This is a genomic window from Roseateles microcysteis, from assembly GCF_036880965.1.
Taxonomy (GTDB): Bacteria; Pseudomonadota; Gammaproteobacteria; order Burkholderiales; family Burkholderiaceae_C; genus JAUASW01.
Genome location: NZ_JBAJMV010000005.1, coordinates 1 through 112,884 on the forward strand (window position 1 = coordinate 1; position 112,884 = coordinate 112,884).

98 protein-coding genes (1 of these 98 only partly in view) are annotated in these 112,884 nt (G+C 66.6%); 37 read left to right on the forward strand and 61 right to left on the reverse strand.

Annotation, left to right across the window (positions count from 1 at the left end; genetic code table 11):
- Positions 1-317 precede the first annotated feature (317 nt).
- From V3596_RS14405 to V3596_RS14430, 6 genes are all read right to left on the reverse strand, one after another.
- Positions 318-1,745, reverse strand: coding sequence for a M16 family metallopeptidase (locus tag V3596_RS14405; RefSeq protein WP_334278467.1), 1,428 nt, complete (start codon positions 1,743-1,745; stop codon positions 318-320).
- Between the two features lie 20 nt (positions 1,746-1,765).
- Positions 1,766-3,160 carry a M16 family metallopeptidase gene (locus V3596_RS14410; protein WP_334278468.1) on the reverse strand — a complete coding sequence of 465 codons (1,395 nt, stop codon included), beginning with the start codon at positions 3,158-3,160 and terminating at the stop codon, positions 1,766-1,768.
- 105 nt (positions 3,161-3,265) lie between these two features.
- Positions 3,266-3,751 (reverse strand): hypothetical protein, encoded by a 486-nt coding sequence (locus tag V3596_RS14415; protein WP_334278469.1) that lies wholly within the window; start codon positions 3,749-3,751, stop codon positions 3,266-3,268.
- Between the two features lie 67 nt (positions 3,752-3,818).
- Entirely contained in the window at positions 3,819-7,040 is a 3,222-nt protein-coding gene (locus tag V3596_RS14420) for an error-prone DNA polymerase (RefSeq protein ID WP_334278470.1), read from the reverse strand.
- On the reverse strand, positions 7,037-8,350 hold the full coding sequence (locus V3596_RS14425) for a Y-family DNA polymerase (protein ID WP_334278471.1): 1,314 nt from the start codon (positions 8,348-8,350) through the stop codon (positions 7,037-7,039). The genes V3596_RS14420 and V3596_RS14425 overlap by 4 nt, the downstream gene beginning before the upstream one ends.
- Positions 8,307-9,200: a recombinase RecA gene (locus V3596_RS14430; protein ID WP_334278472.1), complete on the reverse strand. Its 894-nt coding sequence runs from the start codon at positions 9,198-9,200 to the stop codon at positions 8,307-8,309. Before V3596_RS14430 ends, V3596_RS14425 begins: the two co-directional genes overlap by 44 nt.
- A 160-nt stretch (positions 9,201-9,360) precedes the next feature.
- On the opposite strand from V3596_RS14430, the gene V3596_RS14435 reads away from it, so the two are divergent.
- On the forward strand, positions 9,361-9,954 hold the full coding sequence (locus tag V3596_RS14435; RefSeq protein ID WP_334278473.1) for a GNAT family N-acetyltransferase: 594 nt from the start codon (positions 9,361-9,363) through the stop codon (positions 9,952-9,954).
- A 14-nt stretch (positions 9,955-9,968) separates the two neighbouring features.
- Here V3596_RS14435 and V3596_RS14440 read toward each other — a convergent pair whose 3' ends face one another.
- Complete coding sequence (locus V3596_RS14440; RefSeq protein ID WP_334278474.1) at positions 9,969-10,727, reverse strand: Crp/Fnr family transcriptional regulator; 759 nt, start codon at positions 10,725-10,727, stop codon at positions 9,969-9,971.
- Between the two features lie 170 nt (positions 10,728-10,897).
- On the opposite strand from V3596_RS14440, the gene V3596_RS14445 reads away from it, so the two are divergent.
- The 8 genes from V3596_RS14445 to V3596_RS14480 all read left to right on the forward strand — a co-directional run bounded on the left by V3596_RS14445 (position 10,898) and on the right by V3596_RS14480 (position 19,632).
- On the forward strand, positions 10,898-12,844 hold the full coding sequence (locus V3596_RS14445) for an AMP-dependent synthetase/ligase (RefSeq protein WP_334278475.1): 1,947 nt from the start codon (positions 10,898-10,900) through the stop codon (positions 12,842-12,844).
- Positions 12,844-13,629 (forward strand): ABC transporter ATP-binding protein, encoded by a 786-nt coding sequence (locus tag V3596_RS14450; RefSeq protein ID WP_334278476.1) that lies wholly within the window; start codon positions 12,844-12,846, stop codon positions 13,627-13,629. The genes V3596_RS14445 and V3596_RS14450 overlap by 1 nt, the downstream gene beginning before the upstream one ends.
- Positions 13,630-13,647: 18 nt before the next feature.
- A complete protein-coding gene (locus V3596_RS14455; protein WP_334278477.1) occupies positions 13,648-14,577 on the forward strand; it encodes a branched-chain amino acid ABC transporter permease in 930 nt (309 codons plus the stop codon).
- A gap of 99 nt (positions 14,578-14,676) precedes the next feature.
- Positions 14,677-15,741: a branched-chain amino acid ABC transporter permease gene (locus V3596_RS14460; RefSeq protein ID WP_334278478.1), complete on the forward strand. Its 1,065-nt coding sequence runs from the start codon at positions 14,677-14,679 to the stop codon at positions 15,739-15,741.
- Positions 15,742-15,809: 68 nt separating this feature from the next.
- Positions 15,810-17,141, forward strand: coding sequence for an ABC transporter substrate-binding protein (locus V3596_RS14465; protein ID WP_334278479.1), 1,332 nt, complete (start codon positions 15,810-15,812; stop codon positions 17,139-17,141).
- Positions 17,142-17,286: 145 nt separating this feature from the next.
- Positions 17,287-18,093 (forward strand): ABC transporter ATP-binding protein, encoded by an 807-nt coding sequence (locus tag V3596_RS14470; protein ID WP_334278480.1) that lies wholly within the window; start codon positions 17,287-17,289, stop codon positions 18,091-18,093.
- Positions 18,094-18,104: 11 nt separating this feature from the next.
- Positions 18,105-18,401, forward strand: a complete 297-nt coding sequence (locus V3596_RS14475) for a hypothetical protein (protein ID WP_334278481.1) — start codon at positions 18,105-18,107, stop codon at positions 18,399-18,401.
- The gene (locus V3596_RS14480; RefSeq protein WP_334278482.1) at positions 18,388-19,632 is read left to right on the forward strand and encodes a phenylacetate--CoA ligase family protein; all 1,245 of its coding nucleotides are present in this window, start codon (positions 18,388-18,390) and stop codon (positions 19,630-19,632) included. The genes V3596_RS14475 and V3596_RS14480 overlap by 14 nt, the downstream gene beginning before the upstream one ends.
- Positions 19,633-19,660: 28 nt before the next feature.
- Here V3596_RS14480 and V3596_RS14485 read toward each other — a convergent pair whose 3' ends face one another.
- The 3 genes from V3596_RS14485 to V3596_RS14495 form a co-directional block, all read right to left on the reverse strand.
- Positions 19,661-20,386, reverse strand: a complete 726-nt coding sequence (locus V3596_RS14485; RefSeq protein ID WP_334278483.1) for a hypothetical protein — start codon at positions 20,384-20,386, stop codon at positions 19,661-19,663.
- Between the two features lie 107 nt (positions 20,387-20,493).
- Positions 20,494-20,934 (reverse strand): D-aminoacyl-tRNA deacylase, encoded by a 441-nt coding sequence (dtd, locus tag V3596_RS14490; RefSeq protein WP_334278484.1) that lies wholly within the window; start codon positions 20,932-20,934, stop codon positions 20,494-20,496.
- Positions 20,935-21,064: 130 nt separating this feature from the next.
- Positions 21,065-21,955, reverse strand: a complete 891-nt coding sequence (locus V3596_RS14495) for a cation diffusion facilitator family transporter (RefSeq protein WP_334278485.1) — start codon at positions 21,953-21,955, stop codon at positions 21,065-21,067.
- A gap of 65 nt (positions 21,956-22,020) precedes the next feature.
- Here V3596_RS14495 and argB point away from each other — a divergent pair, with 65 nt between their 5' ends.
- From argB to slmA, 3 genes are all read left to right on the forward strand, one after another.
- Complete coding sequence (gene argB / locus V3596_RS14500; protein ID WP_334278486.1) at positions 22,021-22,947, forward strand: acetylglutamate kinase; 927 nt, start codon at positions 22,021-22,023, stop codon at positions 22,945-22,947.
- Between the two features lie 121 nt (positions 22,948-23,068).
- Positions 23,069-23,740 (forward strand): response regulator transcription factor, encoded by a 672-nt coding sequence (locus V3596_RS14505; protein ID WP_334278487.1) that lies wholly within the window; start codon positions 23,069-23,071, stop codon positions 23,738-23,740.
- A 47-nt stretch (positions 23,741-23,787) separates the two neighbouring features.
- A complete protein-coding gene (gene slmA / locus V3596_RS14510) occupies positions 23,788-24,444 on the forward strand; it encodes a nucleoid occlusion factor SlmA (RefSeq protein ID WP_334278488.1) in 657 nt (218 codons plus the stop codon).
- 17 nt (positions 24,445-24,461) lie between these two features.
- Here the strand turns inward: slmA and V3596_RS14515 are convergent, their stop codons facing one another.
- The 11 genes from V3596_RS14515 to V3596_RS14565 form a co-directional block, all read right to left on the reverse strand.
- Entirely contained in the window at positions 24,462-25,145 is a 684-nt protein-coding gene (locus V3596_RS14515; protein WP_334278928.1) for an urease accessory protein UreF, read from the reverse strand.
- 78 nt (positions 25,146-25,223) lie between these two features.
- Entirely contained in the window at positions 25,224-25,787 is a 564-nt protein-coding gene (gene ureE / locus V3596_RS14520) for an urease accessory protein UreE (RefSeq protein WP_334278489.1), read from the reverse strand.
- Between the two features lie 10 nt (positions 25,788-25,797).
- Entirely contained in the window at positions 25,798-27,297 is a 1,500-nt protein-coding gene (locus tag V3596_RS14525) for a hypothetical protein (RefSeq protein WP_334278490.1), read from the reverse strand.
- A gap of 112 nt (positions 27,298-27,409) precedes the next feature.
- Entirely contained in the window at positions 27,410-27,865 is a 456-nt protein-coding gene (locus V3596_RS14530; RefSeq protein ID WP_334278491.1) for a GNAT family N-acetyltransferase, read from the reverse strand.
- Between the two features lie 67 nt (positions 27,866-27,932).
- On the reverse strand, positions 27,933-28,400 hold the full coding sequence (locus tag V3596_RS14535; RefSeq protein WP_334278492.1) for a hypothetical protein: 468 nt from the start codon (positions 28,398-28,400) through the stop codon (positions 27,933-27,935).
- Positions 28,397-28,963: a hypothetical protein gene (locus V3596_RS14540; protein ID WP_334278493.1), complete on the reverse strand. Its 567-nt coding sequence runs from the start codon at positions 28,961-28,963 to the stop codon at positions 28,397-28,399. The genes V3596_RS14535 and V3596_RS14540 overlap by 4 nt, the downstream gene beginning before the upstream one ends.
- Before the next feature lie 160 nt (positions 28,964-29,123).
- On the reverse strand, positions 29,124-29,609 hold the full coding sequence (locus V3596_RS14545) for a hypothetical protein (protein ID WP_334278494.1): 486 nt from the start codon (positions 29,607-29,609) through the stop codon (positions 29,124-29,126).
- 51 nt (positions 29,610-29,660) lie between these two features.
- Entirely contained in the window at positions 29,661-31,382 is a 1,722-nt protein-coding gene (gene ureC / locus V3596_RS14550) for an urease subunit alpha (RefSeq protein ID WP_334278495.1), read from the reverse strand.
- The gene (locus tag V3596_RS14555) at positions 31,379-31,684 is read right to left on the reverse strand and encodes an urease subunit beta (protein ID WP_334278496.1); all 306 of its coding nucleotides are present in this window, start codon (positions 31,682-31,684) and stop codon (positions 31,379-31,381) included. The genes ureC and V3596_RS14555 overlap by 4 nt, the downstream gene beginning before the upstream one ends.
- Positions 31,685-31,696: 12 nt before the next feature.
- The gene (locus V3596_RS14560; protein ID WP_334278497.1) at positions 31,697-31,855 is read right to left on the reverse strand and encodes a hypothetical protein; all 159 of its coding nucleotides are present in this window, start codon (positions 31,853-31,855) and stop codon (positions 31,697-31,699) included.
- A 17-nt stretch (positions 31,856-31,872) separates the two neighbouring features.
- Complete coding sequence (locus tag V3596_RS14565) at positions 31,873-32,175, reverse strand: urease subunit gamma (protein WP_334278498.1); 303 nt, start codon at positions 32,173-32,175, stop codon at positions 31,873-31,875.
- A 90-nt stretch (positions 32,176-32,265) separates the two neighbouring features.
- Between V3596_RS14565 and V3596_RS14570 the strand changes: the two genes are divergently transcribed.
- Positions 32,266-33,096, forward strand: coding sequence for a response regulator (locus V3596_RS14570; RefSeq protein WP_334278499.1), 831 nt, complete (start codon positions 32,266-32,268; stop codon positions 33,094-33,096).
- Positions 33,097-33,103: 7 nt separating this feature from the next.
- On the opposite strand, the gene V3596_RS14575 is transcribed toward V3596_RS14570, so the two are convergent.
- Entirely contained in the window at positions 33,104-34,405 is a 1,302-nt protein-coding gene (locus V3596_RS14575) for an endonuclease/exonuclease/phosphatase family protein (RefSeq protein WP_334278500.1), read from the reverse strand.
- A 225-nt stretch (positions 34,406-34,630) separates the two neighbouring features.
- Between V3596_RS14575 and V3596_RS14580 the strand changes: the two genes are divergently transcribed.
- A complete protein-coding gene (locus V3596_RS14580; protein ID WP_334278501.1) occupies positions 34,631-35,185 on the forward strand; it encodes a hypothetical protein in 555 nt (184 codons plus the stop codon).
- Positions 35,186-35,191: 6 nt separating this feature from the next.
- Here the strand turns inward: V3596_RS14580 and V3596_RS14585 are convergent, their stop codons facing one another.
- Together V3596_RS14585 and V3596_RS14590 are read right to left on the reverse strand one after the other, a co-directional pair.
- A complete protein-coding gene (locus tag V3596_RS14585) occupies positions 35,192-36,859 on the reverse strand; it encodes an NAD(P)/FAD-dependent oxidoreductase (protein WP_334278502.1) in 1,668 nt (555 codons plus the stop codon).
- A gap of 97 nt (positions 36,860-36,956) precedes the next feature.
- A complete protein-coding gene (locus V3596_RS14590) occupies positions 36,957-37,112 on the reverse strand; it encodes a hypothetical protein (protein WP_289253711.1) in 156 nt (51 codons plus the stop codon).
- Between the two features lie 116 nt (positions 37,113-37,228).
- On the opposite strand from V3596_RS14590, the gene V3596_RS14595 reads away from it, so the two are divergent.
- Positions 37,229-37,894, forward strand: coding sequence for a histidine phosphatase family protein (locus tag V3596_RS14595; protein ID WP_334278503.1), 666 nt, complete (start codon positions 37,229-37,231; stop codon positions 37,892-37,894).
- Between the two features lie 38 nt (positions 37,895-37,932).
- On the opposite strand, the gene V3596_RS14600 is transcribed toward V3596_RS14595, so the two are convergent.
- Both V3596_RS14600 and V3596_RS14605 read right to left on the reverse strand, forming a co-directional pair.
- Positions 37,933-38,739, reverse strand: a complete 807-nt coding sequence (locus V3596_RS14600; protein ID WP_334278505.1) for a class I SAM-dependent methyltransferase — start codon at positions 38,737-38,739, stop codon at positions 37,933-37,935.
- 63 nt (positions 38,740-38,802) lie between these two features.
- On the reverse strand, positions 38,803-39,786 hold the full coding sequence (locus tag V3596_RS14605) for a formylglycine-generating enzyme family protein (protein WP_334278506.1): 984 nt from the start codon (positions 39,784-39,786) through the stop codon (positions 38,803-38,805).
- A gap of 78 nt (positions 39,787-39,864) precedes the next feature.
- On the opposite strand from V3596_RS14605, the gene V3596_RS14610 reads away from it, so the two are divergent.
- Positions 39,865-41,085 (forward strand): class I SAM-dependent methyltransferase, encoded by a 1,221-nt coding sequence (locus tag V3596_RS14610; protein ID WP_334278507.1) that lies wholly within the window; start codon positions 39,865-39,867, stop codon positions 41,083-41,085.
- 7 nt (positions 41,086-41,092) lie between these two features.
- On the opposite strand, the gene V3596_RS14615 is transcribed toward V3596_RS14610, so the two are convergent.
- The 11 genes from V3596_RS14615 to V3596_RS14665 all read right to left on the reverse strand — a co-directional run bounded on the left by V3596_RS14615 (position 41,093) and on the right by V3596_RS14665 (position 55,322).
- Entirely contained in the window at positions 41,093-42,790 is a 1,698-nt protein-coding gene (locus tag V3596_RS14615; RefSeq protein ID WP_334278509.1) for an MFS transporter, read from the reverse strand.
- A gap of 575 nt (positions 42,791-43,365) precedes the next feature.
- Positions 43,366-45,492 (reverse strand): prolyl oligopeptidase family serine peptidase, encoded by a 2,127-nt coding sequence (locus V3596_RS14620; RefSeq protein WP_334278510.1) that lies wholly within the window; start codon positions 45,490-45,492, stop codon positions 43,366-43,368.
- Positions 45,493-45,520: 28 nt separating this feature from the next.
- A complete protein-coding gene (locus V3596_RS14625) occupies positions 45,521-46,342 on the reverse strand; it encodes an urease accessory protein UreD (protein WP_334278511.1) in 822 nt (273 codons plus the stop codon).
- Between the two features lie 30 nt (positions 46,343-46,372).
- Positions 46,373-46,885, reverse strand: coding sequence for a YcnI family copper-binding membrane protein (locus V3596_RS14630; protein WP_334278512.1), 513 nt, complete (start codon positions 46,883-46,885; stop codon positions 46,373-46,375).
- 8 nt (positions 46,886-46,893) lie between these two features.
- Complete coding sequence (locus tag V3596_RS14635) at positions 46,894-49,338, reverse strand: TonB-dependent receptor (protein WP_334278513.1); 2,445 nt, start codon at positions 49,336-49,338, stop codon at positions 46,894-46,896.
- Positions 49,339-49,411: 73 nt separating this feature from the next.
- Positions 49,412-49,819 carry a DUF2946 domain-containing protein gene (locus V3596_RS14640; RefSeq protein WP_334278514.1) on the reverse strand — a complete coding sequence of 136 codons (408 nt, stop codon included), beginning with the start codon at positions 49,817-49,819 and terminating at the stop codon, positions 49,412-49,414.
- Between the two features lie 30 nt (positions 49,820-49,849).
- Positions 49,850-50,674 (reverse strand): substrate-binding periplasmic protein, encoded by an 825-nt coding sequence (locus V3596_RS14645; RefSeq protein WP_334278515.1) that lies wholly within the window; start codon positions 50,672-50,674, stop codon positions 49,850-49,852.
- A gap of 33 nt (positions 50,675-50,707) precedes the next feature.
- Positions 50,708-51,937, reverse strand: coding sequence for a M20 family metallopeptidase (locus V3596_RS14650; protein ID WP_334278516.1), 1,230 nt, complete (start codon positions 51,935-51,937; stop codon positions 50,708-50,710).
- Positions 51,934-53,703, reverse strand: a complete 1,770-nt coding sequence (gene uraD, locus V3596_RS14655) for a 2-oxo-4-hydroxy-4-carboxy-5-ureidoimidazoline decarboxylase (RefSeq protein ID WP_334278517.1) — start codon at positions 53,701-53,703, stop codon at positions 51,934-51,936. The genes V3596_RS14650 and uraD overlap by 4 nt, the downstream gene beginning before the upstream one ends.
- A gap of 3 nt (positions 53,704-53,706) precedes the next feature.
- A complete protein-coding gene (gene puuE, locus V3596_RS14660) occupies positions 53,707-54,654 on the reverse strand; it encodes an allantoinase PuuE (RefSeq protein ID WP_334278518.1) in 948 nt (315 codons plus the stop codon).
- The gene (locus tag V3596_RS14665) at positions 54,651-55,322 is read right to left on the reverse strand and encodes a GntR family transcriptional regulator (RefSeq protein WP_334278519.1); all 672 of its coding nucleotides are present in this window, start codon (positions 55,320-55,322) and stop codon (positions 54,651-54,653) included. The genes puuE and V3596_RS14665 overlap by 4 nt, the downstream gene beginning before the upstream one ends.
- A gap of 52 nt (positions 55,323-55,374) precedes the next feature.
- Here V3596_RS14665 and uraH point away from each other — a divergent pair, with 52 nt between their 5' ends.
- Genes uraH through V3596_RS14680 form a run of 3 tightly spaced genes read left to right on the forward strand, consistent with a single transcriptional unit; the run spans position 55,375 to position 58,495 of the window.
- Complete coding sequence (gene uraH / locus V3596_RS14670) at positions 55,375-55,719, forward strand: hydroxyisourate hydrolase (protein ID WP_334278520.1); 345 nt, start codon at positions 55,375-55,377, stop codon at positions 55,717-55,719.
- A 15-nt stretch (positions 55,720-55,734) separates the two neighbouring features.
- Positions 55,735-56,538, forward strand: coding sequence for a xanthine dehydrogenase accessory protein XdhC (gene xdhC / locus V3596_RS14675; RefSeq protein ID WP_334278521.1), 804 nt, complete (start codon positions 55,735-55,737; stop codon positions 56,536-56,538).
- A gap of 52 nt (positions 56,539-56,590) precedes the next feature.
- Entirely contained in the window at positions 56,591-58,495 is a 1,905-nt protein-coding gene (locus tag V3596_RS14680) for a beta-N-acetylhexosaminidase (protein ID WP_334278522.1), read from the forward strand.
- 18 nt (positions 58,496-58,513) lie between these two features.
- Here the strand turns inward: V3596_RS14680 and V3596_RS14685 are convergent, their stop codons facing one another.
- The 10 genes from V3596_RS14685 to V3596_RS14730 all read right to left on the reverse strand — a co-directional run bounded on the left by V3596_RS14685 (position 58,514) and on the right by V3596_RS14730 (position 67,696).
- Positions 58,514-59,149, reverse strand: coding sequence for a peptidoglycan recognition protein family protein (locus V3596_RS14685; RefSeq protein ID WP_334278523.1), 636 nt, complete (start codon positions 59,147-59,149; stop codon positions 58,514-58,516).
- Entirely contained in the window at positions 59,136-60,179 is a 1,044-nt protein-coding gene (locus V3596_RS14690; protein WP_334278524.1) for an alpha/beta hydrolase family protein, read from the reverse strand. The genes V3596_RS14685 and V3596_RS14690 overlap by 14 nt, the downstream gene beginning before the upstream one ends.
- A gap of 271 nt (positions 60,180-60,450) precedes the next feature.
- A complete protein-coding gene (locus tag V3596_RS14695) occupies positions 60,451-61,719 on the reverse strand; it encodes an NADH:flavin oxidoreductase/NADH oxidase family protein (protein ID WP_334278525.1) in 1,269 nt (422 codons plus the stop codon).
- A 24-nt stretch (positions 61,720-61,743) separates the two neighbouring features.
- Complete coding sequence (locus V3596_RS14700; RefSeq protein WP_334278526.1) at positions 61,744-62,142, reverse strand: helicase; 399 nt, start codon at positions 62,140-62,142, stop codon at positions 61,744-61,746.
- 43 nt (positions 62,143-62,185) lie between these two features.
- The gene (locus V3596_RS14705; RefSeq protein ID WP_334278527.1) at positions 62,186-63,031 is read right to left on the reverse strand and encodes an alpha/beta fold hydrolase; all 846 of its coding nucleotides are present in this window, start codon (positions 63,029-63,031) and stop codon (positions 62,186-62,188) included.
- Between the two features lie 40 nt (positions 63,032-63,071).
- Entirely contained in the window at positions 63,072-64,040 is a 969-nt protein-coding gene (locus V3596_RS14710) for an alpha/beta fold hydrolase (RefSeq protein ID WP_334278528.1), read from the reverse strand.
- A gap of 14 nt (positions 64,041-64,054) precedes the next feature.
- A complete protein-coding gene (locus V3596_RS14715) occupies positions 64,055-65,131 on the reverse strand; it encodes an alkene reductase (RefSeq protein ID WP_334278529.1) in 1,077 nt (358 codons plus the stop codon).
- 41 nt (positions 65,132-65,172) lie between these two features.
- A complete protein-coding gene (locus V3596_RS14720; RefSeq protein WP_334278530.1) occupies positions 65,173-65,877 on the reverse strand; it encodes an SDR family oxidoreductase in 705 nt (234 codons plus the stop codon).
- Positions 65,878-65,975: 98 nt separating this feature from the next.
- On the reverse strand, positions 65,976-66,977 hold the full coding sequence (locus V3596_RS14725; RefSeq protein WP_334278531.1) for an NADP-dependent oxidoreductase: 1,002 nt from the start codon (positions 66,975-66,977) through the stop codon (positions 65,976-65,978).
- A gap of 113 nt (positions 66,978-67,090) precedes the next feature.
- Positions 67,091-67,696 carry a TetR/AcrR family transcriptional regulator gene (locus V3596_RS14730; protein ID WP_334278532.1) on the reverse strand — a complete coding sequence of 202 codons (606 nt, stop codon included), beginning with the start codon at positions 67,694-67,696 and terminating at the stop codon, positions 67,091-67,093.
- A 213-nt stretch (positions 67,697-67,909) separates the two neighbouring features.
- Here V3596_RS14730 and truD point away from each other — a divergent pair, with 213 nt between their 5' ends.
- Positions 67,910-68,947, forward strand: a complete 1,038-nt coding sequence (truD, locus tag V3596_RS14735; RefSeq protein WP_334278533.1) for a tRNA pseudouridine(13) synthase TruD — start codon at positions 67,910-67,912, stop codon at positions 68,945-68,947.
- Between the two features lie 36 nt (positions 68,948-68,983).
- Here the strand turns inward: truD and V3596_RS14740 are convergent, their stop codons facing one another.
- Positions 68,984-69,334: a DUF1428 domain-containing protein gene (locus V3596_RS14740; protein ID WP_334278534.1), complete on the reverse strand. Its 351-nt coding sequence runs from the start codon at positions 69,332-69,334 to the stop codon at positions 68,984-68,986.
- Between V3596_RS14740 and V3596_RS14745 the strand changes: the two genes are divergently transcribed.
- From V3596_RS14745 to V3596_RS14775, 7 genes are all read left to right on the forward strand, one after another.
- Complete coding sequence (locus V3596_RS14745; protein ID WP_334278535.1) at positions 69,333-70,271, forward strand: hypothetical protein; 939 nt, start codon at positions 69,333-69,335, stop codon at positions 70,269-70,271. The genes V3596_RS14740 and V3596_RS14745 overlap by 2 nt on opposite strands.
- A gap of 199 nt (positions 70,272-70,470) precedes the next feature.
- Positions 70,471-70,866 carry a DUF2946 domain-containing protein gene (locus V3596_RS14750; RefSeq protein ID WP_334278536.1) on the forward strand — a complete coding sequence of 132 codons (396 nt, stop codon included), beginning with the start codon at positions 70,471-70,473 and terminating at the stop codon, positions 70,864-70,866.
- Positions 70,867-70,973: 107 nt separating this feature from the next.
- Positions 70,974-71,192, forward strand: a complete 219-nt coding sequence (locus V3596_RS14755) for a hypothetical protein (RefSeq protein WP_334278537.1) — start codon at positions 70,974-70,976, stop codon at positions 71,190-71,192.
- Between the two features lie 104 nt (positions 71,193-71,296).
- A complete protein-coding gene (locus V3596_RS14760; RefSeq protein WP_334278538.1) occupies positions 71,297-73,465 on the forward strand; it encodes a TonB-dependent receptor in 2,169 nt (722 codons plus the stop codon).
- 11 nt (positions 73,466-73,476) lie between these two features.
- Positions 73,477-75,018 carry a PepSY domain-containing protein gene (locus tag V3596_RS14765; protein ID WP_334278539.1) on the forward strand — a complete coding sequence of 514 codons (1,542 nt, stop codon included), beginning with the start codon at positions 73,477-73,479 and terminating at the stop codon, positions 75,016-75,018.
- Complete coding sequence (locus V3596_RS14770) at positions 75,019-75,591, forward strand: SCO family protein (protein WP_334278540.1); 573 nt, start codon at positions 75,019-75,021, stop codon at positions 75,589-75,591.
- 45 nt (positions 75,592-75,636) lie between these two features.
- Positions 75,637-76,125, forward strand: coding sequence for a copper chaperone PCu(A)C (locus V3596_RS14775; RefSeq protein ID WP_416383984.1), 489 nt, complete (start codon positions 75,637-75,639; stop codon positions 76,123-76,125).
- Positions 76,126-76,145: 20 nt separating this feature from the next.
- On the opposite strand, the gene V3596_RS14780 is transcribed toward V3596_RS14775, so the two are convergent.
- Genes V3596_RS14780 through xdhA form a run of 3 tightly spaced genes read right to left on the reverse strand, consistent with a single transcriptional unit; the run spans position 76,146 to position 81,065 of the window.
- A complete protein-coding gene (locus tag V3596_RS14780; RefSeq protein WP_334278542.1) occupies positions 76,146-77,180 on the reverse strand; it encodes an extracellular catalytic domain type 1 short-chain-length polyhydroxyalkanoate depolymerase in 1,035 nt (344 codons plus the stop codon).
- 28 nt (positions 77,181-77,208) lie between these two features.
- A complete protein-coding gene (gene xdhB / locus V3596_RS14785; protein WP_334278543.1) occupies positions 77,209-79,530 on the reverse strand; it encodes a xanthine dehydrogenase molybdopterin binding subunit in 2,322 nt (773 codons plus the stop codon).
- Complete coding sequence (gene xdhA, locus V3596_RS14790) at positions 79,527-81,065, reverse strand: xanthine dehydrogenase small subunit (RefSeq protein ID WP_334278544.1); 1,539 nt, start codon at positions 81,063-81,065, stop codon at positions 79,527-79,529. Before xdhA ends, xdhB begins: the two co-directional genes overlap by 4 nt.
- Before the next feature lie 71 nt (positions 81,066-81,136).
- On the opposite strand from xdhA, the gene V3596_RS14795 reads away from it, so the two are divergent.
- A complete protein-coding gene (locus tag V3596_RS14795; RefSeq protein ID WP_334278545.1) occupies positions 81,137-82,114 on the forward strand; it encodes a LysR family transcriptional regulator in 978 nt (325 codons plus the stop codon).
- 23 nt (positions 82,115-82,137) lie between these two features.
- On the forward strand, positions 82,138-83,442 hold the full coding sequence (gene guaD, locus V3596_RS14800) for a guanine deaminase (RefSeq protein ID WP_334278546.1): 1,305 nt from the start codon (positions 82,138-82,140) through the stop codon (positions 83,440-83,442).
- A gap of 67 nt (positions 83,443-83,509) precedes the next feature.
- On the opposite strand, the gene V3596_RS14805 is transcribed toward guaD, so the two are convergent.
- From V3596_RS14805 to V3596_RS14815, 3 genes are read right to left on the reverse strand one after another with little or no spacing between them, the layout of a single operon-like run.
- Positions 83,510-83,896, reverse strand: a complete 387-nt coding sequence (locus V3596_RS14805) for a response regulator transcription factor (RefSeq protein ID WP_334278547.1) — start codon at positions 83,894-83,896, stop codon at positions 83,510-83,512.
- Positions 83,893-86,187: an ATP-binding protein gene (locus V3596_RS14810; RefSeq protein WP_334278548.1), complete on the reverse strand. Its 2,295-nt coding sequence runs from the start codon at positions 86,185-86,187 to the stop codon at positions 83,893-83,895. Before V3596_RS14810 ends, V3596_RS14805 begins: the two co-directional genes overlap by 4 nt.
- A 6-nt stretch (positions 86,188-86,193) precedes the next feature.
- Entirely contained in the window at positions 86,194-87,054 is an 861-nt protein-coding gene (locus V3596_RS14815; protein ID WP_334278550.1) for a phosphate/phosphite/phosphonate ABC transporter substrate-binding protein, read from the reverse strand.
- A gap of 263 nt (positions 87,055-87,317) precedes the next feature.
- Between V3596_RS14815 and V3596_RS14820 the strand changes: the two genes are divergently transcribed.
- The 3 genes from V3596_RS14820 (at position 87,318) to V3596_RS14830 (ending at position 90,082) form a co-directional block, all read left to right on the forward strand.
- Entirely contained in the window at positions 87,318-89,255 is a 1,938-nt protein-coding gene (locus V3596_RS14820) for a S9 family peptidase (RefSeq protein WP_334278551.1), read from the forward strand.
- Positions 89,256-89,269: 14 nt separating this feature from the next.
- Positions 89,270-89,464 (forward strand): hypothetical protein, encoded by a 195-nt coding sequence (locus V3596_RS14825; protein ID WP_334278552.1) that lies wholly within the window; start codon positions 89,270-89,272, stop codon positions 89,462-89,464.
- Between the two features lie 135 nt (positions 89,465-89,599).
- Complete coding sequence (locus V3596_RS14830) at positions 89,600-90,082, forward strand: cold-shock protein (RefSeq protein ID WP_334278553.1); 483 nt, start codon at positions 89,600-89,602, stop codon at positions 90,080-90,082.
- 20 nt (positions 90,083-90,102) lie between these two features.
- Here V3596_RS14830 and V3596_RS14835 read toward each other — a convergent pair whose 3' ends face one another.
- The 5 genes from V3596_RS14835 to V3596_RS14855 all read right to left on the reverse strand — a co-directional run bounded on the left by V3596_RS14835 (position 90,103) and on the right by V3596_RS14855 (position 100,415).
- Positions 90,103-92,418, reverse strand: a complete 2,316-nt coding sequence (locus tag V3596_RS14835) for a TonB-dependent receptor plug domain-containing protein (protein ID WP_334278554.1) — start codon at positions 92,416-92,418, stop codon at positions 90,103-90,105.
- 178 nt (positions 92,419-92,596) lie between these two features.
- Positions 92,597-94,192: a serine hydrolase domain-containing protein gene (locus V3596_RS14840; protein WP_334278555.1), complete on the reverse strand. Its 1,596-nt coding sequence runs from the start codon at positions 94,190-94,192 to the stop codon at positions 92,597-92,599.
- A 42-nt stretch (positions 94,193-94,234) separates the two neighbouring features.
- Complete coding sequence (gene rsgA / locus V3596_RS14845) at positions 94,235-95,317, reverse strand: ribosome small subunit-dependent GTPase A (RefSeq protein ID WP_334278556.1); 1,083 nt, start codon at positions 95,315-95,317, stop codon at positions 94,235-94,237.
- Positions 95,318-95,841: 524 nt separating this feature from the next.
- Complete coding sequence (locus V3596_RS14850; protein WP_334278557.1) at positions 95,842-97,521, reverse strand: M20/M25/M40 family metallo-hydrolase; 1,680 nt, start codon at positions 97,519-97,521, stop codon at positions 95,842-95,844.
- Positions 97,522-97,661: 140 nt separating this feature from the next.
- Complete coding sequence (locus V3596_RS14855) at positions 97,662-100,415, reverse strand: exo-rhamnogalacturonan lyase family protein (RefSeq protein ID WP_334278558.1); 2,754 nt, start codon at positions 100,413-100,415, stop codon at positions 97,662-97,664.
- 221 nt (positions 100,416-100,636) lie between these two features.
- Between V3596_RS14855 and V3596_RS14860 the strand changes: the two genes are divergently transcribed.
- Entirely contained in the window at positions 100,637-103,810 is a 3,174-nt protein-coding gene (locus V3596_RS14860) for a TonB-dependent receptor (RefSeq protein ID WP_334278559.1), read from the forward strand.
- A gap of 741 nt (positions 103,811-104,551) precedes the next feature.
- Here V3596_RS14860 and V3596_RS14865 read toward each other — a convergent pair.
- Positions 104,552-105,913, reverse strand: coding sequence for an FGGY-family carbohydrate kinase (locus V3596_RS14865; protein WP_334278560.1), 1,362 nt, complete (start codon positions 105,911-105,913; stop codon positions 104,552-104,554).
- A gap of 150 nt (positions 105,914-106,063) precedes the next feature.
- Between V3596_RS14865 and V3596_RS14870 the strand changes: the two genes are divergently transcribed.
- A complete protein-coding gene (locus tag V3596_RS14870) occupies positions 106,064-107,317 on the forward strand; it encodes a serine hydrolase domain-containing protein (protein WP_334278561.1) in 1,254 nt (417 codons plus the stop codon).
- A 9-nt stretch (positions 107,318-107,326) separates the two neighbouring features.
- On the opposite strand, the gene V3596_RS14875 is transcribed toward V3596_RS14870, so the two are convergent.
- Positions 107,327-108,181, reverse strand: coding sequence for a DeoR/GlpR family DNA-binding transcription regulator (locus tag V3596_RS14875; RefSeq protein ID WP_334278562.1), 855 nt, complete (start codon positions 108,179-108,181; stop codon positions 107,327-107,329).
- 411 nt (positions 108,182-108,592) lie between these two features.
- Between V3596_RS14875 and V3596_RS14880 the strand changes: the two genes are divergently transcribed.
- The 3 genes in view from V3596_RS14880 to V3596_RS14890 are tightly spaced (at most 58 nt apart) and all read left to right on the forward strand, a layout consistent with a single transcriptional unit that may run on beyond the window.
- Positions 108,593-110,695, forward strand: a complete 2,103-nt coding sequence (locus V3596_RS14880) for a bifunctional rhamnulose-1-phosphate aldolase/short-chain dehydrogenase (protein ID WP_334278563.1) — start codon at positions 108,593-108,595, stop codon at positions 110,693-110,695.
- Positions 110,696-110,753: 58 nt separating this feature from the next.
- Positions 110,754-112,049 carry an L-rhamnose catabolism isomerase gene (gene rhaI, locus V3596_RS14885; RefSeq protein WP_334278564.1) on the forward strand — a complete coding sequence of 432 codons (1,296 nt, stop codon included), beginning with the start codon at positions 110,754-110,756 and terminating at the stop codon, positions 112,047-112,049.
- 7 nt (positions 112,050-112,056) lie between these two features.
- A protein-coding gene (locus V3596_RS14890; protein ID WP_334278565.1) for a glycoside hydrolase family 28 protein crosses the window boundary here: on the forward strand, positions 112,057-112,884 show its 5' portion. 558 nt of this gene lie beyond the right edge of the window; the window shows 828 of its 1,386 coding nt (coding positions 1-828); the start codon lies at positions 112,057-112,059; its stop codon lies beyond the right edge, outside the window.

Genomic DNA, 112,884 nt, shown 5'->3' on the forward strand with positions numbered 1-112,884 from the left:
CAGCGGCTCGGGGCAGCACGCGCAGCGTGCCTCAACGACTGACTTGGCACGCCCTGTCTGAGCGCAACGAACGAAGTGAGAGAAGCGAGTTGCGTGCCGCCCCGAGTTGCGAGCAGCGCAGGGGAGTCGGCCTGCAAGGTCGGCCCCCTTGCCTGAGCCGTGCGGCTGCCCGGGTTGCCGTGCAACGCTCTCCCGAAGTGGCTTCGCGAACGACTGCTACGTGCCGGTTGTCGTCGCCTCGCAGTTTGGCGATGAATCAAGAAAAGGGAAGGGCCGCAGCCTCGCGGCTGCGGCCCCTTGCTTGCCTGGTACCTGGCTTACTTCGCCTGGACGGTGAACTCGCCGTAGGCCTTGAGCTGCTCGCTCACTGCGGCCTTGTCGCCGACGACGACGATGCTCTGCGTGGCCGGGTCGAAGTACTTCTTGCCGATCTCGCGCACCTGCTTGGCCGTGACCTTCTGGATCTGCGGCACATAGCTGCCCAGGAACTCGGACGGCAGGCCGATCAGCCAGTTGTTGGCCAGCTGGCGCGCCACCGAGCCTTGCAGCTGGGTGCTGATCAGGTAGCCACCGGCCACATAGCGCTTGTTCATGGCCATCTCTTCGTCGCTGACCAGCTCGCTGCCTAGGCGCGTGTACTCGGAGAAGAACTCCTTCAGCGAGGCGCCGGCTACTTCGTTGCGCACGTCGGCGCCGCCGACGACGATGCCGCCGTCGCGGAAGCTGCGTGCACCGGCCGAGGCGCCATAGGTGTAGCCCTTTTCCTCGCGCAGGTTCAGGTTCACGCGGCTGCTGAAGCCGCCGCCGATGATGGTGGAAGCGAGGCGCAATGGCACTTGATCAGTGGCCGCAGCCTTGTTGCCGGGACGGCCCAGTCGCACGGTGGCCTGCACGCTGCCCGGACGCTCCAGCAGGATGCGCTGGACGGCGGCCGTGCTCGGCGAGGCAGCCGCGGCGGCCGGGGCTTCGCCCGTGGCCTTCCAGTCACCGAATGCAGCCTCGACCTGCTTGAAGATCTCAGCGGCATTGACCCGACCGGTGACGACCAGCAGGCTGCGTTCCGGGCGGAAGCGGCGGCCATGCTCGGCGCGCAGCAGCTCGGGCGTGGTGGCATTGATGCTCTCGGCCGTGGCGCGTGTGTGGGCGTAGGGGTGGTCGCCATAGACGGCGAAGCCCAGCGCCCGTTCGGCGCGGTAGCCAGGGTTGGCCTCGGAGGCCTTCAGGCCTTGCAGGGCATTGGCCTTGGCCAGGGCCACTTCCTTGTCCGGGTAGGCGGGCGTGCGTGCCACTTCGGCCAGCAGCTTCAGCATGGCCGGCGCCTGCGAGCTGACGGCGTTGGCAAAGACGGTGATGCCGTCATTGCTGTTGCCGGCACCAACCGAGCCACCCATGCCCTGCGCGGCCTCGGCGATCTGGCGCGAGCTGCGCTGGGCCGTGCCCTCGTTGAGGCCACCGGCCAGCATGCTGGCCAAGCCCGCCTGGGCGGCCGAATCGGCACTGGCGCCGGCACCGCGCACGGCCAGCACGTAATCGACGCGCGGCAGGCCCTGGCGCGGCACGACCCACACCTCGAGGCCGTTGGCCAGGGTCTTCTTGGTGATCTGCGGCACGGGGATGGGCTTGTCCTGGCCGAAGGCGGGCAGCTCGGCCGGCAGCTTGACGGTGGCGGCTTGTGCCTGGCCGCCGATCAGCGCGCAGGCAGCGAGCAGGGCCAGGGTGGTCTTGGACATCTTGATGTTCAACATGGTCTTGGTCCTCGTCTGGCTTATTGCTTCTTGTCGGCTGCGGCGGGCGCTGGTGCGGCCGGCGCGGGCTTGGGAGCCGGCTTGCGGTCGATCACCGAACGGTTCTCGCGGGTCAGGTAGGTCTTGGCCACGCGTTGCACATCAGCGGAAGTGACGCCCGAAATCCAGTCCGGGATCTTGTTGATGACCTTGGCATCGCCCCACAGTGTCTGCAGCTTGGCCAGTGTGTCGGCGCGCGAGAGGAAGCTCTCCAGGCCGTCGTACCAGCTGGCCAGCATGCTGGTCTTCAGGCGCTTCATCGTGGCGTCGTCCACGCCGTCCTTCACCACCTTGGCGATTTCCTCGTCCATCGCGGCGAGCACGGCATCCGCGTTGCTGTTGGGCTTGTAGAGCGTGAAGACGGTGAACAGTGTCGGGCCGTCATATTCCCAGGGGCTGGTCAGGCCGTAGAGCGAGTTCATGTTCAAGGACAGCTCGCGGCCCTTGACCAGGCCCTGGTAGAAGCGCGAGGCATCGCCGCCGGCAAGCAGCTCGCCGAGCACGGCCATGGGGGCTTGATCCTTGCTGCCGCGGTCGGGCATCTTCCAGGCGGCGGCAATGGCCGGCACCTGGGCCAGCGCGTCGCTCTGCTCGATGCGCTTCTCGGCCGTGTTCAGGCCTTCGCGGAAATCGGTGCCGGCCGGCACCGGGCGCTTCGGGATGCCGCCGAAATACTTCTCGGCCAACGCGAAGCCTTGCGCGGGCGTCAGGTCGCCAGCGATGGACAGCACGGCATTGTTCGGACCGTAGTAGTCGCGGTGGAAGGCACGCACATCGTCGAGGCTGGCGTTCTCCAGGTCCTGGAAGCTGCCGTAGCCGTCGTGGTTGTTCTCCCACTTGTTGAAGGCGAGCTGGCCGATGTCGATCCACATGAAGCCGCCGTAGGGGCTGTTCTTCACATTGACGCGGATCTCTTCCTTCACCACGTCCTGCTGGTTCTTCAGCGTTGCGGGGTTGAAGTCCAGCGTCTTCATGCGGTCGGCTTCCATCCACAGGATGGATTCCAGCGCCGAGACCGGGGCGGTCTCGATGTAGTTGGTGAAGTCGGGGCGGGTCGAGCCGTTGTTGCGGCCACCGCCGCTGGTGATGACCTGGTCGAACACGCCCTTGGGCGCCTTGGGCGTGCCCTGGAACATCAGGTGCTCGAACAGGTGGGCGAAGCCGGTGCGGTTCTTGGGCTCCAGGCGCATGCCCACGTGATAGACCACGCTGACGCCGATGGTGGGCGAGCTGCGGTCTTCGGAGACCAGCACGGTCAGGCCGTTGGCGAGCTTCTTGCTCGCGACGGGCACGGTCCAGCGATCGACATCGGCGGCCAGCGCCGAGACTGACAGCGCCATGCCGGCCAGCAGCAGGGAAAGTTTGGGAATGCGCATGAACTTGATCCTCTTGGATAGAGAAATGCCGGCGCCCGACTGCTGCTGCACGGCTTTTGGAAGAGCCGGATATTAGGCGGATTTTGCGGGTGTGACTTTTGGCATTCAGCCGCCCGCGGGCTTCTCGAAGCCGCCGGCCACCCAGGCTTCGGCGCTGGCCTGGTTGAAACGGAAGTCGGGCCGCACGCGCGCCTGCCCCAGCTTCTCGCCGGCGCGGTCATGCGCGCTCAGAAGCGCATGCGGCGCGTCTTCATCGGGCACGATGTCGAAGCTGATGGTCAGGCGGTCTTCGGCCGTGTCCACGCGCAGCTCCTTGTGCAGTTGCGCATGCAATTGCTGCTCGTGGCGACGGATCACTTCGGCCGCGGTCTTGACCAAGGTGTTGAAGGCATTGACGTCCAGCGGCTTGGGGTTCTTCTTGTCGCGCCCCATGGTCCAGGGGCCGACCAGGGCCGGCTCGGACTCGCCATCCAGGTACATGGCCACGGCCCAGCCGTCGTCGTCTTCGTTCTTGATGACCTCGGCGGTCCAGCCCTTGTCGCGCCAGAGGCGGGGCTCGTTGATGGTCTCTGGGCTGGCGCTGTCAGTCATGGTCTGGGTCGATGGAGTTTTCTGGAAAGGGGGGGATTGTCGCCAGTGGCCGATGCGGGCCCGAGGCTCAGCGGAAGTCCCGGCTGCCCAGCACCAGCCGACCCAGCAGCGGCGAGAGGTCTTCGAAGTCGCGGGCCAGCAGGTGCTGGACGCCTCCGTCGCCGCGCTGCCATGTGCCGCGCACGGCCAGCAGCCGCGAGCCGAGGATGGTGGAGCGATGCGCGGCATAGACATCGGGCCAGACGATCACCTGTACCGCGCCGGTTTCGTCTTCCAGCGTGATGAACAAGGTGCCCTTGGCGGTTTGCGGCCGCTGGCGGCCGGTGACCATGCCGCAGGCGCGTGCGCTGCGGCCGCTCGGCCAGCGCTTCAATTGCTCGGCATTCTTCAGGCCGCGCCGGGCCAGGCGCTCGCGCAGGAGGGCCAGCGGATGGCTGCGCAAGGTGAGGCCCAGCGAGCGGTAGTCCCACAAGACCTCTTCGCCTTCTGCGGCTTCAGGCAATTGCAATTCGGCTTCATCCACCGTGGCTTCGCGCAGGAGCGGCGGCGCGCGGCGCAGGGCGGAGGCCTGCCAGACCTGCTGGCGGCGGTGGCCGGCGAGCGACATCAGGGCATCGGCGGCGGCCAGCAGCTGCATCTCGCGCTGATCGAGCTGGGCGCGCAGGGCCAGGTCTTGCGCGTCTGCAAACGCGCCGTCTTGCTCGCGTGCTTTCTCGATACGCTCGGCCGCCGCATCCGACAAGCCCGACACCAGGCGCAAGCCCAGGCGCACAGCAGGCTGCTCCTGGCCTTCGCGCAGTTCCAGCGTGCTGTCCTTGTTGCTGCAGCTCACGTCGGCCGGGCGCACCTCCACATCGTGCCGTTGCGCGTCCTGCACCAGCTGGCTGGGCGTGTAGAAGCCCAGCGGCTGCGAGTTCAAGAGGGCGCACAGAAAGGCCGCCGGTTCATGGCACTTGAGCCAGCTCGACACATAGGTGAGCAATGCGAAGCTGGCCGCATGCGACTCCGGGAAACCGTAGGACGAGAAGCCCTTGATCTGCTTGAAGATGCGCTCGGCGAAATCATCCTCATAGCCGTTCTTGCGCATGTTCGTGATGATCTTCTCGTAGAAGCGCTCCAGGTCGCCGGGCCGCTTCCAGGCCGCCATCGCGCGGCGCAGCTGGTCGGCTTCGCCGGGGCTGAAGTCGGCCGCGATCATCGCGACCTGCATCACCTGCTCCTGGAAGATGGGCACGCCGCAGGTGCGCTCGAGGGCGGCCTTCAGTGCCTCCTTGGGGTAGTAGATGTCTTGCGGCTTCTTGGCGCGGTTCTGCAGATACGGATGGACCATGCCGCCCTCGATCGGGCCGGGCCGCACGATGGCGACCTCGATCACCAGGTCGTAGAACCTGCGTGGGCGCAGGCGCGGCAGCATGGACATCTGGGCCCGGCTCTCGATCTGGAACACGCCCACGGTGTCGGCCTTGCAGATCATGTCGTAGGTGGCCTGGTCGTCCTGCGGAATGCTGGCCAGCTCTATATCGCGCTGGCGCAGCTGGCGGTAGAAATCGAAGCAGCGGCGGATGCAGGTGAGCATGCCCAGCGCCAGCACATCGACCTTCATCAGGCCGGCGGTGTCGAGGTCGTCCTTGTCCCATTCGATGACGGTGCGCTCGGGCATGGCCGCGTTCTCTATCGGCACCAGGCGCGAGAGCGGCCCCTGTGTCAGCACGAAGCCGCCGACATGCTGGCTCAGGTGGCGCGGCATGCCGACCAGTTGGCGGCTCAGCACCACGAGCTGGTTCAGGCGCCGGTCTTGCGGATCGAGCCCCAGCTCCTCCTGCAAGGCCTGCAGCCGCGCCGGCGGCAGGGCCTGGTCGGACCAGCCGCTGTGGTCTTTCGCGAGGGCCTCGACCAGGGCCTCCTCCAGCCCCAGCGCCTTGCCCACATCGCGGATCGCGCTGCGTGGCTGGTAGCGGATGACGGTGGCCGCTATGGCCGCGCGGTCACGGCCGTACTTGTGGTACAGGTACTGGATGACCTCCTCGCGCCGCTCATGCTCGAAGTCCACATCGATGTCTGGCGGCTCGTTGCGCTCCCGGCTGATGAAGCGCTCGAACAGGAGCGTGCTGTCGGCCGGATCGACCGAGGTGATGTAGAGGCAGAAGCAGACCACGCTGTTGGCGGCCGAGCCGCGGCCCTGGCAGAGGATCTTGATGGAGCGGGCGTAGTCCACGATGTCGGCCACGGTCAGGAAGTAATGCTCGTACTTCATCTCCGCGATCAGGGCCAGCTCATGCTCGACGCGCTCGCGCCACTTCTCGCCGCCGTCCTTCGGCCAGCGCTTCTTCATGCCGGCTTCGGTCAGCGCGCGCAGATGGCTGGCCGGCGTGGCACCCTCGGGTATCACCTCGCTGGGATAGTGGTAGCGAAGCTCGTCGATGGAGAAGCTGCAGGCATCAGCCACGGCCAGCGTCTGGGCCAGCAGGTCGGGCGCGTAGAGCTGGGCCAGGCGCAGCTTGCTGCGCAGATGGCGCTCGGCATTGGGCTGCAGGTCGAGGCCGCATTCGGTAATGGGGCGGCCCACGCGCACCGCTGTCAGCACGTCCTGCAAGGCCTTGCGCGAGCGGCGGTGCATGTGCACATCGCCGCTGGCCACCAGGGGCAGGGCCGTGGCCTCGGAGATGCTGCGCAGACGCTGCAGCCAGCGCTCGTCGCCCAGCTCCTGCAGGAGCTCCACGGCGATCCAGGCGCGGCCGGTGAAATGGCGCAGCAGCCAGCCGGCCTGCTCCAGCAGCTCGGCATCGCTGGCGGCGCGGCGCGGCACCAGCAGGGCCAGGCAATCGTCCAGCACATGGGGACGCAGGTCGGACCAGTTCAGCCGGTACTCGCCCTTGGTGGCGCTGGCGCGGCGCAGGCCGGTGATGAACTGGCAGAGGTTGCCGTAGCCGTTCATATTGCGGGCCAGGATCAGCAGCTTGAAGGCGGGCTCGCCGCTGGCATCGCGCAGCAGGAATTCACTGCCGATCAAGAGCTTGGGCAGGGGCAGGTCCGCCAGGTGTTCGGGCGGATCGTTCTTCAATCGGCGCAGATGGGCATGGGCCCGCACCACGCCGGCCAGCGAGCATTCATCGGTGATCGCCAGCGCCTCGTAGCCGAGTTCGGTGGCGCGCTCGACCAGCTCGTCGGGGTCGGAGGCGCCGCGCAGGAAGCTGAAACTCGAGAGGCAGTGCAGCTCGGCATAGGCTGGTCGGCCGACCAGGTTCTCTTCGTCGGACGATTGCGGCGAAAAGTGAGTGGCGCCAGTCATGCGAACACCCCGTGCAGATACCAATGCGAGCGCTCGCCGCCCAGGCGCTCGTGGAAGATCCACAGCAATGCCTGCTCGGGGTTGCGGGCCAGGTAGTAGTCGCGCTGCTGATGCCCGGCCTCTTGCAGGCCCGGCTGGCCCCACCAGCCACCCTCGATGCGCTGCGGCCCGGCCAGCATCTGCAGCTCGCCGCGGTAGAGCGGCTTGTCGTGATGGGCGAGCAGGCGCTGCGGTGGCTCGACCAGCCAGGTGGGCTGGGGCTGCAGTGGCGGCCGAGCCTTGGCCGCAGGCAAGACCTGGCCCCAGGGCAGCCAGTCCTGCATGCATTCGAGCCGGTGGTCTTCGCGCGGCACGGCGCGGCGCACATGCTGGGCGCCCAGGCGAACGGCCAGCCTTTCGAGCAATTGATTGGCCGGCTCGCGCGCCTGCTCGGGGCCATCGGCCAGCAGGGAGTCGCTGACGAGCTGCAAGGGCTCGATGCTGTCCGCGCTGAGGCGCAATTCGCCGGCCGGTGCGGCCAGTTGGGTTTGCGCCAGGTGCTCGCCGAGCAGGCGGCGCAGATGGGTGAAGTCGCGCGTGCTGTCGGCCGTGCCCAGCTGCAGCTCGCCGCCGGTGCCGGCCTCGCGCGGGCGCATTGCATCGTGCTGCCAGGCCAGGGTCAGGCGCTTGATGCCGGCGTGGCGTGCGGCCAGCCAGGCGCACAGCTGGCGCAGGAGCGGCTCGCTGTAATGCAGGAGGGCCGGCGCATGCTCGATGCGGAAAGGCAGCTCCAGCCGCGCACTGAAGCGCTCGGGCGCCTGCACCCACTCGTGCGCCTCGGGTGCGAGGCCATAGGCCTGGTCCAGCGCCGCGAGCAGCTTCGCGCCAAAGCGCCGCGCGCTGGCGCCGCGTGGCAGGCCGCGCACGTCGGCCAGGCGGCGGCAGCCCAGGCGCTCCAGCATGGGCGCTTCGGCGGCGGCAGCGCTGAGGCAGGCCAGCGGCAGCGCATCCAGCAGCTCGGGCAGCGGCCGGGCAAAGCCATTGAGCACGCCGCCGCGTGCCAGCGCCAGCGCGCCCAGGCTGGTGGGCGCCCAGGCCAGGCCCGCCAAACCGAGGCCCAGCGCCTGGGCTTCGCTCAGCAGGCGGCGATGCAGGGCCCGCCGGCCGCCGAACAGGCGCAGGCTTGCAGCCACCTCCAGCAGCACTGCCTCTTCCAGCAAGGCCACGCGCGGCGTGAACTGCAGCGACCACCAGGCCAGGGTCTGCTGCAGATCGGCCGGGGCGGGCTCATTGCAGGGCCGCAGCGCGAGCCAGTGCGGACGCGGGCTCATGGCCGGTCTCCAGGTTCGGACGAGTTGCGGCTGCACGCGGCGGCAGCAGCAGGCGTGGCGCCAGCATCTCGGCCAAGGCATCGGGCACGGCTGGCAGCCTCAGCGCCTCTTCCAGCGCCGGGCCGCGCCGCTTGAGGATTTGCAGCTCCAGGCACCAGGACGCGCCGCTCGCCAGCAAGAGGCGCAGGGGCGCGGCCGAGGATTGAAGCTGCGCCGCCAGTGGCCGGAACAGGAAGACCGGCGCATTGGACGCCAGCGCTGCCGCCTGCAGCCGCCTGATCTGCTCCGGCCGTGCCGCCGGCAGCCAGGCCAGCAGGGCCGCAGCGGCGTTGGCCTTGATCGCCTGCTCGGTGGCCCACAGCGCCTGCTCGGCTTGCGCCGGGGCTATCCAGACCAGCTGCTTCTCGCTCAGGCCATGGGCCAGGAGGCCGGGCAGATGCGGCGCATACGGAGGATTGATGAGAAGCACGGGGCGAGCGGTCGGTGCAACCGGTTTGCTCTTCTTCCTGGACTGCTGCCGTTGTTGTGGCTGCTGATGCTGCGGCAGCTGGCGCTCTTTCAGCAGCCCTCGCAGCGCCGGCCCGAGCAGCCGCCATTCGGCCATGCCGCCTTGCGCCTGCAGGATTTCGCAGACCGAGCGGGTGGGCCAGCCACCGCCGGGCAGCTCCGCATCGAGGGCGGCAAAACCGCTGGAGATGCAGGGGCTGACCGAGCTGCCCAGGCTGGCCGCGCGCCACAGCCGCGGGTCGGCCAGCAGCGCCTCGGTGGGCGAGGCGGGTTGCTGCAGCGGGGGAAAAAGACCGGGCAATGGCGCTGAGGCCGTGACCGGGCGGGCGAGGAGGGCGGGCATGCTTGAATACTGTATGAACGTACAGTATATGGGTCAGAAAGCAGCCCGCAAGCCCCTGCCGATGCCAATTGCGTCACAGCTCCTCACCGCTGTGGGCGCATTGAAACCAAGGGTTTACTTGGTATCGTCATAATGCGGGAAAACCCTCACTCCTGGACGCATGAGCTTGCAAGCTTCCGACCCCTGGCCCGCGGTGCCTACCAAGCGGCTGCTGCTGCGCGCGCCGCAGCCGGCCGATCTGGAGGCGCTCTACGAGATCCAGTCCGACCCGGTCAGCCAGCGCTTCAGCGCCAGCCCCATGCCCAGCTCGCGCGAGGAGGTGATGCAGCAACTGGATGACTGGCTGGGGCACTGGCAGGCGCATGAATTCGGCTACTGGGCGATTGCGCTGCGTGAGCAGCCCGAGGAGCTGCTGGGCTTTGGCGGCCTGATGCTGCGCCAGGTGGCAGGCCGCCAGGGCCTGAACCTGTACTTCCGCTTCCGTCCGCAGGCCTGGGGCCAGGGCTATGCGGCCGAGATGACCCAGGCCGCGCTGGCCCTGGCCTTCGAGCAGCAACAGGCCGACGCCGTGCTGGCGGTGGTGCAGCCGGCCAACATGCCTTCCCGCAAGACGCTGGAGCGCGCCGGCCTCAGGCTCAAGGGCTCATTGGCCAATGTGCCGGGCCAGCCGGCCGACCTGCTCTACGAGATCGCGGCGGCCCACTACGCCGAGATGCCACGCCTGCCGCCGCAGGCCACGCCGTTCGGCGCTTGAGCGCTGGCCTTGCTTCAGCTGGCACCGAAGCGCCGCAGCGCCGGCAAGTCCATCACCCGCAGGCCGCCATAGTCGATGCGGATCAGCCCGTCTTCCTGAAGCCGTTTCAAGGCCTGGTTGACACGCTGGCGCGACAGACCCACCAGATAGCCCAGCTCCTGCTGCGTGATGCGCAGGAGCGTGCCCACGCCGGGATAGAGCTGCGGATGGAAGAGGGCGGCCAGGTTGCGGGCCACGCGCAGGTCGGGGTCGCTGCTGCGGTCGATCTCGCGGGCGGCGATGAACTGGCCGAGCCGCTCGTTCAGCTGGTTGATGACGAAGCGGTTGAAGGCAATGCTTGTTTCGAGCAGCTCATGGAAGCTCTCCAGCGGCAGGCCGGCCACCACGCTGCGGCGCAGGGCCTGGATGTTGTAGCGATAGACCTCGCGCTTGAGCAAGGTGCCCTCGCCGAACCAGCCGCCCGGCGGCACGCCGGTGAAGGTGATGGCCTGGCCGGTCGAGTCGTCGTTGCTCATCTTCAGCAGGCCATCGATCACGCCGAACCAGAAGTTGGCCGGCTTGCCGATGCGGCAGACCCGTTCGCCCACCTCGGCCTCCGCCACCTGCAGTTGCTGCGCCACCCGGTCGCGCTGGGCTCTCTCCAGCACGGCCAGCCAGGGAATGGCGGCCAGCTCGGCGTCGGTGGCTGGCCGGGCCCGCTGCCGCAGCGGTGTGCCGCGGGCATGGCTCAGGGGGGCGGCATCGGCGCTCAGCGGGACGAATTCATAGCTCATGCTTGTTGACGTGAGGCTGACAGCAAACCCTGGTGAAAACCTGGGGCCGGGATAGCCCTTGAATTGTCGTTGCAACGACAGGCAGGCGTCAAAGTGAAGCCTAGGATTGCTGCATTCGAGGACCCAACGCTGACTTTTCGGCGCAACAGGATGTCCCGCAGGAGACACGCTTGACGACGACCTTCCCGCGTCTGATGCTCGAACATGCCAGGCAGCGCCCTGACGCCGCTGCCTTGCGTGAGAAGGAATACGGCATCTGGCAAGCCACCAGCTGGGCCGAGTTGGCCGAGCTGGTCAAGGCGCTGGCGCATGGCCTGCACCAGGCCGGCCTGCGGCATGGCCAGCACCTGGTGGTGGTCGGTGAGAACCGGCCGCGGCTGTCGGCCGTGATGCTGGCGGCCCAGTCGCTGGGCGCGATTCCGGTGCCGCTCTATCAAGACGCGGTGGCTGCCGAGTTCATCTTCCCCTTGTCGAATGCCGAGGTCGCGTATGCCGTCGTCGAGGACCAGGAGCAGGTCGACAAGCTGCTCGAGATCCGCGAGCAATTGCCGCTCTTGCAGCACATCTGGTTCGACGACCCGCGCGGCCTGCGCAACTATGACGAGCCGGGCCTCTCTCCGCTGGATGCGCTGATCGCGGCCGGCCGGGTCGAGGCGGCGGCGCATCCGCAGCTGTTCAACCAATGGATCGAGGCGGTCAAGGACAGCGACACCGCCGCGATGTTCTTCACCTCGGGCACGACGGGCAACCCGAAGGGCGTGATTCACACGCATGCCACCTTGATCGACCGCGCCCAGGCCGGTGCCCGCTTCGACAAGCTCACCAGCAGCGAGGAGGTGTTGGCCTATCTGCCGCCCGCCTGGATTGGCCAGAACGTCTTCAGCTATGCGCAGTGGTTGGCCTGCGGCTATGTGGTGAACTGCCCCGAGTCGGCCAGCACGGTGTCCATCGACCTGAAGGAGATCGGGCCGAGCTACTACTTCGCGCCGCCGCGGGTCTTCGAAGGCTTGCTGACGACCGTGATGATCCGCATGGAAGACGCTTCTGCGCCCAAGCGCTGGCTGTTCAAGCGCTGCATGACGCTGGCCAACCGCGTTGGCCCGGCGCTGATGGATGGCTTGCCCGTAGCGGCGCTGGACAAGCTCAAGTACGCCCTGGGCAACCTGCTGATCTACGGCCCGCTGCGCAACACGCTCGGCTTCTCCCGGGTGCGCGTGGCCTACACGGCCGGTGAGGCCATCGGCCCCGATCTGTTCAGCTTCTACCGGTCCATCGGCATCAATCTGAAGCAGCTCTACGGCTCGACGGAAACAGCCGTCTTCGTCTGCCTGCAGCCTGACAACGAAGCCAGGTCGGACACCGTGGGCGTGCCCATCGAGGGCGTTGAAATCAAGCTGCTGGACAGTGGCGAGATCCTGGTGCGTTCGCCTGGCCTGCTCAAGGGCTACTACAAGAATGACGCGGCCACGGCCGAGGTGCTGACTGCCGACGGCTGGTACCACACAGGCGACGCCGGCTTCCTCGATGCCTCGGGGCATCTGAAGATCATCGACCGGGCCAAGGATGTGGGCCGCATCGTCGGCGGCACGAATGACGGCGCCATGTTTGCGCCCAAGTATGTGGAGAACAAGCTCAAGTTCTTCTCGCACATCAAGGAGGCCGTGGCCTTTGGCGACCGGCGCGAGAAGGTCTGTGCCTTCATCAACATCGACTTTGATGCCGTGGGCAACTGGGCCGAGCGCCACAACCTGCCCTATGCCGGCTACAACGACCTGGCGCAGAAGCCCGAGGTCTACGAACTGATCCGCGAATGCGTGGAGAAGGTCAATGCCGACCTGGCGCAGGACGAGTTGCTGGCGGGCAGCCAGATCACCCGCTTCCTGGTCCTGCACAAGGAGCTGGATGCGGACGACGGCGAGCTCACGCGCACCCGCAAGGTCCGCCGTGGTGCGATTGCCGAGAAGTACGCGGTGCTGATCGATGCGCTGTACGAAGGCAAGAGTTCGCAGTTCATCGAGACGGCGGTGAAGTTCGAGGATGGGCGCTCGGGCTCGGTGTCTGCAGACTTGAAGATCGTTGATACGAAGACATTCGCACCAGCGCGGAGGGCCGCCTGATGAGCGCGAAGAAAATCGGCGAGGTCATCCTCGAGGTCAAGAACATCTCGCTGGCCTTTGGCGGCGTGAAGGCGCTGACCGACATCAGCTTCGATGTGCGCGAGCATGAGATCCGCTCCATCATCGGCCCCAACGGCGCGGGCAAGAGCTCGATGCTCAACTGCATCAACGGCGTCTACCACCCGACGCAGGGTTCCATCAGCTTCAAGGGTCAGACCTTCAAGCACATGAACTCGCGTCAGGTGGCCGAGATGGGCGTGGCCCGCACCTTCCAGAACCTGGCCCTGTTCAAGGGCATGAGCGTGCTGGACAACATCATGACCGGCCGCAACCTGCACATGAAGAGCAATCTCTTGCTGCAGGCCTTGCGCTGGGGTCCGGCCGAGCGCGAGGAAATCGCCCAGCGCGAAAAGGTCGAGCGCATCATCGATTTCCTCGAGATCCAGGCCTACCGCAAGACGCCGGTCGGCCGCCTGCCCTATGGCCTGCAAAAGCGTGTGGACCTGGGCCGCGCGCTGGCGATGGAGCCGCAGGTGCTTTTGCTGGACGAGCCCATGGCCGGCATGAATGTGGAAGAGAAGCAGGACATGTGCCGCTTCATCCTCGACGTGAACGACGAGTTCGGCACCACCATCGTGCTGATCGAGCATGACATGGGCGTGGTGATGGACATCTCGGACCGTGTCGTCGTGCTCGACTACGGCAAGAAGATCGGCGACGGCGCGCCCGACGAAGTCCGCCGCAATGAAGACGTGATCCGGGCCTATCTCGGCACTTCGCACTGAAGGCAGGGGCGCACTGATATGGGATTCCTTATTGAAACAGTCTTCGGCGGCCTGATGACGGGCATGCTGTATTCGCTGATCGCGCTGGGCTTCGTCCTGATCTTCAAGGCCTCGGGCGTCTTCAATTTCGCGCAGGGCGCGATGGTGCTGTTCGCTGCGCTGGCCATGGCTCGCTTCGCGGAATGGATTCCGAAGCTGCTCGGCTTTGACAACGCCATCCTGGCCAACATCCTGGCCTTCGTCGGCGCTTGCCTGGTGATGGTGGCTGTGGCCTGGTGCGTCGAGCGTCTCGTGCTCGGCAAGCTGGTGAATCAGGAAGGCATCACGCTCTTGATGGCCACGCTCGGGATCACCTACTTCCTGGAAGGCCTGGGCCAGAGCCTGTTCGGCAGCGACATCTACAAGATCGACGTGGGCATGCCCAAGGATCCGGTCTTCCTGTTCGAAAAGACCTTTGAAGGCGGCGTGCTGGTCAACAAGGAAGACCTGTATGCAGCGCTGATTGCTGCGGTGCTGGTCGCGCTGCTTGCGCTGTTCTTCCAGAAGACCGCGACAGGCCGCGCCCTGCGCGCCGTGGCAGACGACCATCAGGCCGCGCAGTCCATCGGCATTCCGCTCTCGCGCATCTGGGTCATCGTCTGGAGCGTGGCCGGTTTCGTGGCTCTCGTGGCCGGCATCATCTGGGGCAGCAAGCTGGGCGTGCAGTTCTCGCTCTCGCTGGTGGCCTTGAAGGCGCTGCCGGTGGTGATTCTTGGCGGCCTGACTTCGGTGCCGGGCGCCATCATCGGCGGCCTGGTGATCGGCGTGGGCGAGAAGGTCTCGGAGGTCTACCTTGGCCCGATGTTGGGCGGTGGCATCGAGATCTGGTTTGCATATGTGTTGGCGTTGGGATTCCTCCTGGTGAGGCCGCAAGGTCTCTTCGGGGAAAAAATCATTGATCGCGTATGAACGCGAGCAATGATTTTTCAGAGCAGGCTAACTTGGACTTGTCCAAGTTAAGCGCCGACAGGCGCGGCCGGAACTAAAAGATCATGGATAAGGACGAGCATGCTTTACCGTGAGAACGGCCAGTTCAAGACCTCCTACCGCGCGGACAACGCGGTCTTTCCGATCCGCCAGGACCAGGTTGCGATCGCGCTGATCCTGCTGCTGGCCTTTGTGGTGGTCCCGGCCTTTGCCTCGGAATACCTGTTCCGCGCGATCCTGATTCCCTTCCTGATCCTCTCGCTGGCGGCCCTGGGCCTGAACGTGCTGGTGGGCTATTGCGGGCAGATCTCGCTGGGCACCGGTGCCTTCATGGCCGTGGGCGCCTATGCGGCCTACAACTTCCAGGTCCGCATCGAAGGCATGCCGCTGATCGCCTCGCTCCTGTTGGGCGGGCTGGCATCGACCGTGGTCGGCGTGTTCTTTGGCGTGCCCTCCTTGCGCATCAAGGGCCTTTATCTCGCCGTCGCGACGCTGGCCGCGCAGTTCTTCTGCGACTGGGCCTTTCTGCGCATCTCCTGGTTCACGAACAACTCGGCCTCGGGCAATGTCTCGGTCTCCAATCTGCAGGTCTTTGGCTTTTCCGTCGAGTCGCCAGTGCAGAAGTATCTGTTCTGCCTAGTCTTCGTCGTCGTGTTCGCCACGCTGACCAAGAACCTGGTGCGCTCGGCCATCGGCCGCGAATGGATGGCGATGCGCGACATGGATGTGGCCGCCAGTGTGATCGGCATCCGCCCGGTCTACGCCAAGCTCAGCGCCTTTGCGGTCAGCAGCTTCATCGTCGGCGTGGCCGGCGCGCTCTGGGGCTTTGTGCACCTCGGTTCCTGGGAGCCGGCGGCCTTCTCGATCGACCGCTCGTTCCAGCTGCTCTTCATGGTCATCATCGGGGGGCTGGGCTCCGTGATGGGGGCCTTTTTCGGCGCGGCCTTCATCATCATCCTGCCGATTCTGCTGAGCCAGTTGCCGCACTGGCTGGGCATCCCGATTGCCACTGAAACCTCCTCCCACCTGGAGTTCATGGTCTTCGGCGCGCTGATCGTGTTCTTCCTGATCAAGGAGCCGCATGGGATAGCGCGGCTCTGGTCCACCGCGAAAGAGAAGCTGCGGCTGTGGCCCTTCCCGCACTGAGTGCCTACCTACCTTCCTTCTTGAAACCACAAAGCGCGCCACGAGCACGCACAACCGGAGACAGCAAGATGACGACACGACTCAAGTCCCTGGCCCTGATGGCCGCGGTCGCCGCCGCCGGCCTGGCCACTGTGGCTACCGATGCCCTGGCCCAGGCCAAGGAGCAGTTCTTCCCGGTACTTGTCTACCGCACGGGCGCCTACGCGCCCAACGGAACGCCCTGGGCCAATGGCTATGTGGATTACCTCAAGCTGGTGAATGCCAAGGGTGGCATGAACGGCGTCAAGATCACCTACGAGGAATGCGAGACAGGCTATGCCACCGACCGTTCGGTGGAGTGCTATGAGCGGCTGAAGGGCAAGGGCGCGACCTTGTTCCAGCCGCTTTCCACCGGCGCCACCTTTGCCCTGACCGAGAAGGCGCCCGGCGACAAGATTCCCCTGATCACCGCCGGCTACGGCCGCAGCGAAAGCCAGGACGGCGGCATCTTCAAGTGGAACTTCCCGCTCCTGGGCACCTACTGGGTCGCGGCCGACGTGTTGCTGCAGCATGTGGCCAAGAAGGAGGGTGGCTGGGACAAGATGAAGGGCAAGAAGGTCGCCCTGGTCTATCACGACAGCCCTTACGGCAAGGAGCCTATCCCTCTGCTGCAGGAGCGCAGCAAGCTGCATGGCTTCGAGCTGCAGCTGCTGCCGGTGACGGCGCCCGGCGTCGAACAAAAAGCCACCTGGCTGCAGGTGCGGCAGAGCCGGCCCGACTATGTCTTCCTCTGGGGCTGGGGCGTGATGAACTCCACCGCGCTGAAGGAAGCGCAGGCGACCGGTTATCCGCGCGAGAAGATGTACGGCGTCTGGTGGGCCGGCGCCGAGCCTGATGTGAAGGATGTCGGCGATGGCGCCAAGGGCTACAGCGCCGTGACCATCCAGCATGGCGCCGAGCCGCAGGCCAAGGTGGTGCAGGACATCCTGAAGGAGCTGCATGGCAAGAACAACGGCACGGGCCCGAAGGACGAAGTCGGCCAGGTGCTCTATATGCGCGGCCTCTTGTCGGCGATGCTGGGTGTCGAAGGCGTCAAGCGCGCGCAGGAGCGCTTCGGCAAGGGCAAGGTCATGAACGGCGAGCAGGTGCGCTGGGGCCTTGAGAACCTGGCGCTCGACCAGAAGAAGCTCGATGCCCTGGGCCTGGCCGGCGTGATGCGCCCGGTGTCCACCTCGTGCGCTGACCACATGGGCTCCAGCTGGGCGCGCGTCCACACCTGGGACGGCAAGAAGTGGAACTTCGTTGGCGACTGGTACCAGGCCGATGAACAGATCATCAAGCCGATGGTGAAGGCGACGGCGGAGAAGTATGCGGCCGAAAAGAAGTTGACGCGCCGCACTCCCGAAGATTGCCAGAGCTGATCCGCTCCCACCCCATCCCCGCCCCCCAAGGAGGCGGGGCGCAGCAACCCCACCCCTGTCCCCTCCCCCGAGGGGAGGGGGACTTCCTCGGAGGAGTCCTCTGTCGAACATCGCGAGCGGTGTTCGCCTGAGTCAAAGGCCGCGTATGAGCAATATTCTTCTGAACGTCAACGGCATCGAGGTCATCTACAACCATGTGATCCTGGTGTTGAAGGGCGTGTCCTTGCAGGTGCCCGAGGGCGGCATCGTCGCGCTGCTGGGCGGCAATGGCGCGGGCAAGACGACGACGCTGCGCGCCGTGTCCAACCTCCTGGCCGGTGAACGTGGCGAGGTCACCAAGGGCTCGATCGAACTGCGCGGCGAGCGCATCGAGAAGCTCTCCACCGCCGAGATGGTCAATCGCGGCGTGATCCAGGTGATGGAAGGGCGCCACTGCTTCGCCCACCTCAGCATCGAAGAAAACCTGATGACCGGCGCCTACACCCGCAAGGACGGCAAGGCTGCAGTGAACGCGACGCTGGAAAAGGTCTACAACTACTTTCCCCGCCTGAAGACCCGCCGCACTTCGCAGGCCGCCTACACCTCCGGCGGCGAGCAGCAAATGTGCGCCATCGGCCGCGCCCTGATGGCCAACCCCAAGATGGTCTTGCTGGATGAGCCTTCGATGGGCCTGGCGCCGCAGATCGTTGAAGAGGTGTTCGAGATCGTCAAGGACCTGAACAGCAAGGAAGGCACGACCTTTCTGCTGGCCGAGCAGAACACCAACATGGCGCTGCGCTATGCCGACTACGGCTACATCCTGGAGAGCGGCCGCGTCGTGATGGACGGCGAGGCCCGGGCCTTGCGCGAGAACGAGGACGTCAAGGAGTTCTACCTCGGCGTCGGCGGTGGCGACCGCAAGAGCTTCAAGGACGTGAAGAGCTACAAGCGCCGCAAGCGCTGGTTGGCCTGAAGGAGTACCGCATGAGCGATGGAGACTTCTTCGCACCACCGCCGTTCAAGCCGGACGAAGCATTGCAGCGGCTGAAGCGCGATCTGCGCGAGCTCGGGCTGGCCGAGCGGGAAGGGCGCTTCGAGCGCAAAGGCATGGTGATGGCCCGGGCCGCCGTTGACGGCACGCAGTTGCGAGTCGCCCTGGTCAAGCGTCCTTCGCGCACGCCGGAATGGAACGAGAAATTGCTGAAGGACAGCAGCCAGCTGCGCGATTTCGTGGCCTTGGTGAAAAAAAGCCTGGCGGGGTGGAGCAATGGCGACGAGTAAGTTCTACGACGCGCTGGAGACGCGCGAACCGGCGGCGCGCGAAGCAGCCCTGATGCAGGCGCTGGCCGGGCAGGTCCGTCATGCGCGTGCCTGTACCGATGCCTTTGCCGAGCTGTTGGCAGCGGCGCCCGATCGGGTCGACAGCCGTGCCGCGCTCGCTGCCCTGCCGGTGACCCGCAAGCATGAGTTGCTGGCCCGCCAGCAGCACGCCAGACTCGCTGGGGGCAACCCGTTTGGCGGCTTCTCGGCCATCGGCTGGGGCCCGGCGCGGCGCGTGTTCCAGTCACCTGGCACGCTTTATGAACCCGAAGGTTCGCGTGCCGACTACTGGCGCATGGCGCGTGCCATGCATGCCGCAGGCTTTCAGGCCGGCGAGCTCTTGCACAACAGCTTTTCCTACCACCTGACGCCGGCCGGCTCGATGATGGAAACAGGCGCCCATGCGCTGGGCTGCACCGTCTTTCCCGGTGGTGTCGGCAACACCGAATTGCAGCTGCAGGCCATCCATGAACTTCGGCCGCAAGGCTATGTGGGCACGCCCAGCTTCCTGAAGATCATGCTGGACAAGAGCGAGGGCCAGGCCCTGTCCATCCGCAAGGCCATGGTCAGCGGCGAGGCCTTCCCGGCTTCGCTGCGCGACTGGCTGATCGAGCGTGGCGTGCAGGGCTACCAGTGCTATGCCACGGCCGACATCGGCTTGATCGCCTATGAAACCTCGGCCCGCGAAGGCCTGGTGATCGACGAAGGTGTGATCGTCGAGATCGTCCGCCCCGGCACCGGCGACCCCGTGCCCGAAGGTGAGGTGGGCGAACTGGTCGTCACCACCTTGAACCCCGACTATCCGCTGATCCGTTTCGGCACCGGCGACCTCTCGGCCATCCTGCCGGGCGCTTGCCCCACGGGCCGGACCAACCAGCGCATCAAGGGCTGGATGGGCCGGGCCGACCAGAGCGCCAAGGTCAAGGGCATGTTCGTCCATGCCTCGCAGATTGCCGAGCTCTTGCGCCGCTTCCCCGAGGCGAAGCGCGGCCGCCTGGTGGTTGAAGGCGAGATGGCCAGCGACCGCATGACGCTCAAGCTCGAAGTGGCCGAAGCCGCCGAAGGCCTGGCCACTCGGGTCACCGAGGCGCTGCGCGACATCACCAAGCTGCGCGGCGACGTGCAGCTGATGGCGCCGGGCAGCCTGCCCAACGATGGGCGCGTGATCGAGGACCTGCGCAAGTTCGACTGACTGAGCGCCGCAGTGCCGCGCCCGGCGTTCACTTCGACTCGAGGTCGATGGTCTTCGCGGGCTGCCCCTTGTCGTCGAACATCTGGATGCTGGGCTTGCCCTCGGGCGTGACCATCAGCAGCATGCGCGGCTGGCCCTTGGCATCGCTGAGCATCAGGGCCGAGGACTTGCCGGGCGTGGTGCCCAGGCGCACGCGATTGGCGGCCAGCAGGCCCTTGTCGCGCAGGTCCTGGATGGCGGCCTTGCGAGCCTCAGGATCCATCTTGCGGATCTCGGCCATGCGCGCGCTGCGCTGCTTGACGTCCATCTGCAGACCGTCGGCCTCATCGTTGATGACCAGCGTGCTGGTGGCCGTGCCGCCCTGCTCGGCATGCAGCAGCTGGATCACCTGGTCCTGACGGAAGCGGTCGAAGGTCAGGCTCAGGCCGGCGTTGACCTTGCCATCGGGGCCGACGAAGCCCTTCTGGATGAAGCCTCCGTTCTCGGTGCCCTCATCATTGATGAACAGCATGCCGGCCTTGTCGGCACGGTCCGGGCGCGCCCCCTCCTTGCCCTGCTGGAAGTCGCCGGGGTACTGCGCCTTGTTCGAGATCACCATGCGCAGCGTGCCATCGGGCTCGCGCACATTGATCCGGCCCACGTCGATCTCCTCGAACTTGGCCGGCGGTGCCTTGGCGCCGGTCAGCAGGGTGATGGCGATGATGGCCGTGGCGCTGGCGGCGGCGCCGCTCAGGAAGCTTGCTGTCTTGCTCATGGTTCTCCTGCCTCTGTGGATTGATAACGGCGCGATTGTGCCGATGCTCCACAAGGCTTCGCAGCGATATTCGACAGACTGCAGATGGGCCCGACAGGCCGAGCAGCTCAGCTCATGCGCAAGGGAATCGTCACCGGCCCGTCGTTGACCAGGCTCACCTGCATGTCGGCCCCGAACTCGCCGCTCTGCACGTCCGGGTGCAGCCGGCCCGCACAGGCCAGCGCATGCTCATAAAGATGACGGCCCAGCTCGGGCCGTGCGGCGCCTGTGAAGCTTGGCCGGTTGCCGCTGCTGGCGTCGGCGGCCAGCGTGAACTGCGAAACGATGAGCAGGCCACCGCCCACGTCCTGCACGCTGCGGTTCATCTTGCCGGCCTCGTCAGAGAAGATGCGCAGCTTCAGCACCTTGTCGATCATCTTCTCGGCCAGGGCTTCGGTATCGGTCGGCTCGGCGCAGAGCAGCAGCAAGAGGCCCGGGCCGATGCTGCCGATGGTGGTGCCGGCCACATCGACGCGGGCTTCGCGTACGCGTTGAATCAGTCCAATCAATGCTGGTTCCCTTTGGGAGAGATGCGGGTGGCAGGGGCCGGGTCGAGCCAAGCGGCACCCATGGATCCGGCTTTGCCGGGCCATTGGGTGCGCCCCCTTGAGGGGGAGCGCGAAGCGCCTCGGGGGTGGGTCATATCAAGTCCTTGGGGTCGTCGAAGTGGGCTTCCACATCCATCGGCAACAGCTGTATGGTGGCGCGCAGACCGGGCACGGCACTCATCAGGGCCTGCTCCACCGAGGCCCGCACGGCGGCGGCGCGGCCCAGCGTCCAGTCGCTCGGCATATGCATGTGAAGGTCCACGAATCGGCGCTGGCCGGCGCTGCGGCTGACCAGGTGGTCGAAGCGCACCGTGTGATGGCGAAAGTCCTCCAGAACCGCGTCGATGCGGGCCAGGGATTCGGCGTCCAGCGCCTCGTCCATCAGGCCTTGTGAGCTGCGCCAGACCAGCGCAGCGCCTTCGCGCAGGATGTTCAGGGCCACCAGCACGGCCAGCAGCGGGTCCAGCCACAACCAGCCGGTGAGCATCACGCCCAGCAGGCCCGCCACGACACCGGCCGAGGTCCAGACATCGGTGAACAGATGGCGGGCATCGGCCTCCAGCGCCATCGAGCGATGCTCCCGGGCCTTGCGCAGCATGGCCCAGGCCAGTGCGCCATTGATGACCGAGCTGACAACGGCCAGCCCCAGCCCCAGGCCGAGGGACTGGACCGGCTGCGGGTCAAAGAAGCGGTGGCCTGCGGCCCACAGGATGCCCAGCGCGGCGGCGATGATCAGCACGCCCTCGAAGCCGCTGGAGAAGAACTCGGCCTTGTGGTGGCCAAAGGGATGGTCATCATCAGGCGGCCGCGCCGCCACCGTGACCATGGCCAGTGCAAACATTGCCCCGGCCAGGTTGACCAGGGACTCCAGCGCGTCGGCCGCCAGGCTGACCGAGTCGGTCCACCACCAGGCCGCTGTCTTCAGGGCGATGGTGAGCAGGGCGACGGCCACCGACAGCTTCAGATAGGCGCTTACTTGCATGGCGGCGATTGTCGCTGGCGCCCGCCTACAATCTTTGCGAACCCTCAGCTTTCCCCGTTGCCGCCATGAAAAACGAGCCCAATACCTCGCTGGGTGCCCACGCCACCGATGTGTCCCATATCGCGCCGCGCGAGAAGGCCGAGATCCTGTCGCAGGCGCTGCCCTATATCCGCAAGTTCCACGGCAAGACCATCGTCATCAAGTACGGCGGCAATGCCATGACCGACCCGGCCCTGCAGCAGGATTTTGCCGAGGACGTGGTGCTCCTGAAGCTCGTAGGCCTGAACCCGGTGGTGGTGCATGGCGGCGGGCCGCAGATCGAGGACGCGCTGAACAAGCTCGGTAAGAAGGGCCACTTCGTGCAAGGCATGCGCGTGACCGACGCCGAGACCATGAGCGTCGTCGAATGGGTGCTGGGCGGCGAAGTGCAGCAGGACGTGGTGGGCCTGATCAACGCCGCCGGCGGCAAGGCCGTGGGCCTGACCGGCCGCGATGGCGCCATGATCCGCGCCAAGAAGCTCAAGATCGTCGACAAGGACGACCCCAACAAGGAACACGATGTGGGCCAGGTCGGCGACATCGTTTCCATCGACCCCAGCGTGGTGAAGGCACTGCAGGACGACCAGTTCATTCCCGTCATCAGCCCGATCGGCTTCGGCGAGAACAACGAGAGCTACAACATCAATGCTGACGTCGTGGCTGCCAAGCTGGCCACGGTGCTGCGCGCCGAGAAGCTCCTGATGCTGACCAATATCCGCGGCGTGCTGGACAAGGCCGGCGAGCTGATGACCGAGCTGACGCCGCGCCGCATCGATGAGCTGGTGGCTGACGGCACAATCAGCGGCGGCATGATCCCCAAGATTGCCGGCGCGATCGATGCGGCCAAGAGCGGCGTCAATGCGGTCCACATCATCGATGGCCGCGTGCCCCACGCCATGTTGCTTGAGATCCTCAGTGACCAGGCCTACGGGACGATGATCCGATCTCATTGAGATCACCCCCGGTTAACCCCTCACTTCAAACTGGGGGGCTGGGCAATTTCTCCGGGTGGATGCGCATTGTGTCCAGTCACTTGCTGCCGAGAATCGCTGTTTCCCTGGAAGCTCCGTCCCCATGTCCCGTTTTTCGCTGCTGATTGTTGAAGACCAGGTCCGTTTCAGAGACGCCTTCACCCATGCGCTGGCTGGCAGCGAAGACATCCAGTTGTTGGGCATTGCGCAAGACCTGCCCAGCGGCCGCCAGCTCTTTGACCTGCACCGGCCCGACGTGCTGCTGGTCGACCTGGACCTGCCCGGCGGCAGCGGTATCGAATTGATACGCCATGCCGCCGCCACCCATCCCGATTGCGACGTGATGGTGATCTCGGTCTTTGGTGACGAGCAGCATGTGCTGTCCAGCATCGAGGCCGGCGCCACCGGCTACCTGCTGAAGGACGCGCTGGCGCTGGAACTGCCCACGCAATTGCGCTCGCTGCGCGCCGGCGGCAGCCCGATCAGCCCGGTGATTGCTCGCCGCCTGCTGATGCGCCTGGCGCCATCGGCACCGCACCTCTCCAGCTCGGCCCTGCCGCAGGGCGACGAAGCGGCGGTGGCGCTCTCCGAGCAGGAGTCGCGCGTGCTGCATCTGGCGGCCAAGGGCTTCACCTTCGACGAGATCGCCCAGTTCATGCAGGTCTCGCCGCACACCGTCATGACCTATGTGAAGCGCACCTACCGCAAGCTGCAGGTGCGCAGCAAGGTCGAGGCGATCTACGAAGCGCGCCGCCTGGGCTGGCTGCGCGATTGATAGAAGCTCGCCAGGACTGACACCGGGCTGTGCAAGAATCGTCCGCAATGTCCGACGCCAGCCCACTCCCCAGCCCCCCCCACGGTGATGGCACTGTGCCCGCGGCCGCTGAAGCCCAGCCGCGCCGCCGGCCCAAGCCGGGCGAGCGCCGGACGCAGATCCTGCAAACCCTGGCCAGCATGCTGGAACAGCCGGGGGCAGACCGTGTCACCACGGCCGCACTCGCAGCCCGGCTGGAAGTGAGCGAGGCCGCGCTGTACCGGCATTTCGCCAGCAAGGCGCAGATGTTCGAAGGGCTGATCGAGTTCATCGAAAGCAGCATCTTCACCCTTGTGAACCAGATCACCGAGCGCGAAGGGTCGGGTCTTGCCCAGGCGCAGAAGATCGTCTCGGTGCTGCTGCAGTTCGGCGAGCGCAACCCCGGCATGTCCCGCGTGATGGTGGGCGACGCACTGGTCTACGAGAACGAGCGCCTGGTCGCGCGCATGAACCAGTTCTTCGACCGCATCGAGTCTTCGATGCGCCAATGCCTGCGCCAGGCCGCCGAAGAAGCCGGCTCGGCCACGCCGACGGTGGCGGCCAATGCCCAGGCTTCGGTGCTGGTCAGCTTCGTGATCGGCCGCCTGCAGCGCTATGCCCGCTCGGGCTTCAAGCGCGAGCCGACCGAGCAGCTGGAAGCCGCGCTGCGCATGCTCGGCGGCTGAAGCCGTTTTCAGAGCGGTCAGGAACGGAACAGGCGCGAATACTGCGCCTCGTGCTGCGCAGACAGGATGGCCAGCATCGGCGCGAAGGCCTGTCGATCCCCATCCATCAAAGCCAGGGCGCCATCGACGGCGGCCGGTATCGCTTCACCCAGCGTATGCAGCATGCGCTGCCCGGCCACCTGGCCCAGCGGCACGGCCTTGATGGCGGCGGCCACCATGTTTTCCGCCCAGGCAAAGGCGTGAGCCAGCAGGGCTTCGCGCAGGGGCGCCCCGGTCTGCTGCGCGGCCAGCGCGAAGGCTACCGGCCAGGTCGGCGCCGGCTTCAATGCAGACAATGCCTGCAGCAGCGCCGCATCGGCATCCGGCTTGTGCCGCAGCCATTCGGCCAGCGAGCGCCCCATCTGCTCGGCCTGCAGGCGCAGTTCGCGGCTTTCGCGGGTCTGCAGCACCCAGTCGTTCAAGGCCGTGATGCGCGTCAGATCGGCATTGGCCCAGGCCTCGAACGCGGCGGCGCAGACGCTGAAATCGGCACGCGCCTGTGTCAATCGCAGTTGATCAAGCAGCCAGGCCTGTGCGCTGGATTCGTCAATGACCTGGCCGGCATCGACCGCCGCTTCCAGCCCTTCCGAGTAGCTGAAGCCGCCCACCGGCAGCGCCGGCGATGCCAGCTGCAGTAGTTGCAGCCAAGCCCGGGCTTCCATGCTCATGCCGGCCGCAGGCAGGCGGCCTGGCCTTCGCTGGGCGTCGTCAAGTGCGCAGGCACTGGACTCGGTCCCAGCTCAGTGCTTGCAGCCCGGACCGTGCACATGTGGCGCGGCGGCAATCTTGATGCCTATGGGCTTGGGCGCGGCATGGGCATGACCGTGGCCGTGTTGGTGGCCCTGGCCTTCGCCACCGTAGGCGCCAGCCTCGGGCTCGAAAGCGGCCTTCACCTCGGCGACCTCCAGGTGCATCTGCCTCAGCATGTCGGCCAGCACATGGTCGGGTTCCAGCAACAGCCGGTCCTTCTGCAGCTCCAGTTGCACATGCCGGTTGCCCAGGTGGTAGGCGGCGCGCATCAGGTCGAAGGGCGAGCCGTGCTCGGCGCAGGCGCGCACTTCCAGCAGTGCCTGCTCGGCAGCGACCACGCGCAGGAACGAGCCGTCTTCGGCCACCAGCACATCGCCGCCGCGCACCGTGCTGCCGCGCGGCAGGAAGACGGCGAGCACCCGCTCCTGGCTGTCGCGGGCATCGAAGCGGCTCTTCTGGCGCGTGTCCCAATCCAGCACCACTTCGGGTGCCCGCTTGAGCAGGGCGGCGGCCAGGCCCTGGCCACGGGGAATCAGCTTGTTGATGGTCAGCATGGAAGTCGTTTCAGAAATCGACGGCACGGGTCTTCATGCCGCGGGCGATCATGGTCGCATTGATCAGCTGCGCCTGCTCGCGGGTCGCGAAAGGCCAGATGGTGGGCACGAAGCCGGCGGGCGTGTCGATCACCTGGAATTGCAGCGCGTCGGGTTGCCGGGTAACGCCGGTCAGCATGTCCTTCATGCGGGCGAGATAGGCCTCGGCGTCGGTGCGCTTGGCGCTGGGCGGGCCCACCAGGGCCACTGGCTTGCTGCTCAGTGGCGGCACCACCGGGGCCACCTTGGGCTCGGCCTTGGCTTCTGTCCTGGGCTCGTTCCTTGTTTCAGCCTTGACCTCGGCCTTGCCTTGCGCCTTCGGATCCTTCTTGTCAGCCTTGTCCGGCGCCGTGGCGGCGGCGGGTGCCGGGGCGCTGGCCCCGCCGGAAACGCGCAGCGGCGGCGCGCTGGCGGCGCGATTGACCGTGACCAGGCGCGGGCGGATGTCGGGTTGCGGGCCGCTTGCCTGGTCGGGCAATTCAGAGGCTGGCACGGCATTGCCGGGGTTGTTCATCACCGAGCTGGCAGCGGGCGCCGGTGTCGGTGCAGAGGCCACCGATACCGGGGCGGTGACGGCCGCGGTGGGGGCCGAAGCAAGATCTCCCGCAGCTGATGCTGCCGATGGGGGCGGTGCGGCCGATGGGGCCGATGCAACAGGAGCAGGCACTGGCTTGCTGGCAGCGGCGGCGGGTGCCGAGGCAGGCTCAGCGGCCACATGGGCTTCGCCCGCCGGATGCATCCAGCTCCAGCCGGCCCAGGCCATGCCGCCCAGCAGCAGAAGTGCCGCGATGGCGCTGCGCACCGGGCTGATGCAGCGCCGGCCGCAAAGCATCAGGCTGCGACCGCCACCCTGGCCGATCAGCACCCGCGTTCGTGAGGCGCCGGCGTCGATACCGGCGCTGACCAGGAAGAGTTCGAACGGCCAGGCGCCACCGCGGTGCTTGGCCGAGCCCTTGGCCACATAGGATTCGTCCACCGCGGCGGTGCGGCGCGGCCAGTGCGGGTCGCCTGGCGCCTCGTTGTAGCCATAGTCCAGGGCAAAGCGGGCCACGCTGGCGGCGCTCAGGCCGGGAATCATTTCCTCGCTGAAGACCGGCCATTGCCAATGGTTGCCCCAGCGCTGGCGGCGCATCCGGAACCACAGGTTCTGCAAGGGCTGCAGCCAGGCCGGGCCGCGGGGCGCACGGGGCGCGCTGTCGGTCTCGAAGCGGCTGAAGGCGCCGGGCTCGTTGCCGCCGTCCTCGTCCTCTTCGTCGCCCGCCCCTTCGATCAGCGCATCACGGGTCTCGGCGTTGTGCAGCGGATCGACCTCTTCGGTCAGCACCGGCTCCACCGGCAGGGGCGGGCGCCGGTTCTGCCGCATGAAGGGCAGGGCGATCACGCCAACCGTGTGCACATCAAAGGCGCTGATCCGCTTGGCCAGCGGATGCCTGTTGTGCCAGGCCACGATCTGCTCGGTCAATCGCTCCATGCTGTGCGGGACTGCGCTGCCTCGTCGCTGTGTTGTTGGGAGGGGTCGGCCACCATTATCCGGGCTGAAAAAGCCCCGGATCCCGCAAAGACGGCCGTTCAGCGCCCCTGTTTCAGAGCTGACGGGTCATGAAGGCGCTGTACGGGTCCTCTGCATAGTCGGCAAAAGGCCCGCAAAACTTGAAGCCTGCGCTGGCATAGAGCCTGCGGGCCGGCTCGAACTCGGGCTGACTGCCGGTTTCCAGGCTCAGCCGCGTGAGGCCCCTGGCGCGGGCTTGCTCGAGGATGTGGTTCAGGATGGCACGCGCCGCACCCTTGCCGCGCAAGGCCGTCGGCGTGCGCATGGACTTGATCTCCCCCTCGGTGGGCGACAACTGCTTGAGTGCGCCGCAACCCAGCAGCTGCTCGCCCTCCCAGATCGTCCAGAAGGTGATCTCGGGCTGGCGCAGCTTGTCCAGGTCCAGCGCATGCACGCTCTCGGGCGGCGAGAGTTCATGCATGTGGCGCAGGTGCTCCTCGAGCAGGGCGTGGATTTCAGGACCACGCAGGTCGTCGATGCGGATTTTCATTTGCTTGGAAAGCTTGTTGCCTTGTCTTCGTGCAAGCAGGGGCCGTGCCAGACCTTGACGATTTGCCCTAGTGCACGACAACTCGAAGCTGCTCGATGGCGCCCGAGCCCAGTGGCTGCAGGCTGCTGACGGCGCCGGCAATCAAGCTGTCGCAGGGTGGGCAGGGATCCGACACGTACACGACGAGTACTCTTGCACCCGTCCCTGCGCGCTTGATCTTCAAGGTGGCCATCTCACTGGCGAGCGACCGCGGTTTGACGTCGCCGTGAATCCTGGCTTGCTTCTTTCCGGTCGCCGTACTGGCCATCTGCCGCGCATCGGCGGACAAGCCTGCAAACACCAGGCGACCCTCCGAATACAGCTTGAAGTAGGGCGTGGATGCCCATCGGCCGGCTTTGTCTGGCGTTGGCTGCGTCGGGATGAGGCCGTGGGCTGCCACATCGTCGAGGGTGATTTTCCCAGCCACCGGAAATGCCGCAGCGCCCGGCACGCCCAAGAAAAATCCCGCCATCACCCAAGCGAGCATCGCTCTCATTTTTTCTGCGATGCCAGGTAGGCCTGGATGGTTTCGGCACGGAGCCTGGCGATTTCTGAATCGCTCAGATAGCGCCCCTTCTCAGTAGCTGCATCGACCTTGAAGGCAATGGCCATGCCCTCTCTTGTATGTTCGAGCCGGGTCAGGCCAACCTGGGCTCCGTGCTTGCCGTACTCGCCACGCAGCGCTTCCAAGAGATCGCTGGCGACCTTGCTGTCGTGCCGCACCGAGGCGTCCACAAAGGGCGGCAACTGGAAAGCGACCTGGCAGCTGCTTTCCTGACATGCAAGCTCCCGAACGCCGATCTGATGCGGGCTCAGATGGTCCTGCACCAGCACCTGGGCGGCGCCGGCGCGCAAGGTCTCAACCAAGCCACTGTTGGTGCTGCCGGGTGGGGGCACTCGAGGCGGGTGCTGGCTGGCCGCAGAGGCGAGAACAGCCAGCCCAGAGTTGCTGTCTGCCGGAGCGGCCGATGCATTGAGGCTGGCCTCCGCAGCCTTGCCAACAGCAGCGGCTATGGGTTCCGCCGTTGATGGTTCCTGCCCCTTCGCTCCGAGAAACATGCTGCCAACGAACACACCCGCTGCTGTGCCGAAAGCGCTGATCCAGAGGCAGAGTCGACAGTTCTTCATGAGTGCCAGATCATTCCATGTGGTTTTGGCGTTAGGAGCAGAGAAAACCCGTGGCTGAAACCGGCTAGGCAGGGCTCGGTGCGGGCAGTGCTCATGGCTTTGTCGCATCCTCTGCGCTGCAGATCGCCGGGTTCTGACCGAGTAGCTGGGCCTGTGCATTGCCGCGGGAGCGTGGCGGCTCGCCACGGAGGTCGCAGCGAACCACCACCTCGCGGCCGGCTCGGTCGCCCCGCTGTCCGATCAGGGCGGCAAGCTCGGCGGGCTGTCCGGCGCGGCGCAGGCACAGGCCTGTCAGGCTCATCTGCAGCTCGGGCGGCACCAGGAACGCATAGAACAACTCCATGCGCCAGCGCCGCGGCAAGCTGAATCGCCCTTCGGACGATAGCGCTACCGGCTCGCCCGCTGCTTCGCATGGCTTGCTGTGCGCCGGCTGGGTGGACAGGAACAGCTCGACGCCTTGCCCCGGCAAGGCCAACACCTGGCCCCTGATCTCGGGTCGCAGCTGGACCTGATGGGGCCAGGGCGCGCAGGCCGAGAGAGCCAGGGCGGCTGGCAGCAGAAGCAGGATGGGGCGCATGGCCGCCGTTCTATCACGCGTTCTGCATGCGGCGGATGGCCGCAGCGCAATTCAGAACAGGAAATAGCGCTGCGCCATCGGCAGCACGGTGGCGGGCTCGCAGGTCAGCAATTGCCCATCGGCCCTGACCTCGTAGGTCTGCGCATCGATCTCCATGCGCGGCAGATAGGCGTTGTGGACCATGTCGGTCTTCTTGACCGTGCGGCAGCCCTTGACAACCGACAGCGACTTCTTCAAGCCATAGCCCTGCGCCGCTGCAAGCCCGCTCTGCGAGACAAAGCTCAAGGAGCCGGCCGACAAGGCGCCGCCGAAGCTGCCGAACATCGGACGGTAGTGCACCGGCTGCGGCGTCGGAATGCTGGCGTTCGGGTCGCCCATCGCGGCCGCAGCGATGAAGCCGCCCTTGAGCACGAGGCCCGGCTTGACGCCGAAGAAGGCCGGCCGCCAGAACACGAGGTCGGCCCATTTGCCGGCCTCGATCGAACCCACCTCGTGCGCGATGCCATGCGTCAGCGCCGGGTTGATCGCCAGCTTGGCGATAAAGCGCTTGACGCGAGCGTTGTCGTGGCGCTCGCTATCTCCAGGCAGGGGCCCGCGCTGCACCTTCATCTTGTGCGCGGTCTGCCAGCAGCGGATCGTCACTTCGCCCACGCGGCCCATGGCTTGCGAGTCGGAGCTGAACATCGAGATCGCGCCGAGGTCGTGCAGGATGTCTTCGGCGGCGATGGTCTCGCGGCGGATGCGGCTCTCGGCAAAGGCCAGGTCTTCGGCGATGGAGGCATCAAGGTGATGGCAGACCATTAGCATGTCCAGATGCTCGTCCAGCGTGTTGACCGTGTAGGGCCGCGTCGGATTGGTGGAGGAGGGCAGCACATTGGCTTCGCCCACCACCTTCATGATGTCGGGCGCATGGCCGCCGCCGGCGCCTTCGGTATGGAAGCTGTGGATGGTGCGGCCCTTGAAGGCGGCGATGGTGTCTTCGACGAAGCCGCTTTCGTTGAGCGTGTCGGAATGCAGGGCCACCTGGACGTCGGATTCCTCAGCCACCGAGAGGCAGCAATCGATGGCGGCCGGCGTCGTGCCCCAGTCTTCATGCAGCTTCAAGCCCACCGCGCCGGCCTCGACCTGTTGCCGCAAGCCTTGCGGCTGGCTGGCATTGCCCTTGCCGAAGAAGCCGAGGTTCATCGGGAAGGCCTCGGCAGCCTGCAGCATTCGCTTGATGTTCTCGGGGCCCGGCGTGCAGGTGGTGGCGAAGGTGCCCGTGGCCGGGCCGGTGCCGCCACCCATCATCGTGGTGGTGCCGCTCATCAGGGCTTCTTCGATCTGCTGCGGGCAGATGAAGTGGATGTGGGTGTCGATGGCGCCGGCCGTGACGATCAGGCCTTCGGCGGCGATCACCTCGGTGCCGGGGCCGATGACGATGTCCACGCCCGGCTGCACGTCCGGATTGCCGGCCTTGCCGATGGCCGCGATGCGGCTGCCGCGCAGGCCGATGTCGGCCTTGACGATGCCCCAGTGGTCGATGATCAAGGCATTGGTGATCACGCAGTCGACCGCGTCGCTGGCAAGCGGCCCATTGGGCTGCTGCGACTGGCCCATGCCGTCGCGGATGGTCTTGCCGCCGCCGAACTTCACTTCCTCGCCGTAGCCTCCGGCGCGCAGGGTCAGGTCTTGCTCAACCTCGATGATCAGCTCGGTGTCGGCCAGGCGCACCCGGTCACCAACTGTCGGGCCGAACTGCTCGGCATAGGCTCGCCTGTTGATCGTGCTCATAGCTCGCCTTGCACCAGCCCACGGAAGCCGAACACCCGCCGGTAGCCCGAGTACGACACCAGCTCCACCGTGCGTTGCTGGCCCGGCTCGAAGCGCACGGCCGTGCCGGAGGCGATGTTGAGCCGCATGCCATGCGCCGCCGCACGGTCGAAGCGCAGGGCGCCGTTGGTTTCGGCGAAGTGGTAGTGCGAGCCGACCTGGATCGGGCGGTCGCCGCTGTTCTCCACGGTCAACTGGAGTGTGCGCCGGACAGGGTTTAGCGCCAGGTCCGGGCCGTCGGTGAACAGTTCGCCAGGAATCATCTCGGCCGATCCTTACTTGCGCTTCTTCAGGTACCACAGCAGGCCAGCGGCCAGGGCCAGTGGCAGCAGCAGGTCGGTGGCATGCCAGTGGCTGATGCTCTCCTGCCCGTGACCTTCATGGGCAAGGGCATACCAAGGGAGAAGGAGGAGTGCTGGCAACAGGGCTTTCATGGTGCGGGTCTCGGGCCTCATGCAATGGGTTGGTGCACGGTCACCAATTTGGTGCCATCCGGGAAGGTCGCTTCGACCTGGATTTCGGGAATCATTTCGGCCACGCCCTCCATCACGTCGGCCTTGCCGAGGATGGTCTTGCCCTCGCTCATCAGCTGGGCCACGCTCTTGCCGTCGCGCGCGCCTTCCATGATGGCTGCGCTGATCAGGGCCACAGCCTCGGGGTAATTGAGCTTGAGCCCGCGGGCCTGGCGACGCTCGGCCAGCAGGGCGGCGGTGAAGATCAGCAGCTTGTCCTTCTCGCGCGGGGTCAGTTCCATGCACGGTCCTTCGCACATTCGATGCCAGCGAGCTTAGGCAGTACGGCACGCCCCTTGCAATCAGGTGTTGCGATGCCCGATAACTGTTCAATGCCCAGCACACCCGATCTCGACGACCCCAGCCTGGCGCCGCTGCTGCCCAGCGCGCCGCTGGTGAGCGCCCATGGCGAGCGCATTCTCTTGCTGAGTGCCTTGCCGCAAGCCTGGGCGGCGCATGCCGATGCAATGGAGGAGTCCGGCTACGGCGTTGTTGTGCTGCCGCCCAGGCTGCCGCTGCCGCCCGAGCTGGAAGCGCCGGATCTGATTCTTCTGGATGCGCCCGAGCCCAAGCACCTGGGCCTGCTTGCGCGCCTGCGCGAGGCTGGTTTGACGGTGCCCATCCTGGTGCTGTGCCTGGCGGGCGTCGAAGGCATGCCGGCCTCTGCCATGAAGGCCGGTGCCAGTGATTGCCTGCTGGCGCCGGTGCGTCCGCGCGAGCTGCTGCTGCGGCTGGCGGCGCACCTGCGCCGCGCGCCCTCAAAGCCACGCAGCGCACTCGATGCCTTTGGTCACGCCAGCATGGCAGTGCGCGAGACCGACGGCTGGTGTGTCTGGCAGACGGCGCTGGCCCGCACGCTGATGGCCGAGTTCTTCAGCGGCGGTCATTTCGAGCGCGGCCGGCTGCCGCCGGAGCTGCTGCTGTGGATGCACCGTGAAGTGCTGCGGCGCCGGGTGGGCGCCGAGCCGGGCGAGCTGACCGTGCTGCCTCAATTGCGGCCGGACTCACGGCCGAGCACCGCCGCCCTGGTGGCCCGCAGCGAGAGGCGTTTGAGCTTCTCGCTGCATGCGGTGGACCCCGATGCCTTGGGCGAGGGTCAGTGGCTGATCGTCCTGCACGAACCAGCCGAAGAATCGACCCCCAAGCCCGCTGCGACTCCCTGAACCTGCTTCAGCGCAGGTCCACACTCATCACGATGGGGCAATGGTCCGAAGCGCCCAGGACCGGGTCGGTCTTGCCGGCCAGTGCCACTGCGCTCTGACCCAGCGCGCCGATGCCCACTTTCTGAGCGCCACTCACCTTGGCCTTGAGCTTCTCGGCGACGACGAAGTGGTCCAGGCCGATGGCATTGCGGCAGCCCAGGCCTGAGGCATCGCCCAGCGGCGCCATCTCGTCGCGCTTCAAGGCCTCGGTCTTGGAGCGTTCGCACAGCCCGGCCAGCTTGGCGTCGAGCTTGCATTCCAGCGAGACCAGGCTGGCACGGGTGTTGGCCGGCTCGCCGTCGAATACTTCCTTGTAGAGGCTTTGCGTCTTCACGCCGGCCGGCAGCGGCTTGGCGAGGTCGGTCGAGCCATCGCTGCGCACGGCCTTGGCGCCTTCCAGCTCATTGGCTTCATGCCAGAGGTTGCGGTTGAAGTCGCCCAGCACGATGAACTGATCGGCGCCGGCCGCCAGCTTCTCGACCGCGGCTTCGATCGGTGCGACCTGCTGCTGCAGGACCGGGCAGGGGTCGGTAAAGCGCTCGTTCGTGCGGTCCTGGTCCAGGCGGCCACGGCCGTCCAGCGGGCTCACGCAGCTGGACTTCAGGTGCACGGTCATGAAGCTGGTGCGCTTGTCGCCGGTCTTCAAGGTCAGCACGAGGCCTGGGCGGACCTGGTCCTTGTCGGCCACGGTCGGCAGCGTCATCGCGTCCTCGGTTCGGCATTCGCCCGCACCAAGCTCCTTGCGCCAGGCAAAGGCCAGGCGCTGGACCTTGAAGCGCGGCTCGAACGAGCAGACATTGAAGCGGTCCGAAGCCGCACCCAGCGCCTCGCGCACCGCAGCCACGCCAGAAACTTCCTGGAAGGCAATCACGTCGGCCCGCACGTCCTTCTCGAGGACCTGGGCGATCTGCCGGTTGCGCTCGGCCCAGGCGCCGGGCGTCACCGCCAGCTTGGTCCGGTCTGCGCCTTCATAGACGCCGCAGGGCGGCATCTTCGACAGGTCCACGCCTTCCAGCTGGGAGCGCGACTCCTTGATGAACCAGCCCACCGTGGCGCCGGCCGTGCCCTCGGGCACGACGCGCCAGACGCCATCGCTTGCGCTCTTCTGATAGGACTTGCCGCATTGGGCCAGCCAGGCGGGCAGTTCGGCGGTGGAGACATGCCAGCCGAGGTTCCAGCTGGCGACGCGCACGGCCTGGGCGGCCGCGGGCGTGGTGGCGGTGATGGCCAGCAGCGTGGCGGCCAGGGAGGAGAGCAGGGGGTACTTCATGAGGGATCCGATGGGGTTGGTACTGCGGCCGCGCGATGGTAGCGGCTGCGCATGCCTTCGCCGTTTGCGCAATCGGGAGTGCGGCGGACTTTGCACTTTTTCACGATCGCGGCCTGCATGCGGGTTTTGCCACCGCCCGTCTCAGGGGGAGTACGGGCTCATTTCGCAGGCGCGCCGGTCAGAATGGGGCAATAGCTCAGCAGCAATACAGGGACGGTATTCATCATGCGGCGCAGCGGTCGGCGTTTTTTCTCCTTTGTTTCGGGCGCAGGCCTGTACCTTGCCGCGATGATGCTGGGGCAGTACCTGGGCTCCATCGGTGTTCCGCACAGCTGGACAAGCATGTTCGGCTCCCGCGGCAGTGCCGAGGTGCGGGTGGCGGAGGCCTTCATATTCGCGCTGCCGGTTTTCCTGATCTGCCTGGTCTGGGCCTGGCTGACGGTGCGGCCCTGGGGTGGTGCACGTACGCCGCACACCGCCTGGTGCGTGGGTGGCACCATGGTCGCCGCTGCGGGCACCTTGCTGGCCGGCGTGATGATGTTTTCGCTCAAGCCGCCCGGCTACGAGGTGCCGGTGACCTACATGCTGTTCCGCTCCAGCCAGGCGCCTCTGTGGGGAGTCCAGAACACGCTGGCGGCTTTTGCCGGCCTGAGCCTGGCAGTGTTTGCCGTGGCGCGCTACATGCGGCGCCACCCGCCGGTCCGCTCGCGCCGCAGCCAGGCTTTCAAGCCGGCCACCGCGCTGGGGCCGGTGCCCCGGTCGCCGGGTTCGTCGAGCTGAGCTCGCTCAGCCCTGCGCCAGCATGGCGCGGCCCAGGGCCTCGGCCACTTCGATGCCATCCACGCCAGCTGACATGATGCCGCCTGCGTAGCCCGCGCCTTCACCGGCCGGGTAGAGGCCCTTCACATTCAGGCTCTGGTAGTCCTTGCCGCGCGTGATGCGCAGCGGCGACGAGGTGCGGGTCTCGACGCCGGTCAGGACTGCGTCCGCCATGTCGAAGCCGCGGATCTGGCGACCGAAGGCAGGCAGCGCCTCGCGGATCGCCTCCAGCGCATAGGCCGGCAGGCTGCCGCGGCCCTTTTGCTGCAGGTCGGTGAGCGTGACGCCTGGCTTGTAGGAGGGCTCGACCGAGCCGAAGGCCTTGCTGCGCTGGCGCTTGATGAAGTCGCCCACCAGCGAGCCCGGCGCCAGGTAGCCGCCTTCGCCCAGTTCATAGGCGCGCGACTCCCAGATGCGCTGGAAGGCCATGCCGTCCAGCGGGTTCACCAGGCTGCCGTCGGTCTTGCCGTCCTGGCGATAGTCTTCAGGCGTCAGGCCCACGACGATGCCGGCATTGGCATTGCGCTCGTTGCGGGAGTACTGGCTCATGCCGTTGGTCACCACGCGCTCGGGTTCGCTGGTGGCTGCCACGACCGTTCCGCCGGGGCACATGCAGAAGCTGTAGACCGAGCGGCCGTTCTTGGCATGGTGCACCAGCTTGTAGTCGGCCGCGCCGAGGATCTCGTTGCCGGCATTGGGGCCGAAGCGTGCCTTGTCGATGATGCTTTGCGGATGCTCGATCCGGTAGCCGATCGAGAAGGGCTTGGCCTCCATGTAGACGCCGCGCTCATGCAGCATCTTGAAGGTGTCGCGGGCGCTGTGGCCCAGCGCCAGCACGACATGGTCGCTGCGGATCTGCTCGCCGGATTCCAGCATCACGCCGCGGATGTGCCTGCCTTGCGGGCCTTCCTCGATCAACAGGTCGCTGACCTTCTGCTGGAAGCGGATCTCGCCGCCCAGCGCCTCGATGTCGGCGCGCATCTTGATCACCATCGACACCAGCCGGAAGGTGCCAATATGGGGCTTGCTGACGAAGAGGATTTCCTCCGGCGCGCCGGCCTTGACGAACTCGGTCAGCACCTTGCGGGTCAGGAAGCGCGGGTCGGAAATCTGGCTGTAGAGCTTGCCATCGGAGAACGTGCCGGCGCCGCCCTCGCCGAACTGCACGTTCGATTCGGGGTTCAGCTGCTTCTCGCGCCACAGGCCCCAGGTGTCCTTGGTGCGTTCGCGCACCTGCTTGCCACGCTCCAGCACGATGGGCCGCAAGCCCATCTGCGCCAGGATCAGCGCCGCGAAGATGCCGCAGGGTCCGAAGCCGATGACCACTGGCCGCGGCCGCTCGCCGGCATGGAAATCTGCCGGCGCATGGCCGACGAACTTGTAGCTGGTGTCGGGCGTCGGCTTGATCTGGTGGTCGCCAAGATGGCTGGCCAGCACGGCCGCTTCATCTTCCAGCTCGCAATCCACCGTGTAGATCAGCAGCATCGCGCTCTTCTTGCGCGCGTCGTAGCTGCGCTTGAAGACGGTGAAGGACTTCAGGGCCGAGTCTTCAATGCCCAGTCGCTGGACGACGGCCGGGCGCAGTTCGCCCTCGGCATGGTTCAGCGGCAGGCGGAGTTCGTTGATGCGGAGCATGGCGATGGCTCAATTCGAACGGTAGAAATAGTACAGGCCCCTGCCGAAAACGGCACGGGCCTGTAGGTACAGCGCGCGGGCCTGACGGCCCCGGGATTCAACCCGAATGAGGACGCTTGCCCGGATTCTTTTTGCTGCGGGTGTGCGAACCACGCTCCAGGCTGCTGCGGTGGCCGGCGCCCATGCGCGACGGCGTGCCGGCCAGGCGCGGGGTGGCGCGGCGGTCGGCTTCGGTCTTGATCTTGTTGCCCATGATGGCTCCGATGAGTGAAAGCGAAGCCGGACCCTGGAAGGTCCGGTCTGGGGCGGGATTCTAACCGGTCGCCGCGGTGACAGCCTTGGCGGCCCGCCAGCCCGATGATTTGCGCCATGGGAACCCTGCATTTGGTGCGCCACGGCCAGGCCTCGTTTGGCGCCGCTGATTACGACCAGTTGAGCCCCTTGGGCGCGGAGCAATGCTGTCGCCTGGGTGCGTACTGGCAGGCCCGCGGCCAGCGTTTCGATGCGGTGCTGCGAGGCTCGCTCAAGCGCCATGCGCAAAGCTTGGAGGCGATTGCCGCGGGCATCGGCGGCCTGCCCGAGCCCCTGGTCTGGCCGGGGCTGAACGAATACGACAGCGAGGCCGTCGTGCGTGCGATCCAGCCCGGAGATATTCAGCATCCGCGCGATGCCGAGGAGATGAAGAACCATTTCCGGCTCTTGCGCACCGGCCTGCTGGCCTGGATGAAGGGCGAATCGCAGCCGCTGGGCATGCCCGGCTTCAGTGAGTTCTCGGCGGGTGTGGCCGGCGCGCTCGCGCATGTGCGCGAGCATCATGCCGGCGGGCAGGTCCTGATCGTTTCCAGCGGCGGGCCGATCTCGGTGGCGGTGGGCCAGGTGCTGGCCGCGCCGCTGGAATCCGTCATCGAGCTGAACCTGCGCATCCGCAACAGCGCTGTCAGCGAATTCGTCGTCACGCCCAGGAAGCATTCATTGCTGAGCTTCAACAGCCTGGCGCATCTGGACGACGCACCAGGCCTGCACACCTACGCCTAGGACAGGGGGCAGAGGCCCCTGGGCCGGCGCCGAGCGCCTCAAGGCTTCACGAACTTGAGCGTCATGCGGTCGCTCTCGCCGATGGCCGCGTACTTTTCGCGGTCCTTGTCCTTGTTGGTGAAGGTCGGCGGCAGGGCCCAGACGCCGCCTTCATGGTCGGCCTTGTCCTTGGGGTTGGCATTGATCTCGCTGCTGGCGGCGAGCTTGAAGCCCACGCTCTCGGCCGCCTTGATCACGTAGGCCGTGCTCATGTAGCCGCTCGGTGCCTTGGCATCCTGGGCCTTGTTGGCCGGCAGGCGGTGCTCGACGACGCCGAACACGCCACCCTTCTTCAGCGCATCGAAGGCGCCCTTGAACACGAGGGTGACCTTGTCGTCGCCCATGGCCATCCAGTTGTGGATGTTGCGGAAGGTCAGCACCAGGTCCACGCTGCCGGCGGGCGCCAGGCTGGTGTCGCCCCGCGCCACATCGAAGGTGCCGATGCGGGTCTTGTCGTAGAGCTCGGGCTTGGCCGCCAGGCGGGCCTTCAGGCGCTCGACACCGGCCAGGGCATTGGCCGGGGCCGTGGGCACCACGCCCGCGCCAAGAATGAGCTGCCCCTTGTCGCGCAGATAGGGCGCCAGGATCTCGGTGTACCAGCCGCCACCCGGTGCCAGCTCGACCACCGTCTGGTCGGGCTTGATGCCAAAGAAGCTCAGGGTTTCATAGGGATGGCGCGCGCTGTCGCGGGCACTGTTGGTGGCTGAGCGGTGCGAGCCGGCGATGGCCGCCTTCAAGGCTTCGTCGGCTTGCGCCGTGCCAAGCATCGCAACTGCCGACAGCGCGGCACAGATCCAGGTCTTCATTGCATGAGCTCCGAGTGAGAGAAGGCGTGGAGTATGGCGCTGCTGCCAAAGCCCTGCTGGAGGTCATTCACCGGGCAGGGCTTCTCGCACCAGGCGCATGCCGACCAGGGTGTAGCGGGTATCGGGTGCGTTCCAGTTGCGGTAGCTGGAGCGGGCATAGAAGGCCCAGGTGTGCCAGGAGCCGCCGCGCCGCACCTTCACGCCGCCGTCGGGCGGGCCTTGGGGGTCGTCCACCGGGGAGTTCTTGTAGTAGTCGTCAGCATGCCAGTCCGACACCCATTCCCAGGCATTGCCATGCATGTCATGCAGGCCCCAGGCATTGGGAGCGAAGCGGCCCACCGGCGCGGTGAAGGCAAAGCCGTCGTGGCCGGCCAGGGCCATCGCCTGCCAATGCGGCCAGTGACGGGCACTGTCGGCGTCAAAGATGTTGGCCGCCTTCAGGAGCGAGGCCGGGTCGTCGCCCGAGTGATAGCGGCTGCGGGTGCCAGCACGGGCCGCATATTCCCACTCGGCTTCGGTGGGCAGGCGGTAGCGCCGGCCTTCGGTCTTGGTGAGCCAGTCGGCCAGGGCCTGGGCGTCGTTCCAGGTGATGTTGACCACCGGATGATCGTCGCCCTGCTGAAAGCCGGGGTTGCGCCAGGAGTAGCGCTTGTCCCGGCCCTCGAAGGCATCGCCGCGGCGCGTCTTGGACGGGTCGTAGTCGGCCCGCCAGCCATAGCCGCCGGTGCCATCGGCCTCGGATTCAGGCACATAGCCCGAGGCCTGGATGAAGCGGCGGAACTGGCCCACAGTCACTTCATGGCGGCCCATCCAGAAGGCCTTGGTGATGCGCACCCTGTGCACCGGGCCTTCGTCCTGCAGGAGTTCGAAGCGCTCGCGTGGCAGCTGCGGATAGTCGCGCGCCATCGTCTCGGGCTTCTCGTCACTGCCCATCAGGAACTCGCCCGCCGGTATCTTGACGAAGCTCATGCTCAGCGTGTTGTGCTGCACTTGGGCGATGCTGGCCGAGGCCAGCAGAAAGGCCGTCAGGCCGAGGAACGTTTTCATGCGCCGATGCTAGGGCCGGGGCGATCACCGAGAATCGGGGCTTATCACTAGCGCCTCTGCCTGCCGAGCCCCTTCCCGATGTTCAGCCACCTGCTCGCCAACGACGCCCCCGATGCCTTGCAGCGCTTCATGCGCCTGCTGGAGACTTCGCTGGCCGATGGCACGTTCGCCAAGCTGCTGCTCAGCAAGCCGGTGGGCGAAGACAAGACCCTGCAGCGCCTGATGGTGCGCGAGGTGCAATTGCGCGGCGAGCGCCAGCTCTCCTTCCTCTGGCGGCACCAGACCAAGGACATCACAAAGAACCATCCGGTGCCTGAAGCGCTGCGCCTCGTGGTCGGCCAACTGGGTACGGAGTTCCACAACGCCCATCTGCTCGCTGGCAATCAGGAAGTGCAGCTCGCCTTCAGCCGCAAGGGCCGGCCCACGATCCGTGTCGGCAAGGTCGAGGCCGCTGCGGCGCCGGCCGAAGGCGACGCGCATGACCGCGAGAAGCGACGCCTGCTCTCGATCGAAAGCCCGTTCTGGACCGATCTGTCGCTGACGCACGAGGTCAGGGGCGAGCGCCAGCTGGTGCCGGCCATGGCGCGCAAGTGGAAGCAGATCAACCGCTTCATCGAGATCTTCTCGGCCGCGTTCAACAACTCCACGCTGGCCGACAGCCCCGACGTTCATGTGGCCGACTTCGGCTCCGGCAAGGGCTACCTCACGTTTGCGATGCACGACTGGCTGCGCCGCCAGGGCAAGGACGCGCAGGTGGTGGGCGTGGAGCTGCGCGACGACATGGTGGCCCTGTGCCGCGGCGCGGCCCAGCGGCACGGCCTCACCGGCCTGCGCTTCGACCAGGGCGATGTGCGCTCCTACACGCCCAAGCGCCTGGACGTGATGATCGCCCTGCATGCCTGCGACATCGCCACCGATTTCGCCATCCATCTGGGCTTGCGCGCCGGGGCGCAGATCATCATGTGCTCACCCTGCTGCCACAAGCAGTTGCGGCCGCAGATGACGCTGCCAGCCACCTTGCGGCCGATGCTGCAGCACGGCATCCACCTGGGCCAGGAAGCCGAGATGGTGACCGACTCATTGAGGGCGCTGCTGCTGGAGGCCGAGGGCTACGAGACCCAGGTGTTCGAGTTCGTGGCGCTGGAGCACACCAGCAAGAACAAGATGATCCTGGCCATCAAGAAGCCCGGGGTTCAACCAGAGGCCAGGCGCCAGGAAGTGCTGGCGCAGATCGAGGCGATCAAGGCCTTCTACGGCATCCGCCAGCAGGCCTTGCAGGAACTGCTCTGCGCGGCTTGATCAGGCCTCAAGCCGAAGCCGGCTCCGCCGCATCCAGTTGCTGCCAGCTGCGCGAAGCCAGGCCCAGCAGCACGATGCCGCCGACGAGCGGGATCAGATAGACCAGCACGTTGGCGACCGCGTCCACCGGGCCCAGCTTGCCCAGCTGGTAGCGGGCATGCATGGCCAGCAAGAGCGGGGCGGTCCAGAGCGCGGCGCGGCGCCAGAAGCCTGCCGCCTCACCCAGCACCTCACGGCCGGCCAGCAGGAACAAGGCCGAAGCCACGAACACCAGCGTGTAGAAGGTGCCCATGATGGGCTGGGCCTTGCCCAGCATGTCGTGGTTGGCCCAGTAGGGAATCCAGAGCAGGCAGCAGATGCCCAGCACCAGTGCCGACTTGCGCGCCCGGCCCACGGCCAGTGCGTCGCTGACCACGCTGGACTTCTTCAAGGCGGGCAACAGCAGCAGGCACAGCACGCCGGTGATCCCGTCCACCAGCAGGGTGATCGGATAGCCCCAGGCTTCCACGGCAATGCCCTGCCAGCTGGCGGCGATGGCAATCGCCAGGTTCATCATCGCCATGTAGGCGGTGAACTGCGTGGCCGCCACGCGTGGGTTGGTCACGTCCATGAAGATGGCCGAGCGGGTGCCGTACATCAGGCCCTGGAACACGCTGTACCAGATGGAGGCGATCCAGAGTGCCGTCACCAGTGCCGGCTCGACCGCATGGCTGCCCGGTGCGCGCGGCATCACATAGCCATGGCTGTGCAGCACCCACATCAGGTAGAACACCGGCGGGCTCATGCCCAGCAGGTAGACGAACAGCGTGGGGCGGCGGCCCAGTCGGTCCGACAGATAGCCGCCCAGCACCATGCAGGCGGCGGAGACGATCATCGATACCAGGCTCAGCGCGCCGACCTGATCATCATCCATGCCAAGTTCGACGGCCAGATTGGACTGGAGGGCCAGGCCCAGCGACATGGCGCCGGCCGGCAGCAGCGCGAAGAACACGCCCGAGAACGCGCCCTTGGTGCCGATGAAGGAGCGGAACGAGTCGACCGCGAACTTCTTCATCTCGGCGCCCGCCTCGCGCAGCGATCCGGCGGCCTGGCTGGCGGCATTGGCCACCACGGCTTCCTTCATGGGCAGCACGATGAAGGTGGTGACCGCCAGGATCACGCCCGCCACGAAGATGAAGCTGCCCTGAAAGCCGGTCACGCTCATCAGGAACAGCACACCGCCGCCGCCGATGGCCTGGCCCACTGCCGCGCCGGCAAACATCAGGCCATTGGCCAGGCCACGCTCGTCCTCGCGCAAGGTATTGCAGGCCAGCGCATCGATGGCCACGTCCTGCATGGCCCCAAAGGAGTTGTGAACCAGCAGGATGGTGGTGAACAGCCACAGCCCGTCGGGCAGCGGCACCAACACCAGCGACAGCAAGGTCAGCGCCATCATGATCTGGGTGCCAAGGATCCAGCCCCGGCGGTGGCCCAGGCGCTGCGAGCGGAACACGTCGATGAAGGGGCCGAATGCCCACTTGAACGCCCAGGGCAGGTAGAACGAGGCGACGAACAGGCCGATCTCGGCCGGCCCCACGCCCATGCGGCGCAACTGCGTGGCCACGGCGGTGGCCGCAAAGCCCAGGGGAATGCCCTCGGTCACATAGAGCGCACAGAAGGCGGCCAGGCGGCCGCGGCTGGTGGCCAGCAGATTGGGGAGTCGCATCGGAAGAGGGGCCACCACAGCGCGAACGCAGCGGCGAACCGGAAATTTGCAGTGCCGGGATTATCGACAGCGCGGTCAAGGCTGCCGGGCAGGTGATTCCCTGCCATGTCGCCTGGATGAGGGAGCGGGGACTCTAGATGGGCCAGGGAATGAAAGAGAAAAAGGCGGACCCCTTTCGAGATCCGCCTTCAAGAGCGCGCTTGCCGCCCTAGGACGCCGCAGGCCGGGAGGCTCGGGCATGGGGCCGCGGCGTGCGTCGCCGTGACAGCGCAGGGCAGAGCAAGCCGCTAGCAGCTCGCGGCCTGGGCGCCGTTGATGAACAACTGTGGGAGAGTGCCGGTTGCAGCGACCGTCAAGTTCGCGCCCGGTTCAGGGCGAACCGGGGTGCCTGGAGGCGGGCGATAAAGATGGTGTGCTGTGCTGGCATGGGAGACATCTTCGCGCGGTCTTGATGCGACAAAGCGGCGAAGAACGCCGCTCTGCCCAGCTTTTATTGATGGCCTCTAAAACAGTTCAATTAACCGCTTTGCTAAAGCCCGGCTTATCGGGCTTTAAGAGGCCGTCGCCAAGTCAGTTCACTTGATGTCCAGCTTGAAGGTGTTGGCGAAGAAGGCCAGCATGTCGGCGCGCTCCTCGATGATCTTCGAGGTGGGCTTGCCGGCGCCGTGGCCGGCGGCCGTCTCGATGCGGATCAGCTTCGGTGCGCTGCCGGTGTCTGCGGCCTGCAGGGCGGCGGTGTACTTGAAGCTGTGCGCGGGCACGACGCGGTCGTCGTGGTCACCGGTGGTGACCATGATGGCCGGGTAGTTGCGCATCGAGGTCACGTTGTGCAGCGGCGAGTAGGCCAGGAGCGCCTTGAACTCGGTCGGGTCTTCGCTAGAACCGTAGTCGCCGGTCCAGGCCCAGCCGATGGTGAACTTGTGGAAGCGCAGCATGTCCATCACGCCCACTTGCGGCACCGCGGCGCCGAACAGCTCGGGGCGCTGGTTCACCACCGCGCCGACCAGCAGGCCGCCATTGCTGCCGCCGTTCACGGCCAGCTTGGAGGGCTGGGTGTACTTCTTGGCGATCAGCCATTCGGCCGAGGCGATGAAGTCGTCGAACACGTTCTGCTTCTTCAGCTTGGTGCCGGCCTCGTGCCAGGACTCGCCATACTCGCTGCCGCCGCGGATCGAGGCGATCACGTAGACGCCGCCCATCTTCATCCAGGTGGCTGCGGTGATGCCGTAGGTGGGCGTCATCGGCGAGTTGAAGCCGCCATAGCCGTACAGCACCGTCGGGTTGTTGCCGTCCAGCTTCAGGCCCTTCTTGTGGGCGATGAAGATGGGCAGCTTGGTGCCGTCCTTGCTGGTGATGAACTCGCGGCGGGTCTCAAACTGCTCGGCCTCGAAGGGCGTCTTGGGCTTCTGGAACACCGAGGCCTGGCCGGTGGCCACGTCATAGCGCCAGACTTCCGTCGGCGTGGTCAGGCTGGTGTAGCTGAAGAAGGTCTCGGTGTCCGTCCACTTGCCGCCAAAGCCGGCGCCGCTGCCAACGCCGGGCAGTTGCACGTCGCGGATGAAGCTGCCGTCGCGGCCGTGCACCTTGACGAGCGTCGAAGCGTCGCGCAGATAGCCCATCAGGAAGCGGCCGCCCACGGCATGCGCGCTGGTCATGGTGTCGGCCGTCTCGGCAATCAGCGTCTTCCAGTTAGCGCGTTCCGGCTTCTTCAGGTCGATGGCGATCAGGCGGCCGCGCGAGGCGCCGTTGTCGGTCTTGACGAAGACCATGTTGCCGTCGTTGCCCACGGCCTGGTATTGCGCATCGAAGCTCTGGTCGATGATCTGGACCTTGCTGCCGGCAACATAGCTGCCCTTGTTCAGCGGCAGCACGGCCAAGGCGTTCTTGCTGCCGGCACCCTTCCAGATGCCCAGGTAGACGAGGCTGCCGTCATCGCTGACTTCGGCGCCAAAGCCCCATTGCTTGTCATCCTTGTTCTCGAACACCAGCTGGTCGGCCGACTGCGGCGTGCCGATGCGGTGGTAGTAGAGCTTCTGGAAGTAGTTGGCGCCGGTCAGGGCCACGCCAGGTGCCGGAGCGTCGTAGCGCGAATAGAAGAAACCCTTGCCGTCCGGTGTCCAGCTGGCACTGGAGAACTTCACCCAGTCGATCTGGTCGGCCAGGTCCTTGCCCGAGGCCAGGTCGCGCAGCTTCCACGTCTGCCAGTCGGAGCCCGAGGCGGCGATGCCGTAGGCGACGAGCTTGCCGTCCGGCGAGGGCACGAAGCCCGAGAGCGCGACGGTGCCGTCCTTGGACAGCTGATTCGGGTCGAGCGCCACGGTGGGCTTGTCGCCGAGCTTGGCGGCCGTGTAGTAGACGCTTTGCTGCTGCAGGCCGTCGTTGCGGGTCCAGAAATAGCGGCCGCCCTCCTTGAAGGGAATGCCGAACTTCTCGTAGTTGTAGAGCTCGGTGTAGAGCTTGCGCGTGGGCAGGCGCTGCGGCATCGCCTCGAGGAACTTGTCCGTCACCGCGTTCTGGGCCTTGACCCAGGCCTTGGTGTCGGCGCTGTTGTCGTCTTCCAGCCAGCGGTACGGGTCGGCCACGCGCTGGCCGTGGTACGTGTCGTGATGATCGACCTTGCGCGTCTGCGGATAGCTGAGCGTCTGGGCCGAGATGCTGGCGGCGAGGGCGATCAGGCCCAGGGCAGCAACGGTGTTCTTCATTGGCATGTCTCCTCGAGGGGAATCTTCGTCAGGTGCGCCAGACCCGCGGGCGGCTGTCCGCCAGGCCCCAGGCAAGCGCGCGCCATTGTGCCCAGACTTCCGACATATGACCAAAGACAGGCTCGACTCGGGGGGCCACCATGCGCAGGACGATCAGACCGTCCTCGGGCGCCGTGACGCCGACCGGGTAGGCGCTGGTGATGGCGCGGGCGGCGTCGATGAAGGCTTCGCGCCGCTCGCGCGGCAGGGCCGAGCCAGCGGCGAACCACAGCGTGCCCATGGCCTTGTGGCCATCGAGCCCCAGCCTGGAATTCAGGAGGAGCGCGTCGTCCGCCGCAATGCGGCCGCGCTCCAGCCAGCGGCCTGGAATCTCCAGATGCTGCTGGTAGTGGCCGCGCTGGAAAGCCTGGTCGGCGGCAGGCAGTCCCAGGGCCAGCAGGTCCCAGCCCATCATTTCGGCGCCTGCTGCCAGATCGAATGACAGCCGGTTCTCGGCCAGCGCGCCGTTGTAGACCAGGGTTTCCAGCGGCAGCCATTCCAGTCTGGCGCCGGGCGCCAGGCGCGCGCGCAGGCTCTGCGTTGCCGGCTGACCCGCGCTGCGATAGAAGCGCGTGGCGCCCGGCGTGGTGATCAAGGCATGGGTGCCCTCGGCCAGGTTGGCCTCGATCTCCAGCTGGTCGCCGCCGACGATGCCGCCGGGCGGATGCACCAGCACGTGGTGGCAGATCGCCGGCCCCTCCGGGTAGAGCCGTTGCAAGACCCGCAAGGGGCCTTCGTGACGGTCCAGTGCGGTGGTGCCGCCTTGGGCCCCCAGGCGGTAGTCGAGCGAGAGATGTCCTTGCCAAGCCATGGAGTCAGCTTAGCAAGGACCATGCTCGCGCTACTTCCTTGGCGTCACGAGCAGCAGGGCTGCCGGTGTCTTCAGGCCCCGTGTCGACGTTCCCTCGGGCGGCATTTCGGCCCAGTTCGACTCGCCCTGCACGCAGGTTTGCCGGACCTTGAACCACAGCGGGCCGGCTTCTGGCGGCAGCGTGCCGCGCAGGACGAACTCGTCGTACCAGGCGTCCTGCAGCCAGTCGGCGTCCGTGTTGGCTGTCCACGAGACCTCGGCCAGGCCCTCGGTCACCGGCTTGCCATGGCTCTCGTAGGGTTGAGCCAGCTTCTCCATGCGCAGGCTCAGGCGCCAGCCGGCCTTGGGCACGGGCTTGGCACCCTTGAAGCCGGCTGGCAGCGTGACCGTGATCTGGCGCGTCGCCGAGCCATCGCAGCCGTGCCCCACCTTGAACACCGCCTTGTAGGTGCTGCCGGCTTCGGCCTCGCGCTGCTCCAGCGTGATGTGGGCCTGGGCCGCGCTGGCAAGAAGCAATGTGCCTGTCAGAACTAGTTTTTTCATGGGGCGCCTCACAGGTCAAACCTCAGTTCCGCATGGAAGGTCCGCTGCGGATAGGGATGGAAGTTCCAGTACTGGTAGTTGTTCAGGTTGTCGATGCCGCCCGACAGCGTGAACTGCTTGTTGAGCTTCCACTGCGCGCGCAGGTCGGTCGTAAAGTACTTGCTGGCGGCCTGGTAGGCAAAGCCGTTCGGGTCGCTGTTGTCCAGCGTGCTGAACTGCGGGCCGCTGTAGCGAGCGCCATAGCTCAGCGACAGGTCGGGCGTGGCCTGCCACGTGGCGAGCACCGTGGCACGCCAGCGGGGCACGCGCGGCTGCTGCTTGCCGATGGTGTCGCCAGCCACGGCAACGAAGCCGTCGTTGGCGAGGATCTTGGAGTCGGCAAAGGTCAGGCTGCCCAGCAGCGACAGGCCCTTGAGCAGCGCTTCGGTCCAGCCGCCGGTTGTGCTGTAGGCCAGCTCGATACCGTTCGTGCGGATGCGCTTGATGTTCTGCACGGTATTGGCGTTGGTGGCCGTATTCAGCTGCGAGTACAGGGCGTCACGGCTGTCCTCGTTGAACAGCGTGGCGCGCAGCGAGCTGGCGCGCGCACCGGCGCCGATGCTCCACTCGGCCGAGAGTTCGCTGGTCCAGCTGCGCTCGGGCTTCAGGTCCGGGTTGTTGTTGATCGCCTGACCCGAGGCATTGACGCCACCCTGGTAGAGCTCGCTCACGGTCGGGAAGCGGATCGCCCGGCCGGTGCTGGCCTTGAGCACCCAGTCGTCGCTCAGCTGGTAGGCCAGTGCGGCCTTGGGGCTGAGGTAGTTGGCACTGCGTTGCGGATGGACCAGCGAGCAGCGCTGGCTGGCCGTGCTGCAGCTGCCTCGGTCGGCGGTGCCGGTGAAGGCGCTCTCGGTGATGCCGTCGCGTGCCGTCCAATGCTCGGCGCGCAGACCCAGCACCGTGCGCCAGGCCGACCCCAGCAGGATCGCATCCTGGGCAAACAAGGCCTGGGTGCGCGTCTCGCCTGCGAAGCGCGAGCTGAAGGCGCTGGCCGCGCCGTTCAGCCAGTCGTTCGTCAGGTTGACCCGCGTGCTGAGTTGGTAGTCCTCCTGCGAGGCGCCGAAGTCGACGCTGTGCCGATCCGAGCGCCAGACGCCCTTGGCTGCCAGCGTGGTCCAGCCGGTGCCGTTCTGGTCGGTGATGCGGCCGGCTTCGGGCTGGGCCTTGGCTGTCGGCGCGTAGGCGCGGGCGAGGTCGGTGCCGTAGTCGTACTTGCTCGCGGCCAGCTCGTAGTCGAAGGCACCGCCGCTGCGGCTCTTCAGGCTGAAGGCCTGCATGGTGTGGCCCAGGTCTTCGTGGCTCTGGGCGAAGTCCGATGCCGCCAGGGTGTAGCGCTTGCCGTCGATCAGCACGGCCTGGCTGATGTCGCCGCTGTAGCGGTTCGTCACGGCGTTGCCGCTGGCGTCGCGCAGATAGCTGCGCGAGCTGCCGTCCGAGGCATTGCCCCAGTAGCCGAGCACATAGCTGGCGCGTAGCTCGGGCGTGATGTCGTAGGCCAGCTTGAGCTTGGCATGGTTCTGAGTCGTGTCGTACTCGGTGGCGGTGCCGAGCAGGTACCAGTCGACGTTGCTGCGGTTCTTGTCCAGCACGGCCCCGGTCACGCTCACGGCGCCAGTGCCGGCGGCCGCGCCGGAACTGGCCAGCCTGGTCGGGAAGGTCAGGGGCTGGCCATTGCTTTGCAGGCGGTTGACATTGATCCACCAGCTGAAGGCGCCGCTCCGATCCCCCAGCGAGGCGCTGATCTGCTTGGCATCGAAGTCGCGCCGCGCGCCGTACAGGTCATTCGGCTGCTTTGCCAGGTTGAGCTTCACGTGGGCCTCGAAGGCCTGCGGCATGCGGGTCTGGTAGTCGACGACGGCGCCGACCGCATTGCCCGAGTAGGCGGCCGAAAAGGGGCCGTACAGCACGTCCACGCGCTCGATTTCCTCGGGCGTCACCAGGCCCCAGCGCGGTGTGAAGCTGGCGCCATTGCCCAGCAGGTTGGACAGCTGGATGCCGTCGGCGAACACCAGCGAGCGGGCGCTGTTGCCGGTGCCCGAGGCGCGGGTGGACAGCACGGCGTGGTTGTAGTCGCCGATGTAGCGCTTGCGCACCAGGAGGCTGGGCAGGTACTTGAGGGCGTCTTCGGAGTCCGTGGCGTTGATGGAGCGCTCGAGGTCGGCGCGCTTGATGCCTTCCAGCGTGGTCGGGATATTGGTGGGCAGGGAGGTCGGGGCCTGCCCCTTGACCTGCACCAGGCCGAGCTTGTTGCGCGTCGGGGCGGTGGTCTGCTGCGCTTGCTGTTGCTGCTTCGCAGGGGCGTCTTCGTCCCCCTCGCCGCATTCATCGCAGGCGCGGGCTGGGGTGGTCAAAAGGAGCAGGCAGCTCAGGACGGCAAAGGGCAGGGCGCCCAACTTGAAATTCTTGTGTGGCATGGCGGAACACTTCCGGTTCGATCGAGATGGCGCAGCCGGCCACGCAGAAGGCGGCAGGCTGGTGCAGCGAGGCTCAGATCGAAGCGGGAGGTGCCCGGGCGGCCGCGAGCCGCCAGGCATGGGCCGTGCGGTCTGCGCTGAAGAAGCGCTCCGGCGGGCCGAAGCGCAGGCCTTGGATCAAGGCCAGGGCGGGCGCTGCCGGTGGCGGCAGGGCCAGGTCTTGCTGGTGCAGGCTGCAGAAGCTGCAATGCTTGAACATTGCATGCGTGGCCTGGTCGTCGCTCGGCGCCTGCCCGAACTCGCCCGCCAGTGCGCGGGGCGATACCAGGCTGGAGCGGCAGAGCTGCGCCCAGGGCGCCAGCTCTCCGCGCTGGGCGGCCAGGGCCATCGACATCGCCGGCGCAATCGCTCCCAGCCAGAAGGTCAGGACGACCAGCCAGCGCAGGCTTGCAAGAGGGGGGCGACGGGTTGCGAAGTGCACGGCAGGGATTCTACCGATGCCACTTGGGCTTCAGGCGCTGGCCAGGGTCCGCGGTGCCAGGCGCAAAGGCTCCTGGTCGGCGAGCCTGATTTCGTAGCGCTGCAGCATGTCGCGCCACTCGGGTGAGGCACGCAGTTTGACCACGCCCTCGAGCAAGGCCTGACGCTGCTCGGCCGGCAATTGCGTCGAAATCATCAGATGGCGCTGGAAGCGCAATCGTGGCAGGGCTGCGATCTCGATCTGCTTGTCGAAATCGGCAATCCGCTGGCGCCACCAACCCAGGCCGCTGCGCGACAGAAAGATGGCGTCAACCCGGCCCAGCAGAAGCATGCGCAGATTGGCCTCCTGGGTGAAAGCATCGATCCGGCGCAACTCGCCGCGCTCCGTCATGGGGTCGGTGTCGCGGTAGACATGGCCGAACACGCCACCCAGCGTCAGACCGCGCAGCGACTGGACGCCCTCGAACGCCACCGGCTTGCTCTTGCGACTGAGCACCAGATCTTCGTCGTTCATCAGCGGCTCGCTCCAGACATAGGGCTGCTGCGGCGCACTGGGAAACCAGCTGGGCGCCACCCAGGGCACCACGCCGGCCCAACCGGGCTGCGATGCCAAGACATCGACTCGGCGGCGAGGCAATAGCTCGGCCGCGACGTTGCCGATATGCAGCTTCAGCCATTCCGTCAGATCGAAGGTCAGGCCCTGCCCCGGGCCGGTGACGAAGGGCGGGTAGTCGTAGTAGCTGAGGAGCTGGAGCGGCGGCAGCGACGCGCGCGCTGCCGGCAAGCCGAGCCACAGGCCGGCGGCAGCCAGCAGGGCGCGGCGGGTCGGGCTGGCTTCGTTGGCGGGCGAGCTCATGGTGACAAGTGTGACACGTGCCGGCCCCCTGTTTCAGGCGCCCAGCAACTCCAGCAGCGTGCGCGCCACGACTTTTGTGGCGCGACGCAGGTCTTGCAGGTCCAGGTGCTCATCGGCCCGCTTGGCGTTCGACTCCAGCACCGTGCGCGGCCCGGCACCGTAGATGGCGGCCGGAATGCCGTGCTCGCCATACAGGCGCACATCGGTGTAGAGCGGCGTGCCGGAGCTGGGAACAGGTTCGCCGAACACCACCTCGCCGTGCCTCTGCAGGGCCTGGACCAGCGCGGCATTGCCAGGCAGAGGCTGCAATGACCTGGCCAGCAGCAGGCGCTTGATCTCGACACGGATGCCAGGGCAGGCAGCGGCAGCCTGCTCGATGGTGCGCCGCACCTCGGCTTCGACGAGCACCGGGTCTTCTTCCGGAATCATCCGGCGGTCCAGCTTCAAGCTGACCTTGCCGGGCACCACATTCGTGTTGCTGCCGCCCTCGATGCGGCCGACATTCAGATAGGGGTGCTTGATGCCCGGCACCTTGGACAAGAGCTTCTTGTATTCGGCGTTGCGAGCATAGAGCGCAGTCAGGATCGCGACCGCAGCCTGCAGCGCATCGACGCCAGTGTCCGGAATTGCTGCGTGCGCCATCGTGCCGTGCACCGTCACTTCCATCTGCAGACAGCCGTTGTGTGCCGTGACCACCTGGTAGCTGAAGCCGGCAGCGATCAGCAGATCGGGCTTGGTCAGCCCGTTCTTCAGGAGCCAGCCGGGGCCCAGCTCGCCGCCGAACTCCTCGTCATAGGTGAAGTGCAGCTCGACGCCGCCTTTCAAAGGAAGACCCAGCGATTCGAGCGCGCGCACGGCGAAGGTATAGGTCGCGAAGTCACTCTTGCTGACCGCCGAGGCGCGGCCGTATAGCTGGCCATTCTCGATGTCGCCGCTGTACGGGCCATGGCGCCAGCCTTCGCCCGGTGGCACCACGTCGCCATGCGCGTTGAGCGCGATGGTCGGCCCGCCGGCGCCGAAGGGCTTGCGCACGATCAGGTTGGTGATGGACTCCATCCCCTGCGCCTTCACGGCATCTGCCGGTACTGCATGCTTCTCCGCAATCAAACCCATTGCCGCCAGCAACTCGGCCGTGCGCTCGGCATGAGGCGCATTGTTGCCAGGCGGCGTGTCGGTGGGCACGCGCACCAGCTCCTGCAGGAAGCGCACTTCCTCGTCGAAGTGGGCGTTGATCCAGGCGTCGAGTTGTTCGTAGTGATTCATCGGAAGGAATCAAGCAGGTGCTGGAAGGCTTCGACGCAGAGTTGGGCGTCGTCGGCGGTGATGGTTTCCAGCGGGTTGTGGCTGATGCCGGCATTGCCACCGCGCAGGAAGAGCATGGCCTGTGGCATCACCTCGTGCAGCTTCATCGCGTCATGGCCGGCTCCGGAAGGCAGGCGCAAGACCGGCAGCCCAAGAGACCGGACAGCTGCTTCCCAGCGGGCTTGCAGCGCGGCATCGCTGGGCGCGGCAGCGGCAACCATGGTCTGGTCAAGCTTGTAGTGCAAGCCGCGGCGCTGGCATATCGCTTGCAGTTCCTCTCGCACCGCGAGGTCGAGCGCATCGCGTGCGGCATTGGTCGTCGCACGCAGGTCCAGGCTGAATAGGCAGCGACCCGGAATCACGTTGATCGAGCCCGCGGGCACGCTCAGGATGCCGACGGTGCCCACGACCTCCGGCATCGAGGCCGCCTGCGCTTCGACGAACAGCACCAGTTCCGCCACGGCCGCCGCTGCATCGCGCCGGCTGCCCATGGGCGTGGTGCCGGCATGCGAGGCCTGCCCGACGATCTCGCCGAGGTAGCGCACGCTGCCGTTGATCGAAGTGACCACGCCCAGCGGCAGGTCGCGTTCGTCCAGCACCGGGCCTTGCTCGATGTGGACCTCGACGAAGCCGCGGTAATGCTGCGGATCGCGCCTGAGCTCCTGTATCGGCGGCATGGTGCCTGCGTGGCCGGCCGCCCGCATGGCCTCAGCCATCGTGATGCCATCGGCATCGCGCTGCGCCAGCCAGGCCGGGTCGAAATGACCCGTCAATCCGCTGGAGCCCAGGAAGGTGGCCTTGTAGCGCTGGCCTTCCTCTTCGGCAAAGGCAATGACCTCGAGGTCGAAGGGCAGGCGACGGCCTTGGCGCTTGAGCTCGCGCACGCAGACACAAGGCACCAGGATGCCGAGCCTGCCGTCGTACTTGCCGCCGTTGCGGACCGTGTCGTAGTGAGAACCGGTCAGCAGGCGCCTGGCGCCTGGATCCGACCCTCGATAGACGCCGACGACGTTGCCCACCGCGTCGATGCTCACTTCGTCAAAGCCGCAATCCAGCATCCATTGCCGGAGTTGGCCGGCGCAAGCCTGATGCGCTTCAGTGAGATAGGTGACGGTGAGCTGGCCTTGCTCCTTGAATCCGGGGTCGGAATGCACGGCCAAGGTTTCGGCCCAGTCCCAGACCTGCTGGCCGAGCGTGGGCGTGACGCCGAACTTGTCGTTCAGGCGGATCTCGGCAATGCGGTGGATATTGCGCAGGCACTCGGCCCGCTCGAAGTCCGGGTGATTTTCGAGCCGGCGGGCGAAGGTCTCGATGATCTGCGCTCGCGAGAGGCCCAGGCCTCGCGGCCCGCGCACCGCCAGGATGAAGGGCCAGCCGAAGCGGGCGTTGTAGTCGGCATTGAGCTGCTGCAGCCGCGCGAATTCTTCCGGCGTGCAGTCGGTCAGGCCCGCCTTGCTTTGCTCGTTGGTTGACTCCGCGGTCAGCGTCTTGCTGACCATGGCCTTGCCGGCGAGCTCAGGGTGAGCGCGGATCAGGCCCAGTTGCTCATCGAGACTGGCAGAGCGGACGACGTCGGCCATGACAGCTTTCAGATGCGCGAGGGACAGGAGCGGGCGTGCCCCTGCGGCCCGCTTGGCAATCCACGGCGAATGCTCGTAGGTGCCTGCTAGCAGCGCGACGAACTCGTCCGCGCTGGCCGCGTTCAACTGTTCAAGTGTCATTCCCATCAGTCATTCCCAAACACGGGCCTTGCTGGCGTCGAAAGGATGCCTGGCCCGCCAGTGACGGGCGATGTCGATGCGGCGCGCGACCCAGACCTGGTCGTGCTTCTGCACATGGTCGAGAAACCTTTGCAGTGCCTTCATCCGTCCAGGGCGGCCGAGCAGGCGGCAGTGCATGCCGATGCTCATCATCGAAGCGCGACCGTGGCCGCCTTCTTCATAGAGCACATCGAAGCTGTCGCGCAGGTACTCGAAGAACTCGTCGCCGTGGCTGAAGCCCTGGGGCAGGCAGAAACGCATGTCGTTGCAGTCCAGCGTGTAGGGCACGACCAGGTGTGGCGCGAGCTGGCCGTCGCTCTTCCTCACTTGCAGCCAGAAGGGCAGGTCGTCGCCGTAGTAGTCGCTGTCGTACTCGAAGCCGCCGAAGTCGGCCACCAGGCGGCGTGTGTTGGGGCTGTCTCGGCCGGTGTACCAGCCGCTGGGCTTGTGGCCGGTGAGCTTCTGGATGATCTCGACACCGCGTTGCAGATGCTCGCGCTCCTCGGCTTCGGCCATGCCCTGGTAATGGATCCAACGCCAACCGTGGCAGGCGATCTCATGGCCGAGTTCGGCAAAGGCTTGCGTCAGCTCGGGGTGGCGTTCCAGCGCCATCGAGACGCCGAACACGGTCAGCGGCAGGCCGCGCCGCTCGAACTCGCGCAGCAATCGCCACACGCCGACGCGCGAGCCGTACTCGTAGATGCCTTCCATGCTCAGATGCCGGGCCGGATAGCTGGCCGGGTTGAACATCTCGGAGAGGAACTGTTCGCTGCCAGCATCGCCATGCAAGACCGAGTTCTCGCCGCCCTCTTCGTAGTTGAGGACGAATTGCAGGGCGACGCGCGCGCCGCCGGGCCATTGCGGATCGGGCGGGTTGCGGCCGTAGCCGACCAGGTCGCGCGGGTAGTTCTTGCTCATGCGGCTTTCAGCGCGGCAGCCAGGTCGGGCGCGCGCGGCTCCAGTTTGAGATTGGCCTCGACATTGCCGAGGTGGTTGTCGAGCAGCTTCATCAGTGCGCGCTTGTCTCGTGCCTGCAAGGCGTTGACGATGGCCTCGTGCTCGGCCTGCGACTCGGCGGCCGAGTGGCTGCTCTGGTACATCAGGGCGATCAGGGAGCAGCGCGAGAGCAGGTCAGCCAGTGTCTCGGCCAGCACCTCGTTGCCGTGCAGGCGCGCCAGCAGCACATGAAAATCCGCCAGGAGCCGCGTGCGACCGGGCACATCGGTGCGCTTCAAGGCTTCGCGCTCCAGCTTCAGGTGCTCGCGCAACTGCCTGATCTGTGCTGGCGTGATCGTGCTGCAGAGCTGGGCCAGCAGCGATGACTCCAGCATCTTGCGCAGCTCAAAGACCTGGCGCGCTTCTTCCACGCTCGGTTCGGCCACACAGGCGCCGCGTGCCGGCGTCAGGGTGACCAGGCGATGCCGGCTCAACTGATTCAAGGCCTGGCGCACAAGCGTGCGCGAGACGCCGTAGATGTCGGCCAGCTGCTGCTCAGCGAGCCGGGTGCCCGGCATCAGCCGGCGCTCGACGATGGCCTGCGTGATCGAGGCGGCGATTCTGTCCGTGCTGGAGACGATGTCGGCCATGGTGTGCTGGAGTGTATACACTTTGGCATCCAATCCGGAAAGGACCCCAACGATGGGCAAGCTCACCACCCACGTGCTCGACACCGCCAATGGCTGCCCGGCCGCAGGCATGGCCGTTCGCCTGCTTGATGCGAACGGCGAGCTGATCAAGTCGCTGAGCTTGAACAGCGATGGCCGCGCCGATGCACCGCTGCTGGAAGGCGATGCCATGAAGCCAGGCCGCTATCGCCTGGTCTTCGCTGTCGCTGCCTATTTCCGGGCCCGCGGCGAGAAGCTGCCCGAGCCGGCCTTTCTGGACGAGGTGCCGCTGGACTTCGGCGTCGCCGATGCCGCCGGCCACTACCACGTGCCGCTGCTGGCCAGCCCCTGGTCGTATTCGACCTACCGCGGCAGCTGAAGCGAAGCAGCGGTCATGCAGAACTGGCAGACGCTCGGATTGCTGCTGGCCCGTGAGCCGGCCGTCCTGGTGACGGTGGCCCGCGTGCAGGGCAGCGGCCCGCGCGAGCAGGGCGCCTGGATGGCGGTGGGCGCTGCCAGCCTGCTCGGCACGATTGGCGGCGGGCAACTGGAGTTCGATGCCATTGCCCAGGCCCGCGCAGCGCTGGCGTCGGGTGCGGTGGCCGAGCCGCTGCGCAGGTTTGCGCTCGGGCCGAGTCTCGGCCAATGCTGCGGCGGCGTGGTGCATCTGCGCTTCGAATTGCTTGGCGCGGCTGACATTGCCGGCCTGCGAGAAAGGCTGGCGCCGACACCGCTGATGAGCGTGGCCTTGTTCGGCGGCGGCCATGTGGGCCGTGCCATCGCCCTGGTGCTGGCACGCCTGCCCATCGATCTGCACTGGATAGACAGCCGCGACGAGATCTTTCCCGAGGCCTTGCCCGAAGGCGTGCGCGCCGAGCATTCCGACCCGGTGCAACGTGCGGTGCCAGACCTGGCACCCGGCAGCCGCGTGCTGATCATGAGCTTCAGCCATGCCGAAGACCTGGACATCGTGGCCGCCTGCCTGCAGCGCCAGCGCGAGCGTGCCGACTTGCCCTTCATCGGCCTGATCGGCAGCAAGAGCAAGTGGGCGAGCTTCCGGCATCGGCTCGAGGCGCGCGGCTTCACGGCCGAAGAGTTGGCGCACATCACCAGCCCCATCGGCGTGCCCGGCATTGCCGGCAAGCAGCCCGAAGTGATCGCGGTGGCGGTAGCCGCCCAGCTGCTTCAGCAGCACTGAAGCCCCAGGCGAGAATCATCGCCACTGAGTCTGCACGCTGGGATGTTGTGTGATGAAGAAGTTGATCGCCTTTCTGTCAATGTGGGCCGCCGCCGCGGTGATGGCCGCCGACCTGCCGGTGCCCGCCCTCATTCCCGCGCCGGTCTCGCTCGCTCGCCAGGCCGGCGAGTTCAGGATCAATGCCGGCACCAGCATCGCTGTCCAGTCCGAAGAGCTGGATGCGATTGGGCAAGACCTGGCCCTGCGCCTGCGCCGCGTCACAGGCTTCAAGATTCCCGTGCTCAAGGCCTCGTCGAATCGGGCGGCGCTGAATCGCATCGTGATCGGTCTGCGCGCGGACGCGGGCCTGCCGGCCGATGGCTATCTGCTGACCGTGAGCCGGCAGTCGGTCGCGCTCGGCGCGGCCACGCCGGCCGGCGCCTTTCATGGCGTGCAGACCTTGCTTCAGCTGCTGCCCAAGGAGGTCGAGGGTGATGCGGTGGCGCGTCAGCTGAAGTGGGCAATGCCGGCTGTTGTGATTCGCGATCATCCGCGCTTTGGCTGGCGCGGCCTGATGCTCGATGTCTCGCGGCATTTCTTCAGCGTTGCCGAGGTCAAGGACTTCATCGACCAGATGGCCAAGTACAAGTTCAATCTCTTGCACTGGCACCTGACCGACGACCAGGGCTGGCGCATCGAGATCAAGAGCCGGCCGCGCCTCACCGAGGTCGGGGCCTGGCGGGTGGGCAAGGTGGGCCGGTTCGGCAGCTTCGCGCCGCCGGCCGCCGACGAGGCCAGGGACTACGGCGGCTTCTACACGCAGGAGCAGGCGCGCGAGATCGTGGCCTATGCCAAGGCCCGCCACATCGACGTGATGCCCGAGGTCGACATGCCGGGCCACAGCCTGGCGGCGCTGGCCGCCTATCCGGAGCTGGCCTGCGAGCCGGGCAGCTTTGCCGTCAATGCAGGCGAGCCGCTGCTGGTCTGGCCGGTCGGAGGACATTTGTCCAGCCTGGTCGACAACACACTGTGCCCCGCCAACGAGAAGGTCTACGAGTTTGCGCGCCAGGTGTTTTCGGAGCTGGCTCAGCTGTTCCCGTTCGAGTATGTGCACATGGGCGGCGACGAGACGGCGCGCAACTTCTGGGCCAAGAGCGAGGCGATCAAGGGCTTGATGGAGCGCGAGAAGCTGCCGAACTTCAATGCGGTGCAAGCCTATTTCGTGACACGCCTGCAGAAGATCATCGCGGCCGAGGGCAAGAAGATGATGGGCTGGGACGAGATCCTCGAAGGCGGCCTGGTGCCCGAAGCCGCCGTGATGAGCTGGCGCGGCCTGAAGGGTGGCATCGAGGCGGCGCGCCTCGGCCACCAGGTCGTGATGTCGCCCAATGACTTCGTCTACCTCGACCTGATGCAGGGCGATGCGGTGCTGGAGGCACCGGTCTACGGCACGGTGCGGCTGTCCAAGACCTATCAGTTCGAGCCGCTGCCTGAGGGCGTCGATGCCCGCCGTGTGCTCGGTGGTCAGGCCAATCTCTGGACCGAGCAGATCTACAACCAGCGCCAGCTCCAGTACATGACCTGGCCCCGCGCCCTGGCCGTGGCCGAGACCCTGTGGAGCCCCAAGGAGCACAAGCGCTGGGAGGGCTTCGTGCCGCGTGTCGAGGCCCATTTCGAGCGCCTGACGGCGGCCGGCGTGAAGTACGCGCCCAGCCTCTACGACCCCGCCTTCAAGGCGAGCGAGAAGCCGCCGGGCCCCTTGATGGTGGAGCTGAGCAGCGAGGTCGCGGGGCTGAGCCTGCACTACAGCTTCGATGGCTCCCTGCCGGACCAGTTCTACCCGGCCTACACCGCACCGCTGGCCGTGCCCAAGGACGCACAGCAGCTCAAGGTGATCAGCTACCGCGATGGCAAGCCGCTGGGGCGCTTGATGGTGATGCCGGTGGCCGAGCTGCGCCGGCGTCTGGCCGCCAGGTGAGGCCGCGGTAGCGGCAGATCAGGTCGGCGGCAAAGGCTGGCCGGCCATCCGTGCCGCAACCGCGTTCTTCAGCCAGCCGCTTTGCACATGGCGGTACAGGTGCTTGCCTGGGCAGACCGTCTGCTTGCTGTGGTCCTTGTGCGTGGCGATTGAATCGACGCCCAGCTTCAGCCGCTGCGCCGACCATGCCATCAATTCAGCCACGGCTGCAAGCGCCTGCGGCGTCGGCTCCACCTCTTCGAAATTGCCCAGCACCATGATCAGAAGATGGCCGCGCGGGTCATATTCCGTGTTGGTTTCACCGGCGATGCTTTCGGGCCGCGCCGCGTAGATGCGGCCATCCGGCGAGATCACATAGTGGTAGGGAATATCGGCCCAGCGACGGGTGGTGCGTGACCAGCTCTGCAACTTGGGCAGGTACTCGGCCGGGTCGCGCGCCGGGTTCCAGGTTTCGCCCTGGTGGTGCAAGGTGATGTGGGTGATGGTCTGCGCCGAGCCTGTATTGGGCATGGGCACGCTGCCCCAGGCCTCACCCGGAATGATGGCCGGTGCCGGCACGACGTAGGGCTTGCTGGCGCAGGCCGTGAGCGCGCCAACGCCGAGCAGGCTCAAGGCTCCGGCCAGCAGCAGATGGCGGCGTTCAGCGCTTTGCATTGCCGAGGCTCTTGTCGAGGAAGTCATACATGCGCAGCCGCGCCTTGCGGGCGAAGCTGGTGTCGATGCGGTCCCAGCTGTGGCCGCCTGGGGCGTCCTTCTCGATATGGCTCTCGAAGGTCTTGCCGGCAGCCTTCAGGTGAATGATCAGCTGCTCCACCTCGACCACGTTCACGTCGCGGTCGTTGGTGGTGCTGGTCACCATCAGCGGGATCTTGAGCTTGCTGACATTCCAGATCGGGCTGCGGCGGCGGTACTCGTCCACTGCGTCCACCGGTGCCTTGCCGATGTGGTACTTCGCGGCGAACTCGGCCGTGTAGCTCTGCTCGTGGTAGCCCAGCCGCGTGATCAGGTCGGACACCGGAACGCCGGCATAGATGGCAGCGAACTTGTCCGGATGGTCGAAGCCGGCCATCAGGGAAATCATGCCGCCATGGCTCCAGCCGACGGCGGCCACGCGCTTGCCGTCGATCGGCAATTCATCCACCGCCCAGTCGCGGCAGCTGACCACGTCGTCGTTCTCCAGGCCGCCGTAGTCGATGCTCTCGTACATGCCCTTGCCATAGCCGGTGGAGCCACGGTACTCGGGCGCGACCACCGCATAGCCACGCTCCAGCATCTCGCGCACCAGGTGCAGGTAGTAGGTGCCGAAATCACCATGCACGCCGCCGTGGGTGAGGACGATGGCCGGGAGGGCCTTGCCCTTGGGAGCGTTCTTGGGCAGGAAGGTGTAGCAGTAGATGCGGATCGGGTGGCGCTCGTTCTTGATGCCATAGCGTTCCTTGGCCTTCGGATTGGGCTTGCCGGCGAGGATCACCTTGTCGGCCACGGCCACGTCCTGCAGCCGCAGGAACAGCTGCGTGTCTTCGGCGATCTTGCGGGCCTCGTCGAGGTCCCATTTCAGCGCTTCGACCTGGGATTCGAGCGCTTTCAGGCGGTCGGCTTCGGTTGCTTGCTGGGCCTGTGCGGCGAGGCCGACAACGCTGAGCGCGAGGGCCAGGACGGTCTTCCTGGTGAGGTTTGCTGACATGGGGCGGGCTCCATCCATCAAGGGCGGCCGCCAGTCTATGACAGCGTCTGCGGCAACGGACAGTCCGGTAGGCGGGCTTGTGCGCTGTGGGCAAGTTGGCGTCGCATTGGCGATGCTCGCTGCCGGCTGTGATCGACGCGGTGGGGCGGTGGATCTCCCGATTCGCTGGCACCGGCCCAACGTTCCTTGCCAATCGGCGCGCCCGGCTCGGACAGCTTGCGCCGGTCGATCACCTCGGGCAGCTTCTCGCGTCCTTGTGGTTCACCGTCGATCAGGCGCTCGCCCGCAGGCGCCGCGTGCGCCAGGTGCCCCAGCCGCTGCCCAAGGCCGACTTGAGAAAGGCCGCCAGGCCGCTCTCGCCGGGGCGGGGCTCGGCGCCCTTGGCGATTCGCTTGAGCTGGCGCTCGTACCAGAGCACCTCCATGATGCCCAGGCGATCGATCGCCTTCAGCCCGGTCCGGATGGCATGCACCTGCTGCTGGCTGTCACGCCCCTGCAGCAAGGCGGCCGGCGCGTCGGGGTCGATTGCAAGCAAGCGTGCCAGACCGACGACGTCCAGCGCGCCTGAGGCCAGGGCGGCCTCCATGCCGGCGGCAGTGCGGAAGCCGCCGGTCACCATCAGCGGCACAGCCACTGCGGCACGCACCTTCTCTGCAAAGCTCAGGAAATAGGCCTCGCGCGATGCGGTCGACGCAGTCTGGGGTTCGTGGTGGGCGCCGTTCATCGCGGGCGCTTCGTAGGTGCCGCCCGAGATCTCGATCAGGTCGATGCCCGCCTCGGCGAGGGCGCGGATGGTGTCCAGCGACTCCTCCTCGGTGAAGCCGCCGCGCTGGAAGTCGGCCGAGTTGAGCTTGATGCCGACCGGAAACCCAGGGCCGACCTGGCGGCGCACCTCGGCATAGACCGCCATCACGAAGCGGCGGCGCTTCTCGGGCGTGCCGCCCCATGCGTCTTCGCGCTGGTTGTGCCGGGGCGAGAGGAACTGGTTGACCAGGTAGCCATGGGCGCCGTGGATCTGCACGCCGCTGAAGCCGGCGCGCTTGCACACCGCCGCGCCGCGGCCGAAGCGGCGGATCACGTCGGCGATCTCTTCCTGCGTCGCCTCGCGCGGCGTCTCGAAGAAGGCGGCCATGTCTTCCCGGAATGGCACGGCGGAGGGCGCGATGTTGTAGGCGTTGAGCCCCTTGGTGGATTGCTTGCCCGGATGGTTGAGCTGGGCCCAGATCGCGGCGCCGCGGCTGGTGGCGGCCTGGGCCCATTGCGTCAGCATGCCGAGGTCCGACTCGTCTTCGATGGCGACATTGCCGGGCTCGCCCAGGGCGCGCCGGTCGACCATCACATTGCCGGTCAGGATCAGGCCCAGGCCCGAGGCGGCCCAGCGCTGGTAGAGGGCGACAAGGGCGGGCGTCGGCCGGTTGTCGTAGGTGGCGAGCGTCTCGCTCATGGCGGCCTTGGCCAGCCGGTTGCGCAGTACCGTGCCGTTGGGCAGGGTCAGGGGCTGTGCCAGCAGCCGGCGGGCGGGATGGGAGGTCTTTGGCACGGCGTGTTCTCTTCGTGGAGGAGGTCAGAAGGGGCTGCGGTCCCAGGGCGCGATCACCCGGGGCGGCTGCAGGAAGGCGGTCAGGCCCTGGAACCACAGCACCTCGCGGAAGTCGCCGCTGATCGCCAGATCCTGGCTGCCCACACCGCGCAGGAAGGCCCGCTGAGCGTCCTTGGCCGAGAGGATCTCGAAGCCCTTGGCCGCGCTTGAAAAGCTCAGCGTGAAGTTGGGTTTCTCGCTCAGGCCAGCAGTGGAGCGCACGGTGCCGCGCTCGATCAGGTAGGTGCGACCCGCACCCGAGGCCGTGCGGATCTGGAAAGTCAGCTTCTTGGCGCCGACATAGCGCGCGCAGTCAGCGTCGCTGCGAATCTTGCGTTGCAGCAGCTGGGCGAAGAGCCACAGCAGGAACTTGAACTTGAGCATGGCGGGCAATCGTCAAAGAGGGTGGAGACGGCGACGCTGGCCCTCACTCGGCCAGGAACTGCAGGGCGTGCTGCAGGAAGCGCTGCGGGCACTGGAACTGCGCGGCGTGGCCGGCGTCGGGGTAGACGAACAGCTGCGCGTTGGGCAGGTTGCGCGCCATGTAGAAGGAGTTGACGGTGGCCACCATCACGTCGTTCACGCCGTTGAGGATGAAGGTGGGTTGCCGGATGCCGCGCAGGTAGGCAAAGGGATCGTCCTCCTGGAGCCGGGGCAGGTAGTGCAGATTGGCTTCGATCTGGGCGCTGGCCACCTCGGCTGAAGACGGTGGGTCCTGGTCCACCCGCTGGTGGCGCCGCGCCCAGAAGTCTCGCGCGGCCTGCTGAGCCTGCGCTGAGCGGCCAAAGAACAGGTAGGCAAAGTCGTCGACGGTGGGCACCGGATTGACGGCGGTACTCAGCACGCGCTGCTCCAGTGCCGGGTCGCCACCGCGCGGCCCGGTGCCCAGCAGCATCAGCTTGCGCACCAGGTCCGGGTGGCGCCAGGTCAGGTCCAAGGCCTGGAAGCCGCCGAGCGAAAAGCCCAGCAGGTCCACGCGGTGCAGCCCCAGGGCACGTATCGCCGCCGCCGCGTCATCGGCCATGTGCTCGATGCGCTTGCGCGGCGTCCCGCTGGACGAAGCAACGCCGCGACCGTTGAACAGGATCACCTCGCGTCCGGCGGCCAGGCCGTCGGTCATCAGTGGGTCCCAGTGATCCATGCCGCCGCGGTAGTGCTGGAGGAAAAACAGCGGCGGCTGGTCCGTGGCGGCATTGCCCCAGCGGCGGTAGGCGAGGCGCTCGCCCTCCACCTCGACAAAGCGGGTGGGGGCGGTGAGATGGGTGTGGCTCATGGCGGCGTCCGGGTGATGGCTGGCGGGCTGCGGCACGGTTTCAGCGGGCCAGGAATTCCAGCGTGCTGCGCACGAAGTCGGCATGGAACTGGAAGGCGCCGCCATGACCGGCATCCGGGTAGATGATCAGCTGGCTGTTCGGCAGCCGCCGCGCCAGGTCGTGTGAGTTGACCGTGGGCACCATGCGGTCGTTGTCGCCATTGACCACCAGCACCGGCTGCTTGACCACCGACAGATCGGCCGGGGCTTTCTTTCCCCAGGCGCGCAGCGCCCCCAGTTGCGCGAAGAAGGCGCTGTTGGTGATTTCCTTGTCACGGTTCTCGCCGCGCTCCTGCAAGCGCGCCAGGAAGGCCTTGCCGGCCTCGATGCCGCCGGGCGTGCGCGTGAAGAACAGGAACTGCTTGGGGTCCTGGCCCGTGAAGAAGCCGCGCAGCATGTCGTAGAAGGTCACGCCCGCCACCGAGCTGATGCCCTCGCCGCCGGCCGGGCCGGTGCCGGCCAGCACCATCTTGCGCACGAGTTGCGGCTCCTTGAGCACGATCTCCTGGGCGATCATGCCGCCCATCGAGAAGCCCAGCAGGTCCACCTGCTGCAAGCCTTTGGCCTTGATGAAGCGCAGGGCGTCTTCGGCCATCTGCTCGATCGAATCCGCTGGCTTGCCGCTGCTGGCGCCGATGCCGCGGTTGTTGAAGGCGATGACATGGTGCTTGGCAGCGATGCCGTCCATGACGCGCGGATCCCAGTTGTCCAGCACGGCGGCCAGATGCACCAGGAACACCACCGGTGTGCCGCCGTGCTGCTGGCCCATCTCGCGGTAGGTGTAGTCCACGCCACCGGCAGTGACGGTCTGGGTCGGCACGGTCTTCCACGACAGCTCGGACTTTTGATCCGTCGACGGCTGGCTTGCGGCCGCATCCGCTGCGGCGGGTTCCGCTGCGCCCGCCATGAGAGGGTGCAGGGTCGTGGACAGGGCGAGGCCCAGGGCGATTGTGCTGAACAGGCGTTTCATGAGGGTCTCCGGGCTCAGGCTTCGAGCGTGGGGTAGTCGGTGTAGCCCTTGGGGCCTGGCGTGTAGAACGTCGCCATGTCCAAGGGGTTGAGTGCTGCCTCGGCCTGCATCCGCGCCACCAGATCGGGGTTGGCGATGAAGTGGCGGGCAAAGGCGATCAGGTCGGCGTGGCCGGCCTCGAGCGCTCGCTCGGCACCGGCCCGGTCGAAGCCGCCGGCCAGGATGAACACCCCCTTGAACGTGCTGCGCAGGCGCAGCTTCAGTTCGGCGGGCACCGGAGGGGCACCCATGGCGGAGTGGTCCAGCAGGTGGACGTACAGGATGCCGACCTGTGCCAAGGCTTCGGTGAGGGCCTCGTATTGCGCCTCGACATCGGGGTAGGCGCCGGTGCCGTTGAACACACCGTAGGGCGACAGGCGAATGCCCACGCGGTCTGCCCCAATGGCGGCCACGGTGGCACGCACAACTTCCAGCGCGAAGCGGTTGCGGCCCTGGATCCCCACTCCATACGCATCGCTGCGTCGGTTCACGTTGGCATTCAGGAACTGCTCGATCAGGTAGCCGTTGGCCGCGTGCAGTTCGACACCGTCGAACCCGGCCTCGATGGCCAATTGTGCCGACCGGGCGTACGCCGCCACCGCGTGGTCGATGTCGTCCGTCGTCATGGCACGGGGCGCACTGTGCGGCTGCATGCCCAGCGTATCGGTGTGCATCTCGCCAGGGCATACGTCGCCGGTCGGCCCGACCACCTCGGCACCTGCGGGCAGGTTGGCCACGTGGGCCACGCGCCCGGTGTGCATCAGTTGCACGAAGATCTTGCCGCCCTTGGCATGCACGGCGTCCGTCACGATTTTCCAGGCCTGCACATGAGCCGCGTTGAACAGGCCGGGAATCCGGGCATAGCCCAGGCCGTCGGGCGACGGCGAGGTGCCCTCGGTGACGATCAGGCCGGCCGTGGCCCGTTGGCCGTAGTACTCGGCCATCAGGGCGTTCGGCATGTTGCGCTCGACGGCGCGGCTTCGCGTCATGGGGGCCATCACGATGCGGTTGCGCAAGGGCAGGGAGGGCGCGGAGAGTGCGGTGAAGAGCATGTCGGGCCTTTTTGTGGATGGCTGGGTTGAACGACTTCGTATCACTGAGCCTGGGGCAGGTAGACCGGGCGCGGCGCGGTCAGGCCTTGCCTGACCTGCTGGGTGAGTGCGTCGGCCAGCACCTCGTCGGCGCCTGCCGCCAAGCCGTCCAGGGCACGCTGAACGATTTCTTCGGCGCTGCTTTTCGCGACCTCGAAGCCGCGCGTGAGATCGGTGTCGACATAGGCCATGTGCAGGCCCAGCACCTGGGTCTTTTGGCCTGCCAGCTCGTGGCGCAAGGCATTGGTCAGGGCCCAGGCAGCCGACTTGCTGGCCGAGTACGCGGCCAGCTCGCCGCCGTTCACCCAGGAGGCCACGGACAGCACATTGAGCAGCGCGCCGCCGCCGTTGGCCTTGAGCACAGGCGCGAAGGCCTTGCTCATGTTCAGCACGCCGAAGAAGTTGGTTTCGAAGATGCGGCGGGCCACCGCTTCGCTGTCCTCGGCGAGAAAGCCGCCGGGCTGGGCAATCCCGGCGTTGTTGATGACCAGGGTCACGTCGGCCGCCTCCCGTGCCGCAGCCGCGATTTCTTCGGGCTTGGTGACATCGAGCCTCAGGGCCTGGACGCCCGGCAAGCTCACGGTGGCGGGGTCGCGCGCGGCGGCGTAGACCTTGCGGGCGCCGCGTGCCAGCAGTTCGCGGGCAAAGGCGAGGCCGATGCCGCGATTGGCACCGGTGACGAGGACGACGGCGTTTTCAATGTTCATGGGAGGCTCCAGAGAGTGGGTTGAGTATTCGTATGACGATCGTCATATTTACGGGCGTGCCAGGGCGGTCAGCCCCAAGGGATCAAGGGATCAAGGACTCAGCGAATCTTGATGACGACCTTGCCCTTGGCGCGGCCGCTTTCGACATAGGCCAGGGCTTCGTTGGTGGCTTCGAAGGGGAAGACCTTGTCGACCACCGGGCGGATGGCGCCGGACTCGATCAGCTGCGCGATCTGCTTCAGCTGGCTGCCGCTGCCCTTCATGAACAGGAAGCTGTAGTGGACCTTGAGGCGCTGGGCCAGGCGGCGAACGCTGAAGCTGAGGGCGCGCATGACCTGCGCGACGAACCACGGGGCCTTGCTGTCTTCGGCGAATTGCGGGTCGGGCGGCCCGGAGATTGAGATGAGGTGGCCGCCAGGCTTGAGCACGCCCAGCGACTTCTTCAATGTCTTTTCGTCCTGGCTGTTCAGCACCACGTCGTAGTCGCGCAGCTGCGCTTCGAACGCTTCCTTCTTGTAGTCGACGACGACATCGGCGCCCAGGCCCTTGACCAGCGCGACGTTCCCCGTGCTTGTGGTGGTGGCCACCGTGGCGCCCAGGTGCTTGGCCAGCTGGATCGCAAATGTTCCGACGCCGCCGGAGCCCGCCTGGATGAAGACCTTCTGACCCTTGCGGAGTTGGGCCCTCTCGACCAGGGCCTGCCATGCCGTTAAGCCGACCAAGGGGATGGAGGCGGCTTCCTCCATGCTGATGTTCCGGGGCTTGAGTGCCACGGTGTCTTCACTGGCCGCCACGAATTCCGCGAAGGTCCCGATGCGCAGGTCGCGGGGCCGGGCATAGACCGCGTCGCCTACCTTGAACTGGCTGACACGGGGGCCGACACGAGCCACCACGCCGGCCACGTCGTGCCCGAGGATGAAGGGGGTGCGGTACGGCAGGATGAGCTTGAACTCGCCGTTGCGAACCTTCACGTCGATCAGGTTGACGGCGGCCGCGTGGACCTGGATCAAGACCTCGTCGGGGCGCAGTTCCGGCTCGGGCACATCGCCAGCCCGCAGAGGCTGGTTCTTGCTGTAGCGATCAACGATGAAGGCTTTCATTGCTGCATTTCCTTGTTGCCGCCAGATTCAGAACCCCAGCCAGCAGCGGCGCTTGAAAGGGATGTTTGCATGATGATCATCATATATAAATGCAAAAAAAGGGGGCAATGCGCTCACGCCCCAGACGAATCCAGGCGCTTCAAGGCCGCCGTGCACAGCGAGTCCGACAACGCAGCATCGTCGACCGCGCGGGCCAGCATCAGGGTACCCACCATGGTGGCCACGGTCACCAAGGCGCGGTCGTGGGCGCCTGGCTGTCCCCAATCCGGCGCCTGGCGTGCGACCAGATCGATCATTTCCTTGATGCGGCGGGTGGCCGCACGACGCACTTCAGGCGCTTGGCGCGGCATCTCGGACCCGAGGGCCGCCACCGGGCAACCCGTCTCGATACCGGCGAGGTGTTCCTTGGAGAGGTAGGCCTGCATCAGGGCCTGGAGCGCCTGCTCGGCGGGCGCGGCGGCAACCACACGGGCACCGAAATCGTTGGACTCCGCGCCTGCGCGGTCCGCCGCCTCGGCGAGCATGGCCTCGCGGGAGTCGAAGTGGGCGTAGAAGGCGCCATGCGTCAGGCCCGCCTCCTTCATGATGTCGGCCACACCGGTGCCGTCGTAGCCGCTGCGCCGGATGGCGCGTGCGGCAGCCTGCACGATGCGCTCGTGGGACGCTTCCTTGGCTGCGGCTCGGGCGCTGATGGTTGGTTTACGCATGATACGCATCATACGACACGCGAGCTGATGATGCAAGGGCTGTACGGCAAGACCGCGATGACGCGGCTTCGGGCTTCGCGGACCTTCGATCCAGTGCTGCTCCAGTGGCGGTGCTGTTGTTGACACCTGGCGGGCATCAGCCTGGGGAGAGAATCGCGGCCTGGGCTTGCCCAGTGTGGCTATACAGCCTGTCCGCAAACTACTGCTGCAATCGCCAGCCCCCCAATGACCGACGCCCACCACACCAGCCTGCCGCAATGGCCCCACGCCTATCCGGCCAGCGGCGCCAGCGCCACGCTGAAGTTGCTGAACGAAGATTTCATCGTGACGGAACTGCCGCTGCAGCAGCCCTGCGGTGAGGGCGAACACATCTGGCTGGAGATCGAAAAGAACGGCGCCAATACCGCCTTCGTCGCCCAGCAACTGGCGCTGGCCGCCGGCGTGCAGGAATGGGACGTGGGCTATGCCGGCCTCAAGGACCGCTACGCCATCACCCGTCAGTGGTTCAGCATCTATCGGCCGAAGGGCGAGGCGCTCGACCTGACCCAGCTTCAGCATCCGGAGTTCAAGGTGGTGAGCCAGAGCCGGCACGTGAAGAAGCTGCGCCCCGGTGACCTGCAGGGCAATCGATTCCGCATCGTGCTGCGTGACCTGAGCGGCGACGCCGGTGCCGGTGCCAATGCAGTCATGGCCGCCGTCGAGGCCAATCTCCAGGCTGTTGCGGCGCAGGGCGCGCCCAACTACTTCGGCGCCCAGCGATTTGGCTTTGATGGTGGCAATGTCGAGCAGGGACGGGCCATGCTGGCGCGCGAGATCCGCGTGCGCAACCCGAAGAAGAAGGGCATCTACCTGTCGGCAGTGCGCTCCTTTGTCTTCAATGAAGTGCTGGCGCTGCGAATCGAGCAGGGGCTCTGGGGCAAGAGCTTGCCCGGTGACGTGATGGATGAGGCGGGTCGGCCCACCGGGCCGCTTTGGGGCCGGGGCCGCGTCATCACCACCGAGCAAGCACAGGCCCTGGAGAACAGCGTGGCTGAACGTCATGCCGTGTTGTGCGATGGCATGGAGCATGCCGGCCTGGACCAGGAGCGTCGTTCGCTGGTGGCAAGCCCGGTGGACATGTCGTGGGAATGGCCGCAAGCCAACCAGCTGGTGCTGAACTTTTCCCTGCCGGCCGGGACCTATGCCACGTCCATTCTTGGCGAGATTCTCCGCACCACGGAGCCCGACCGGCACACGGAAAGCGAGCCTGCGGCTGCCGAATGACGGTACCTGCTCGCCCGGTCGAGCTCCGCCCCTGAGCTAGACGGTAGAGACGACCGCAAAGCCACCATAAATCAGCCGCTTGCCGTCGAAGGGTGGCTCGGCGGCGTTCTGCATGCGCGGATCGGCCATCATCTTTTGCCAGGCCTCGTCGCGTGTCTGGCGCGAAGGCCAGTTGATCCAGGAGAACACGACCGTCTCGTCCGGCTTGCACTGGACAGCCATCGGGAAGGATGTGAGTTTGCCTTCGGGCACATCGTCTCCCCAGCAGTCCACCACGCTGATCGCCCCATGCTCCTTGAACATCTGGCCCATGGCCTGCGCATGGGCCACGAAGTCGGCCCGTCGGGCGGTGGGAACGGAAGCGACGAATCCATCGACGTAGCTCATGGCTTTCTCCTTTGAACTGATGGAATGGCAGACGGGGCTGGGAGCTGTCAGCGTACAGTCTCCCTGCATTCGCAGCGCTCGCGCTGAATCGAATCGCTTGAATTCCATCATGGCGGATGATTTCAAGGCATGCGACTTCGGCAGCGGCGCGCTGAACTGTTCGGAGCCGCCGATGGCGACGATTCATGCGCCCCAGCTTGATGTGCCGGCCAGTAAAGGTTCAACAGGATCAACGACCCCGTTTGATTGGAGGCTCGCGATGACTTTGTGCCGAATGCCAGCGCTGCTCATCGGAGCAAGCGTCTGCGCTGCTGCGTTCACCGCAAGCTCCGCCGCCTGGGCAGACAGCCCCACCTGGGTTCAGGCCCAAGCGGTTCGGGCCACCAGTACGCAATGCGGCAACAAGCGCTTCATCATGCTCAAGGCCACGGCAGCCAAGCTCCCCATATCGGCCACGGAGCCGGGCTGCATTGCCAGTGAAGAGTTCTACACCAAGGTGTTCGTCGCCAAGGCCTTCTTCAAGGCAGAGAGGCGCGGCCCGCTGTCCGAATCCGATGTGGATGCCGGCATCCTGTTTTGCAAGAAGGATGACATTGCGCTGCTGCTGGGCAAGGCCAGCGATATCGAACGCGCCTTCAGGCAGAACCCGGCGCCCAAGGGTTGCAGCTTCAGCACGCGCAAGTACCAGTACGTTTCGAGCGTGGGCGACATCCGATTCGGCAATCTGCCCAGCCCCGGCATGATGACTGTCGCTGAGAGCTTGGCCCTGCATGCGAGGGAGCGCCAACGGATCATTGCCGAATGCAATGCCAGCCCCGCATGCCAGGCCGAGGTTCAACGCCGCAGTGTCAAGGGCCGAACCATCTACACCTGCCCACCGGGCTACTACCTCGGCGGCACGATCGACAACCCCTTCGCAACCTGCATTCCCGACTGAGCCAGCCACTACTACTTGGTGGCTCCAGGCCGCGATGGCTGCCTTCTTGCCCAGCACCATTTCGTTGAGCGAGGGCGGGGGGGGATGTGCAGGGCCGGGCGGTCTTGGGATCTTGTTCCCCGAGCCAATTCAAGATGATCAAGATGATCGCCTGACGTTGGTCAACAGCCCGACTTTGAGCCATGACTAGAATGCCGCCATGCGTCTGAGTCGCTCCCTGCGTGCGTTGATCTCCTGGCTGGCCTGTTGTGCCATCCTGTTGACCGCGCTCGCGCCTGCGATCTCGCATGCCGTGCAAAGCGATGTGCCGGACGGCTGGACCGAGATCTGCTCGGTCACCGGCGCCAAGCTGGTGCGCATCGCCGATGGCGAGACGCGTGCCAAGCCGGGCCCGGCCGATTCTGGCCTGCATGTCTACGGCCACTGCCCTTACTGCGCCCTGCATGTAGACGTGCTAGGCCTGCCGCCTGCGGCGACGGCCGAGCCGGCCTTGCTGCCGCTGACTTTCGAGGTGCCCGAGCTCTTCCTGCTCGCCCCGCGCACCCTGCATGCCTGGGCCACCGCCCAGCCGCGTGCCCCTCCGCTGAGCTCCTGAGTCCCGACGACGGTCGCTGAGCGCGCACACCTGCGCCGCCAGCGTCATTTCCTCGTTCGTCTGCGCCGCCAGCTTCTGCTGGCGCGCGGGCCTCACGGAGTCTCACCATGTCCCTGATCGACCATGACTTCTACTGGCAGGAAGTCGCTTCGGCGCGCCGCGCCTTGCTCGGCCCGGCCGTGATCGTGTCGGCCGCCCTGGCCGCCATGCTCACGCTGACCGGTGCCACCCGTGTCGCGAAGCCCGCCACGCCGGGCCTCGACGCCTGCCAGCGCTGCCTGCTCGAGCAGCGCGCGCCCTCGGCCGCGCCGGACCTCGCCACCTAGCCCGCTGGGCTCGGCCAGCCCAGCCACCCGTTCAAGCATGCCCCGAGCGCCTCCGCTTCCGCGGGCCTGCTTCGTGTTTTCTGTTCCCGATGACAAGACCCCAGATGCCCAAGATGCAAGCCCTGACCCCCATTTCCCTGGCCCTGATCTCCTTGCTGGCCACGAGCGCCTTCGCCCAGACCGCTGGCAGCGCCGAGCCCAGCCAGCTTGACCGTGTGACCGTCAGCGGTACGGCCGCCGCGAGCGACCGCTACACCAAGGCCGCCAGCAGCTCACGCCTCGCCTTGAGCCTGAAGGAAACGCCCGCCAGCCTGACCGTGATCGACCGCGAGACCATCGAACTGCGCGGCGCCGCCAACACGCAGGACATTTTGAAGAGCGTGCCCGGCGTGGTCTTCGCCGACCCACCGGGCTCCGCCGGCAGCGTGTTTTATCGAGGCTTTGGATCGGGCTCGCTGGCCCAGCTCTACAACGGCATCAGCGTGCAGTACGACGCCATTGCCGCGCGGCCGGTGGACAGCTGGATCGTCGAACGCCTGGAGGCCCTCGGAGGCCCCTCGAGCTTCCTGAACGGCTCGGGCGCCGTGGGCGGCACGATCAACGTGATCACCAAGATCGCTGACACCAGCGGCGACATTTCCCGCCTGTGGCTGGGCGTGGGCGACAAGTCGCAGGCCGCCGCCAGCCTGCAGCGCAGCCTCGCCGGCTCGGTGCTACGTGTGGAGCTGAACCGCAGCAGCGGGGCGTTCTGGACTCAGGGCCGCGACCGCGACGCCTGGCAGGCCTCGGCCTCCTGGCGCTTGCCGCTGGCTACCGGCCTCACGCACACGCTGGCCGTCGAGCGCCAGCATGAAAAGGTCACGCAGCCCTACTGGGGCACGCCGATGCTGCGCGCGGCCGACGGCAGCGTCAGCGGCCAGCTCGCCTTTGACTCCGGCACCTACGGCAAGAACTACAACGTGATCGATGCTCGCTACGAGCAGGACGTGACCTGGGCACGCTCGCTGCTGGATTGGCAGCTCTCGCCACAGACCCGCTTCACGCACACGCTGTACCACTACGACGCGCTGCGCGACTACGACAACGTCGAGGTCTACACCTTCAAGAACAACAACACGCAGGTCGAGCGCTCCAGCGCGCTCTTGCAGCGCCATGACCAGCAGGTCATCGGCAGCCGCGCCGAGCTGAGCCATGCGACAAAGATCGCCGGCCGGCGCTCAGACTTCGCCCTGGGCTGGGACTGGAGCTACAACGAGCAGACCCGCTTCCCCCTCTCGGTCAACGGCCCCTTCGACCTGACCGACCCCTACACCCCGCGCGACACCTTCTTCCTGCAGACGCCGGGCGTCAGCAAGACCTACACGCCGGGCGCCACCAACCTGCTGCACACGGTCGCCCTGTTTGCGGAGAACCGCACTGAGCTGGGCGAGGGCTGGGCCCTGGTCAGCGCGCTGCGGGCCGACCGCATCGGGCTGGACGTGCGCAACCACCGCGCGGTCACGACTACCAACCCGGCCCTGTTCAGCACGCAGTTCAAGCCGGTGACCGGCCGCCTCGGCCTGGTGAAGGACCTGTCCAAGGACTGGCAGGTTTACGCCCAGGCCAGCACGGCCGCCGATCCGCCGTCGGGCCTGCTCGCCACGGCCGGCTTCAGCGCGCTACGCGATTTCGACCTGACCAAGGGACGGCAGGTGGAACTCGGCAGCAAGCTCGGCTTCGACCAGGGCCGCGGCTGGGCCACGCTCGCGCTCTACGACATCACGCGCAAGAACCTCTCCATCACCGACCCCAACGACCGCACCAAGGTCATCCCGGTGGGCGCGCAGAGCAGCCAAGGCGTGGAACTCAGCGCGCAATGGCGCAGCAGCGCGCAATGGACGCTGGGTACGCAGTGGAGCTACACCCGCGCGCGCTACGACAACTTCGTCGAGACGGTCGGCACCAGCACCGTGTCGCGGGCCGGCAACCAGCCTGCCAACGTGCCCGCCGTCGTGGCCGGCCTGACGGCCGACTGGCGCCCGAGCGAGGCACTGACGCTGGGCGCCGACTGGCGCTACGTCGGCAAGCGCTATGCCAACACCGCCAATACGGTCTGGGACGAGGGCTACCAACTCCTCGGCTTCAGCGCCGTGCTGCGCCTCACGCCGCAGATCAGCGCCCGCGTCCGCGTCGACAACGCCACCGACAAGCGCTACGTCGCGAGCCTGAGCAGCAGCCTGCCCTATATGGGCGCGCCGCGCAGCGTCAGCGCCGCGCTGGACCTGCGCTTTTGAACATGATGGCCATGAAGCGATGGCTCTATCTGCTGCACCGCTGGGCCGGCATCGCGCTGTGCCTGGTGATGGCTCTGTGGTTCCTCTCGGGCATGGTGATGCTCTATGTGGGCTATCCCAAGCTCACACCGGAGGAGCAACTGCGTGGCCTGCCGGTGTTGCAGTCGGCGGGCTGCTGCGTGCCGCTGCCCGAGGCGCTGAAGGCCTCAGGCTTCGAGAAGGCCAGCCAGTGGCGGCTGAGCAGCGTGGCCGGCCAGCCGCGCTACCTGTTCAGCGATGGCCGCAAGCGGCATGTGGCGGTCGATGCCCGCAGCGGCCAACGCATCGCTGCGGTGAGCCCGGACGATGCCCTGCGCTCGGCCTCGCATTTCGCGCAGGGCTCGGCGGTCAGCCTGATGGGTCAGGATGACGAAGACGCCTGGACCCATTCGCGCGCGCTCGATGGCCATCGGCCGCTCTATCGCCTGGCGGTGGAGGACGAAGAGCGGCGCTGGCTCTACGTCAGCAGCACGACCGGTGAGGCGGTGCGCGACGCCACGTTCACCGAGCGCAGCTGGGGCTGGGTCGGCGCCTGGCTGCACTGGCTCTACATCTTCCGGGGCGGGGCGCTGAACGCCTGGTGGACCGACATCGTGATCTGGCTGTCGGTGGCCGGCGGCGTGCTGGGCCTGAGCGGCCTGGTCGTCGGTATCTGGCGCTGGCGTTTCAGGGGCCGCTACAAGAGCGGCTCGCGCTCGCCGTATCGCGGCGTGCTGGCGCGCTGGCATCACATCCTCGGCCTGCTCGGCGGCCTGCTGGCGCTAACCTGGTTACTGAGCGGCCTGTTCTCGATGAACCCCTGGAAGGTGTTCGAGGCACCGGGCCCCAAGCCCGACCGCGTGGCCTATGCTGGCGGGCCGCTGCGCCCTGGCGACGCGCCGTTGGCCGCCACGGTGCTGGCCCGGCTTGTGGCCGACGGCGAGCAGCCGCGCAGCCTGGAATGGCGCCGCGTGGCGGGCGCGCCTGTGGTGCTGGTGCAGACGGCGGCGAGTCAGTTCATCGTTGATTCACAAGGCCAGCGCCTTCCAGCCTCGCCCACGGCCAGCCTGGTGGCTGCGGCCGAGCGCTTGCTGCCCGGTTCCCACGTGGTCGAGCAGCAATGGCTGCGCGAGTTCGACACCTACTACTACGGCCGCGACCACCACACGATGACCGGCCAGCGCGAGCGGCCGCTGCCGGCCCTGCGCCTGCGCCTGGACGACGCGCAATCGCATTGGGTCGTGATCGACCCGGCCACCGGTGCCATCGTGCAGCTCAGCAATGCCCACCAGCGCAGCGAGCGCTGGCTGTTCGCCTTCCTGCACAGCTTCGACCTGCCGCAGTTCCTCAACGCCCGTCCCGCCTGGGACGCCTGGATGCTGGGCTTCAGCCTGGCCGGCCTCGCCCTCTCGCTCACCGGCGTGGTGCTGGGCTGGCGGCGGCTGGGGCACAAGGGCCCCTGGCGCGTCGCCGTGCGTGGCGGTGACCGTCTCGTGAAGATGGATGCGCAGGCCGCGCACCCAAAGGGGCACTGAATGCGCCGCCGCCACGTGCTCTCGCTGCTCGCTGCGCCGCTGGCAGCCTGTCAGCGCGACGGCCCGCGCTTTCATGGCATCGACATGACAGGCGCGCCCTACGGCCGTGACTTCGAGGTGATGGCGGCCGATGGCCGCAAGGTCAGGTTGGCGGACTTTCGCGGCCAAGCCGTGCTGCTGTTCTTTGGCTTCACGCAGTGCCCGGACATCTGCCCCACGGCACTGACCCGCGCAGCGGCGGTGCGCGAGCTGCTTGGCGATCAAGCCGAGCGCTTGCAGGTGCTGTTCATGACCATAGACCCGGAGCGTGACACACCCGAGCTGCTGCGGGCCTACACGGCGGCCTTCCATCCGAGCTTTCTCGGCCTGTATGCCAATGCCGAACGCACCGCCTACACGGCGGCGGAGTTCAAGATCTACTACAAGAAAGTGCCCACCGGCGCCAGCTACACCATGGACCACTCGACGCAGAGCTATGTATTCGATCCGCAAGGGCGGCTGCGTGTGTTGATCAAACACGAGGCGCCCGCGGCCGACGTGGCCGACGATGTGCGCCTGCTGCTCGCCACCTGAGCCGATTCACTGTCCCGTTCCCACCACTGTTCATTGAAGGAGTTGATGATGATGACCCAGAACAAGACCCGACTCGCGCTGCTGGCCCTGGCGGCCTCGCTGTGCTCGCTGGCAGCTCAAGCGCAAGTCCAAGTGCAGGACGCCTGGGTGCGCGCCACGGTGGCGCAGCAGAAGGCCACCGGTGCCTTCATGAAGCTGACCGCTGCGTCCGACCTGCGCCTGGTCTCGGCCAGCTCGCCGGCCGTGCCCATGGTCGAGGTGCATGAGATGGCCATGGAGGGCAGCGTGATGAAGATGCGCCAAATCCAGGCCCTTGACCTGCCGGCCGGCAAGACGGTCGAGCTCAAGCCGGGGGGCTATCACGTGATGCTGATGGGCCTCACGCAGGCGATGACTTCGGGCAGCAAGCTGCCGCTGTCGCTGGTCTTCGAAGACAAGGCGGGCAAGCGCCAGACGGTGGAGGTGAGCGCCGAGGTCCGTGCTATCAATGCCGCCGCCAAGAAGCCGGAGCAGGCGGCCGAGCACAAGCACTGAGGGCGCGGCAGGTGGGCCGCCTATTCTTTGCGGCCCACTGACTGGAAGAAGTCCCACATCCTGTCGTTGGCCGACAGCGCCTGCGAGGCGCCTTCCTTGCCGCGCCGCACCTTGCCTGCACCCGGCCAGGAATGGCCGCCGGTCTCGGTGGTGCAAACCTCCACCACAGCGCTGTTTGCGCAGGCTGCGACATGGCGCTCGCAGCGGGCGCCTTGCACCTGCAGCGTGATCTCGGCCGGTGCACTGGCGCTGCACTGGTTGCGCTGCATCCAGCGCCGCGCGGTCTCGGGCACGGAGGTGAAGTCGGTGACCTGCGACTTGTCCTTGAAGGCCTTGTCGCCGGCGCCGCCCTCGTACAGCACGTGGTCGTCGTTGCGGGCATGGATGATGAGCACGGGGATGGGGCGCGAGGGCTTGCAGCTGCGCGTGTTGTCGGTGCCGGCCACGCTGGCGATGGCGGCGAACAGGTCCGTGGCCTCGCAGGCGAGGCGGTGGGCCATCATGCCGCCGTTGGACATGCCGGTGGCATAGATGCGCTGCGGGTCCACCGCCACGCGCTGCTGCACATCGGCCAGCAGGGCGCGGATGAAGCCCACGTCATCGCTGCCCTTGTCGCGCGCCTGGGCGCAGCAGTTGCCGGCATTCCAGGTGGCGAGGCCGCCACCGGGCATGCGGCTGTAGCCGTTCGGGAACACCGCGATGAAGCCGGCCTGCTCCGACTTCGTGATCAGCCCATAGTTCTCGTCGTCTGCCTGGAATCGCATATTGCCGCCGCCGCCGTGCAGGGCCACGAGCAAGGGCGCGGCCTGATTGGCGGGCAGCGATCTTGGAATGTGGACGATGTAGGTGCGCTGGGCGCCTGCGTGCTGCAGGCTGAGCGTGTGTGTGCCGGCGGGCAGGGCGCTTGTCGGCGAGCGTGTTTCAGTCGCTTGCTTGTCCGCCTGCCGGTTCTGCATTCGCTCACGCAGCCTCTCGCGCAAGCTGCCGTCCTGGGCCAGGGCAGTGTTGCCGACGACAAGCATCAGCAGCGGAAGGAGCAGGGTGTATGCACGCATGCTGTCGATGGTATTGGCGCCGCTGCGATCAGGCTGCTGGGGTAAGGACTGTCAACGCATCCAGCACGGCTTGCGCTGTAGCCGGCGCACGCAGAGCCGGGTCGCAATACCTGCCGCCGCAGCTCGCCACCGCATCCTTGATCGCCATCAGCACCGAGAAGGGCAGCAAGAGTGGCGGCTCGCCCAGGGCCTTGGAGCGGTGGATGCTGTCGGCATGGTTCGGGTGGTCGAACAGTGCGACACGGAAGTCGGGCGGGCTGTCGTTGGCTGTAGGAATCTTGTAGGTGCTCGGCGCGTGGGTGCTGAGCGCGCCGGTCCTGGGATGCCAAACCAACTCTTCCATGGTCAGCCAGCCCATGCCCTGCACGAAGGCGCCCTCGACCTGGCCGATGTCCAGCGCCGGGTTCAGCGACTGGCCGGCGTCATGCAGCACGTCGGCACGCACGACCCGGCTCTCTCCCGTCAACGTGTCCACCAGCACTTCGGCCACGGCGGCGCCCCAGGCGTAGTAGTAGAAGGGGTGGCCCTTCAGCTTGGCGCGGTCCCAGTGCAGGCCGGGCGTGGCGTAGAAGCCATCGCTCCAGAGCTGGATGCGCTGCAGGTAGGCCTTGCTCACCAGTTCGTTGAAGCTGATGGCACTGCCGCCGCCATGCACCTGGCCGCCGCTGAACTGCAGCTCTGCCAATGGACAGTCCAGCAGCTGCGCTGCCAGCTCGGCCAGACGCAGCTTGATCTTGCGCGCCGCGTCTTGCGCGGCTCGGCCGTTGAGGTCCGTTCCCGTGGAAGCCGCTGTGGCCGATGTGTTGGCAACCTTGCTCGTGTCTGTGGCCGAGCAGCGCACCTGCTCGAAGGCGATGCCCAGCTCATGCGCCACCACCTGGGCCACTTTGGTGTTGAGGCCCTGGCCCATCTCGGTGCCGCCGTGATTCACCAGCACCGAGCCATCGGTGTAGACATGCACGAGGGCGCCGGCCTGGTTCAGGTGCACCACGTTGAACGAGATGCCGAACTTCACCGGCGTGAGCGCCAGGCCCTTCTTCAAGACCGGGCTTGTCGCATTGAAGGCAGCGATCTCGGCGCGACGGGCGTGGTAGTCGCTGCTGGCGATCAACTGATCGGTCAGCGGCTGCGCCAGGATGTCTTCGACCTGCTGGCCATAAGGCGCCACATCGCGGCCACCCTCGGCGCTGTAGAAGTTGCGCTGGCGCACGAGCAGGGGGTCCAGCCCGAGTCGGCGCGCCACGGAGTCCATGATCATCTCGATGGCCAGTGCACCCTGCGGCCCGCCGAAGCCGCGGAAGGCGGTGTTGCTCTGCGTGTTCGTCTTGGCGCAGAAGCCGTGCAGCGAGACATTGGGCAGCCAGTAAGCATTGTCGAAATGGCACAGCGCGCGCGCCATCACCGGCGCCGACAGGTCGGCCGAATGGCCGGCGTTGGAAATCAGATCGACCTCCGCGCCAAGAATGCGGCCTTCGTCGTCGTAGCCCACCTCCCAGCTGTAGTCGAAGCCGTGGCGGCGGCCGGTGATCATGAAGTCGTCATCGCGGTCCAGCCGCAGCTTCACCGGGCGGCGGAGCCGCATCGCGGCGATGGCCGCCACGCAGGCGAACAGGGCCGACTGCGATTCCTTGCCGCCGAAGCCGCCACCCATGCGCCGGCACTGCACCTGCACCTGATGCGCCTGCCAATGCAGCGCGTGCGCGATGAGCTGCTGCATTTCGCTCGGATGCTGGGTCGAGCAATGAACCAGCAGTGCCTGGCCGTCCTGTGGCAGGGCATAGCTGATCTGGCCCTCCAGATAGAACTGCTCCTGGCCACCGACCGCCCATTCGCCTTGCAGGCGGTGCGGCGCCGTGGCAATCGCAGCCTCGGCATCGCCGCGGTTCAGGTGCATCGGCGGCAGCACGTACTGCCCGAGTGCGTGCGCTGTCCTGGCGGTCAGAACCGGCTCCAGCGCCTCGTACCTGATGGCCGACCTGGCGAGGCTCGCTGCACGCCGCGCCAACTCGCGGTCGGTCGCGACGATGGCGAACACCGGCTGGCCGAGGTAGCGCAGGTCGCCATCGGCGAGGATGGGGTCGTCATGGATCAGGGGGCCGCAGTTGTTCTCGCCCGCGATGTCTTCGGCCGTCAGCACGGCAACCACGCCGGGCTGCTGCTTCAACAGCTCGATGTCGATGCCCAGCAGCTTGCCGTGAGCGACGGGCGAGAGGCCCAGCGCCGCATGCAAAGTGCCTTGCGCTTCGGCGATGTCATCGGTGTAGCTGGCCTGCCCACTGACATGCAGGGCCGCGGATTCGTGGGCCTGGCTGCGGCCCACCACTTGCGGGAGATCGATCGGCTTGTTCATGCCGGGCTCCGATCAAACGAAACGGCCTGCCAGACGCTGGCATGTCTTGGCGCCAGTGCCAGCTCGGGCCGGGTCTCCAGCCAGAGCCGCTGGAACAGGTTTTGCGCCACCTTCATGCGATAGGCCGCGCTGGCGCGCATGTCGGAGAGTGGGGTGAAGTCGCGCGTCAATGCTGCAGCGGCCGCGCGCGCCGTGGCTTCGCTCCAGGCCTGGCCGACAACCGCGCATTCGGCCTGCGCCGCGCGCCGCACCGTGGCCGCCATGCCGCCAAAGGCGAAGCGGGCCGCATGCACCTCACGGGTGGCCGGATCAACCGTGAGTGACAGACCGGCGCAGACGGCCGAGATGTCGCTGTCGTAGCGCTTGGCGATCTTGTAGCCGCGCACTGTCGTGTGGGCATCGGGCAGCGGCAGATGGATGGCTTCGAGGAATTCGCCCGGCTGCAGCGCGTTCTTCATGTAGTCGAGATAGAAGTCCTCCAGCAGCAGGGCGCGTTGCTGTTCCCCCTTGCGCAGGATCACCTTGGCGCCCAGGGCCATCAAGGCCGGCGCTGCGTCCCCGATGGGAGAGCCGTTGGCAACGTTGCCGCCCAGCGTCCCGGCCTGGCGCACCGGCGGTGAGGCAAAGCGCAGCCACAGCTCGCGGTAGGCCGGTATGGCCTCGGTGATGGCTGACCAGCCTTCTTCCAGCGTTGCAGCGGCACCTATCCACAGACCCGGCCGATCGTCGAAGGGTTCGGGCCGGATCGCCCGCAACTCTGCAACAGCGCCGACATGGATCAGGTCGCCGACATCGCGGAACTGCTTGTTCACCCAGAGGCCTATATCGGTTGAACCGGCGAGCAAGCGCGCCTGCGGCTTGGCTTCACGCAAGGCGGCCAGTCCGGCGATGGTGCGTGGCGCATCGAAGCTGTCGATGCGACCAGCAAAGGCCGGGTTCGGCGCTTCATAGTGGAGGCCAGGGCTGGCCTGCAGCGACTTCAGCGCAGTCGCAATCGGCGCTCGCTGCAGATGCCGGGCCGGCAGCTCGAACATGCGCTCACCGGCATCGAGGATGGGCCGGTAGCCGGTGCAACGGCAGAGGTTGCCGGCCAGGTCGTCGGCCAGCTCCTGGCGGCTGGGGCGGGTGCCGGCTTCACCGTGGCGTTCGTAGCAGGCCTGCAGCGTCATCACGAAGCCGGGCGTGCAGAAGCCGCATTGCGAGCCGTGGCACTCCACCAGGGCCTGCTGCACCGGGCTCAGGTTCTCGGGGCCGCCCAGGTCTTCGACCGTCAGGAGTGCCTTGCCATCCAGCGTGGGCAGGAACTGTGTGCAGGCATTGACGTTGGAGAGCTGCAGCTCGCCCTGGGCGTCCAGTTCGCCAACCAGCACCGTGCAGGCGCCGCAGTCGCCCTCGGCGCAGCCTTCCTTGGTGCCGGTGCAATGGGCATGGTCGCGCAGGTACTGCAGCACCGTGGTGGTGGTTGGCAGGCTTGCCACCGACTGGATGGCGCCGCGATGGAAGAAGTGGATCGCGCGAGGCTCAACAGAATTCATCGCGCGACCTTAACGCCAAGCGCAAGCTCTGGCTATACCATCTCGATCATGGTTGACATGAACGAACTGGTATGAGCCTGCGCTCCGCTTTCGACAAGATCGAGCTTCAACTCGTCCGTGTCCTGCATACCGTGATCACCGAGCGCAGCGTCTCCCGGGCCGCGATGCGACTGCACATGACCCAGCCCGCCGTCAGCGCCCAGCTGAAACGGCTGCGCGCGCTCACCGGAGACGCGCTGCTGGTGCGCAGCGGTGCTGGCATGGCGCCCACGGCCACGGCGCTGGAGCTGCTGGCGCCGGCCGAGCGACTTTTGCAGGATGCCGACGAGCTGTTCGGCGAGCGCCGCCGCAAGAGTGGCTTCGATCCTTCCACCGCCTCGCTGCGGCTGAGGGTTGCTGCGAGTGACTATCTCGACCCGCTGTTCCTGCCCGAGCTGGTAGCGCATCTGCAGCGGCTCTCACCCGGCGTGCAGCTGGACCTGCAGCCCCTTTCGGCCGCATACGACTACCGCGTCAGCCTGGCCCGGGGCGAGGTGGACCTGGTGATAGGCAACTGGCTGGAGCCACCGGCCGAGCTGCACCTGGGCCGCCTGCTCAGCGACGAGGTGGTGTGCCTGGTCAGCGAGAAACATCCGCTCGCCAAGGCCAATGGCCGCGGCCTGACGGTCGAGAAATACCTGGCCTGCCAGCACCTGGCGCCAATGCCCCTGGGCGCTGGTCTGCCCGGCGTGATCGACCAGCACCTGGCCAGCCTCGGGCTCACGCGCCAGATTTCGGTGCGCTCGGCGTATTTCGGGCAACTGCCGCAGATGGTGGCCGACAGCCTGCTGGTGCTGACCACCGGCCGCCTGTTCTGCTCCCGCTATCTGGACCACTTGCCGGTCAAGGTCCTGCGCTGCCCGGTGGCCTTTCCGCCCATGGCTTACTACCAGCTCTGGCATGAACTGACCCACCAGTCCGTCGCGATGCGCTGGCTGCGCGAACAGGTGCGCGAAGTGGCGCGCAGCCTGGTGGCCCGTGCGCCGCTGGCCGCGCGGGTGCGCGACTGAACGAACATATTCTCTGGACCTCGATGACCCAACAAGTTCCCGTTCAACGCCTGGCCCTGCGCGGCGACCTGCTCGACTTCATGTCCACACCCGCCTGGGGTGCCGAGGACGACGCAGCGGTTCGCTTTCGGCCTGACCACTGGCTCCTGATCGAGAACGGCCGCATCGTCGGCGCGCAGCCCGAAGACCCCGACCCGAGCTGGCAGCGCGAGGACCATGCGGGCCGGATGATACTGCCCGGCTTCATCGACACCCATGTGCACTGCCCGCAGCTGGACGTGATCGCCAGCTACGGCTCCGAGCTCTTGGACTGGCTGAACCGCTACACCTTCCCGGCCGAGCGCCGCTATGCCGACCCGGCCGTGGCTCAGGCAGGTGCCGAGCGATTCCTCGATGCGCTGCTGGCCCATGGCACGACCTCGGCCGTGGTCTTTCCCACCGTGCACAAGGGTTCGGCCGAAGCGCTGTTTGAATCGGCGCGCGCGCGCGGCATGCGCCTCGTTGCTGGCAAGGTGCTGATGGATCGCCACGCGCCCGATGGCCTGCGCGACGATGTGGCGCAGGCCGAGCGGGATTGCATCGACCTGATCTCGCGCTTCCATGGCAAGGACCGCCTGGCCTATGCGGTGACGGTGCGCTTTGCACCCACCAGCACGCCCGAGCAGCTGGCGATGGCCGGCGCTCTGTGCAAGGCTGATCCCACGCTCTACATGCAGACCCATGTGGCCGAGAACCGTGCCGAAGTCGAGTGGGTGGCGAAGCTCTTTCCGCATGCACGCAGCTATCTCGACGTCTACGCCCGCGAAGGCCTGCTGCATCCACGCGCCGTGCTGGCCCATGGCATCTGGCTCGATGAGGCGGACCGTCGGGTGCTGGCCGAGACCGGCGCGCAGGTGGCGTTCTGCCCCTCATCCAACCTGTTCCTGGGCAGCGGCCTGTTCGACTGGCCGGCCGCGCGCCAGGCCGGCTTCCGGGTCAGCGCCGCGAGTGACGTGGGCGGCGGCACCTCGTTGTCGATGCAGCGCACACTGGCCGATGGCTACAAGGTGCAGGCGCTCAATGGCCAGCGCCTGTCGGCCTGGGTGGCCCTGCATGCCGCCACGCGTGGCGCGGCCGAGGCGCTGGGCCTGGGCGCAGAGATCGGCTCTTTCGATGTCGGCTCGGTGGCCGATGTCTGCGTCTGGGACTGGGCGCAGGGCCCGGTGGCCCAAGTTCGTGATGCGCTGGCGCGCACGCCGCATGAGCGGGTGTTCGCCTGGCTCACGCTCTCGGACGAGCGCAATCTGCGCGCTGCCTATGTGGCCGGGCAGGCCAGGGTGGTTGCCTAGAAGAGGTCCAGGCTGCCGGTGCTGATCTTCCTCAGCGAGGGGGCTGGCCGGCAGCGGCCGGTGGGCTTCAGGTCTGCTGGGCTCGACGGTCTTTCAGCACCCGATCCACCTCTGCGGCGAGACCCATCGGGCTGAATGGCTTGACCAGAAAGGCGTCCACGCCGGCAGTCAGGGCCGCCTCGCGGTCTGCGCTCTGCGCACGGGCGGTCAGCATGATGATGCCGGTCTGGCTCAGCTGTGGATCGGCACGCAACTGCTTGGTGAGTTCCAGGCCGTTCATGTCGCCCGGCATCATCATGTCCACGATCATCAGGTCGGGTCGGATGACGCCGGCCGACAGCAGGCCCTGCGCGCCGTTCGCGGCCTCGTGGATCTGGTGACCATCGAAATCCAGGGCCCAGCGTATCAGGCGGCGGATGTCAGAGTGGTCTTCAACGATCAGGATGGTGCTCATGGCGTGGAGAGTCGAGTATCAGGCGGCATGGTATCGGCAGTCGGCAGCCACAGGATGACCGTCGTGCCCTGCCCAGGCTGGCTTTGCAGCGCCAGCCGGCCGCCGTGCAGCTCGACGATTTCCTTCACGATGCTCATGCCGAGCCCGGTGCCAGGAATGGCGCCGGAGTCGTCGGCGCGGTAGAAGCGCTCGCTGACGCGTGCCAGCTGGTCCGGGCTCATGCCGATGCCCTGGTCCGCGACCTCGATGCCAGCCATGGGCTGGCCGTTGTGGAGCTCCAGCCGCAGTTGCAGCGACACGGTGCCGCCACCAGGAGAGTATTTGTAGGCGTTGGACAGCACGTTGCCGAGGGCCTGCTGAAGCTTGTTGCGGTCGACGCGCACCATGCAGCGCTCGGCCCGGCAGTGCAGTACCGGTGCCTCGCGCGAGGGCGGCGGGTTGAAGTCATGCACCAGGGCCGGCACGACGGTACACAGGTCCAGCGACTCGAGCACGAAGTCCTGCCCGCGGCGGGCCTCGATGCGCGCCAGGTCCAGCAGCTCGTTGATGACCGCAATCATCAAGGTGGACTGTCGGTGGATGATCTCGAGCACCTCGCGCCGGCGTGCATCGTCCATCTGCCGGTGCTGCAGGATTTCGACGAAGCCGTAGATGCTGGCCATGGGCGTGCGCAGCTCGTGCGCGGCCATGGAGAGGAACTCGCTCTTCATGCGGTCCACCTCGAAGGCGTGGCTCACGTCCCGCAAGGCCAGCACCTGGGATATGGCCTCCGACTTCCCTTCGCGCAGCCGCAGTTCCAGCACGCGGTGCGTGGGCCGCTTGATCTCGATGACGACGTGGCGGTCCTCGTCGTTGCTGTCCCGCTGCATCGCAGCGAAGCCGAGCCAGCTGATGGCGCCGTCGGTCTGCCGGCGCAGCAGGGCTTCCAGGGCCGCCTCATCGAGCCCGAGCGGGTCTACGGCGATGCCGGTCAGGCGGGCGAAGGCCGGGCTGGCATAGCTCACGCGGCGCTGGGCGTCGAAGGACACGAAGGCGTCGGGTGTCAGCTCGAAGATGGCATTGAGCTGGGCGCCGCGCGCCTGCAGCTGGCCCACCAGGCCTCCGATCATCTGGCTGATTGCACTGAGGTCGTCGCCCGCGCCCTCACGATGGCCTGCATCGGCGCCTGCACTGACCTGTGTCAGGCCTTCGAGCACCTGGCGCAGCGCCACCAGGGCGCGTTCACGGCTGCCCAGCTCCTCGCGCAAGCGCTGTTCCAGCAAATGCTGCTCGGTGATGTCGCGGAAGGCCATCACATGGCCGACCGCCTGACCCTGGTCATCGTTGATCAGCGAGAGGCTGGAGTCCACCACGCGGATCTCGCCAAGGGCGTCAGCCATGCGCAGGCGCCGGCCGCTCCAGGGGCGCAGGGCGCGACCGTCGTCGAACGCCTGAGGCAGGACGTCCTGCATCAGGCGGCCCGTCAGGTGGGACAGGGGCAGTCCTATCGTCTGCTGGGCGGCCGGGTTGGCCAGCACGATGCGGCCGTCGGCGTCGAGCGTGAACACGCTGTCGGCAATGGCCCTCAGCGTGACAGCCGCCTGTGCCCGCTGCAACTGCAGGCTGGCGGCCGTGCGGCCAAGCACCTCGAAGGTGGCCCGGAACTCGGTCGGCGCATCGTCGGCCGACAGCAAGGCCTGGGTCGGGTCGCCGCTGATCAGCGCCCGCTCGAAATCCTGCACCTGGTTGAGCCGACCCAGCCAACGCACCAGCAAGAGGCGAATGAGGCCCAGGCCCGCCACCAGGCCCACGAGGCCCATGGCCAGCGTGACCAGGGTCTGCTGCCAGAGCTTGCCGGCAATGCGGTCGCTGGCGAAGCTGAGTCGCAACACGCCGTAGTCGCTGCCGCCCACGACGACCGGCAGGTTGCTGTCCAACAGCAATTCGGCCACCCGATCCTGCAGCCATGCCGGCGGTGCCGTACTGGGCACGCCTGGATTGGGCGCCTTGACGACGCCGCCGCGCAGATCGATGAAGCTCGCGCTGCTGAAGGAGGAATGCTGGACCGCCCGCTCCAGCGTGCGCTGGATGGTGTCGTAGTCGCCGATCACGGCGCTGTCCGAGATCACCGGCAGGATCACGCTGTTGAGGGTGTCGGCGCGTTCCTGGGCCTCGGTCAGCTCGACCTGAAACTGGTAACGGTAGAACAGCGCCAGCGCAGACGCCACGAAGACCAGCAGCGTGATCGAGTAGAGCGCAAACACCCGCCCGACCAGCGAGCGGGGAAGCAGTGCCTGCAGCACCCGAGCCACGGCCGCTCAGCGCAGTTGAGCGGGTGCGCTGCGGTAGAAGTCCCGGTAGGCGCCGTACTCCGCGCCGTCGGAGCTGATGAAGTAGGCCTCGGCGCCCAGCCCCACCTGCTGCGAGGCCTGTTCCAGGATGGCCCGGCCCTCGGGGTCCTTGTGCATGCCGATGAAGGCGGCTGCGACGGCGCGCTGCGTGCTGTCGGGCACCTTCGCAGAAGCCATCAGCGCCAGGTCGTGCAGCGGCGGTGAACTCCAGAGCACCCTGAATTTCTTGCCCTCGCGCTTGGCAAAGCCCTCGGCCAGCTGCGAATTGGCACCGACCGCAGCGACCTTGCCGCTGAACAGTTGCGCAAAGGCGCCGTCCATGTTGCCGCCGAAGACGGTCTTGAACTCGACCTTGCGGCTCATCAGCTGGGCCGCCGGGAACTTGTAGGCGATCAAGGCCTCCTGGCCCGGGAAAGCCACTTCCTTGCCTTGCAGTTGCGAGAGATCGGTGATGTGCGAGTCGGCAGGCACCAGGATCTGGCCATGAACCGGCGGCGTGAGCCGGCGCGCCAGGACCTTCCAGCCAAGCTTCTCTCGCTCCGGGCTGAACATGTGGTTGCTGAAGATGAATTCGACCTCCTGGGCGAGCACGTAGGAGGTGGTGTCCGCCGAGGTACGGCCGAGCTTGAGCTGGAGCTTCACGCCGCTCTTGGCCGACACGTAGCTGATGATGGGATTCCAGTAGGCGGCCGTCAGGTTGATGCCGTACTGGTTGACTGGCGAGAACTGGTAGGCGGGCGCGTTGCCCTGTGCCCATGCAGCGGGCAGCAGGCTGGACAGGCACAGAGCCAGCAAGGCCAGGTCGCGGCGAAGGATCATTGGCTTCATGAACGGAACTCCGGGTAGACGGTCCATCAGGGCCTCAAGTCTAGGCAGGGGCGCGGCCCAGGCGTTGACATGGGACAGCCCCGGCTGGCCCCGAGCGTCAGAGCGGTAATCTGTCACGTGGCCATGCGGTCTGTCGGCAACGGCTGCAGGCCGTGACGGCGCTTGGGCTGTTGGTCCGGACCGACCTGGCTCCGGGCCGGCCTGCCTTCTATAGTCGCGACAGCCGGCGAGGACCGGTAACCCAACACAGGAGCGAGAAACCGATGAACCCCAAGAAGTCGATCACGAGCTTTGCCCCGGCCAGCCTGCTGGCTGCAGCCCTCTGTCTCGGGCTTGCCACCGCGGCACCCACCAGCGCCGCGGCCCCCACCAAGGCTGCCGCGAAAGCCGCCAAGCGCTACACCATCGAGCAGTTCATGGCCACGGTCTCGATCGGCGGCGCCTCCTTCAGTGCCGATGAAAAGCGCATCCTGTTCTCCAGCAATGTGACCGGCATCTTCAATGTCTACAGCATCGCGGTCACAGGCGGTGAGCCGGTTGCGCTGACAAAGTCGACGACGGACAGCAACTACGCCGTTGGCTTCTTCCCCGAAGACGACCGTGTACTGCTGACCCGCGACCAGGCCGGCAATGAGCAGAACCATCTCTATGTGCGCGAGCTCGACGGCAGCGAGAAGGACCTGACCCCCGGCGACAAGCTGAAGGCGGCCTTTGCCGGCTGGAGCGGCGACAACAGCGCCTTCTACGTGACGAGCAATGAGCGCGACCCGCGCTTCTTCGACCTCTACCGCTACGACGCCAAGACCTACGCCCGCACGCTCGTCTACAAGAACGAGACCGGCATGTCGCCGGGTGCGATCAGCCGCGATGGCCGCTGGCTGGCGCTGGGCAAGACCAACACCACGGCCGACTCCGACGTCTACCTGTTCGACACCCAGAACCAGGCCCTCAAGCACATCACCTCGCACCAGGGCGTGGCCAGCTATTCAGCGGCCACTTTCGACCCGGCCTCCAAGCGCCTGCTGCTGACGACCAATGACGGCAGCGAGTTCACCCGGCTGGTCGCCTACGACCTGGCCAGCGGCCAGATGAGCGATGTGGAGAAGGCCGACTGGGACATCGCCTACACCGACTACTCGCGCGACGGCCGCTTCCGTGTCACCGGCGTCAATGCCGATGCCAGCATCAAGATCACGATCCGTGAAGGCGAGAAGTTGCTGCCCCTGCCCAAGCTGCCGGAGGGCGAGCTGCGCGGCGTCAACTTCTCCAGGAGCGGCACGAAGATGGCGTTCTACGTGAACGGCGACCGCTCGCCGAGCAACCTCTTTGTTCATGACTTCGCCACGAAGAAGACGACGCAGCTGAGCCGCAGCATGAGCAAGGAGATCGACCCGTCCGAGCTGGTCGAGGCGAAGATCGTTCGCTTCAAGTCCTTCGACGGCATGGTGATTCCTTCGGTCTACTACGAACCCAAGGGTGCCTCGCCCGGCAACAAGGTGCCGGCCGTGCTGCTGGTGCATGGCGGCCCTGGCGGCCAGACCATGCGCGGCTACAACGCGCTGGCGCAGTACCTGGCCAACCATGGCTATGCGGTGCTGGGCATCAACAACCGCGGCAGCTCGGGCTATGGCAAGAGCTTCTTCACCGCGGACGATGGCAAGCATGGCCGCGAGCCGCTGTGGGACTGCATCGAAGCCAAGACCTTTCTTGCCTCCACCGGCGTGATCGACCATGAGCGCATCGGCATCATGGGCGGCAGCTACGGCGGCTACATGACGCTGGCCGCCATGGCCTTCCGGCCCGAGGCCTTCAAGGTCGGCGTGGACATCTTTGGTGTCAGCAACTGGTTGCGCACCCTGGAATCGATCCCGCCCTATTGGGAGAGCTTCCGCAAGGCCCTGTATCAGGAGGTGGGCGACCCGGTGAAGGACAAGGACTTCCTGATCGCCACTTCACCCCTGTTCCATGCCAAGGAGATCAGGAAGCCGCTGATGGTGATCCAGGGCGCCAACGACCCGCGTGTGATCAAGCCGGAGAGCGACGAGATCGTCGAGGCGGTCAAGAAGAACAATGTGCCGGTGGAATACGTGGTCTTCCCCGACGAGGGCCACGGCTTTGCCAAGAAGAAGAACCAGATCGAAGCGAACCGCAAGATCAAGGAGTTCCTCGACAAGTACCTGCTGCCGACCTCTGGCAAGTAAGCGAAGGAGCCGCCATGACCAGCCTGATCCTGTGGTGCCTGTTGTTCATCTTTTGCTGGCCGCTGGCTCTGCTGGCCCTGGTCCTGTGGCCCCTGGTCTGGCTGCTCAGCCTGCCGTTCCGGCTGCTCGGCATCGGCGTGGAAGCTGTGTTTGCACTGCTGCGCGCCATGCTGATGTTGCCGGCCCGGCTGCTTGGGGGCGGGCGGTAATAAGTCACTAGTTCAGGACGGCAGCGTCCGCAACAGCTCTTACATCGTGTTGCGGGCGCTGCGGGGCGTTTGCCCTCACCATTGCGTCAGGCCCGGTCATGCCGGGATTGGCAGTACAAAGGTTGGGACAAGAACATGCGATTCGAAGGCACGCTGAAGACCTGGGATGACGACCAGGCCTCGGGAACGATTGAACCTCAAGGGGGCGGTCAGGCCTTGTTCGTCCGCATCTCGGCCTTTCCCGGCGACGCGCAGGCGCCGCAGCCCGGCGAAGCCCTCAGCTTCGAAGTGGAACTGAGCCCCTCGGGCCGCAAGCAGGCGGTGCGGGTTCGGCGCCTCAGCTCGCAGCGTGGCGGCTTCAAGCCCTCACGTTCGCGCTCGGAGCGCCTGGCCGCATCGGGTGTGCGCCGCCGCAGCTGGATGGTGGGCACGGCTGCCGCAGTGCTGCTGACCACCGTGGGTGGCCTGGCGCTGATGCGCCATTACGAGCCAGAAGCGAGTGCCAAGTTTTCTGCGCTGAGCAATGAGCTCAATCCGGACACCTCACCGCCACCGCTGAAGGCTGCCAAGGCCGGCAGCAAGGGGTCGGCTGCCAAACCGGCCCCGGCCAAGCATTGATCGGCTCTGGCCTCTCGGCCTCAGATCCGCCACTCCAGGCGCATTTGCCACTGCGTGAAGGTGCGGCCGCCGCTCTCGGTGGTGATCATCTGCTCGCCGGTATTGATCACGCTTGAGTTGGCATAGGCTAGCGGTGAGAGGTTGGTGGCTGACAGGCGCAGCCCCACGTCCTTGTTCACGTTCCACAGCGCGAAGGTGTCGAGCACCCGCTTCTTCGTGGTGGTCGCAGCGGTCAGCACCGATTGCTGGATCTGGTTGGCTGGCGTGAAGTTGATGCTGGCGCCCAGGGTCACCGGCGCACTGCGCAGCCGGTAGTCCACGCCGAAGTTGGCCACGCCCTTGGGCTGCTGGTCGAGCTTGTTGTTGGGGCCGGGAATGCCCTCCACGCTGGAATGAAACACGCTCAGGTTGGCGCGAATCTGCAGCGGCATTGCGTCCGCGATGAACTCGTCCAGCCGGAACTTGGCCTCCAGCTCGATGCCCTGGGTGCGTGCCTTGCCGATATTGCGCGGCCGCGACACCCAGCGCTGCACGTTCGACCAGCTGACCGTTTCCAGCTCGGTCACGTTGCGCATCAAATCGGTGATGCGGCGTGAGAACACATTCGCACTCAGGACGCCGCCCTTGCTCAGGTAGCGCTCGAAGGCGAGGTCGATGCCATTGGCCAGCTCGGGTTTGAGGTTCGGGTTGCCGGCGCGGTCGGCATAGTTGGCAGTGTTGGCTCCACTCGGGTATTGGGAGTTGACGTTGGGGCGGGCCACCAGGTCCTGCAATTGCGGGCTGCGGTAGCTGCGCGTGAGACTCATGCGGACCTGATCGCGGCTCTTCTCGTCGGGCTTCCAGACCGCATGGAGCAGCGGCGTCAGGACGCTGGATCGGTTGCTGACCGCGTAGGTGGTGGCCGTGCTCTTGCTCTCGATGCCTTCCCAGCGCAGGCCGGCATAGGCCGACCATTGCTTGCTCGGGCTCCATTCATCCTGGATGTAGGCCGCGGTGCGCAGCGTCGAGGCCTGGAACTCGTCGCCGAACTCCAGCACGCCGCGGCAGGCCAGGCCGTTCTCGCGGCAGACGCGGGTCGAGTTCTGCTTCTGGCCTTCCGCCTCGATGCCACCGACCAGGCTGTGCTCGCTCGGCAGCATCTGGTGCGACAGCTTGGTGTTGAGGCTCCAGGACTGGTTGTCGCTGTCGCTCCTGTCGTCCTGCACGCGGCTGGCCACCTTGGCCGGCGCGATGTATTCCTGGCGCTGGCTGTGGCTCTTCATGTCGCCGCGGCCAATGCCGCCGCGCACTTCCAGGCGAGTCTCGGGGCCGAGGCGGTTCATCCACTGCGCATTGATGCGCGCCATCGTGAACTCGTTGTTGCTCTGCGTGTCCACGCTGTTGTAGTTGATGCCGGGCGTCTGTTCTGAGTGGTTGATGCCATTGCCCTTGCTGGACGCAAGGAAGGGCTGGATGGACAGCGAGCCGCCGTCGTTCAGCCGCCACTGCAGCCGCGCATTCATGTTCAGGGAGCTGCGGCTGTTCTCGTGCGTGCCGGTGGTGGTCTGCACGGATTCGCTGCCGGTGCGCAGGTCACGCGTCGTGGCACGGACGGCCACGTCGTCGATGTTGTCGCCGCGATGGGCATTGATGGTGATGTTGTAGGCGCCGCCGTTGTCGTTCAGCTTGTCGTTGCGGGTCCAGGAGGCATTGGGCCGTATGCGCCCCTTCTCTTCGGCAAGGGCCAGGCGCACTTCATTGAGCCGTTTCTGCAAGGCCTCGCGCAGCACCACATTGATGGTGCCGGCAATGGCGCGCGCGCCATGCTCGGCCGTGGGCGCACGCATGATCTCGATGCGCTCGACCTGCTCGGGTGGCAACTGGTCCAGCGCGAAACCGGGCGGCATGCGCTCGCCGTTGACGAGGATCTGCGTGTAGCCGCCGCCCATGCCGCGCATGCGCACATCGCCACCGCGGCCGGGTCTGCCGCCCGTGGTCACGCCGGGCAGGCGCTTCAAGACTTCACCGAGGTTGTTGTCGCCGTAGCGCTCGATCTCCTCGCGGCCGATGACGATCTTGGCAGCCGTCGAAGCGCGGCGCTTGCCGTCGTCATTGCTGCTGCCTTCGATGTCCACGCGCTGCAGCTGCTGTTGCTGCGGCGCTTTCTGATCGGCTGCGGGCGGGCGCTGGGCCGGGCGCTGTAGTGGCGCGGCGGGCTTGACCGGTGAAGGGGCAGGCGCACTGGCTGGAGCCGCGGGCGGCGTGGCAGTCTGGGCCGCGGCCGGCAGGGCGGCGACCAAGGCCAGCGCAAGGGCGGCAGACAGCGGATGGAGGGCAAACGTGGCTTGGTCGGTCATGGTCGCGAGGCCGCAGCAGGGCGGCCGGGCAGAGGTCTCGTGGATGCAGGCAGGCGCCGGGCCGGGGCGGCCGGCAGCGCAGGCGCGAAGCATCGCATGGATGACCCGGCCGGACCTCGGTTCTGGGGGCGCGTTTACCGCTTCTTTACCTGCAGCAACGCGGCTTGTTGCAGATCGCTCAAGCCGACGATTGATTCTCGAAGCGCAGCTTCTTGATGCGGCCGGTGTCGACCAGCAAGGCCTGCACCTTGCCGGTGGCATCGCGTTCGACGCGCAGGAGCTGGGTCGGCTGCATCCAGTAGCCGCCGCTGCGCAGCTCGACCAGATCGGCTGTCAGTGCATGCAGGGTCCAGGACTGCCGGGACTTCAGGAGCGGGCCTTCGGCGCGCAGGCTCAGGTCCTCGGCGATGTGCCAGCAGGCGTCCGCATCCTTGCTGTAGTAGCGGCCAGCAAGGCCGAGCGGCATCGGCGCTGCCGGGTCGACGCGATGCAGCCTGGCGATGCGACCGGCGCCGATGTCCAGGCTCAGCGCCTCGGGGCCGTCGGTACACAGGCGGAACTCATAGACGCCCCGCAGCGGCCGCCAGTTGCCGTCGGCATCGGCCTGCAGCTCGAAGCCGGCACCCCATTGCGAGCACATCACGCGGCCTGCGTCGTCCACAGTCAATTCGATCAGCTGGCCCTGCTCGGCATCGAGCCAGCGACCTTGCCAGGCGGCGAGACTGCATGTTGGCGTAGGCGCGGGCCGGTCCAGCGCGAGGCTCGCCAGTTCGCGAGCGACCTTGTAGGGATTGCTGCCGCCGTCGTTGGAAATCACGACGACGGCGAGGCGCTCCTCAGGCAAGAGCAGGAACTCGGTGCGAAAGCCCGGCCACAGCCCGCCGTGGCCGATGGTGGCCAGGCCTTGCCAATGGCCATGCTCCAGCCCGCGCGCATAGGGCGACGCGTGGCCCGTCAGCAGCGGCGCATGCGCTTGCAATGCCGTGACCAGCTCGGCCATGCCTGGCCCCGGTTGCAGGAGCTGCGCAGCCCAGATCAGCATGTCTTCCACGGTCGACACCAGCCCGCCTTCGCCGCCGTGCTCGAATCCATGCATCGCGCGGCGCCAGTGGCCGGGCTCGCTGCTGTCGGGCAGGTAGGGCGTGGCCAGGCCGGGCTGTGGGCGGTCGCATGCCTTCACCATTTGCGTGGCCTGCATGCCCAGTGGCCGGAACAGCTGCTGCTGCAGGAATTCATCAAGGCTGTGGCCGCTGATGCGCTCCACCAGCAGGCCCAGCAGGGCGAAACCGCTGTTGCAGTAGAGGAAGCGGCTGCCGGGCCTGAAGTTCAGGTGCCTGCAGCGCGCAATCGTCTGCAAGAGCTGCTCACGGTCCACGCGCAAGTCGAGGTTCACGCCGCCCAGGCGCAAAAGCTCCAGCATGTCGGGCAGGCCGCTGGTGTTGCGCGCCAGCTGGTCCAGCGTGATCGCTTCGGGCAAGCCGCCCAGTTCGGGCAGATGCTGGCGAACATCGTCGGTCATGCGCAGCAAGCCTTGCGACTGCAGCAAGAGCACGGCGGCCACGGTGAACTGCTTGGAGACCGAGGCGATGCGCAGCCTGGAGTCGCGCCGCAGCGGCGTTTGCTGCTCCAGGCTGGCCAGGCCGTAGCCCTTGGCGAGCAGCACCTCGCCGTCGCGCAGGAGGCCCACGCTGTAGCCCGGCGCTGCGCGGCCTTGCAAGGCCGCGAAGTAGTGGTCGACGCGGGTTTGCAGATGGGCCGCCGCAGCGTGGATCATGGGTGCTCCTCAGAGGCTGGCCAGTGTAGTGGCGGCACTCCTTCAATCGCGACCTCGCAGGCGTTGCTTGAGCTGCACGCCCTTGACGATGCGCTTCCACTCGGCCAGCCGCTCGCGCCGCTCCAGGTAGCTCATCTCGCCTCGCTGCGCCTCGCGTTGCAGCTTCTCGTAGCTCTTCAAGCGCTTGGCGCTGACACCTTCGCGCACCGCGCAGCCGGGCTCATCGCCGTGGCTGCAGTTGCGGAAGCGGCAGGCTTGGGCGAGGTTCTGAACATCGTCGAAGGCCTGCGCCACGGCGTTCGCGTCGGCGTCCAGCGTGAGGCTGCGCAGGCCCGGCGTGTCGATGATGCAGGCGCCGCTGGTGCAGCGGTGCAGGCTCCGGCTGGTGGTGGTGTGGCGGCCGCGGCTGTCGTCGAGTCGCACCGAGCCGGTGAGCTGCTCCGACTGCCCGCTCAAGGTGTTGGTGAGCGTGCTCTTGCCAGCGCCGCTGGATCCCAGCAGGACGAGCGTCTGGCCCAGGCCCATGTAGGGCTCGAGCACCGAGCAGCTCTCGGCCGACGTGCCGTCCACCGCCACCACATCGAGCAGGCCGGCGTGGCTGTGGGCGAGGTGTCGACGCACCTCGGCAAGGCGGTCGGGCAGATTGGCGCAGAGGTCGGCCTTGCTCAGCACCACCACGGCGGGCACGTCGGCACTGCGAGTCAGCACCAGGTAGCGATCGAGCCGGGCGAGGTTGAAGTCCTTGTCAAGGCCGAGTACCAGCAGCGCGCAGTCGATGTTGCTGACCAGCGGCTGCAGCCAGCCTTCGGGGTCACGCCGGCTCAAGGCACTGAGCGGCGGGATGCGCGCGCACACCCAGGCGCTGTCGCCCTCGGGCTGGGCGAGCACCCAGTCGCCAACGGCGAGGCGCTGGCCATGGGCCCGCAGGGCACTCAGCAGGGCCGGGCGGATGCGGCCTTGCATTGCGCCGTCGGCGCCCTCAAGGCGCAGCACATCGCGGTGGATTTCGGTCACGCGGACGAGCGCCGCGGCGGGGTGCTGGTCCGACAGTGCGGGCAGCAGGGGGAGGATGGATTGATTCAGGCCAAGGCGGCGCAGCGCCTCGAATTGCAAGCTGTCGAGCATGACGTTCTCATGGGCAAATGGAGCCAGTCCCCGCGGCGGTGTTCGTCGCAGGGGAATGAGGTCAAGGTCGGCCGCGGGCGCGGCAGCTTGTCAGGCGGGGAGGTCTTGCGGCGCGGCTGCGCCCAGGGCGAGCGCAGCGCGGAGGTCTCTTGCCTTCAGGCAGCCAGGGCGGCGGCCGACAGGAGGTGGGCAATGTCATGGATTGCGTTCATGGGGCGCTCCTGTGTGAAGGGTTGAGAGGGAAGCAACAGGCGCGCAGTGTGCCGGCGGGTGCCGAGCCGCGTCAATAGTCATGGCGCCACAAAAGCAAAGAGCCACCAGGGGTGGCTCTTCTTCGCTTCCGGACACCTGCGCACTGGGCTGGCGACGGTTTACTTCAGCGCTGGTGACGGGTTCCAGTTCTCTGCCCAATTTGCAGCCGGTTTTCGCTTCCGTGCCTTGCATTGTGCTGAAGGCTCGTGACGGCGATATGACGAAGAACAAACATTCTTCGGTTCATATCGCCTTCAGTGCCGAGTACCGGCTCAGCGCGACGACAGCTCGCCCAGGGCCTTGCGGTCCTTGCTGCGCACGCGCTTGTCGGCCTTCAGCTTCTCGGCCTGCTTTTCCTCGGCCGTGTGCTCGGTCGGCATGGGCTTGCGCGGCAGGCGTGCTTCGGTGGTGGCGGCGTTGTAGACCAGGGTGGCCAGCACCACGGCGGCCTGCTTCATGTCGTCGGGCAGCACGTGGTCGGAGGAGTCGACATGCGTGTGGTGCAGGCGGGTGAAGTAGTCCAGCGGGTCCTGGATGAACTGGAACCCGGGCAGGCCCACCTGGTCGAACGAGGCATGGTCGGTCGAGCCGGTGGAATTGTTGGTGATGACGCCGTCGCTCAGGTCGCTGACCTGGCCGAACCAGTCGGCGAACGAAGCGCGAGCGGCGGCATTGCCCTGGGTGTAGATGCCACGCAGCTTGCCGCTGCCGTTGTCCACATTGAAGTAGAGCGAGAGCTTTTCATGCTCGGGCTTCACGGTGATGGGCCAGCCCGGGTTGCTCCACATCCAGCGCGGCAGCGCGCGTTCCTTCGGGTCGGTCGGTTTCGGGCGGCTGGCGAAATGCTCTTCCACGTAGGCGGCCGAGCCGACCAGGCCCTGTTCCTCGCCGGACCACAGACCCAGGCGCACGGTGCGCTTGGGGTTCACGCCGACGGCCTTGAGGATGCGGATGGCTTCCATCGTGATGGCCACGCCGGCTGCGTTGTCAACGCCGCCGGTGGCGCCGTGCCAGGAGTCCAGGTGGGCGCCCAGCATCACGACCTCGGGGCCGCTGCCGGGGATCTCTCCGAGCGTGTTGTGGGCGTTCACGTCTTCGTCGTGGAAGCGGGCGTCGACGCTGAAGGTGATCTTGGGCGTGATGCCGTTCTCGATGGTGCGGGCCAGCATGTTGTAGTGCTCCACCGGCAGCATCAGGCCAGGCACTGGGAAGGTCTTGCCCACGCGGTGGTTCTGGCCCATCACGCGGACGAGGCCGCCATCCCAGGAGCTGCGGAACAGGGCGCCGGCAGCGCCTTCTGTCTTCAGGAAGGCTTCGCGTGCGTCGTTGAAGCGGCTGAACTTGCGGCGCGCCTCCACGCTGTCGGGCGGGGTGTTGCCGTCGTTGGCCGGTGCCTTGATGTTGAAGGCGCGCATCTCGTTGAGCTCGGCGGCCGAGTAGCGCTTGGAGACCTCACGGCGCGGCTCCTCGGTGTCCATGGGCTCGTTGAGCATCACGACCTTGCCCTTGATCTTGCCCTTGTACTTGGCGAGCTCGGCTTCGGTGACGGCGTCGAGCATCACGACCTCGGCCTCGACCGTGCCATTGGTGCCCGGCGTCCAGGCCAGCGGGATGGTGTGCAGCGAAGTCCTGCGCGGGAAGGTCAGGTCCATGCTGGCCTTGTCATAGGTCCAGCCGCGGCCGAACTCGAAGGCTTCCTGGTGCACATTGGCCAGGCCCCAGCTCTTCATGCGCTCCATGGTCCAGAGGCTGGCCTCGCGCATCTTCGGGGAGTTGGTCAGGCGCGGGCCGATCTTGTCGGTCAGGTGGTGCAGCGTCTGCATGACCTGGGAATGGTTGAAGCCCTGGTCCCGGATCGCGTTGATCACTTCGGGATCAGGCTTGGCGCTCACGAGCACGGGGACCAGCAGGGCGGCCACGGCCAGCGCCTGTTGCAGTTTGTTCAGCTTCATCGAGGGGCTCCGACGGATATTTGGATCCAGAAAACGGGGCAGTCTACGGGGCGCGCCAGGGGGTGCCATTCGTCAGGGCCGTCTTTTGTGCGTTGGCGGGGGGAGGGGAAATACTGAGTCCACCCGCCAAGACAGGGCCCTCAGCGAGGAATGGCCGCGGGCAGCTGGTCGCCGATCAGTGCCAGGTTCTGGATGGCGGCCAGCCCCCATTGCGCCGTGCTGTTGGTGCTGATCCAGGGCGCTTCTTCCACCGGGTTCAGCACCAGCGGCCCCTGAACCTTCTGCGTGCGCAGCGGCTGGCTGCCGAAGCGGTCGCCGGCCAGGAATTCGCGCCAGGCGCGCTGGGCCAGGGCCGGGTCCTGCTTCTTCCAGGCGGCATAGGCCGTCAGCCGGGAATGGCCAACGAGCAGGGCGTTGGTCGCGCCATGCGGCATCCCGAGCTGCCGGATCTGCTCGTCCTTCGAGGCATTGAAGAGCTCGCAGTACTGCAGCCAGGCCTTCTCGAAGCCGGGCGCCACGCCGAGCTCGATCAGCTCGGCAAAAATCTCCACCGCGCCAAACACCGCGTTCAGATGGCTGGCCTCGGCCTTGTCGCCGGCGATGTTGTAGACATGGCCGGTGGCCGGCTCGTAGCCCGCCCGCTCGGCACTGAAGAAGCCCTTGGGCATGCCGCCGATGTCCTGCATGCCGCGCAGGATCTTGTCGCGGTATTGCGGCTTGCCGCTGCGCTCCCATTCGGTGAGCCAGTTGGCGGCCAGCGACGCCCAGTCGGTGCCGAAGCTCAGCCGCGCCGGGTACGGGCCCTTGGGCGGCTGCTTGGCCAGTTTGCGCACCGGGTCCACCGCATCGAGCTGGCGGTCCACGTCGAGCAGCGACTGCATGATGTCGCCGATGCGCTCGTCGGCGGTCATGAAGTAGTAGAAGCGCCGGTAGGCCGCCGTGCTGATGCGCGCCTGCTTGGCGCTGCAGCCCCAGTGCTGCACGTTGTGGCGTGTGCCCAGGCCCTTGAAGCGGCCGAGGTGGTAGGTGTCGACCTCACTGGTATGCCGAACCATCGCCTCGGCGAAGCGGAAGATGTCGGCGCGGCCGGTGCGCAGGAACGAGTACCAGAGCCACAGGTCGGGCGAGAGCTCGGAGTTGTCCCAGGCGAAGCCGCCCACGTCGTAACGCCATTCATGGCGGTCGGCGTCGTAGGTGTGGCGGACGTCGCCGTAGTCCCAGAAGCCGTACCAATGACGCTGCTCGACCTCCTTCTTGTAGAAGTCGAACAGGAAGTCGAGCCGGTCTTCGATCGCGGCCTTCATCGGGTGGCTGCGGTCCGGCAGGCTCCACAGGCTGCCGAACACGCCGCTGGCCAGGTAGTGCTCGGGCGTGGCCACGAGCTGGGGCGGGGTCTGCACCGCGGCAGCCATCTGCACCAGGCGCTCGCGCGTTGGCGTCGCGGCCAGCGCCCACAGCATCAGCTCGCTGCTGCGTGCAACGCCGTGCGGCGTGCCATAGCCCTTCTCGTAGTCCTCGTAGGTCATCTCGAGGCCTTCGAGCTCCTGCGCATGCGTCTCCATGCCCAGGCCATCGTGATAGAAGCGCATGTCCATCGCCGGCGCTTCCGGCGAGCGCATCCACACGGTGACCTGCGCCGCGTCGGTGTGGCTGTTGCGGATGTCCAGCTGCACCGGATGGCGCTGCCAGAAGTCGCGCAGGCCGAAGGCCACGCCACCGGTGGCGCCGCCTATGTAGCCGGTGCCCGGTGCGCGATGGCCCCAGGCGGCATCGATCCAGCCGTGGCCGGCCTTGGTGCGCTTCTTGATCTGGAAGGCATCCGCCGCGACCTGGCTGAGCGTGTAGTCGCCCCAGGCCGGGATGCGGTGCATCAGCGTGCGCACCTGAGTGCCGAACTCGGCGAGCGGCGGGCAGGCGCGGCCATCGAACTGCGCGGCGCGCACGGCGGCGCCGGGGTCGCGGCGCAGGCCGGTGAGATTGCGCACGCCTTCGGCCCACAGCCCGCCGTTCTCGCCGGCAAAGCGGACATGGCGGTCGTGCAGCGCATCGCGCATCGGCACCTCGAAGCGCAGGCCGATGCCGCGCAGGAAGTCCTTCGCCTCGTCGCCGTCGTAGACGAAGCTGTGCAGCACGCGCAGCGATTCGGCACCGGCATGGAAGTAGACGCGTAGCACGAAAGGCAGCCAACTGCGCTGGCCCGCGCGGTGCACGCCTTCGATCTTGATGACGGCGCGCACCGGGCCGTTCTGCTCGACCGTGGCGCTGCTGATCTGGCTGTCGAAATGCGTCTGCGTGACCGGGCCGCTCTCGGCATCGGGCTTGTCGTCGGCCACCGCCACCAGCATGCCGGCGCGCAGGATATCGCGGCCGTCGCGGTGCACCGAGCGGATCGGCTGCGAGCCGCTGCGCGCGATCACGCATTGCAGGACGCCGGTATCAACCGTGATTGCATCGCGGCTTTCGGTGACTCTCAGCGCGCTGGCCGGTGCCGTGGTTGCCGCCGCCGGCTCAATGCTCATCTGCTCACCCAAGGGCACACCCGCCGGCAATGCATGGGCGGTCCACTTGAGCGATCCATCCGGCCAAAAAGCCAGGGGCCAGCTCTGCATCGGCAAGGCCTGACCCTGGCCGTTCTTCAGCGCGAACACCTGCTCCGGCCTGGCCTGACCCTTGGGCCAGGGCAGGCCCCAGGTCGTGCCGGTGGACAGCGCTGGTGCGGCGCCTTCCAGCCATCGCAAGCGAGCGCCGCCCGTGAGCGCTGGCGCTGACTTTGCAACGGCCGCGACAGCCGCCGTTCCAGCCGCTGTCGCTGTGGCGGCGCCAATGCCTGCCAGGGGCACGGCGCCGGCGGCTGAGGCGGTCTTGAAGAAGGAGCGGCGTGTATATCGGTTCATGAGGAATCGAACGGTACAGGGGTGCCGCAGGCCCCGATGGCGCCGCAGCGAGGCGCCATTCTGTGGGCTTCTCAGGGTTTGTGCGGGGCGTTTCCGATCACGGTCTTGATTCTTTGCTGAGAGCCAAATCCAAAGCGATCAGCCAGTCCTAGACTGCAAATCAGAACAGCGTTTCATTGAAGCAGCTGTCAACCCATGGACGACTCCTGGAGACAAGCAAGATGACTGCCTATACCGGCCGCAGCGCCGCCCAATTCCCTCTCAAGACCGGTACCGCCATCGCCATCGCGGCCTTGTTTGCCGCCGCCGCCGCCCAGGCCCAGCAGGCAGCACCTGCTGCCGCTGCCAAGCCCGCGGCCCCGGCCGCCGAGAAACTCGACAAGGACGGCAAGCCGGCCAAGAACCAGCTGGAGACTGTCGAGATTGTCGGTACTCGCCGCTCGATTGCTTCGGCCATCGACCGCAAGAAGAATGCCGGCACGGTGACCGATTCCATCGTCGCCGAAGACGTCAATCAATTCCCCGACAAGAATGTCGGCGAGGCGCTCTCGCGAATCTCGGGTGTGCAGTTGAGCCGTGAATTTGGCGAAGGCTCGCAGGTGTCGATCCGCGGCGTGGAACCCGACCTGAACCGCGTCGAGATCAACGGCATGTCGGTGCTTGGCACCAATGGCGGCGCCGGCCGCGGCGCCGAGCTGCGCGAGCTGGCTTCGGAGCTGATCCAGTCCATCGACGTGGTCAAGGGCACGCAGGCCCGGTTCACCGAAGGCGGCGTTGGCGGCACGGTGCTCATCAACACCCGCAAGCCGCTGGACTTCAAGGACCGCACGATTGCCGGCAGCATCGCGGCCGAGCAGGGCAGCCTGCGCGGCGGTGTCCAGCCCCGCGGCACCCTGCTGCTGGCCGACAAGTTCCTGGACGGCAAGCTCGGCCTGATGGCCAACCTGGTCTACGACAAGATCTACACGCGCGGCGACTTCTCGCGCAACACCTCCTGGACCTTTCTGCGCGACTGGGACAACTCGCCCGAGAAAACGCTGACCAGTCTGAACGCCAGGGCCGCTGCGGTCACCACGTTCGCCGGTTGCGCCGCCCTGACCAATGCCACCGACCGCTCGCAGTGCCAGAGCCAGTGGTTCGACTACGCGCCGCGCATCTCGCGCTACGGCATCTGGGAGCGTGACCACAAGCGCAGTTCCGCCGAGTTGACCGCGCAGTACAAGTTCAGCGACAACTTCAACGCCTGGCTCATGTACCAGGCCAACACCCAGGCGCAGAAGCTCAACGACATGAACTTCGGCACCGACCTGACGGCGACGAACCGCCTGTCCAACGCGGGCAACTCGCCTGTGTACCGGGCCGACGGCACGGTGCAGACCGCAGGTACCTGCACGGCCATCAGCGGCACGGCCACGCCGGCCACCATGACGTTCGAGAACCACCACGTCACGAGCTACACGGTCGGCAACTGCCTGGCCGTCGCCGGCCAGGGTGGCCAGGGTGCCTTCTCGACCTCGGCACGGGACTTTGCGCTGGACATCAAGTCGGTCTACAACCAGGCGGGCTTCAAGTACAACAAGGACAACTGGAAGATCGACGGCCAGCTCAGCAATGCCACGGCTGACTACAAGAGCGAGAGCAATGCCATCGTGCTGACGCAGAATGCGCCGGGCCTGGTGGTGAAGCTGGGCGCCGACCGCCTGCCGACATTCACCTTCCCGAGCGGCTACAGCCCCGACAGCGCCTCGTCCTATGTGCAGGCGCAAATGCAGTACCGCCCCTCGGCGACCAAGAACTCCGAGCGCCAGGGCAAGCTGGACTTCACCTACGACATCGGCCACAGCTTCTTCAACACCCTGTACTTCGGCATGCAGGCGCGCGACTCGCGCTCCGCCCAATACAACGGTGGCGGCTACCTGGTGCAGAACAACGGCAGCCTGAGCAACACCACGGAAGCGGTGGACATCAACGCCCGCACCGCCAACGTCAACCAGACCATCATCTTCGACCCGCTGTACACGGGCACGGCCCAGCGCCCGAACGACACCCAGACCTTCATCAACACCGGTTTCCGCACGTCCTACGTCACCGGCGCCAAGATGCAGGAGGTCGTCAACGCGCTGCGCACCAGCTCGCCGGGCACCTTCTTCGGCGGCTACGGCAACATGGGCAACGTGCCCAGCAACTGGACGGCGCCCAGCTATGCCGCTGCCGTCTCGTCGGGGTACTTCGACACCAGCGCCTTCAATCACGCCTACCTGTACAACACGCCCGGCAGCGACGGCAAGACTTATCCGCAGGTGCCGACCTTCGACATCGCCGAGAAGATCGAGGCCGGCTATCTGCAGATGGACTGGGGCACCGAGCTGTTCGGCATGGCGCTCGACGGCAACCTCGGCGCTCGCTACACCGCGACCCGAGTGAAGTCCACCGGCCTCTACACCGACCGCACTTGCGATCCGGCCGTGCTCACGACCTGCACGGTGCTGGTGAACAACAACAAGGTGGTCGGCATCGACAGCAGCTACAGCGACATCCTGCCCAGCGTGAATGCTGCGCTGCAATTGCTGCCGGAGAAGCTGATCCTTCGCATGGGCTGGGGCAAGGTGATGGCACGCCCTGCGCTGAACCTGCTGGCACCCAACGTCACCTGCACCACCGGCAGCGGCTCGCCCGGCCGCGGCGGCGATGGCGTTGACGACTGCACGGCCGGCAACCCCGACCTGAAGCCCTATCGCGCCACCAAGCAGGACTTGAGCCTCGAGTACTACCCGAACCGCGATTCGCAACTGAGCCTGGCGCTGTTCCGCACGAACATCGACACCTATGTCCGCGCCAACATCCGCCAGGGCAGTGTCAATTTCTTCGGTGACGGCCGCCTGTTCGACGTGACCCAGGCGATCAACGGCGAGGGCGCACGCACCCAGGGCTTCGAGCTGTCGGGCCGCACGGCGCTGACCTTCCTGCCCGGTTTCCTGAGCGGCTTCGGCGTCGATGCCAACCTGACCCGCATGACCTTCAGCTACGCCGCCGGCAATGAGCTGCTGAGCCCGCTGGACAACTCGGTGCTGCCTTATCCGGGCCTGTCCACCAAGGCCTACAACCTGGGCCTGTGGTACGACAAGGACTCGTTCAACGCCCGCATCGCCTACCACCATCGCAACAAGTACTACACGGGCGGCAACGACGTGTCGGGCAACCCGAACTTCCGCGACGGCAGCGGCTACCTGGACGCCAAGGTCCAGTACAAGCTGAACAAGAACTTCACGTTCTCTCTGGAGGCCAAGAACCTGACCAACCAGGCCGAGCTGACCTACGCTGGCGACCTGCAGCGCCCGAACGAGTTGGCCTGGTCTGGCCGCCGCTACTACCTGACGGTGGGCTACAAGCTCTGATTCCGCTTATGTCTCCTGGCCGCTGCAACGGCCAGCTTCTGCGGCTCCTTCGGGAGCCGCTTTTTATTGCCGCTCCGCCGATTTCTCGGGATGACTCATGACGGCACGTTGCAGCCGTTCGCTTCGCGTTTGCAGAGGTCGGGCGGTAGGCACAGGCTGGCCCCGCCACCGGGCTCATGGTGCGCGGGTTGGCCTCGCGGCCAACTCCCCTCGGTGCTCGCATCACGGGCCGGCGGCGCGCAACTCGCTCCACTCACTTCGTTCGTGCCGCTCAGACAGGGCGCGCCAAGTCAGTTGTTGAAGCGTGCTGCGCACGCCCGGCCCGCGCTGCTGCGCTCTCGGCCGCGCACAAATCGCCCGGCAGCGGGGCCAGCCTGTGCCGGCGAGAGGTCGTGGCCTGCGAGCAAACACCCCCACGCGGCGCTGCGTTGCACGGTGACCCGGGCAGCTGCGCGGTGAATGCAAGGGGCCGAGCAGCACAGCGGCTCGGGGCAGCACGCGCAGCGTGCCTCAACGACTGACTTGGCACGCCCTGTCTGAGCGCAACGAACGAAGTGAGAGAAGCGAGTTGCGTGCCGCCCCGAGTTGCGAGCAGCGCAGGGAAGTCGGCCTGCAAGGCCGGCCCCCTTGCCTGAGCCGTGCGGCTGCCCGGGTTGCCGTGCAACGCTCTCCCGACATGGCTTCGCGAACGGCTGCAATGTGCCGGTCGGCGCTATTCCTGTAGATCGGCGACGAATTCTTCTATGGCCTGGGCAGCAGGGCCTGCCATTGCCGGCGATAGCTCGACAGGCCGGACAGCTGCAGCGGGGCTGCCAGGTGCTGCGAGGCTGCGGGCTGCTCGCCCCAGCGGTGCAGCATCCAGCCGCCGCAGGTCGTGCCGCTGCTGTCGTCCGACATGCTGACCCGCTGAGTGGGTCGAAGCGCAGCCAGCACGGCGCCAAACAGCGGGTTGCGGCCGAAGCTGCCTTCCACCACCACGGGGCCGCTGGCATGGAGTGCGCCAAGGCAGTAGTCGGTCATCAGGGCGCAATAGAGCGTGGCCAGTGCCGCCTGCTCGGCCGGCGTCTTGGGCGCGGGGCCTTCAACGCGTCCGACCTGTCCGGCAAAGGGGCCGCCGGCTTCAGCAAAAGAGGGCAGGGCCAGCGTGCCTTGGTCGACCACGGCCTGCAGGTCGGCAATGGTGAACGCCGCCGGCTCTCCGCCCGCCAGTGCAGCAAACTCGCGGCCGCCCATGAAGCGCATGCAGGGCACGGCCTGGCCATGCACATCGACATTGGCCAGCATGTCCTGCCGCTCATCGAGTTGCGGGCTCGCGCTGCGCAGCGCTGCGGCGATCACCCAGGTGCCGGTGGAGAGCACGGTGACCGGCTCCTGCGATTGCAGGTAGCGCAAGAGCGAGGCATTGCTGTCGTGGATGCCGCAGACGACCTGGCAATCGGCCGGCAGGCCGGTGGCGCGGGCGACTTCGGGAAGCAGCGGGCCGAGCGGGGTCCAGGCGGCTTGCAGGGGCGGGAACTTGTCTTCCCATCCCAAGGCGCTCACCAGCGAGGAATAGCTCCTTGCTTGCGGGTTCCACAAGTCCGTATGGCAGCCGAGCGAAGTCAGCTCGCTTGCCGCCACGCCGCTGAAGCGCCAGGCCCAGTACTGCGGATACATCAGCACATGGCGGCTGCGCGCAAACTCGACCGGAAAGTGCGCGGCCAGCCAGGCCAGTTGCCGGCCGAGGTTGAGCCCGGCCGGCAGCTCGGGCGACAAGGTTTCAGCGAAGGCCGGGCGCTTGCTGCGGTAGCTCTCTTCGGGCGGCGTGAACTCGTAGTCCAGCACCGGCAGCACGAGGCCTTGTTCATTGACCATCGCCGCCGTCGCGCCATGCGTCACCGGCACGATGGCGGTGATGCGAGCCTGGGCGGCGAAGTGCTGCAGCGTCTCCAGCATCCAGGGCCAGAGGCCTTCGACATCCAGATGCGGATAGGGGCCGCTCTGCAAGACGACGTTGGGCCGGCGTTGCTCCTGGAGCACGCGACCATCGCGGCCGAGCAGGCTCAGCTTGCTGTTGGTCTTGCCGATGTCGAGGACGACGGTTGCTTCTTCTTCCATTTTCATGAGGCGAATGCTGCCAGCAAGCGTGGCCCAGCATCATGCCCTGCGCGCGATGAGCGCATTTCTCGCATGCGAATGATTGTTTGACCGGGCCTGAAACAGGGACACTCTTCGCGCGTCGAACTTCCGGGCCGTATCGAGATGATCAGAAAGATGAATCTGTGTGCCGCGCTGCTGCTGGGCCTGAGCCTGATCAGCGCGCCACTGCAGGCCGCCAAGCCGGCCGAGCTGACGCCCGGAGGCTTCTCGGTCCAGCGCCTGCAGCGCCTGGATGCCGTGGTCGAGGGGGAGGTGAAACAGCAGCAGATCGCCGGCGCCATCGTCTACATCGCCCGTGATGGCAAGCCGGTGCATTTCAAGACCTACGGCCAGCAGGACATCGAGAGCGGCAAGCCCATGCAGAAGGATGCGATCTTTCGCATCGCTTCGATGAGCAAGGCGCTGACGAGCGTGGCCGCGATGATTCTTTACGAGGAAGGACATTTCCTCCTGAAGGACCCGGTGGCGAAGTTCATTCCGGCCTTCGCGAACTCGGTCGTCGCTGTGCCGGCGCCCGCTGGCTCCGGCCAGGCCTACGTGACCGAGAAGCTGCGCCGCCCGATCACGATCCGCGACCTGCTGCGCCACACGGCCGGCATGACCTACGGCAGCGGCCTGGCCAGTGCCGAGTACAAACGAGCCGGCCTGGCCGACTGGTACCTGCTCGACAAGGACGAAACCCTGGAGCAGATGGTCGACCGCCTGGCTGCCCTGCCTTTGCACGGCCAACCCGGTGAGGCCTTTCAGTACGGCTACGCAACCGACGTGCTGGGCCGCGTGATCGAGGTGATTTCAGGCATGCCGCTGGACCGATTCATCGCGGAGCGCATCACCGGGCCCTTGAAGATGCCCGACACCAGCTTCTTCCTGCCGCCCGAGAAGACCGCGCGGCTCGCGAATGTCTACGGTATGGAAGGCGGCAGGCTGGTGCTGAAGGAGACGGCGGCGAAGAGCGATTTCGTCAACGGCCCGAAGCGCCTCTTGTCTGGCGGCGCCGGGATGCTCTCGACCACGACCGACTACGCGCGCCTCCTGCAGATGCTCCTGAACGGCGGCGAGCTCGATGGCGTGCGCCTGCTGGCGCCCAAGACCGTGGCGCTGATGCATGCCAATCACACCGGCGACAAGTACCGCAGCATCGACGGCGACGGCTTCGGCCTGGGTTTCTGGACCATCGGCGACGTGGGCATCAGCGGCGAGATGGGCTCGGTGGGCGCCTATGGCTGGGGCAGCGCCTACTTCCCGCAGTACGTGGTCGACCCGAAGGAGCGGCTGATCCTGATCTTCATGACCCAGCACCGCCCGGCCGGCAATTCCACGCTGAACCAGCGCATCAAGGTGCTGACCTACCAGGCGCTGGTCAGGTAGACCGCCCCATCAGAATCGATCATTCGCCGCCAGCGGGAACTCGCTCGAGGACTCGAAGTCGGCGGAGCCGCTGTCCTGCTCCAGCGGCTCCGGCGCCACGGTCACGACCTTGACGCCTTCGTGCTCCAGCGCCTGCACCGCGCCGTCGCTGGCGCCGGTGTCGGTGATCACGCAGGACACGCGGTTCAGCCCGCACAGGATGAGGCCGGCGCGGCGCGCGAACTTGGAGCTGTCCACCAGCACGATCAGCTCGTCGGTCTGGCTGATCAGGCGCTTCTCGGCCTGGATCAGTAGCGGGTCGGCTTCCATCAGCCCCAGCAGCGAGAGCCCGTAGACGCCCATGAACATCTTGGCGGCGTAGTGGTGCTGGGTGATGTCGTTGTCGAACGGGCTCAGGATGACGTTTTGCTCGCGGTAGACCTTGCCGCCCGGCAGGATGATCTCGTTGTCGCTCGAAACCAGCAGCCGCTCGGCCATCAGGAATGAGTTGGTGAGTATCTTGAGCTGCTTCTCGACCAGAAACTCCACCATCATGTAGGTGGTGGTGCCGCCATTGATGATGATGGTTTCGCCGTCATTGCACATGCTGCTGGCATGGCGGGCAATGGCGCGCTTTTCAGCGGCGCGATTCTGGATATTGTTCTGGAATGTTTCGCTGGACAGCGTGAATTGCCGCTTTTTCTGCTGCAGTTTCGCGGCGCCGCCGCGGGTGCGGGTCAATTGATTCTTTGCGGCCAGCCAGCCGATATCCCGGCGCACCGTGGCGGCAGAAGCAGATAACCATTCGGTCAATTCCTGGACGCTGGCATGCTGATGCTCGTTGAGCAGTTTGAGCAAACGCTTGTGGCGCTTGTGATTGATCATGAAATCACCTCGGATACTGGCGCTGGCAAAGCAATCAGGCGAGCAGCGGAATCACCAGCCGGCTCCGCCTGTTCACCGCGCTCATGAGCCTGGCCGCCAGGCCCATGCGGCGGAACCGAAGTTACGCCAGCAGGCGGCCATGGTCAATCGCCAATCGCTCAAATCAATGATTGATTCATGGCGAATGTCTGCGCAATCAATGCGCAAAGCGTGATTGCGATTGTTGCGCCGCCGCATTTCAATCATTCATTTGCGCATCTTGCTATCACTCATTGACTTGATTGCTTCTGCATTGACACCTCTTTCGCCCTGGCCTCTACTGGCGTCCATTGCAGCGGAACCTGGCCGCGCCGCCGCCCGCCGGGTGAGCGAAGCAGGGTTTTGCGGGTCAGTTTCAACCACGGTCAAATCATGAATGCACTGAATACGGGCAAGGATTCCATCAATTCCTTGTGGGACGACAAAATTGCCGCCACCATGAGCGAGCCGGAATTGCTCTTGTATCGCTCGAATCTCCTCGGTTCGGATTTCCGGATCACCAATTTCGGCGGCGGCAATACCTCGGCCAAGGTGATGATGGCGGACTATCTGACCGGCGAACAGGTCGAGGTCCTGTGGGTCAAGGGTTCGGGTGGTGACCTGGGCAGCATCAAGATCGACGGTTTCTCGACGCTGTACCTGGAGAAACTCAAGGGCTTGAAGAATCGCTACCGCGGCCTTGATCTCGAAGACGAGATGGTCGACTACCTGCCGCACTGCACCTTCAACCTGAATCCGCGCGCCGCGAGTATCGACACGCCGTTGCATGCCTATATCCAGCGCAAGCATGTGGACCACATGCACCCGGACGCGATCATCGCGATCGCGGCCTGCGCCAACAGCAAGGCGCTGACGCAGAAGATCTTCGAAGGCGAGCTCGGCTGGCTGCCCTGGCAGCGCCCCGGTTTCGACCTGGGCCTGAAGCTGGAGGCGCTCTCGACCGAGCAGCCGCACTTGAAGGGCATCATCCTGGAAGGCCACGGTCTCTTCACCTGGGGCGACACGGCCAAGGGCTGCTACGAGAACACCCTGGACATGATCCGCCGCGCCGAGAGCTGGCTGAACGCCAACAGCAAGCAGCCGGCCTTTGGCGGTGCCAAGGCGCCGGTGCTGGCCGCTGAAGAGCGTGCGGCAATTGCCGCCAAGCTGATGCCGCTCCTGCGCGGCAAGATCGGCAAGACCGAATTCAAGCTCGGCCACTTCGACGACAGCGCTGCCGTGCTGGAATTCGTCTGCAGTCAAGACCTGGCACCGCTGGCGGCGCTGGGCACCTCCTGCCCCGACCATTTCCTGCGCACCAAGATCCGCCCGCTGGTGGTGGACTTCGACCCGGCCAACCCCGATCTGGACAAGACCGTGGCCGGGCTGGACGCCGCGCTGGAGGCCTACCGTGCCGACTACATCGGCTACTACGAGCGCTGCAAGCATGCCAACAGCCCGGCCGTTCGCGATGCCAACCCGATCATCTACCTGATCCCCGGCGTGGGCATGCTGTCCTTCGCCAAGGACAAGGCCACGGCCCGCATCGCCTCGGAGTTCTACATCAACGCCATCAACGTGATGCGTGGCGCCAATGGCGTGGACAAGTATGTGGGCCTCTCTGAGCAGGAAGCCTTCAACATCGAGTACTGGCTGCTCGAAGAAGCCAAGCTGCAGCGCATGCCCAAGCCCAAGAGCCTGGCCGGCCGCGTGGCCCTGGTGACCGGCGGTGCCGGCGGCATCGGCCAGGCTGTTGCGCGCCAACTGCTGCGCGAAGGCGCCTGCGTGATGCTGACCGACATCGACACCGAAGCGCTGGCCGCCGCTCAGAAGGATCTGGTCAAGAGCTTCGGCGCCGACAGCGTGGCCACGGTGCAGGCCGACATCACCGGTGAAGCGGCTGTCGAGACCATCATCGCCGCCACGTCGCTGCGCTTTGGCGGCCTGGACATTCTGGTGTCGAACGCCGGCATCGCTTCGGCCGCGCCGCTGGAAGACACCTCGCTGGAAGTCTGGCAGCGCAACCAGAGCATCCTCGTGACCGGCTACTTCCTGGTCAGCCGCGCTGCGTTCCGCCTGATGAAGCAACAAAAGACCGGCGGCAGCATGGTCTTCGTGGCCAGCAAGAATGGCCTCGTGGCTTCGGCAGGCGCATCGGCCTACTGCACCGCCAAGGCGGCCGAGATCCACCTGGCCCGCTGCATCGCACTTGAAGGCGCGAGCGAAGGCATCCGGGTCAACGTGGTGAACCCGGACGCCGTGATCCGCGGCTCGCGCATCTGGGACGGCAAGTGGAAGGAAGAGCGCGCCGCCTCGAACAAGATCGAGGCCGACGATGTGGAAGAGTTCTACCGCAAGCGCAGCATGCTCAAGCTGGGCGTGCTGCCGGAAGACATCGCCGAGGCCGTGTACTTCCTGGCCAGCGACAAGGCGGCCAAGAGCACGGGCAACATCCTCAATGTGGATGCCGGCAACGCCGCGGCATTCACCCGCTGAACATTGCACTGACCATCGCACTGCAGCGACAGACAAGCAAAGAGATCCGGAGACAAGAATGGACTACGTCATCAACACCAGCCTGGTGCAGCAGCACAACGCCGTTCTGCGCGCCGACCTCGAGGCCGACTATGCGGCGCTGGCCGGCACGCTGGCCCGCCGCGGGCAAGACATCGAGAAGCTCACCACCCTGGCCCAGGGTTTTCAGGTGGCGCTGCCGAGCTGGGGCGTGGGCACCGGCGGCACGCGCTTCGCGCGCTTCCCCGGCGTGGGTGAGCCGCGCAATGTGGAGGAGAAGCTGGCCGACTGCGCCGTCATCAACCAGCTGACGGGTGCCACGCCGCTCGTCTCCCTGCATTTCCCCTGGGACAAGCCGAGCGACCCGAAGGCGCTGTTCGAGCGGGCGAAAAGCCTGGGCCTGTCGTTCGACGCGGTCAACTCCAACACCTTCCAGGACCAGGCCGGCCAGGCCCACACCTACAAGTACGGCAGCCTCACGGCGATGAGCGCCGCCGCGCGCGAGCAGGCGGTGCAGCACAACATCGAGTGCATCGAGCTGGGCCGCCAACTGGGCTCCAAGGGCCTGACCGTGTGGGTGGGCGATGGCGCCAACTTCCCCGGCCAGAGCAACCTGCGCGGCGCGCTGGAGCGCTACCTCGACAGCATGCGCGGCATCTACGCGGCGCTGCCGGCCGACTGGCTGATGTACATCGAGCACAAGCTGTTCGAGCCGGCCTTCTACGCCACCACGATTGCCGACTGGGGCACCAGCTTCGCCTGCGCGCAAACGCTGGGCGAGAAGGCCAAGTGCCTGGTCGACCTGGGCCACCACGCGCCCAACACCAACATCGAAATGATCGTGGCGCGCCTGGCCCAGTTCGGCAAGCTCGGCGGTTTCCACTTCAACGACAGCAAGTACGGTGACGACGATCTGGACTCGGGCTCCATTGACCCGTTCCAGCTCTTCCTGGTGTTCAACGAGCTGGCCGATGCGGCGCTGCGCGATGGCCCTGCCTTCAAGCCGGCCTACATGCTGGACCAGTCGCACAACGTGACCGATCCGATCGAAAGCCTGATGAGCAGCGCGGTCGAAGTGCAGCGCGCCTACGTGCAGGCTGCGCTGGTGGACCGCATTGCGCTCGCCGGCTTCCAGGAAGCGAACGACGTGCACCAGGCCGCGCAGACCCTCAAGCGCGCCTTCCGCACCGACGTGAGCCCCATCCTCGCCATGGCCCGCATGCGCAGCGGCGCGGCGGTGGACCCGGTGGCCTGCTACCGCACCGTGGGCTACCGTGCGCAGAAGGCGGCGGAGCGTCCGGCCAAGGCCGGAGCGAGCGGCAGCGGCATCGTCTGAGGCCTGGGTGGCTGAAGCTCTGCAGGCGCAGGACTTCGGCGCCGTTGGCGATGGCTGCATGCTGAACACGGCCGCCATCCAGGCGGCCATCGACGCGGCGGCTCTTGCTGGTGGCCGCGTCGTCTTCGCGCCGGGTGTCTATCTCACCGGCGCCATCTTCCTGAAGAGCGGCGTGACGCTGCAGCTGGACCGCGGCGTCACCTTGCTTGGCTCGCAAGCGCTGGCCGACTACCCGCTCATGCCCACGCGCATCGCCGGCATCGAGATGGTCTGGCCGGCGGCGCTGGTCAATGTCTGCGCGCAGCAGAGCGTCTCCATCACGGGCGAAGGTTGCATCGACGGCGATGGCCAGGTCTTCTGGGACAGCTACTGGCTTCTCCGCCGCCGCTACGAGCCGCTCGGCCTGCGCTGGGCCTCCGACTACGACGCGCAGCGGCCGCGGCTCTTGCAGATCTACGAATCATTCGACGTGCAGGTGGGCGGCGGCCTGCTCCTGCGCCGCGCCGGCTTCTGGGGCTTGCACATCTGCTACTCGGAGCAGGTGACGGTGGACGGCGTCGTCATCCGCAACAACGGCGACGAAGGCCAGCGCGGCCCGTCGACCGACGGCATCGACATCGATTCCTCGCGCCACGTGCTGGTGCAGAACGCCGATATCGCCGTCAACGACGATGCGCTGGTGCTGAAGGCGGGCCGCGATGCCGATGGCCTGCGCGTGGCCGAGTGCTGCGAGCACATCGTCATCCGCGACTGCATCGTGCGCGAAGGCGCGGCAGGCATCACCTTCGGCAGCGAATGCTCGGGTGGCTTTCGCGACATCGAGGTCCGCGGCATC

Excerpts from the sequence above, each read along its gene's own strand:
- V3596_RS14700 (WP_334278526.1), bottom strand. The coding sequence starts at position 62,142 with ATGCTCAAGTTCAAGTTCCTGCTGTGGCTCTTCGCCCAGCTGCTGCAA.
- uraD (WP_334278517.1), bottom strand. The coding sequence starts at position 53,703 with ATGGGAATGACACTTGAACAGTTGAACGCGGCCAGCGCGGACGAGTTC.
- V3596_RS14775 (WP_416383984.1), top strand. The coding sequence starts at position 75,637 with ATGATGATGACCCAGAACAAGACCCGACTCGCGCTGCTGGCCCTGGCG.
- V3596_RS14525 (WP_334278490.1), bottom strand. The coding sequence starts at position 27,297 with ATGGAGCGATTGACCGAGCAGATCGTGGCCTGGCACAACAGGCATCCG.
- V3596_RS14685 (WP_334278523.1), bottom strand. The coding sequence starts at position 59,149 with ATGCAAAGCGCTGAACGCCGCCATCTGCTGCTGGCCGGAGCCTTGAGC.
- V3596_RS14620 (WP_334278510.1), bottom strand. The coding sequence starts at position 45,492 with ATGAAGAACACCGTTGCTGCCCTGGGCCTGATCGCCCTCGCCGCCAGC.
- V3596_RS14610 (WP_334278507.1), top strand. The coding sequence starts at position 39,865 with ATGTTCAGCCACCTGCTCGCCAACGACGCCCCCGATGCCTTGCAGCGC.
- V3596_RS14835 (WP_334278554.1), bottom strand. The coding sequence starts at position 92,418 with ATGACCGACCAAGCCACGTTTGCCCTCCATCCGCTGTCTGCCGCCCTT.
- V3596_RS14425 (WP_334278471.1), bottom strand. The coding sequence starts at position 8,350 with ATGAGCCCGCGTCCGCACTGGCTCGCGCTGCGGCCCTGCAATGAGCCC.
- V3596_RS14875 (WP_334278562.1), bottom strand. The coding sequence starts at position 108,181 with ATGATCAATCACAAGCGCCACAAGCGTTTGCTCAAACTGCTCAACGAG.
- V3596_RS14855 (WP_334278558.1), bottom strand. The coding sequence starts at position 100,415 with ATGAACCGATATACACGCCGCTCCTTCTTCAAGACCGCCTCAGCCGCC.
- V3596_RS14420 (WP_334278470.1), bottom strand. The coding sequence starts at position 7,040 with ATGACTGGCGCCACTCACTTTTCGCCGCAATCGTCCGACGAAGAGAAC.
- V3596_RS14470 (WP_334278480.1), top strand. The coding sequence starts at position 17,287 with ATGAGCAATATTCTTCTGAACGTCAACGGCATCGAGGTCATCTACAAC.
- uraH (WP_334278520.1), top strand. The coding sequence starts at position 55,375 with ATGGGCAAGCTCACCACCCACGTGCTCGACACCGCCAATGGCTGCCCG.
- V3596_RS14515 (WP_334278928.1), bottom strand. The coding sequence starts at position 25,145 with ATGGAAGCCCGGGCTTGGCTGCAACTACTGCAGCTGGCATCGCCGGCG.
- V3596_RS14405 (WP_334278467.1), bottom strand. The coding sequence starts at position 1,745 with ATGTTGAACATCAAGATGTCCAAGACCACCCTGGCCCTGCTCGCTGCC.
- V3596_RS14650 (WP_334278516.1), bottom strand. The coding sequence starts at position 51,937 with ATGAATCACTACGAACAACTCGACGCCTGGATCAACGCCCACTTCGAC.
- xdhA (WP_334278544.1), bottom strand. The coding sequence starts at position 81,065 with ATGAATTCTGTTGAGCCTCGCGCGATCCACTTCTTCCATCGCGGCGCC.
- V3596_RS14740 (WP_334278534.1), bottom strand. The coding sequence starts at position 69,334 with ATGAGCTACGTCGATGGATTCGTCGCTTCCGTTCCCACCGCCCGACGG.
- V3596_RS14755 (WP_334278537.1), top strand. The coding sequence starts at position 70,974 with ATGTCCCTGATCGACCATGACTTCTACTGGCAGGAAGTCGCTTCGGCG.
- V3596_RS14415 (WP_334278469.1), bottom strand. The coding sequence starts at position 3,751 with ATGACTGACAGCGCCAGCCCAGAGACCATCAACGAGCCCCGCCTCTGG.
- V3596_RS14770 (WP_334278540.1), top strand. The coding sequence starts at position 75,019 with ATGCGCCGCCGCCACGTGCTCTCGCTGCTCGCTGCGCCGCTGGCAGCC.
- V3596_RS14805 (WP_334278547.1), bottom strand. The coding sequence starts at position 83,896 with ATGAGCACCATCCTGATCGTTGAAGACCACTCTGACATCCGCCGCCTG.
- V3596_RS14590 (WP_289253711.1), bottom strand. The coding sequence starts at position 37,112 with ATGGGCAACAAGATCAAGACCGAAGCCGACCGCCGCGCCACCCCGCGC.
- argB (WP_334278486.1), top strand. The coding sequence starts at position 22,021 with ATGAAAAACGAGCCCAATACCTCGCTGGGTGCCCACGCCACCGATGTG.
- V3596_RS14710 (WP_334278528.1), bottom strand. The coding sequence starts at position 64,040 with ATGAAACGCCTGTTCAGCACAATCGCCCTGGGCCTCGCCCTGTCCACG.
- V3596_RS14760 (WP_334278538.1), top strand. The coding sequence starts at position 71,297 with ATGCCCAAGATGCAAGCCCTGACCCCCATTTCCCTGGCCCTGATCTCC.
- V3596_RS14730 (WP_334278532.1), bottom strand. The coding sequence starts at position 67,696 with ATGATGCGTATCATGCGTAAACCAACCATCAGCGCCCGAGCCGCAGCC.
- V3596_RS14575 (WP_334278500.1), bottom strand. The coding sequence starts at position 34,405 with ATGAAGTACCCCCTGCTCTCCTCCCTGGCCGCCACGCTGCTGGCCATC.
- V3596_RS14485 (WP_334278483.1), bottom strand. The coding sequence starts at position 20,386 with ATGAGCAAGACAGCAAGCTTCCTGAGCGGCGCCGCCGCCAGCGCCACG.
- V3596_RS14570 (WP_334278499.1), top strand. The coding sequence starts at position 32,266 with ATGCCCAGCACACCCGATCTCGACGACCCCAGCCTGGCGCCGCTGCTG.
- V3596_RS14585 (WP_334278502.1), bottom strand. The coding sequence starts at position 36,859 with ATGCTCCGCATCAACGAACTCCGCCTGCCGCTGAACCATGCCGAGGGC.
- V3596_RS14630 (WP_334278512.1), bottom strand. The coding sequence starts at position 46,885 with ATGAAAAAACTAGTTCTGACAGGCACATTGCTTCTTGCCAGCGCGGCC.
- V3596_RS14705 (WP_334278527.1), bottom strand. The coding sequence starts at position 63,031 with ATGAGCCACACCCATCTCACCGCCCCCACCCGCTTTGTCGAGGTGGAG.
- V3596_RS14555 (WP_334278496.1), bottom strand. The coding sequence starts at position 31,684 with ATGATTCCTGGCGAACTGTTCACCGACGGCCCGGACCTGGCGCTAAAC.
- V3596_RS14530 (WP_334278491.1), bottom strand. The coding sequence starts at position 27,865 with ATGAAAATCCGCATCGACGACCTGCGTGGTCCTGAAATCCACGCCCTG.
- V3596_RS14440 (WP_334278474.1), bottom strand. The coding sequence starts at position 10,727 with ATGAGCTATGAATTCGTCCCGCTGAGCGCCGATGCCGCCCCCCTGAGC.
- V3596_RS14545 (WP_334278494.1), bottom strand. The coding sequence starts at position 29,609 with ATGCGCCCCATCCTGCTTCTGCTGCCAGCCGCCCTGGCTCTCTCGGCC.
- V3596_RS14535 (WP_334278492.1), bottom strand. The coding sequence starts at position 28,400 with ATGAGAGCGATGCTCGCTTGGGTGATGGCGGGATTTTTCTTGGGCGTG.
- V3596_RS14840 (WP_334278555.1), bottom strand. The coding sequence starts at position 94,192 with ATGATCCACGCTGCGGCGGCCCATCTGCAAACCCGCGTCGACCACTAC.
- V3596_RS14820 (WP_334278551.1), top strand. The coding sequence starts at position 87,318 with ATGAACCCCAAGAAGTCGATCACGAGCTTTGCCCCGGCCAGCCTGCTG.
- V3596_RS14475 (WP_334278481.1), top strand. The coding sequence starts at position 18,105 with ATGAGCGATGGAGACTTCTTCGCACCACCGCCGTTCAAGCCGGACGAA.
- V3596_RS14870 (WP_334278561.1), top strand. The coding sequence starts at position 106,064 with ATGAATCTGTGTGCCGCGCTGCTGCTGGGCCTGAGCCTGATCAGCGCG.
- V3596_RS14600 (WP_334278505.1), bottom strand. The coding sequence starts at position 38,739 with ATGAAGACCTGGATCTGTGCCGCGCTGTCGGCAGTTGCGATGCTTGGC.
- V3596_RS14565 (WP_334278498.1), bottom strand. The coding sequence starts at position 32,175 with ATGGAACTGACCCCGCGCGAGAAGGACAAGCTGCTGATCTTCACCGCC.
- V3596_RS14505 (WP_334278487.1), top strand. The coding sequence starts at position 23,069 with ATGTCCCGTTTTTCGCTGCTGATTGTTGAAGACCAGGTCCGTTTCAGA.
- xdhC (WP_334278521.1), top strand. The coding sequence starts at position 55,735 with ATGCAGAACTGGCAGACGCTCGGATTGCTGCTGGCCCGTGAGCCGGCC.
- V3596_RS14680 (WP_334278522.1), top strand. The coding sequence starts at position 56,591 with ATGAAGAAGTTGATCGCCTTTCTGTCAATGTGGGCCGCCGCCGCGGTG.
- V3596_RS14615 (WP_334278509.1), bottom strand. The coding sequence starts at position 42,790 with ATGCGACTCCCCAATCTGCTGGCCACCAGCCGCGGCCGCCTGGCCGCC.
- slmA (WP_334278488.1), top strand. The coding sequence starts at position 23,788 with ATGTCCGACGCCAGCCCACTCCCCAGCCCCCCCCACGGTGATGGCACT.
- rsgA (WP_334278556.1), bottom strand. The coding sequence starts at position 95,317 with ATGCTCGACAGCTTGCAATTCGAGGCGCTGCGCCGCCTTGGCCTGAAT.
- guaD (WP_334278546.1), top strand. The coding sequence starts at position 82,138 with ATGACCCAACAAGTTCCCGTTCAACGCCTGGCCCTGCGCGGCGACCTG.
- V3596_RS14750 (WP_334278536.1), top strand. The coding sequence starts at position 70,471 with ATGCGTCTGAGTCGCTCCCTGCGTGCGTTGATCTCCTGGCTGGCCTGT.
- V3596_RS14745 (WP_334278535.1), top strand. The coding sequence starts at position 69,333 with ATGGCTTTCTCCTTTGAACTGATGGAATGGCAGACGGGGCTGGGAGCT.
- V3596_RS14410 (WP_334278468.1), bottom strand. The coding sequence starts at position 3,160 with ATGCGCATTCCCAAACTTTCCCTGCTGCTGGCCGGCATGGCGCTGTCA.
- V3596_RS14645 (WP_334278515.1), bottom strand. The coding sequence starts at position 50,674 with ATGAGCTCGCCCGCCAACGAAGCCAGCCCGACCCGCCGCGCCCTGCTG.
- truD (WP_334278533.1), top strand. The coding sequence starts at position 67,910 with ATGACCGACGCCCACCACACCAGCCTGCCGCAATGGCCCCACGCCTAT.
- V3596_RS14595 (WP_334278503.1), top strand. The coding sequence starts at position 37,229 with ATGGGAACCCTGCATTTGGTGCGCCACGGCCAGGCCTCGTTTGGCGCC.
- V3596_RS14725 (WP_334278531.1), bottom strand. The coding sequence starts at position 66,977 with ATGAAAGCCTTCATCGTTGATCGCTACAGCAAGAACCAGCCTCTGCGG.
- V3596_RS14715 (WP_334278529.1), bottom strand. The coding sequence starts at position 65,131 with ATGCTCTTCACCGCACTCTCCGCGCCCTCCCTGCCCTTGCGCAACCGC.
- V3596_RS14480 (WP_334278482.1), top strand. The coding sequence starts at position 18,388 with ATGGCGACGAGTAAGTTCTACGACGCGCTGGAGACGCGCGAACCGGCG.
- V3596_RS14880 (WP_334278563.1), top strand. The coding sequence starts at position 108,593 with ATGAATGCACTGAATACGGGCAAGGATTCCATCAATTCCTTGTGGGAC.
- xdhB (WP_334278543.1), bottom strand. The coding sequence starts at position 79,530 with ATGAACAAGCCGATCGATCTCCCGCAAGTGGTGGGCCGCAGCCAGGCC.
- V3596_RS14815 (WP_334278550.1), bottom strand. The coding sequence starts at position 87,054 with ATGAAGCCAATGATCCTTCGCCGCGACCTGGCCTTGCTGGCTCTGTGC.
- V3596_RS14605 (WP_334278506.1), bottom strand. The coding sequence starts at position 39,786 with ATGAAAACGTTCCTCGGCCTGACGGCCTTTCTGCTGGCCTCGGCCAGC.
- ureE (WP_334278489.1), bottom strand. The coding sequence starts at position 25,787 with ATGCTGACCATCAACAAGCTGATTCCCCGTGGCCAGGGCCTGGCCGCC.
- V3596_RS14860 (WP_334278559.1), top strand. The coding sequence starts at position 100,637 with ATGACTGCCTATACCGGCCGCAGCGCCGCCCAATTCCCTCTCAAGACC.
- V3596_RS14460 (WP_334278478.1), top strand. The coding sequence starts at position 14,677 with ATGCTTTACCGTGAGAACGGCCAGTTCAAGACCTCCTACCGCGCGGAC.
- V3596_RS14625 (WP_334278511.1), bottom strand. The coding sequence starts at position 46,342 with ATGGCTTGGCAAGGACATCTCTCGCTCGACTACCGCCTGGGGGCCCAA.
- V3596_RS14635 (WP_334278513.1), bottom strand. The coding sequence starts at position 49,338 with ATGCCACACAAGAATTTCAAGTTGGGCGCCCTGCCCTTTGCCGTCCTG.
- V3596_RS14580 (WP_334278501.1), top strand. The coding sequence starts at position 34,631 with ATGCGGCGCAGCGGTCGGCGTTTTTTCTCCTTTGTTTCGGGCGCAGGC.
- ureC (WP_334278495.1), bottom strand. The coding sequence starts at position 31,382 with ATGAGCACGATCAACAGGCGAGCCTATGCCGAGCAGTTCGGCCCGACA.
- V3596_RS14825 (WP_334278552.1), top strand. The coding sequence starts at position 89,270 with ATGACCAGCCTGATCCTGTGGTGCCTGTTGTTCATCTTTTGCTGGCCG.
- puuE (WP_334278518.1), bottom strand. The coding sequence starts at position 54,654 with ATGAGCAAGAACTACCCGCGCGACCTGGTCGGCTACGGCCGCAACCCG.
- V3596_RS14465 (WP_334278479.1), top strand. The coding sequence starts at position 15,810 with ATGACGACACGACTCAAGTCCCTGGCCCTGATGGCCGCGGTCGCCGCC.
- V3596_RS14830 (WP_334278553.1), top strand. The coding sequence starts at position 89,600 with ATGCGATTCGAAGGCACGCTGAAGACCTGGGATGACGACCAGGCCTCG.
- V3596_RS14795 (WP_334278545.1), top strand. The coding sequence starts at position 81,137 with ATGAGCCTGCGCTCCGCTTTCGACAAGATCGAGCTTCAACTCGTCCGT.
- V3596_RS14765 (WP_334278539.1), top strand. The coding sequence starts at position 73,477 with ATGAAGCGATGGCTCTATCTGCTGCACCGCTGGGCCGGCATCGCGCTG.
- V3596_RS14780 (WP_334278542.1), bottom strand. The coding sequence starts at position 77,180 with ATGCGTGCATACACCCTGCTCCTTCCGCTGCTGATGCTTGTCGTCGGC.
- V3596_RS14720 (WP_334278530.1), bottom strand. The coding sequence starts at position 65,877 with ATGAACATTGAAAACGCCGTCGTCCTCGTCACCGGTGCCAATCGCGGC.
- V3596_RS14850 (WP_334278557.1), bottom strand. The coding sequence starts at position 97,521 with ATGAAGCTGAACAAACTGCAACAGGCGCTGGCCGTGGCCGCCCTGCTG.
- rhaI (WP_334278564.1), top strand. The coding sequence starts at position 110,754 with ATGGACTACGTCATCAACACCAGCCTGGTGCAGCAGCACAACGCCGTT.
- V3596_RS14455 (WP_334278477.1), top strand. The coding sequence starts at position 13,648 with ATGGGATTCCTTATTGAAACAGTCTTCGGCGGCCTGATGACGGGCATG.
- V3596_RS14495 (WP_334278485.1), bottom strand. The coding sequence starts at position 21,955 with ATGCAAGTAAGCGCCTATCTGAAGCTGTCGGTGGCCGTCGCCCTGCTC.
- V3596_RS14430 (WP_334278472.1), bottom strand. The coding sequence starts at position 9,200 with ATGCCCGCCCTCCTCGCCCGCCCGGTCACGGCCTCAGCGCCATTGCCC.
- V3596_RS14435 (WP_334278473.1), top strand. The coding sequence starts at position 9,361 with ATGAGCTTGCAAGCTTCCGACCCCTGGCCCGCGGTGCCTACCAAGCGG.
- V3596_RS14690 (WP_334278524.1), bottom strand. The coding sequence starts at position 60,179 with ATGTCAGCAAACCTCACCAGGAAGACCGTCCTGGCCCTCGCGCTCAGC.
- V3596_RS14540 (WP_334278493.1), bottom strand. The coding sequence starts at position 28,963 with ATGTTTCTCGGAGCGAAGGGGCAGGAACCATCAACGGCGGAACCCATA.
- V3596_RS14665 (WP_334278519.1), bottom strand. The coding sequence starts at position 55,322 with ATGGCCGACATCGTCTCCAGCACGGACAGAATCGCCGCCTCGATCACG.
- V3596_RS14560 (WP_334278497.1), bottom strand. The coding sequence starts at position 31,855 with ATGAAAGCCCTGTTGCCAGCACTCCTCCTTCTCCCTTGGTATGCCCTT.
- V3596_RS14450 (WP_334278476.1), top strand. The coding sequence starts at position 12,844 with ATGAGCGCGAAGAAAATCGGCGAGGTCATCCTCGAGGTCAAGAACATC.
- V3596_RS14865 (WP_334278560.1), bottom strand. The coding sequence starts at position 105,913 with ATGAAAATGGAAGAAGAAGCAACCGTCGTCCTCGACATCGGCAAGACC.